104 protein-coding genes and 13 pseudogenes (1 of these 117 cut by a window edge) are annotated in these 112,408 nt (G+C 60.6%); 55 read left to right on the forward strand and 62 right to left on the reverse strand.

The window, feature by feature from the left end; genetic code table 11:
- The 3 genes and pseudogenes from BLP82_RS31475 to BLP82_RS02320 form a co-directional block, all read right to left on the reverse strand.
- Positions 1-97, reverse strand: a pseudogene (locus tag BLP82_RS31475) (IS110 family transposase); the annotation flags it as partial.
- Positions 98-352: 255 nt separating this feature from the next.
- Positions 353-1,120: an SDR family oxidoreductase gene (locus BLP82_RS02315; protein ID WP_003180553.1), complete on the reverse strand. Its 768-nt coding sequence runs from the start codon at positions 1,118-1,120 to the stop codon at positions 353-355.
- 23 nt (positions 1,121-1,143) lie between these two features.
- Positions 1,144-2,211, reverse strand: a complete 1,068-nt coding sequence (locus BLP82_RS02320; protein ID WP_072404868.1) for a phosphotransferase family protein — start codon at positions 2,209-2,211, stop codon at positions 1,144-1,146.
- A gap of 196 nt (positions 2,212-2,407) precedes the next feature.
- Here BLP82_RS02320 and BLP82_RS02325 point away from each other — a divergent pair, with 196 nt between their 5' ends.
- Positions 2,408-2,803, forward strand: coding sequence for a DUF4280 domain-containing protein (locus tag BLP82_RS02325; protein WP_072404866.1), 396 nt, complete (start codon positions 2,408-2,410; stop codon positions 2,801-2,803).
- A 172-nt stretch (positions 2,804-2,975) separates the two neighbouring features.
- Here BLP82_RS02325 and BLP82_RS31905 read toward each other — a convergent pair whose 3' ends face one another.
- Both BLP82_RS31905 and BLP82_RS31910 read right to left on the reverse strand, forming a co-directional pair.
- Positions 2,976-3,653, reverse strand: a complete 678-nt coding sequence (locus BLP82_RS31905) for a methyl-accepting chemotaxis protein (RefSeq protein WP_371914104.1) — start codon at positions 3,651-3,653, stop codon at positions 2,976-2,978.
- A 195-nt stretch (positions 3,654-3,848) separates the two neighbouring features.
- Positions 3,849-5,003: pseudogene (locus BLP82_RS31910) on the reverse strand (FIST signal transduction protein); the annotation flags it as partial.
- A 341-nt stretch (positions 5,004-5,344) separates the two neighbouring features.
- On the opposite strand from BLP82_RS31910, the gene BLP82_RS02335 reads away from it, so the two are divergent.
- Positions 5,345-6,451 carry a hypothetical protein gene (locus BLP82_RS02335; RefSeq protein WP_092165044.1) on the forward strand — a complete coding sequence of 369 codons (1,107 nt, stop codon included), beginning with the start codon at positions 5,345-5,347 and terminating at the stop codon, positions 6,449-6,451.
- A 309-nt stretch (positions 6,452-6,760) separates the two neighbouring features.
- On the opposite strand, the pseudogene BLP82_RS02340 reads toward BLP82_RS02335, so the two are convergent.
- Positions 6,761-7,141: pseudogene (locus BLP82_RS02340) on the reverse strand (glutathione S-transferase C-terminal domain-containing protein); the annotation flags it as partial.
- A gap of 176 nt (positions 7,142-7,317) precedes the next feature.
- Between BLP82_RS02340 and BLP82_RS02345 the strand changes: the two are divergent.
- The 7 genes and pseudogenes from BLP82_RS02345 to BLP82_RS02370 all read left to right on the forward strand — a co-directional run bounded on the left by BLP82_RS02345 (position 7,318) and on the right by BLP82_RS02370 (position 11,766).
- A complete protein-coding gene (locus BLP82_RS02345) occupies positions 7,318-7,989 on the forward strand; it encodes a transposase (protein ID WP_256574048.1) in 672 nt (223 codons plus the stop codon).
- 233 nt (positions 7,990-8,222) lie between these two features.
- Positions 8,223-8,471, forward strand: a complete 249-nt coding sequence (locus tag BLP82_RS30100) for a hypothetical protein (RefSeq protein ID WP_139197798.1) — start codon at positions 8,223-8,225, stop codon at positions 8,469-8,471.
- Between the two features lie 469 nt (positions 8,472-8,940).
- Complete coding sequence (locus tag BLP82_RS02350) at positions 8,941-9,141, forward strand: transposase (protein ID WP_256576544.1); 201 nt, start codon at positions 8,941-8,943, stop codon at positions 9,139-9,141.
- Between the two features lie 125 nt (positions 9,142-9,266).
- Positions 9,267-10,387 (forward strand): annotated as a pseudogene (locus BLP82_RS02355) (IS256 family transposase).
- A gap of 58 nt (positions 10,388-10,445) precedes the next feature.
- Positions 10,446-10,943, forward strand: a pseudogene (locus tag BLP82_RS02360) (transposase); the annotation flags it as partial.
- Between the two features lie 181 nt (positions 10,944-11,124).
- Positions 11,125-11,415 (forward strand): DUF3077 domain-containing protein, encoded by a 291-nt coding sequence (locus BLP82_RS02365; protein ID WP_092165049.1) that lies wholly within the window; start codon positions 11,125-11,127, stop codon positions 11,413-11,415.
- A gap of 78 nt (positions 11,416-11,493) precedes the next feature.
- Positions 11,494-11,766, forward strand: coding sequence for a DUF3077 domain-containing protein (locus BLP82_RS02370; RefSeq protein ID WP_371914106.1), 273 nt, complete (start codon positions 11,494-11,496; stop codon positions 11,764-11,766).
- Positions 11,767-12,142: 376 nt separating this feature from the next.
- Here BLP82_RS02370 and yghU read toward each other — a convergent pair whose 3' ends face one another.
- From yghU to BLP82_RS02395, 5 genes are all read right to left on the reverse strand, one after another.
- Positions 12,143-12,982, reverse strand: coding sequence for a glutathione-dependent disulfide-bond oxidoreductase (gene yghU, locus BLP82_RS02375; protein ID WP_092165051.1), 840 nt, complete (start codon positions 12,980-12,982; stop codon positions 12,143-12,145).
- A gap of 43 nt (positions 12,983-13,025) precedes the next feature.
- Entirely contained in the window at positions 13,026-13,760 is a 735-nt protein-coding gene (locus BLP82_RS02380) for a substrate-binding periplasmic protein (RefSeq protein ID WP_092165053.1), read from the reverse strand.
- 28 nt (positions 13,761-13,788) lie between these two features.
- Positions 13,789-15,132 (reverse strand): GGDEF domain-containing protein, encoded by a 1,344-nt coding sequence (locus tag BLP82_RS02385; RefSeq protein ID WP_092165055.1) that lies wholly within the window; start codon positions 15,130-15,132, stop codon positions 13,789-13,791.
- Between the two features lies 1 nt (position 15,133).
- On the reverse strand, positions 15,134-15,892 hold the full coding sequence (locus BLP82_RS02390; protein ID WP_092165057.1) for a substrate-binding periplasmic protein: 759 nt from the start codon (positions 15,890-15,892) through the stop codon (positions 15,134-15,136).
- Positions 15,893-16,015: 123 nt separating this feature from the next.
- A complete protein-coding gene (locus tag BLP82_RS02395; protein WP_092165059.1) occupies positions 16,016-17,011 on the reverse strand; it encodes an aldo/keto reductase in 996 nt (331 codons plus the stop codon).
- A 112-nt stretch (positions 17,012-17,123) separates the two neighbouring features.
- Between BLP82_RS02395 and BLP82_RS02400 the strand changes: the two genes are divergently transcribed.
- Complete coding sequence (locus BLP82_RS02400; RefSeq protein ID WP_092165061.1) at positions 17,124-18,047, forward strand: LysR family transcriptional regulator; 924 nt, start codon at positions 17,124-17,126, stop codon at positions 18,045-18,047.
- 229 nt (positions 18,048-18,276) lie between these two features.
- Here the strand turns inward: BLP82_RS02400 and BLP82_RS02405 are convergent, their stop codons facing one another.
- The 6 genes from BLP82_RS02405 to ppk2 all read right to left on the reverse strand — a co-directional run bounded on the left by BLP82_RS02405 (position 18,277) and on the right by ppk2 (position 23,676).
- Complete coding sequence (locus tag BLP82_RS02405; RefSeq protein ID WP_092165063.1) at positions 18,277-19,020, reverse strand: SDR family NAD(P)-dependent oxidoreductase; 744 nt, start codon at positions 19,018-19,020, stop codon at positions 18,277-18,279.
- Between the two features lie 187 nt (positions 19,021-19,207).
- Positions 19,208-19,975, reverse strand: a complete 768-nt coding sequence (gene phnE, locus BLP82_RS02410; protein WP_092165065.1) for a phosphonate ABC transporter, permease protein PhnE — start codon at positions 19,973-19,975, stop codon at positions 19,208-19,210.
- Complete coding sequence (locus BLP82_RS02415) at positions 19,972-20,799, reverse strand: PhnE/PtxC family ABC transporter permease (protein WP_092165067.1); 828 nt, start codon at positions 20,797-20,799, stop codon at positions 19,972-19,974. Before BLP82_RS02415 ends, phnE begins: the two co-directional genes overlap by 4 nt.
- Positions 20,793-21,593: a phosphonate ABC transporter ATP-binding protein gene (locus BLP82_RS02420; protein ID WP_092165069.1), complete on the reverse strand. Its 801-nt coding sequence runs from the start codon at positions 21,591-21,593 to the stop codon at positions 20,793-20,795. The genes BLP82_RS02415 and BLP82_RS02420 overlap by 7 nt, the downstream gene beginning before the upstream one ends.
- Positions 21,590-22,441 (reverse strand): putative selenate ABC transporter substrate-binding protein, encoded by an 852-nt coding sequence (locus BLP82_RS02425; RefSeq protein WP_092165071.1) that lies wholly within the window; start codon positions 22,439-22,441, stop codon positions 21,590-21,592. Before BLP82_RS02425 ends, BLP82_RS02420 begins: the two co-directional genes overlap by 4 nt.
- Before the next feature lie 317 nt (positions 22,442-22,758).
- Complete coding sequence (ppk2, locus tag BLP82_RS02430; protein ID WP_060743179.1) at positions 22,759-23,676, reverse strand: polyphosphate kinase 2; 918 nt, start codon at positions 23,674-23,676, stop codon at positions 22,759-22,761.
- A 222-nt stretch (positions 23,677-23,898) separates the two neighbouring features.
- Here ppk2 and BLP82_RS02435 point away from each other — a divergent pair, with 222 nt between their 5' ends.
- The 4 genes from BLP82_RS02435 (at position 23,899) to BLP82_RS02450 (ending at position 28,260) form a co-directional block, all read left to right on the forward strand.
- Complete coding sequence (locus BLP82_RS02435; RefSeq protein ID WP_060741775.1) at positions 23,899-24,834, forward strand: Ppx/GppA family phosphatase; 936 nt, start codon at positions 23,899-23,901, stop codon at positions 24,832-24,834.
- A gap of 251 nt (positions 24,835-25,085) precedes the next feature.
- The gene (locus tag BLP82_RS02440; protein ID WP_092165073.1) at positions 25,086-26,183 is read left to right on the forward strand and encodes a carboxynorspermidine decarboxylase; all 1,098 of its coding nucleotides are present in this window, start codon (positions 25,086-25,088) and stop codon (positions 26,181-26,183) included.
- 25 nt (positions 26,184-26,208) lie between these two features.
- Positions 26,209-27,453 (forward strand): saccharopine dehydrogenase family protein, encoded by a 1,245-nt coding sequence (locus tag BLP82_RS02445; RefSeq protein WP_041476374.1) that lies wholly within the window; start codon positions 26,209-26,211, stop codon positions 27,451-27,453.
- Between the two features lie 306 nt (positions 27,454-27,759).
- Complete coding sequence (locus BLP82_RS02450) at positions 27,760-28,260, forward strand: GNAT family N-acetyltransferase (RefSeq protein ID WP_092165075.1); 501 nt, start codon at positions 27,760-27,762, stop codon at positions 28,258-28,260.
- A gap of 25 nt (positions 28,261-28,285) precedes the next feature.
- Here BLP82_RS02450 and BLP82_RS02455 read toward each other — a convergent pair whose 3' ends face one another.
- From BLP82_RS02455 to BLP82_RS02475, 5 genes are all read right to left on the reverse strand, one after another.
- Entirely contained in the window at positions 28,286-29,233 is a 948-nt protein-coding gene (locus tag BLP82_RS02455; RefSeq protein ID WP_092165077.1) for a DUF3829 domain-containing protein, read from the reverse strand.
- Complete coding sequence (locus BLP82_RS02460; protein WP_092165079.1) at positions 29,230-30,897, reverse strand: J domain-containing protein; 1,668 nt, start codon at positions 30,895-30,897, stop codon at positions 29,230-29,232. The genes BLP82_RS02455 and BLP82_RS02460 overlap by 4 nt, the downstream gene beginning before the upstream one ends.
- Positions 30,894-32,600, reverse strand: coding sequence for a molecular chaperone HscC (locus BLP82_RS02465; protein WP_092165081.1), 1,707 nt, complete (start codon positions 32,598-32,600; stop codon positions 30,894-30,896). Before BLP82_RS02465 ends, BLP82_RS02460 begins: the two co-directional genes overlap by 4 nt.
- Positions 32,601-32,723: 123 nt before the next feature.
- Positions 32,724-33,479, reverse strand: coding sequence for an SIR2 family NAD-dependent protein deacylase (locus tag BLP82_RS02470; protein WP_092165083.1), 756 nt, complete (start codon positions 33,477-33,479; stop codon positions 32,724-32,726).
- Positions 33,480-33,499: 20 nt separating this feature from the next.
- Positions 33,500-33,928: a DUF1810 domain-containing protein gene (locus tag BLP82_RS02475; RefSeq protein ID WP_092165085.1), complete on the reverse strand. Its 429-nt coding sequence runs from the start codon at positions 33,926-33,928 to the stop codon at positions 33,500-33,502.
- A gap of 223 nt (positions 33,929-34,151) precedes the next feature.
- Between BLP82_RS02475 and BLP82_RS02480 the strand changes: the two genes are divergently transcribed.
- Together BLP82_RS02480 and BLP82_RS02485 are read left to right on the forward strand one after the other, a co-directional pair.
- Positions 34,152-34,952 (forward strand): DUF3108 domain-containing protein, encoded by an 801-nt coding sequence (locus BLP82_RS02480; protein ID WP_256574033.1) that lies wholly within the window; start codon positions 34,152-34,154, stop codon positions 34,950-34,952.
- Positions 34,939-35,604, forward strand: a complete 666-nt coding sequence (locus BLP82_RS02485; RefSeq protein WP_092165087.1) for a LuxR C-terminal-related transcriptional regulator — start codon at positions 34,939-34,941, stop codon at positions 35,602-35,604. Before BLP82_RS02480 ends, BLP82_RS02485 begins: the two co-directional genes overlap by 14 nt.
- A 4-nt stretch (positions 35,605-35,608) precedes the next feature.
- Here BLP82_RS02485 and BLP82_RS02490 read toward each other — a convergent pair whose 3' ends face one another.
- Positions 35,609-37,264 (reverse strand): sensor domain-containing diguanylate cyclase, encoded by a 1,656-nt coding sequence (locus BLP82_RS02490; RefSeq protein ID WP_170842259.1) that lies wholly within the window; start codon positions 37,262-37,264, stop codon positions 35,609-35,611.
- Positions 37,265-37,556: 292 nt separating this feature from the next.
- On the opposite strand from BLP82_RS02490, the gene BLP82_RS02495 reads away from it, so the two are divergent.
- Positions 37,557-38,468, forward strand: coding sequence for a bifunctional helix-turn-helix transcriptional regulator/GNAT family N-acetyltransferase (locus BLP82_RS02495; RefSeq protein ID WP_092165089.1), 912 nt, complete (start codon positions 37,557-37,559; stop codon positions 38,466-38,468).
- 6 nt (positions 38,469-38,474) lie between these two features.
- On the opposite strand, the pseudogene BLP82_RS02500 reads toward BLP82_RS02495, so the two are convergent.
- Positions 38,475-39,220: pseudogene (locus BLP82_RS02500) on the reverse strand (GntR family transcriptional regulator).
- Positions 39,221-39,234: 14 nt separating this feature from the next.
- Here BLP82_RS02500 and BLP82_RS02505 point away from each other — a divergent pair.
- The 4 genes and pseudogenes from BLP82_RS02505 to BLP82_RS02520 form a co-directional block, all read left to right on the forward strand.
- Positions 39,235-40,047 (forward strand): annotated as a pseudogene (locus BLP82_RS02505) (ABC transporter substrate-binding protein); the annotation flags it as partial.
- A 7-nt stretch (positions 40,048-40,054) separates the two neighbouring features.
- Entirely contained in the window at positions 40,055-40,783 is a 729-nt protein-coding gene (locus tag BLP82_RS02510; RefSeq protein WP_256576526.1) for an ABC transporter permease, read from the forward strand.
- Positions 40,701-41,858, forward strand: a pseudogene (locus BLP82_RS02515) (hypothetical protein); the annotation flags it as partial. The gene BLP82_RS02510 and the pseudogene BLP82_RS02515, both read left to right, overlap by 83 nt.
- A 279-nt stretch (positions 41,859-42,137) precedes the next feature.
- Complete coding sequence (locus BLP82_RS02520) at positions 42,138-42,902, forward strand: SDR family NAD(P)-dependent oxidoreductase (protein WP_092165091.1); 765 nt, start codon at positions 42,138-42,140, stop codon at positions 42,900-42,902.
- A gap of 60 nt (positions 42,903-42,962) precedes the next feature.
- Here the strand turns inward: BLP82_RS02520 and BLP82_RS02525 are convergent, their stop codons facing one another.
- The 13 genes from BLP82_RS02525 to BLP82_RS02585 form a co-directional block, all read right to left on the reverse strand.
- A complete protein-coding gene (locus tag BLP82_RS02525) occupies positions 42,963-44,018 on the reverse strand; it encodes a hypothetical protein (protein ID WP_092165093.1) in 1,056 nt (351 codons plus the stop codon).
- Between the two features lie 32 nt (positions 44,019-44,050).
- A complete protein-coding gene (locus tag BLP82_RS02530; protein ID WP_092165095.1) occupies positions 44,051-45,859 on the reverse strand; it encodes a hypothetical protein in 1,809 nt (602 codons plus the stop codon).
- A gap of 3 nt (positions 45,860-45,862) precedes the next feature.
- Positions 45,863-47,167 (reverse strand): hypothetical protein, encoded by a 1,305-nt coding sequence (locus tag BLP82_RS02535; RefSeq protein ID WP_092165097.1) that lies wholly within the window; start codon positions 47,165-47,167, stop codon positions 45,863-45,865.
- Between the two features lie 19 nt (positions 47,168-47,186).
- On the reverse strand, positions 47,187-48,107 hold the full coding sequence (locus tag BLP82_RS02540; protein ID WP_092165099.1) for a hypothetical protein: 921 nt from the start codon (positions 48,105-48,107) through the stop codon (positions 47,187-47,189).
- A 134-nt stretch (positions 48,108-48,241) separates the two neighbouring features.
- On the reverse strand, positions 48,242-50,623 hold the full coding sequence (locus tag BLP82_RS02545; protein ID WP_092165100.1) for a hypothetical protein: 2,382 nt from the start codon (positions 50,621-50,623) through the stop codon (positions 48,242-48,244).
- Between the two features lie 10 nt (positions 50,624-50,633).
- Positions 50,634-51,776, reverse strand: coding sequence for a hypothetical protein (locus tag BLP82_RS02550; RefSeq protein WP_092165101.1), 1,143 nt, complete (start codon positions 51,774-51,776; stop codon positions 50,634-50,636).
- Positions 51,755-53,200, reverse strand: a complete 1,446-nt coding sequence (locus BLP82_RS02555; RefSeq protein ID WP_092165102.1) for an alkaline phosphatase family protein — start codon at positions 53,198-53,200, stop codon at positions 51,755-51,757. The genes BLP82_RS02550 and BLP82_RS02555 overlap by 22 nt, the downstream gene beginning before the upstream one ends.
- Positions 53,190-54,419 carry a metabolite traffic protein EboE gene (gene eboE / locus BLP82_RS02560; protein WP_092165103.1) on the reverse strand — a complete coding sequence of 410 codons (1,230 nt, stop codon included), beginning with the start codon at positions 54,417-54,419 and terminating at the stop codon, positions 53,190-53,192. Before eboE ends, BLP82_RS02555 begins: the two co-directional genes overlap by 11 nt.
- Entirely contained in the window at positions 54,416-55,300 is an 885-nt protein-coding gene (locus BLP82_RS02565; RefSeq protein ID WP_060741816.1) for a TatD family hydrolase, read from the reverse strand. Before BLP82_RS02565 ends, eboE begins: the two co-directional genes overlap by 4 nt.
- A gap of 38 nt (positions 55,301-55,338) precedes the next feature.
- Positions 55,339-56,112, reverse strand: a complete 774-nt coding sequence (locus BLP82_RS02570; protein ID WP_092165104.1) for an EboA domain-containing protein — start codon at positions 56,110-56,112, stop codon at positions 55,339-55,341.
- Entirely contained in the window at positions 56,109-56,999 is an 891-nt protein-coding gene (locus BLP82_RS02575; protein ID WP_092165105.1) for a UbiA family prenyltransferase, read from the reverse strand. The genes BLP82_RS02570 and BLP82_RS02575 overlap by 4 nt, the downstream gene beginning before the upstream one ends.
- Complete coding sequence (locus tag BLP82_RS02580) at positions 56,996-58,870, reverse strand: 3-dehydroquinate synthase (protein WP_092165106.1); 1,875 nt, start codon at positions 58,868-58,870, stop codon at positions 56,996-56,998. The genes BLP82_RS02575 and BLP82_RS02580 overlap by 4 nt, the downstream gene beginning before the upstream one ends.
- 241 nt (positions 58,871-59,111) lie before the next feature.
- On the reverse strand, positions 59,112-59,927 hold the full coding sequence (locus tag BLP82_RS02585) for a helix-turn-helix transcriptional regulator (RefSeq protein ID WP_371914096.1): 816 nt from the start codon (positions 59,925-59,927) through the stop codon (positions 59,112-59,114).
- 93 nt (positions 59,928-60,020) lie between these two features.
- Here BLP82_RS02585 and BLP82_RS02590 point away from each other — a divergent pair, with 93 nt between their 5' ends.
- From BLP82_RS02590 to BLP82_RS02605, 3 genes and pseudogenes are all read left to right on the forward strand, one after another.
- The gene (locus tag BLP82_RS02590; RefSeq protein ID WP_092165108.1) at positions 60,021-60,977 is read left to right on the forward strand and encodes a threonine dehydratase; all 957 of its coding nucleotides are present in this window, start codon (positions 60,021-60,023) and stop codon (positions 60,975-60,977) included.
- A gap of 395 nt (positions 60,978-61,372) precedes the next feature.
- Positions 61,373-61,718: pseudogene (locus tag BLP82_RS02600) on the forward strand (phage major tail tube protein).
- 96 nt (positions 61,719-61,814) lie between these two features.
- Positions 61,815-62,498 carry a hypothetical protein gene (locus BLP82_RS02605; RefSeq protein WP_092165110.1) on the forward strand — a complete coding sequence of 228 codons (684 nt, stop codon included), beginning with the start codon at positions 61,815-61,817 and terminating at the stop codon, positions 62,496-62,498.
- A 161-nt stretch (positions 62,499-62,659) separates the two neighbouring features.
- On the opposite strand, the gene BLP82_RS02610 is transcribed toward BLP82_RS02605, so the two are convergent.
- Positions 62,660-63,709 carry a sensor histidine kinase gene (locus BLP82_RS02610; RefSeq protein WP_139197801.1) on the reverse strand — a complete coding sequence of 350 codons (1,050 nt, stop codon included), beginning with the start codon at positions 63,707-63,709 and terminating at the stop codon, positions 62,660-62,662.
- Positions 63,702-64,352 carry a DNA-binding transcriptional response regulator gene (locus BLP82_RS02615; RefSeq protein WP_092165114.1) on the reverse strand — a complete coding sequence of 217 codons (651 nt, stop codon included), beginning with the start codon at positions 64,350-64,352 and terminating at the stop codon, positions 63,702-63,704. Before BLP82_RS02615 ends, BLP82_RS02610 begins: the two co-directional genes overlap by 8 nt.
- Positions 64,353-65,753: 1,401 nt before the next feature.
- Between BLP82_RS02615 and BLP82_RS02620 the strand changes: the two genes are divergently transcribed.
- The gene (locus BLP82_RS02620; RefSeq protein ID WP_003202533.1) at positions 65,754-66,116 is read left to right on the forward strand and encodes a DUF6124 family protein; all 363 of its coding nucleotides are present in this window, start codon (positions 65,754-65,756) and stop codon (positions 66,114-66,116) included.
- A gap of 46 nt (positions 66,117-66,162) precedes the next feature.
- Here the strand turns inward: BLP82_RS02620 and BLP82_RS02625 are convergent, their stop codons facing one another.
- The gene (locus tag BLP82_RS02625) at positions 66,163-66,609 is read right to left on the reverse strand and encodes an NUDIX hydrolase (RefSeq protein ID WP_092165116.1); all 447 of its coding nucleotides are present in this window, start codon (positions 66,607-66,609) and stop codon (positions 66,163-66,165) included.
- A 237-nt stretch (positions 66,610-66,846) separates the two neighbouring features.
- Between BLP82_RS02625 and BLP82_RS02630 the strand changes: the two genes are divergently transcribed.
- The 3 genes and pseudogenes from BLP82_RS02630 to BLP82_RS31490 all read left to right on the forward strand — a co-directional run.
- Complete coding sequence (locus tag BLP82_RS02630; protein ID WP_256574038.1) at positions 66,847-67,104, forward strand: phage tail assembly protein; 258 nt, start codon at positions 66,847-66,849, stop codon at positions 67,102-67,104.
- Entirely contained in the window at positions 67,101-67,262 is a 162-nt protein-coding gene (locus tag BLP82_RS31120) for a hypothetical protein (protein WP_170842258.1), read from the forward strand. Before BLP82_RS02630 ends, BLP82_RS31120 begins: the two co-directional genes overlap by 4 nt.
- A gap of 165 nt (positions 67,263-67,427) precedes the next feature.
- Positions 67,428-67,598 (forward strand): annotated as a pseudogene (locus BLP82_RS31490) (IS110 family transposase); the annotation flags it as partial.
- 15 nt (positions 67,599-67,613) lie between these two features.
- Here the strand turns inward: BLP82_RS31490 and BLP82_RS02640 are convergent.
- Together BLP82_RS02640 and gstA are read right to left on the reverse strand one after the other, a co-directional pair.
- A complete protein-coding gene (locus BLP82_RS02640) occupies positions 67,614-68,564 on the reverse strand; it encodes a DNA/RNA non-specific endonuclease (RefSeq protein WP_092165118.1) in 951 nt (316 codons plus the stop codon).
- Between the two features lie 123 nt (positions 68,565-68,687).
- Positions 68,688-69,287, reverse strand: a complete 600-nt coding sequence (gstA, locus tag BLP82_RS02645) for a glutathione transferase GstA (RefSeq protein ID WP_092165121.1) — start codon at positions 69,285-69,287, stop codon at positions 68,688-68,690.
- Positions 69,288-69,399: 112 nt separating this feature from the next.
- Here gstA and BLP82_RS02650 point away from each other — a divergent pair, with 112 nt between their 5' ends.
- From BLP82_RS02650 to BLP82_RS31920, 3 genes and pseudogenes are all read left to right on the forward strand, one after another.
- Positions 69,400-70,305: a transcriptional regulator GcvA gene (locus tag BLP82_RS02650; RefSeq protein WP_092165123.1), complete on the forward strand. Its 906-nt coding sequence runs from the start codon at positions 69,400-69,402 to the stop codon at positions 70,303-70,305.
- A gap of 164 nt (positions 70,306-70,469) precedes the next feature.
- Positions 70,470-71,147 (forward strand): annotated as a pseudogene (locus BLP82_RS31915) (PAS domain-containing protein); the annotation flags it as partial.
- A gap of 114 nt (positions 71,148-71,261) precedes the next feature.
- Positions 71,262-71,735 (forward strand): annotated as a pseudogene (locus BLP82_RS31920) (methyl-accepting chemotaxis protein); the annotation flags it as partial.
- Here BLP82_RS31920 and BLP82_RS02660 read toward each other — a convergent pair.
- Positions 71,716-73,350 (reverse strand): ATP-binding response regulator, encoded by a 1,635-nt coding sequence (locus BLP82_RS02660; RefSeq protein WP_092165127.1) that lies wholly within the window; start codon positions 73,348-73,350, stop codon positions 71,716-71,718. The pseudogene BLP82_RS31920 and the gene BLP82_RS02660 overlap by 20 nt on opposite strands.
- 131 nt (positions 73,351-73,481) lie before the next feature.
- Between BLP82_RS02660 and BLP82_RS02665 the strand changes: the two genes are divergently transcribed.
- On the forward strand, positions 73,482-73,871 hold the full coding sequence (locus BLP82_RS02665; RefSeq protein ID WP_139197802.1) for a hypothetical protein: 390 nt from the start codon (positions 73,482-73,484) through the stop codon (positions 73,869-73,871).
- 54 nt (positions 73,872-73,925) lie between these two features.
- Here the strand turns inward: BLP82_RS02665 and BLP82_RS02670 are convergent, their stop codons facing one another.
- Entirely contained in the window at positions 73,926-74,432 is a 507-nt protein-coding gene (locus tag BLP82_RS02670) for a hypothetical protein (RefSeq protein ID WP_092165132.1), read from the reverse strand.
- Between the two features lie 317 nt (positions 74,433-74,749).
- Positions 74,750-75,388, reverse strand: coding sequence for a response regulator (locus tag BLP82_RS02675; RefSeq protein WP_092165133.1), 639 nt, complete (start codon positions 75,386-75,388; stop codon positions 74,750-74,752).
- A 102-nt stretch (positions 75,389-75,490) separates the two neighbouring features.
- Here BLP82_RS02675 and BLP82_RS02680 point away from each other — a divergent pair, with 102 nt between their 5' ends.
- From BLP82_RS02680 to BLP82_RS02700, 5 genes and pseudogenes are all read left to right on the forward strand, one after another.
- Positions 75,491-77,098: an ATP-binding response regulator gene (locus BLP82_RS02680; RefSeq protein WP_092165134.1), complete on the forward strand. Its 1,608-nt coding sequence runs from the start codon at positions 75,491-75,493 to the stop codon at positions 77,096-77,098.
- Positions 77,099-77,272: 174 nt separating this feature from the next.
- Positions 77,273-79,327, forward strand: a complete 2,055-nt coding sequence (locus BLP82_RS02685; RefSeq protein ID WP_092165135.1) for a 2Fe-2S iron-sulfur cluster-binding protein — start codon at positions 77,273-77,275, stop codon at positions 79,325-79,327.
- Positions 79,328-79,457: 130 nt separating this feature from the next.
- Positions 79,458-80,087: a glutathione S-transferase family protein gene (locus BLP82_RS02690; protein ID WP_092165136.1), complete on the forward strand. Its 630-nt coding sequence runs from the start codon at positions 79,458-79,460 to the stop codon at positions 80,085-80,087.
- Positions 80,088-80,186: 99 nt separating this feature from the next.
- Positions 80,187-81,107, forward strand: a complete 921-nt coding sequence (locus BLP82_RS02695) for a LysR family transcriptional regulator (RefSeq protein WP_092165137.1) — start codon at positions 80,187-80,189, stop codon at positions 81,105-81,107.
- A pseudogene (locus BLP82_RS02700) lies at positions 81,107-81,538 on the forward strand (LysR family transcriptional regulator); the annotation flags it as partial. The gene BLP82_RS02695 and the pseudogene BLP82_RS02700, both read left to right, overlap by 1 nt.
- Positions 81,539-81,593: 55 nt before the next feature.
- Here the strand turns inward: BLP82_RS02700 and BLP82_RS02705 are convergent.
- Complete coding sequence (locus tag BLP82_RS02705; RefSeq protein ID WP_092165138.1) at positions 81,594-82,517, reverse strand: AraC family transcriptional regulator; 924 nt, start codon at positions 82,515-82,517, stop codon at positions 81,594-81,596.
- A 110-nt stretch (positions 82,518-82,627) separates the two neighbouring features.
- Between BLP82_RS02705 and BLP82_RS02710 the strand changes: the two genes are divergently transcribed.
- Entirely contained in the window at positions 82,628-82,975 is a 348-nt protein-coding gene (locus tag BLP82_RS02710) for a carboxymuconolactone decarboxylase family protein (RefSeq protein ID WP_092165140.1), read from the forward strand.
- A 1-nt stretch (position 82,976) separates the two neighbouring features.
- On the opposite strand, the gene BLP82_RS31125 is transcribed toward BLP82_RS02710, so the two are convergent.
- Entirely contained in the window at positions 82,977-83,177 is a 201-nt protein-coding gene (locus BLP82_RS31125; protein WP_092165141.1) for a hypothetical protein, read from the reverse strand.
- Between BLP82_RS31125 and BLP82_RS02720 the strand changes: the two genes are divergently transcribed.
- Positions 83,176-83,400, forward strand: coding sequence for a hypothetical protein (locus tag BLP82_RS02720; protein WP_092165142.1), 225 nt, complete (start codon positions 83,176-83,178; stop codon positions 83,398-83,400). The genes BLP82_RS31125 and BLP82_RS02720 overlap by 2 nt on opposite strands.
- An 89-nt stretch (positions 83,401-83,489) precedes the next feature.
- The gene (gene cynR / locus BLP82_RS02725; RefSeq protein WP_092165143.1) at positions 83,490-84,440 is read left to right on the forward strand and encodes a transcriptional regulator CynR; all 951 of its coding nucleotides are present in this window, start codon (positions 83,490-83,492) and stop codon (positions 84,438-84,440) included.
- A 15-nt stretch (positions 84,441-84,455) separates the two neighbouring features.
- On the opposite strand, the gene BLP82_RS02730 is transcribed toward cynR, so the two are convergent.
- The 3 genes from BLP82_RS02730 to cynS all read right to left on the reverse strand — a co-directional run bounded on the left by BLP82_RS02730 (position 84,456) and on the right by cynS (position 85,955).
- Positions 84,456-85,115 (reverse strand): carbonic anhydrase, encoded by a 660-nt coding sequence (locus tag BLP82_RS02730; RefSeq protein ID WP_092165144.1) that lies wholly within the window; start codon positions 85,113-85,115, stop codon positions 84,456-84,458.
- A gap of 29 nt (positions 85,116-85,144) precedes the next feature.
- Complete coding sequence (locus BLP82_RS02735) at positions 85,145-85,393, reverse strand: DUF2790 domain-containing protein (RefSeq protein WP_092165145.1); 249 nt, start codon at positions 85,391-85,393, stop codon at positions 85,145-85,147.
- A 94-nt stretch (positions 85,394-85,487) separates the two neighbouring features.
- Positions 85,488-85,955: a cyanase gene (cynS, locus tag BLP82_RS02740; RefSeq protein WP_092165146.1), complete on the reverse strand. Its 468-nt coding sequence runs from the start codon at positions 85,953-85,955 to the stop codon at positions 85,488-85,490.
- A 227-nt stretch (positions 85,956-86,182) separates the two neighbouring features.
- Between cynS and BLP82_RS02745 the strand changes: the two genes are divergently transcribed.
- Positions 86,183-86,683: a GNAT family N-acetyltransferase gene (locus tag BLP82_RS02745; RefSeq protein ID WP_170842261.1), complete on the forward strand. Its 501-nt coding sequence runs from the start codon at positions 86,183-86,185 to the stop codon at positions 86,681-86,683.
- A 463-nt stretch (positions 86,684-87,146) separates the two neighbouring features.
- Here BLP82_RS02745 and BLP82_RS02755 read toward each other — a convergent pair whose 3' ends face one another.
- Positions 87,147-88,076 carry a DMT family transporter gene (locus BLP82_RS02755; RefSeq protein ID WP_092165149.1) on the reverse strand — a complete coding sequence of 310 codons (930 nt, stop codon included), beginning with the start codon at positions 88,074-88,076 and terminating at the stop codon, positions 87,147-87,149.
- Positions 88,077-88,150: 74 nt separating this feature from the next.
- On the opposite strand from BLP82_RS02755, the gene BLP82_RS02760 reads away from it, so the two are divergent.
- Positions 88,151-89,005 carry a LysR family transcriptional regulator gene (locus BLP82_RS02760; protein ID WP_092165151.1) on the forward strand — a complete coding sequence of 285 codons (855 nt, stop codon included), beginning with the start codon at positions 88,151-88,153 and terminating at the stop codon, positions 89,003-89,005.
- Between the two features lie 40 nt (positions 89,006-89,045).
- Here BLP82_RS02760 and BLP82_RS02765 read toward each other — a convergent pair whose 3' ends face one another.
- Positions 89,046-90,752, reverse strand: coding sequence for an amidase (locus BLP82_RS02765; protein ID WP_092165629.1), 1,707 nt, complete (start codon positions 90,750-90,752; stop codon positions 89,046-89,048).
- Between the two features lie 245 nt (positions 90,753-90,997).
- On the opposite strand from BLP82_RS02765, the gene BLP82_RS02770 reads away from it, so the two are divergent.
- The 7 genes from BLP82_RS02770 to BLP82_RS02800 are packed head-to-tail and all read left to right on the forward strand — an operon-like array spanning position 90,998 to position 97,292.
- Positions 90,998-91,675, forward strand: coding sequence for a thermostable hemolysin (locus BLP82_RS02770; protein WP_092165153.1), 678 nt, complete (start codon positions 90,998-91,000; stop codon positions 91,673-91,675).
- On the forward strand, positions 91,665-93,146 hold the full coding sequence (locus tag BLP82_RS02775; RefSeq protein WP_092165155.1) for an AMP-binding protein: 1,482 nt from the start codon (positions 91,665-91,667) through the stop codon (positions 93,144-93,146). Before BLP82_RS02770 ends, BLP82_RS02775 begins: the two co-directional genes overlap by 11 nt.
- Positions 93,143-93,817 (forward strand): iron-containing redox enzyme family protein, encoded by a 675-nt coding sequence (locus BLP82_RS02780; protein ID WP_060741852.1) that lies wholly within the window; start codon positions 93,143-93,145, stop codon positions 93,815-93,817. Before BLP82_RS02775 ends, BLP82_RS02780 begins: the two co-directional genes overlap by 4 nt.
- Complete coding sequence (locus tag BLP82_RS02785) at positions 93,804-94,613, forward strand: SDR family oxidoreductase (protein WP_092165157.1); 810 nt, start codon at positions 93,804-93,806, stop codon at positions 94,611-94,613. Before BLP82_RS02780 ends, BLP82_RS02785 begins: the two co-directional genes overlap by 14 nt.
- The gene (locus BLP82_RS02790) at positions 94,610-95,254 is read left to right on the forward strand and encodes a tetratricopeptide repeat protein (protein ID WP_092165159.1); all 645 of its coding nucleotides are present in this window, start codon (positions 94,610-94,612) and stop codon (positions 95,252-95,254) included. Before BLP82_RS02785 ends, BLP82_RS02790 begins: the two co-directional genes overlap by 4 nt.
- Before the next feature lie 11 nt (positions 95,255-95,265).
- On the forward strand, positions 95,266-95,928 hold the full coding sequence (locus BLP82_RS02795; protein ID WP_092165161.1) for a response regulator: 663 nt from the start codon (positions 95,266-95,268) through the stop codon (positions 95,926-95,928).
- The gene (locus tag BLP82_RS02800; protein ID WP_092165163.1) at positions 95,925-97,292 is read left to right on the forward strand and encodes a sensor histidine kinase; all 1,368 of its coding nucleotides are present in this window, start codon (positions 95,925-95,927) and stop codon (positions 97,290-97,292) included. Before BLP82_RS02795 ends, BLP82_RS02800 begins: the two co-directional genes overlap by 4 nt.
- Positions 97,293-97,337: 45 nt before the next feature.
- On the opposite strand, the gene BLP82_RS02805 is transcribed toward BLP82_RS02800, so the two are convergent.
- From BLP82_RS02805 to BLP82_RS02835, 7 genes are all read right to left on the reverse strand, one after another.
- Positions 97,338-98,429, reverse strand: a complete 1,092-nt coding sequence (locus tag BLP82_RS02805) for an ArsO family NAD(P)H-dependent flavin-containing monooxygenase (protein ID WP_092165631.1) — start codon at positions 98,427-98,429, stop codon at positions 97,338-97,340.
- A gap of 95 nt (positions 98,430-98,524) precedes the next feature.
- The gene (locus tag BLP82_RS02810) at positions 98,525-98,713 is read right to left on the reverse strand and encodes a YgaP family membrane protein (protein WP_092141787.1); all 189 of its coding nucleotides are present in this window, start codon (positions 98,711-98,713) and stop codon (positions 98,525-98,527) included.
- Positions 98,714-98,726: 13 nt separating this feature from the next.
- Positions 98,727-99,146 (reverse strand): DUF6691 family protein, encoded by a 420-nt coding sequence (locus BLP82_RS02815; protein WP_092165165.1) that lies wholly within the window; start codon positions 99,144-99,146, stop codon positions 98,727-98,729.
- A gap of 2 nt (positions 99,147-99,148) precedes the next feature.
- The gene (locus tag BLP82_RS02820) at positions 99,149-99,583 is read right to left on the reverse strand and encodes a YeeE/YedE family protein (protein WP_092165167.1); all 435 of its coding nucleotides are present in this window, start codon (positions 99,581-99,583) and stop codon (positions 99,149-99,151) included.
- Positions 99,584-99,626: 43 nt separating this feature from the next.
- Positions 99,627-100,430, reverse strand: coding sequence for a sulfite exporter TauE/SafE family protein (locus BLP82_RS02825; protein ID WP_092165169.1), 804 nt, complete (start codon positions 100,428-100,430; stop codon positions 99,627-99,629).
- A 28-nt stretch (positions 100,431-100,458) separates the two neighbouring features.
- Positions 100,459-102,129: a bifunctional protein tyrosine phosphatase family protein/NAD(P)/FAD-dependent oxidoreductase gene (locus tag BLP82_RS02830; RefSeq protein ID WP_092165173.1), complete on the reverse strand. Its 1,671-nt coding sequence runs from the start codon at positions 102,127-102,129 to the stop codon at positions 100,459-100,461.
- A gap of 46 nt (positions 102,130-102,175) precedes the next feature.
- On the reverse strand, positions 102,176-103,054 hold the full coding sequence (locus tag BLP82_RS02835; protein ID WP_092165175.1) for an MBL fold metallo-hydrolase: 879 nt from the start codon (positions 103,052-103,054) through the stop codon (positions 102,176-102,178).
- 231 nt (positions 103,055-103,285) lie between these two features.
- Between BLP82_RS02835 and BLP82_RS02840 the strand changes: the two genes are divergently transcribed.
- The 6 genes from BLP82_RS02840 (at position 103,286) to BLP82_RS02860 (ending at position 108,078) form a co-directional block, all read left to right on the forward strand.
- On the forward strand, positions 103,286-104,608 hold the full coding sequence (locus BLP82_RS02840) for a sigma-54 interaction domain-containing protein (RefSeq protein WP_092165177.1): 1,323 nt from the start codon (positions 103,286-103,288) through the stop codon (positions 104,606-104,608).
- Between the two features lie 166 nt (positions 104,609-104,774).
- Positions 104,775-104,951, forward strand: coding sequence for a cytochrome oxidase putative small subunit CydP (gene cydP, locus BLP82_RS31130; protein WP_014338536.1), 177 nt, complete (start codon positions 104,775-104,777; stop codon positions 104,949-104,951).
- Complete coding sequence (locus tag BLP82_RS02845) at positions 104,948-106,519, forward strand: cytochrome ubiquinol oxidase subunit I (protein ID WP_092165179.1); 1,572 nt, start codon at positions 104,948-104,950, stop codon at positions 106,517-106,519. Before cydP ends, BLP82_RS02845 begins: the two co-directional genes overlap by 4 nt.
- Positions 106,512-107,648: a cytochrome d ubiquinol oxidase subunit II gene (gene cydB, locus BLP82_RS02850; protein WP_092165181.1), complete on the forward strand. Its 1,137-nt coding sequence runs from the start codon at positions 106,512-106,514 to the stop codon at positions 107,646-107,648. Before BLP82_RS02845 ends, cydB begins: the two co-directional genes overlap by 8 nt.
- A 23-nt stretch (positions 107,649-107,671) precedes the next feature.
- The gene (cydX, locus tag BLP82_RS02855; protein ID WP_092165183.1) at positions 107,672-107,794 is read left to right on the forward strand and encodes a cytochrome bd-I oxidase subunit CydX; all 123 of its coding nucleotides are present in this window, start codon (positions 107,672-107,674) and stop codon (positions 107,792-107,794) included.
- Positions 107,791-108,078 (forward strand): cyd operon YbgE family protein, encoded by a 288-nt coding sequence (locus tag BLP82_RS02860; RefSeq protein ID WP_092165184.1) that lies wholly within the window; start codon positions 107,791-107,793, stop codon positions 108,076-108,078. The genes cydX and BLP82_RS02860 overlap by 4 nt, the downstream gene beginning before the upstream one ends.
- Before the next feature lie 92 nt (positions 108,079-108,170).
- Here BLP82_RS02860 and BLP82_RS02865 read toward each other — a convergent pair whose 3' ends face one another.
- The 3 genes in view from BLP82_RS02865 to BLP82_RS02875 are tightly spaced (at most 60 nt apart) and all read right to left on the reverse strand, a layout consistent with a single transcriptional unit that may run on beyond the window.
- On the reverse strand, positions 108,171-108,656 hold the full coding sequence (locus BLP82_RS02865) for a hypothetical protein (protein WP_092165185.1): 486 nt from the start codon (positions 108,654-108,656) through the stop codon (positions 108,171-108,173).
- 42 nt (positions 108,657-108,698) lie between these two features.
- Complete coding sequence (locus tag BLP82_RS02870) at positions 108,699-111,446, reverse strand: cation-transporting P-type ATPase (protein ID WP_092165186.1); 2,748 nt, start codon at positions 111,444-111,446, stop codon at positions 108,699-108,701.
- Between the two features lie 60 nt (positions 111,447-111,506).
- Positions 111,507-112,408 carry the 3' portion of a universal stress protein gene (locus BLP82_RS02875; RefSeq protein ID WP_092165187.1) on the reverse strand. The gene runs 22 nt beyond the window's last position, so only the last 902 of its 924 coding nucleotides appear in the window; its start codon lies beyond the right edge, outside the window; the stop codon is at positions 111,507-111,509.

Here is a 112,408-nt window from a genome sequence, read left to right on the forward strand (position 1 = left end):
CTTCCAGTCGATCTGTTTCTGCGTGATAAATCACCAACTCATCTTTGGCGACATCAACACCCACGATCGGCTTTGCGACAGAAACCGGCATTGCCATTGAAAATCCTCCGGGCTAAGGTTTGAACACTTGAAGGGTTCACCCAGAGGCGCAGGCTTGTTCCTATCGTCGGTCTAGGCCAGATGCATTCTTTATCGGCGCTTGGGTGAAAGGAGGAGGGGTGAAATCTCCCACGGTCTGTACTGCGGCTAACAGTCAGAATCGAGCTTTGTCCCTCCTCCTCCCTTCAAGTCCTACCATACAAGCGAGCTTGCTCCCACAGGGTTTCTCACAGGTCTGCCATGGAGTTCGCTATCAGGACAGGAACCCGCCATCCACATTCAACGCCACACCCGTGGTGTAGCTCGACGCATCGCTGGCCAGGTACAGCACCGCACCGGCCATTTCGCTCGGGTCGGCCACGCGCTTGAGGGGGATCTGCGCCAGGGCGGTTTTCAGGATGGCGTCGTTCTTGACCAGCGCCGAGGCGAACTTGGTGTCGGTCAGGCCCGGCAGCAGGGCGTTGCAACGGATGCCGAACTGCGCGCATTCCTTGGCGAAGACCTTGGTCATGTTGATCACCGCGGCCTTGGTCACCGAATAGATGCCCTGGAAGATCCCCGGCGAGATGCCGTTGATCGACGCCACGTTGATGATGCTGCCGCCGCCGTTTTCGCGCATCAGCTTGCCGGCTTCCACCGACATGAAGAAATAGCCGCGGATGTTCACGTCCACGGTTTTCTGGAACGCACCCAGGTCGGTGTCCAGGACGTTGCAGAACTGCGGGTTGGTGGCGGCGTTGTTCACCAGGATGTCCAGGCGCCCGAACTGTTCGCGGATACCGGCGAACACCTGGCTGATCTGCTCCATTTCCCCGATGTGGCAGGCGATGGCGGTGGCCTTGCCGCCGGCGGCGATGATCGCATCGGCCACGTGCTGGCAACCGTCGAGCTTGCGGCTGGACACGATCACATGGGCGCCTTGTTGGGCCAGCAGTTTGGCGATGGCTTCGCCGATGCCGCGGCTGGCGCCGGAAACGAAGGCGATTTTACCGTCGAGGTCGAACAACTGGGTCTTGGACATGCTGTTTCCTTGTGATGTGGCGCTCAGAGCGTGGATTTACCGATGACCTGCAGGCTCATCTGCTCCAGCAGTTTGTTCATCTGAACGAACTGCGCGAAGCGTTTGTCCTGGGTCTGGCCGTGGAAGAAGCGGTAGTAGATCTGCTGGACGATCCCTGCCAGGCGGAACAGGCCGTAGGTGTAGTAGAAGTCGAAGTTGTCGATGCGGATCCCGGCGCGCTCGGCGTAGTAATCGACGAACTCGCGGCGGGTCAGCATGCCGGGGGCGTGGCTCGGCTGGCGGCGCATCAGTTGCACCGGCGCCGGGTCGTCCGCCTCGATCCAGTAGGCGAGGCTGTTGCCCAGGTCCATCAACGGGTCGCCCAGGGTGGTCAGTTCCCAGTCCAGCACACCGATGATCTGCATCGGGTTCTCCGGGTCGAGGATCACGTTGTCGAAGCGGTAGTCGTTGTGGACGATGCTCGAAGTGGGGTGGTCGGCGGGCATCTTGTCGTTGAGCCAGGCCTTGACCGTTTCCCATTTCGGCGCATCGGGGGTCAGGGCTTTTTCGTAGCGGTCGCTCCAGCCACGGATCTGCCGGGCCACGTAGCCTTCGGGTTTGCCCAGGTCGGCCAGGCCGCAAGCGTTATAGTCGACGCGGTGCAATTCGACGAGCCGGTCGATGAAGCTCTTGCACAGCGCTTCGGTGCGGGCGGCGTCGAAACCCAGCTCCGGCGGCAGGTCGGAGCGCAGGATGATGCCCTTGACCCGTTCCATCACGTAGAACTCGGCGCCCATCACCGACTCGTCGGTGCAGTGTACGTAGGCTTTGGGGCAGTACGGGAACGCTTCGCGCAATTGGTTGAGGATGCGGAACTCACGGCCCATGTCGTGGGCGGACTTGGCCTTGTGGCCGAACGGCGGCCGACGCAGGACGAATTCCTGTTCGGGGTATTCCAGCAGGTAGGTCAGGTTCGACGCGCCACCGGGAAACTGGCTGATCCGTGGCAGGCCGGTCAGGCCGGGAATGTGGGCCTTGAGGTACGGGTCGATCAGGTTGGCATCGAGTTCTTCACCGTCGCGCACGCGGGTGGACTGATCAGTAAACGCCATGCTTATCCCTTCTGCTTATTTTGGAGGCCATCGATCATTGGCTAATCTAATGGCGCGTGGGAGGCGTCACAAGCACGCCAGGGTCTTATAGGTTAGCGTGTTGCCGGATAATCAGCGGGCTTGATGCATGGCGGCGTGCGCGTCGGAAGCGGGCGAGCTATGGTTTGGGGGAGTCGCTGTCAAAGGAGCCACCGCGATGGGATGCCCGCAAGTCTGTAGCACCGCGACCCTGCAATGCAGCTTCGGCGCAGCCCCGGCGGTGCTCAATGTGCTGCCGGTCAATCGCCTGCTGACCGGCGGGATGCCGGCGGCGAACATCATGGATCACATCCCGCTGGTGAACATCACCACCTTCGGCATGTGCATGAGCCTGGCGAACCCCACCGTGGCCGCCGCCACCGCGGCGGCCCTGGGCGTGCTGACCCCCATGCCCTGCATCCCGGCCACTGCGGCGCCATGGATCCCCGGCGGCGCACCGACCTTGCTGCTGGGCAACATGCCGGCCATCGACGCCAACAGCACCTTGATGTGCACCTGGGCCGGGGTGATCAAGATCGTCGTGCCGGGGCAGGTGCAGATGTTGATTCCCTGACGGTGACGCCTGTGAGCAACCACAAATTCCCTGTGGGAGCGAGCTTGCTCGCGATAGCGGTAGATCAGTTTGCGGTGATTGACTGTGCCGACGTCATCGCGAGCAAGCTCGCTCCCACAAAGGGAAGTGTGCTGATCGCTCAATCTTGATCCATCGCCGGGGCGACTCGGCCTCACGCATTGGCGTGGGTCAGCCCGGTCAAGGTGTCGGCGATGGCCTTCGTGCGTTGTGCCGTGCCTTCGGTGGTACGGCTGGAGTCTTCCAGGGCATCGAGCATCTCCCGCAGGGCGCTCACGGCGACGGACTGGTCTTCGATCTGTTGGGCGACGCCTTGGATCTCCGTCGAGAGCAGGTCGATGTCCACGCCGATTTCCGCGGCATTCTGGCGGGTGATTTCCGCAAGCTTGCGGACCTCATCGGCCACCACCGCAAAGCCTCTGCCCATCTCACCGGCCCGCGCTGCTTCGATGGCGGCGTTGAGGGCCAACAGGTTGGTCTGCCCCGCGATTTGCTGGATGACCTGTACGATCGACTGGATACGCAAGCTCGAGCTGGCGAGCGCACGGGCACCGACCACCGCTTCGCCCGCTTGGGTGGCAAGCTGCTCGACGGTGGTGCCGGCCTGCTCGGCCACGCTGTTTTGCCGGTCGATGGTGCCCGTCAGGTCATCCATCGACAGGTGCAGTTCGCCGGAGTAATGCTTGATTTGCGTCGCCATCAGCGCTTGTTGCTGGCTGGCCTGCGCCAATACCTGGCCCAGGTCCGTCAGGCCGTCGAACACCGGCAGGATCGTCTGGTCCAGGCCGCGAGTGTCCAAGGCGCTGCTGAAGTCATTCATCTTGAACGCCATGATCTGCTTGACCACGACATGGTTCAGGCCCGCCAGCTTCTTGATCTGGCGGCGCAGGAAAAATGCCTTGAACTCGCCATAGTGAGTGATGAAGTGATCGACGTACTCGTCGACAAACCCGGCGCCCTTGGTGACCCTGAAGAAGAAAATCGCCGTGAGTGTCTGGTTCAGGTTCAAACCGAGGATTTCACCAAACGTCGAGAAGCCGGCCAGAGGCACATCCCCGAAAATACCGGCCATGCTGCCCAGGTCGCTGCTGTTGTTGAGACGGCGCAGGATGCAATCGTTGAGAATGGCGGCCACCGGCTGGCCACCTTTACCCTTGAGGAATTTCTCGTAGTCGAGCCGGGTCGCCTCGCGCAGGGGCGTGCGCTTGACCATCACCAGCTCTTCGCCGGGCGCCACGTCGCAGAACAACTGGATGATCTGCTGCTGATGGTCGATGCGGGCAATGGAACGGACGAACAGCTCATCACCCACGCGGATGGCGAATGAATAATCGGCCAGCTTCTTTTCCAGCGCCTGGGCACTGCACTCGAAGGCCTCGCACAGCGCCTGGACCATGCTCTTGATGTTTCCACGGCTGTCGATGACCTGGTCGATGGTGCGGTCTTCGACCGACGCGGTGAGCACGCTGAATGTCAGCCCGGCAGGTTGGAAGTTCTGGCTCTTGAACACCCCGAAGCGCACATCCACCGCGGTTTTCAAAAAGACAATCTGCGCATGGTTCTGGTAACTGCGCTGCCCATCACTGATCAGGGTCTTCTTGAAATCCGCCTTGCCACCGGCCGAGCCGCCGACGAACAGGCAGGGGAAACGGCCTGATTCATAGAGCGCCTCCATAAAGAACGACTCGGAAGCCGAAAGACCATCGAACACCACGTAGGCCAAGGTATCGCGATGGTCAATGGGCGTGCTCACCTGCGCCTGTTTGATGTTATTCACCAACCGAGCGATTCGCTCACGCATGGCCAGGCGCTTGCCGCCACCGCGAATGTCCTCGCACTCCAGCGGCACCATCACCACCTCGGCTGACGCAATCACACTGGTGTCGAACAGCTGCAGCACCACCCGGTCCCAGGTCTCGCCGGTCTGGCAGTACAGCGTGTTCGCACCGTTGCACAGCTCACCCGACGTCGTGCACAAGCTGATGGCGCTTTGGGGAAAACGCTGCTTGACCTTGGCGGCGACCCGGTCGATGTCCAGGTGAGGGGAGACGAACCCGGCGATCAATACCGGTGTGATGCGTACGTTGGCCAGCGCCCGGTCCAGTTCGCTCAACGTGCAGGCCACGCTGACCGCCCCTTGTGTGCGGGCTCGGGCTTTGTTGAAGAGATTCGATAGGTTCATGGCAGGACTCGGTTGAGCGCGACGTGACGCGTACGAGGTATGCGTGCGGAGTCCTTTCCCTGTAGCGATCACGGCTGGGGACTTGTATGGGCGTGAGCTTGTGCTATTTGCGGGGGCGGTCCATAGGGGCTTTTGGTTGGGGTTTACTCCGTCTGTTGGATGGCGACTTTCGTATTGGTCCCGGGAAACCTGCGGAAAAAATCAGCGTTTGCTCGCTGGACGACAAAGCCCCACCCGCTATGCTATCGACGATGGCCTCTTGCCATTTGCCATGCCCACCACAACCCATCCCCGGCGCGAGACGAGAACCTGCTCGTCACCGCCCTTTGCAGAGACGATTCATGAACAAACACAAAGCCGTGTCAGGAGTTGCCTGGGGTGTTCTGTTGGGTTGCATCGGACACGCCAACGCTTTTCAACTCTCGCCGGATGGCACGTTGGCTGAACGGGAGATGGCCAAGAAATACGGGGTTTCCTATAAGGCGACGGTGCCTTTCGCCAGTTTCGCGCTGCATAACTTTTCCGATCCTGCCCACGAGGCGTTGACGCAGAAGATCTATGGGTGTGACGGGGATTGGCAGGATTGCAGTAACCCCAACTTGGAGAACGCCGGTGCTTATGTCATTGCCGGGGTTCGCTGGAACGATGATCCGGTGTTCATGCCGGGCGCGGAAGATGCCAAGACCAAGGGCTGCGATGGACGTTACTCGGTTGGTTTCATCTCGCAGACGCGGTGCTGGGTCAATCTCTTCGAGAAAGCCGAGGACATAAGCGCTTCCGATCCGATGGCGTTCATGGGGGCGGGGAACTACATCTCCCGTTCGCATTTTGGCGACCTGCAATTCTTGCATGCAATGGCGTCCCAAGAGGGCGACGCGCCAGAGAAGACCAAGCGCGAAATCATGATGTGGGCCGAGTTCGCCTGGGGGGTTGCCGATGGTACCTACCCCCTCAATACCTATTTGAAAGACATCCAGATCGAAGGCTGGGAACAGCATTTCAATAACGGACAAACCGTGCAGGATCTTTTTGCGGTGGGGCGTCCATGGTTGCGGGCGAATGTGAATCAGGTGGCGTTTGGCAGTTTGCTTCATCTTGTCCAGGACAGCTTTGCCGGTGGACATGCGCAGCGGCGCGAAGAGATCCTGGGTGACAAGTGCATGGGCGGTGCCGAGGCTGTGCTGGGGCGGATCGAGGAGTTTCATTCCTACGCTCGGCAGGATCATGCCAAGCACAAGGACGATGACGCCAGTTCAGTCGCCAGGCTCATGTTGATGGCCCATGAGCCGGATGTTGTGGATGCCGGTAAGAAGCTGCGAGGGTTTATCGCCGATCGCAAGAAATGGGCGGATGTCAGGCCTTATCTGGATGAGTGTGTTTTTGCCCTGGCCAATGAAACGACTCCGGCGTCGGCGGGTGACAGGTACAAGCTGGAAGCCAACCGCTGAACATTTGACGAAAAACTGTGGGAAAAAACCGTGGGAGCGAGCTTGCTCGCGATGACGTCGGCACATTCAACATCGAGGCCAGCTGATCCACCGCCATCGCGAGCAAGCTCGCTCACAGGGGGCTGTGCCAGTCGAGAAAGTGAGGTTCACCCCCGATCCAATGTGGGAGCGAGCTTGCTCGCGAAGACGTCGGCACATCCAGCATCGAGGCCAGCTGATCCACCGCTATCGCGAGCAAGCTCGCTCCCACAGGGGGCTGTGTCAGTTGAGGAATCCAGGTTCATCACCGAGCCGGCGTGCAACCTGGCCTCAGCCCAAATCCCCAGCCCCATGCCGCTCTGGCACTTGGCTTGCCTCATCCCCCCACGTGCGGTTGACCCGCTGTCCGCGCAGGACGGCGGGGCGCTTGGCAATGTCTTCTGCCCAGCGCTGCACATGGGTGTATTCGTGGGCACTCAGGAATTCGGCGGCGCCGTATACGTTGTTGCGCACCAGTTGGCCATACCAGGGCCAGACCGCGATGTCGGCGATGGTGTAGTCGTTGCCTGCCAGGTATTGGTTTTCACCGAGGCGGCGGTCCAGGACGTCGAGTTGACGCTTGGCTTCCATGGTGAAGCGATTGATCGGGTATTCGAGTTTCTCCGGCGCATACGCGTAGAAGTGCCCGAAGCCACCGCCCAGATACGGCGAAAACGAGGCGAAAACGGGGACAGACCACGTTTTCTATACGTTTGCTGTAGCGTGTTCTGATTGGCTGAAATAGTAGGAAATAGAAAGAGGTGATGTCCTTTCTTGAGTTGGCTAAGCTTTTGGCTCGACTTGTATAAAAGGACTCTCCATATATGCCACGCAGAGCACGCGTCTTAATGCCGGGTGTACCCTTGCATCTAATTCAGCGAGGGAATAATCGATCGGTTTGCTTTTTCTCGGATGATGATTATGTTTTTTATATGGAGTTGCTCGCAGAGCAAGCCAGCAAAAGTGGGTGTGAAGTTCACGCGTGGTGCTTGATGAGTAACCATGTTCATTTATTGATTAGCCCTCAAGAGCAAAGTAGTGCAGGCTCGCTTATGAAGGGGATAGGACAGAGATATGTTCAGTACGTGAATCGTACATATGGGCGCAGTGGAACTCTATGGGAGGGGCGCTTTCGCTCATGCCTTGTCCAAAGTGAAAGTTATGTTTTGGCCTGCTATCGTTATATAGAAATGAATCCTGTTCGGGCAAAAATGGTAGTGCATCCGGCGGAATATCGTTGGTCGAGTTATCGTGTTAACGCACAATCAGAATTTTCATATTTTATTACCCCGCACTCTCAGTATCTGTCGCTTGGAGGGCCAAATACATCGAGTGCAGAGGCTTACAGGGACCTTTTTAGAGACGAGTTGGGAGTAGGGATGGTTGACCAAATTCGGGCCGCCACCAATGGTAACTATGTGCTCGGTGGCTCGCGATTTGCTGCAGAAATTGAAGCGATGATCGGACGCCGAGCTCAACGAGGCCACCCGGGACGTCCGGGAAAACGATCACTGTCTTAGTTGGAAAACGTGGTCTGTCCCCGTTGTCTGTCCCCGTTGTCCCCTCATGTCTGCTACTGAGGTAGATCAGGTCCTCGATGGGGCGACAAAGATAGTAAAGCGTAGCTATCATCCGCAGGGAGATACTCTAACTATCGAAAATGCTAATATGCCGGGCAGGCCTAAGGTAGTCGTTGACGAGGCGACAGGTACTCGTATCATTACTGTGATTAACCCAAAGAGAAAGAGATAAGATGGAAATGTTAGAGGTTATGAAATTGCTAGATGCCTTTATTGATGGAGGTAATACAAGTATGGAAGCTGCAAATCGTTTAGAGGTATTGATTGATGATGCCTTTCCGGACGATGATTTTCTGCAGGAAATTGTGGAGATTTTGGCGTGCTATCGACCTGAAGGAGGAGATTTTCTTTTTGATTCGAGTCAAGTGCAAAATCACCTTGTTGAGGCGCGAATTTATTTAAGGAGGAAGATCTCCTTATGATTTGCTGTTTCAAGAGGAGGAAAACAGAGGCAGACCCTGAGGGATCCCCACAAATCTACTCCAATGCCCGGGCCTCTTGATGTACCTCTGCTCGCAACGCGTGCTCAAGTCTCTCCAAAGTTTTTCGAGATTTTGAGCCGCGTCCGCGGGAAAAACAGGAACAGACCCTGAGGGCCCCCCACAAATCTACTCCAATGCCTGCGCCTCTTGACTACCTCTGCTCACAACGCGCGCTCAAGGGGCTTCGAGAATTTGAGCTGCGTCCGCAAAACGTGTCTGTCCCTGAGAGACTGCGATCATTGGGTTCTCCGGGATCCCTCAGGGACAGACCACGTTTTCTGTGATGTATTTTGATTGGCTGAAATAGTAGGAAATAGAAAGAGGTGATGTCTTTTCTTGAATTGGCTAAGCTTTGGCTCGACTTGTAAAAAAGGACTCTCCATATATGCCACGCAGAGCACGCGTCTTAATGCCGGGTATACCCTTGCATCTAATTCAGCGAGGGAATAATCGATCGGTTTGCTTTTTCTCGGATGATGATTATTTTTTTTATATGGAGTTGCTCGCAGAGCAAGCCAGCAAAAGTGGGTGTGAAGTTCACGCGTGGTGCTTGATGAGTAACCATGTTCATTTGTTGGTTAGCCCTCAAGAGCAAATTAGTGCAGGCTGATCGTGTCCCAGGAAGTGGTGTAGCTGAACCAACCGAAGGCGCCCAGTGGGCGAAAGAGGATGGTCATCGTGGTTCTTGGCTAACGTTGAGTTTGCGAAGACCAAACACTCACCAGAGAAACCACGATGACCAAGCCCACTATCGCATTGACCGAGTTGGTTGAGAAAGGGGCAGACGCTGATCTGCTCAAGCAAATGATCCAGTTCGTTGCCCAGCGCATGATGGAGTTCGATGTCGAAGGCCTGTGCGGCGCGGGCTTCGATGTCAAAAGCCCAGACCGGACAAAAAGCCGCAACGGCTACCGTGATCGCCTCTGGCAAACCCGTGCCGGTGACGTTGATTTGAAGATCCCCAAGCTGCGCCAGGGCAGCTATTTTCCCGGTTTCCTTGAGCCTCGACGCACCGCAGAGAAGGCAATGGCGGCGGTCATTCAGGAGGCCTACATCCAGGGCGTTTCAACGCGCTCGGTGGACGAGCTGGTCAAGGCCATGGGCATGACCGGGATTTCCAAGAGCCAGGTATCACGGCTGGCAGGTGAGATCGATGAGCGCGTTCACGCTTTCCTTGATCGTCCGCTTGAAGGCTGGCCCTATCTCTGGATCGATGCTACCTACGTCAAGGTGCGGGAGGCCGGGCGCATCGTCTCGGTTGCCGTAATAATCGCCGTGGCCGTGAACACAAATGGTGGTCGTGAAGTCTTGGGCATGCGCGTTGGCCCTTCCGAAGCTGAACCGTTCTGGACGGACTTTCTGCGCAGTCTCATGAGGCGCGGGTTGCGCGGCGTGAAACTGGTCATCTCCGATGCCCACGAAGGCCTGAAGGCAGCTGTTTCCAAGGTCTTCCATGCGACCTGGCAGCGCTGCCGCGCACGGTCTTCGCTCAGGACAGCCGTGCCGAGTGCCATCAGCAATGGCGTTTGGTCGCTGATCAGCTGCGCGAGAAATACCCCAAGATCGCGGCCCTCATGGACGGCTGCGAGGATGAAGTGCTGGCGCACATGGCGTTTCCCAAGGCGCACCGGCAGCAGTTGCACAGTACCAACCCGCTTGAGAGGCTCAACGCCGAGATCAAACGCCGCACCGATGTCGTGGGGGGGGCCAACGATCCAGTCATAACGCGGCTGGTGGGGGCAATGCTGCTGGAGCAGAACGACGAGTGGTGCCTGCAACGACGCTACATGCAGTTGGAAGCCTTCGAGGCGGTCAGCGATAATCCACAGGCCAAGCTGTCGGCCGTGATCAACTAAACGGCAAGCTCAATGGCTAGAACCATGATGAGTTACACCACTTCCTGGGACACGATCGGCAAAAGGTCGCAAACACCAGCGTGTCACCGGATCAATCGCCAAAAACAAACTCAGCAGGCAATCGGCCAATCGTGAACGAGAGCCCTGGCTATTGGCTAGCAACCTGCCGGAAGATCAATGGAATCCATCGAAAATCGTGGCCATTTACAAACAGCGCATGCAGATAGAAGAAGGCTTCAGAGATGTAAAAAGTGAGTATTTTGGCGTAGGCGTCACTCGCCATCGGAGTCACTGCCCACGCCGAATCGAAGTACTTTTGCTGATCTCGGCTCTGGCTAATTACATCATTTGTTTAACAGGGTTGCAGGCCCGCGAGGCGGGGCATGAGCGCCGTTTTCAAAGCAATAGCCTTAAACGCCGACGAGTGTTATCGCTATGGCGGCTGGGCCTAGAATACTGGCGTAGCGGACGCGGCTCAAACTCTCGAAAAACTTTGGAGAGACTTGAGCACGCGTTGCGAGCAGAGGTACATCAAGAGGCGCAGGCATTGGAATAGATTTGTGGGGATCCCTCAGGGTCTGTCCCCGTTGTCCCACTCATTCGCTTGGTAACGGATGCGGCAGCTCTTCGAATCAAGGGAGTTGAACAATGCATATCGATAGATCAAGAAAACGGCCTCTTCTGCTCTGTAGCTCTGTATCGCGGCCCCGCTGCATCTCAGTCAGTGGAGATAGCAAATGACCGAACAGGCAGAAGCAAAAACTATCGGCTACACCCCATTCCATTATTGCTCCGACCGTCCGCTGTTCCGCGTTAACGGCGGTGTCCCGTTAAATGAAGCGTTGCAACAAGCGTCAGATCTTTTGCATCTCGCCTACCGCCTTGCAGAGGACGCCACTTTCGAAAGGAAAACGGACTGCCATGCCTGGGCCGCTCATTATCTAATGGAAATGAGCAAAGCAGTGATTGATGATGTAGTGAAAGTCATGACGGTTAGACCTGAGGGGTCAAAACACTCCAATAGCTAACGGACACATCGAGACAGCAAGCATTAGATTCGCCGGAACGGGGAAAAGCGGGGTAGACCACGATTATGGGGCGGACCGATTACAGGAACTCAAATCGTGGTCTGTCCCCGGTTCCCTTGTCCCCGGTTCCCTCGCGTTAACGGCGGCGTTCCGTTAAATGAAGCGTTGCAACAAGCGTCAGATCTCCTGCATCTCGCCTACCGGCTTGCAGAGGACGCCACTTTCGAAAGGAAAACGGACCGCCATGCTTGGGCCGCTCATTATTTAATGGAGATGAGCAAAGCAGTGATTGATGATGTAGTGAAAGTCATGACGGTTAGGCCTGAGGAATCAAGACACTCCAATAGCTAACGGACACATCGAGACAGCAAGCATTAGATTCGCCGGAACGGGGAAAAACGGGGTAGACCACGATTATGGGGCGGACCGATTACAGGAACTCAAATCGTGGTCTGTCCCCGGTTCCCTGTCCCCGGTTCCCCATGGCTCGGGGGCCAAGACATACAGTATTGCCTACAAGGCTACGGTGCTGGATGCCTGCAGGAAACTGAGAAGGTTTATCGCGGACCGCAGGAAGCGGTGGGAGCGAGCTTGCTCGCGAAGACGTCGGCACATCCAGCATCGAGGCCAGCTGATCCACCGCCATCGCGAGCAAGCTCGCTCCCACAAGGGGGCTGTGTCAGTTGAGGAATCCAGGTTCATCACCGAGCCGGCGTGCGACCTGGCCTCAGCTCAAATCCCCAGCCCCATGCCGCTCCGGCACCTGGCTCGCCTCATCCCCCCACGTGCGGTTGACCCGCTGTCCGCGCAGGACGGCGGGGCGCTTGGCAATGTCTTCCGCCCAGCGCTGCACATGGGTGTATTCGTGGGCACTGAGGAATTCGGCGGCGCCGTACACGTTGTTGCGCACCAGTTGGCCATACCAGGGCCAGACCGCGATGTCGGCGATGGTGTAGTCGTTGCCTGCCAGGTATTGGTTTTCACCGAGGCGGCGGTCCAGGACGTCGAGTTGACGCTTGGCTTCCATGGTGAAGCGATTGATCGGGTATTCGAGTTTCTCCGGCGCATACGCGTAGAAGTGCCCGAAGCCACCGCCCAGATACGGGGCAGAGCCCATCTGCCAGAACAGCCAGTTCAGTGTTTCGGTGCGGCCCGCCGGATCGGTGGGCAGCAAGGCGCCGAATTTTTCCGCCAGGTAAAGCAGAATCGAGCCGGATTCGAAGACCCGAATGGCGGGTTCCACGCTGCGGTCCAGCAGGGCCGGGATCTTGGAGTTGGGGTTGATCTCGACAAAACCGCTGGAGAACTGGTCGCCCTCGTTGATGCGGATCAGCCAGGCATCGTACTCCGCGCCCGTATGACCCAGCGCCAGCAGTTCCTCCAGCAGGATGGTCACCTTCACGCCGTTGGGCGTGGCCAGGGAATAGAGCTGCAGCGGGTGCTTGCCAACCGGCAAGGTTTTGTCATGGGTCGGCCCGGCGACAGGGCGGTTGATGCTGGCGAAATGGCCGCCAGACGGGGCGTCGTTTTTCCAGACCTTGGGCGGAACGTAGGACGCTTTACTCATCGGGACATACCTCATCGTTGCTTGCGGTGTGATCCCCCAGAGTCTACCGCTGTTCGTTCATGATTCGTGCGACTTCACCGGAAGCCTTGAGTTTTTCGAACGCGCGCTGGGCCTTGGCGACGACCTCGTCCGGCGTGCTCAGGCTGAAGGCCAAGTGGACCCTGTGGGGTTGTTCGTCGAGGATATAGACCTCTTCCAGAGAAGCGAAATCCACTTGGGCATCCTGGCTCATCAGGCGTGCGGTGTTCTCCGGCATCGGCAGCAATTGGATCTGGCGATTGAGCAGTTTCTGAAAGTTGTCGTGGTTGTTGGCCGAGATGACCAGCCGGGTGAACCCACGTTGCTGCAGATAGATCTGCTTGGCGTCGTTTCGCACCACGCCGATGCTGTACTGCTTGGCCTGCTCGAGGCTGCTGACGGTGATGTCGCGGTTATCACGCAGTTTATAGAGCCGGCTCGCCACCCGGTGTATTTCACCCACCCATTTGAACAATGTCTCGCGGGCCGGGGTGCGGTCCAGCGGGAAGATCAGTACGTTGGGCTCGTGCAGCGCTTTTTCGTAGGCCCGGGCCCACGGGTACAGCGACAGGCTGTAGTCGGTGAGCTGCGCGCTTCTGAGTGTCTCCTCGGCAATGCGAATGCCCGGCCCGACGACCTTGTCGTCACGCTGATAGGCGTACAAGGAGTCTTCGGTAACGACTTCGATTGTGTCGGCGTGGCTTGCCAGGCTGATCGAGGCGAGTAGCAGGCATGAGCAGAGTGTCAGGCGAATGTGCATATGCAGACCTCTTGGCGCGCGGTGGTCTTTACAGGGCAACGCGGTCGCGTCCCTGGTGTTTGGCCCGGTACAGCGCCTGGTCGGCGCGTTGCAGCAATTGATCGAAATGGTCCATGGTCTCCGGGTCCAGCTCGGCAACGCCGATGCTCACGGTGACGAAAGGCGAGACCTTGGAACCGCTGTGGGGCAGCTCGCGTTCCGCCAGGCTGGTGCGAAAGCGTTGAGCCGCTTGGCAGGCCTGTGCGGCGTCGACATTGGGCAGGACCACGACGAATTCTTCGCCGCCTACGCGGGCGGTCAGTTCGCCTGAGCGGCCGAACACGCTGCGCAGGGTTTCTGCGATCTCTTTCAGGCACAGATCGCCCTGCATGTGGCCGTAGGTGTCGTTGTAGATCTTGAAGAAATCGACGTCACACATGAGCACGGCCAGCGGGGTGTTGTGGCGGATGGCCCGACGAAACTCGATTTCCTTCAATTCGTCGAAGTAGCGACGATTGGCCAGGCCCGTCAAGGCATCGTGACGGGACAGCGCTTCGAGCGACTGGTTGGCCGCCTTCAGTTCCGCGGTGCGTGCCTCCACCAGTTCGGCCATTTGATCGCGGCTGGCGGCCAGGGCCAGTTCGTCCGAATGCTGGCGTTCGAGGTGGGCGTACAGATTGTCCTGGAGTTCATTGACCTGGAATTCCAGCAGGCTCAGTTCGTCCTGGCGATTCACCGCCCGTTGCAGCTTGAGGTGATGTTTGAGGGTATGTGGCGCGAGTTCGCCCAGGTGACGGGCGATATGCACCACATGCACGGTCACCAGGCGGTTGAACATGGTCATGACCAATCCGGCCAGCAGCAGGGACTGGATGAGCTGGGTGATGACGATGCTGCGTGCTTCGCTCCAGAGACGCTCCCACAGCAGGTTGTTGTCGCCTTCGATGGTCAGTTCACCGACTTTCTCATGGGCCCCGGCGTAGGGCTCGGCGATGAGCTGGCGATGCAGCACCGGCACCACGCCCGATTGACCGACGGCGTATCGATTGAGTTCGATGACTTCCGGCGCTTGCCCGGGACGCAGGATGTTCAACACCACGCGCCCCACGGGGGCCGCCGCGGCGACGCTGGTGATTTGCTGGTCGAGGGATTCGCGGTCCAGTTCCCAAATGGCGTAGGCCAAGGTGTTCTGGAACACCTGATCGATCAGGGCCAGCTCCGAATTCATTTCCGCCAGGTTGTTTTCCCAGGCCAGCCAGGTGCGCCAGGTGACCATCGCCAGGGTAAAGAACAGGCAGAACAACAGCGTTGCCAGCACCAGGCGCCGGCCCAGGGAACTGAACGCCTTGGTCGGTGGTGGCTGGGACGCTGCCGTGCGGAAAGAGTCCCCCATGTCATAACCATTTGCGCAGGATGGCGTCGTAGACCCCATTGCGACGGATGGTCTCAAGGCCGGCGCGGAACTTCTCCACCGTCTCGGCCGGCGTCTTGCGGCTGAACGCCATGCTCAGGCCGTCCGGGCTGCTCAGTTCGGGAAGCGCCAGCGAGCGGATCAGCACCTTGTCCGGGTCTTCGCCATTCTGGCGAGTCAGGTACAGCGCGTTGAGCTCGTTGGAAATCCACAGCTCCACGTGATCGACCTTGAGCTTGCGGTAGTTGTGTTCGTACTTGGTGCTCGACTGCAGTTCCTCGCCGATGCGAAAGCCCTTCGAGACCAGGTATTGCTCGCCCACGTCCTGATTGACCGTGGCGATCTGGTGACCATGGGCGTCGGCCAGCGAGTCGAGTTTTACCGGTCGGTCCGCCAGCGAGTAGATGTACCACTGCGTCGGGCCAATGGTGCCCACCCACTGGAAAAGCGATTCGCGAGCAGGCGTGCGGACGATCGAATAGATCAACACATTGCTTTCGTTGAGCGCCAGTTCGTAGGCCCGGGCCCAGGGCATGGGCTGGATAGGCGCGTCCATGCCGACCTCCTTGAGCACGGCCTGGACCACTTCGGTGCTCATGCCGGTCACGCGTCCGTTCTGCGTCATGTTGTAGGGCGGCAGCTCCTCCGTCACGATGCGCAGGGGTGTCTCTGCCGCGCAAGCGCTTGCAGCGAGGAACATCAGGACGCCCCACGTCAGCAGGCGATTCAGCGGCAAACTCATTGATCGTTACCCTATGCAACTGGCAGAGCCCGGCGAAGCCTGGGGCTATTATTGATAGGGTTATCGGCTGGGCTGGCGCCTGCTTGAGTCCGGCCTGTCGAAACCGACAGCCCAGCCGACGGATCAACCGTTCAACAACGTCATGGTCTGCGCCTGGTATCGGTCGCCCGCTACCACACCTTCGCCTGCGAAAATCCCATCCAGCCGGGCCAGTTCGTCAGCGCTCAACACCACTGAAGCCGCCGCCACGTTGCTCTCCAGGTACTTGCGCTGCTTGGTGCCCGGGATCGGAATGACGTGGTCACCCTGGGCCAATACCCAACCCAGGGCCAGTTGCGAGGCGCTGATGCCCTTGTCCGCGGCCAAGGCCTTGACCCGTTCGACCAGCGCCAGGTTGCGCTTGAAGTTGTCGGCCTGGAAGCGCGGGTTGAAGCGGCGATAGTCATCGGCGGCAAAATCCTCCGGCGATTTCAGTTCGCCGGTCAGGAAGCCTCGGCCCAAGGGGCTGTAGGCAACGAACGCAATGCCCAGGCGCTTGCAGGTATCGAGCACGCCATTGTGTTCAGGCTCGCGGGACCACAACGAGTATTCGCTTTGCACCGCCGCCAGCGGATGCACAGCGTGGGCCCGTTGGATGGTCTCGGCGCTGGCCTCCGAGATGCCGATATGGCGGACCTTGCCGGCCTGGACCAGCTCGGCCATGGCGCCGATGGTTTCCTCGACGGGCACTTCAGGGTCGATGCGATGCTGGTAGTAAAGGTCGAGGTAGTCGGTGGCGAGGCGCTTGAGGCTGCCGTCGACCGATTGCCGGACGTATTCGGGGCGGCCGTTGACGCCGCGGGCATGGGGATCGCTGCTGCGCACCAGGCCGAACTTGCTCGCCAGGTACAGGCTTTCACGCTTGCCTCGCAAGGCGCGTCCGAGCAGCTCCTCATTGGTATACGGCCCGTACATGTCGGCGGTGTCGAACAGCGTCACGCCCAATTCCAGGGCGCGGTGGAGCGTGGCAATCGCTTCTGCCTCGTCCACGCCCGTGGTGTAGAAGTCCGACATGCCCATGCAGCCCAGGCCGATGGGCGAAACGTTAGGGCCGTATTGGCCGAGTTGGCGGGTTTTCATGCTGATAGCTCCTGAAGTGAACGACCTGTGCAGTCTCCAGCAAGTGGTTTTCTGGATAAATCCTCGATTATTGGTTTAACTATTCGGGATATCTAAATAATGAGGCACGATAGTGGACCGATTACAGGCCATGCAAGTGTTCCGGCGTATCGTCGAGCTGGGTGGTTTTGGCAAGGCGGCCGATGACCTTGGGTTACCCCGTGCCACCGTCAGCCTGTTGATCCAGCAGTTGGAAGCTCACCTCGGTGTGCAGTTGCTACAGCGCACCACCCGCCAGGTGCGCGCGACACTGGACGGCGAAGCGTATTACCAACGCTGCGGCCAGTTGCTGGATGACCTCGATGACCTGGAAAGTTCGCTGTCGGTGCAAAGGAGCCAGCCATGCGGTACGTTGAAGGTGGACATGCCGATCGCCTTCGGTTGCACCTGGATCCTGCCGCGCCTGCCGGATTTCTACCGGCGCTACCCGGCGCTGCAACTGGACATCGGTTTCCATGATCGCCAGGTTCATCTGCAGCGCGAGGGCGTGGATTGTGCAATCCGCGCCGGCACTATCTTTGATCAAGGGTTGGTCGCGCGGCCCATCGTGCGGCTGCACCAGCTGACCTGCGCCAGCCCTGGCTACCTCGCTCGCGTCGGCACGCCTCGGCGGTTGGAGGATTTGCCGGCGCACCAGGCCATCGGCTTTGCCTCTGGCAATGGACGGTTCTTCCCGTTCGAATTCGAGGTGACAGGGCGGGTGCGCGAAATGCAATTGCCGAGTGAGTTGACCGTCAATAATGCCGACGCTTATGTAACGGCCTGTGAAGCGGGATTCGGCTTGATCCAGGTGCCGCGTTACCACGTGCAGCGGCAATTGGCCGAGGGCAGGCTGGTTGAAGTGTTGAGCGAGTACGGCGTGCCGACATGGCCGATCTCAGCGGTATACCCGCCCCATCGACAGCTGTCGCCCAGGGTTCGGGTGTTTATCGATTGGGTGGTTGAGTTGTTGCAGGGAGAGGCGGATGGGCAACGGGCGTTGATGGAGAGGGCGTAAGGTTGCTGAACCCCTTGGGGAGGACCGACCGCCCTTGTGGCGAGGGGGCAAGCTCCCTCGCCACAGCTCGGCACGAAAGAACGACCAGTGGGAGCGAGCTTGTTCGCGAAGACGGCGACCCGCCCGACATTGATGTTAACTGGCCCGACCCTATCGCGAGCAAGCTCGCTCCCACAGGGTTACATGCGCAGCCAAACATACTGTCTCTTCTAGCCAGGGCGCGCCGCAATCAACGCAAGGTGTAGCCGCTGTCCACCACCCAGTCCTGACCATACACGCCCCGTGCACCCTGGCCCAATTGGAACAGGATGACATCTGCCACGGCTCCGGGTTCGAGGAATTGTCCGTTCAGCAGGCGCTGGTTGACGGCGCTGGCCACTGAACCCAAAGCCTCTGCATCGAGGCCCAGGGTGCCCCAGATCGGTGTGGAGGTAGGCCCCGGCGAAACCATGTTGAGACGAACGCCAAGAGGCGCCAGTTCAACGGCCAGGGTGCGCATCTGGGCGCGCAAGGCCGCTTTCGATGCAATGTACGCGGCCAACCCCGGGAAGGTGACCTGTTCGAGGAACGTGCCGATGAACACCACGGACGCCTCGGCTGCCAGGTGCTCGCGCAGGCTGCTCAGGGTATTGAGGGCGCCCGCGCCATTGACGGCCCATTGCCTGTCGAAAGCGGCCAGGTCCAGGCCGTCGGCCAGTTGCGCGATTCCCGCATTGGGTACCAGGCAATCCACCGGGCCGATGGAGGCGGCCAGTTGTGCCAGCTTGGCCTGGTCGGTCGCCTGTGTCACGTCGCCGGGCAGCCAGGACAGCCTGTCGCCAAACCGCTCGACCAGTTCGCCGAGACCACCGATCTGTCGCGACATCGCGATCACGTTGGAGCCGCGCTCCAGCAAACGTTGGGTGACGGCTAGGCCAATACCCGAACTGGCACCGGTGACTACACTAAGACCAGGCTTGAATTCATTACTCATGTGGCTTTCTTCCCAAGTTCGCCAAAAGGGGCAGAAGACCTGATCAGAAAGTGTGCCAGTTAATAATGCCTTGTCCGTCAATGGGTTGGCGGTTGTTGGGTTATTTTGACTCGGATGAAGCATGGTCATTAAGACCTGGTTCTTGGTCTTTATGACCAATTTCCTGCTCGTTGCTGTGCAACAGCCTTCAAGCCTTTACCCAACGCTGGCGACTCCAGCCGCTCAACGTATCGACCGCCAGAACCAGCAACAGCATCGCCAGAATCACCGTGCTGCCCTGGGCTTCCTGGAACAGGCTGAGGCTGACATAGAGCATTTGCCCCAGCCCCCCGGCACCGACAAAGCCGAGCACGCTGGCCATGCGGATGTTGTTTTCCCAGCGATACAGGACGTAGGCCAGCAGTTGCGGCAGCAGGTTGGGCAGTGTCCCGTAGCAGAACGCCAATACGGCGTTGCCGCCTTGCAAGCGGATGGCGTCGGCCGGTTCGCAAGGGGTATTTTCCAACGCCTCGGCGAACAAGCGACCGAGCACGCCGGTGGTGTGCAGGGCGAGTGCCAGGGTGCCGGCATTGGGGCCGAGACCGGCGGCCAGGACCATCAGCGCGGCCCACACCAGCTCCGGAACCGCGCGCAAGGCGTTGAGCACCAGGCGCGACGCGCTCTGCAAAGGCCAGCCGAAGCGTCCGGCCGCAGGCAAGGCCAACAGCAGGCCGAACACCGCCGCGAGCAGGGTGCCGAGGGCGGACATGGCAAGGGTTTCCAGGGCGCCGTGACCTATCGCCTTCAAGTGGCCCGGGCTCAGGTCCGGGCTGAGAAAGCGTTGCGCATAAGCCCCCATCCGCTGCAGATTGCCACTGTCGCCGAGCTCGCCCAGGTCGATGCCCAGGTAGGCGAACGAGGTGATGACCGCCGCGCCGATGCAAAGGACCATGACCGTGTTGATCAGGCGATTCATGTCAGCCTCCAGCGCAGCAGGCGGCTGAGTTGATCGGCGAGCAGCACCAGTGCCAGGAACGTCAGCAGCAGGCTGGCGACTTCACCGCCGGCGAACATTCGCAGCGACAGGTCCATTTGCTGGCCCAGCCCTCCGGCACCGACGAAGCCCATCACCACCGAGGCGCGGATCGCGCATTCCCAACGGTACACCGTGTACGACAACAGTTCCGCCGCGACATTGGGCAGGATCCCATAGCCGAAGGCCGCCAGCCGGCTGCTGCCGGACTGCAAGAGCGCGTGGGCCGGGCGCTGGTCCACCGATTCGTAGATTTCCGCGTAGACCTTGCCCAGCATGCCGCTGTAGGTAATGGCAATCGCCAGTACTCCGGCCGTTGGGCCGAGGCCGACGGCGCGCACGAAGAGCAAGGCCCAGACGATTTCCGGTACGCTGCGCAAGAATATCAACAAGCCGCGTACCGGCCAGCGCAGCAGTTGGCCCCAATAGCCCGGATGGCCGGCGCGGGAGGCCGCTGACAGCGATAGGGCGCGGCTGGCCAGCAGGCTCGCGGGCACCGCCAACAGCAACGCCAAGGCCATGCCGGCCGTGGCGATCGCCAGCGTCTGCAAGGTGGCCTGCCACAGCAGTTCCACGAATTCGTCGCCATGGGCGGGCGGCCAGAACGCCGCTACGAACCGGCCCATTTCGCTCTGGCTGTCGCTCTTGAGTAGCACGCCGAGGTCCAATTCGCTGAATTGGATGCCTGGCCACAACAACACAAGCGCCAGCAGACTGAGCAGCAGGCGAGGGCGGGTGGCAGGGTCTCGGGTATCGCGGGTCAGCATCGGGGAATCTGCACGCTCAAGGACGCGGGGGGCGTTGTTGGTGAAGACTGCAGTTGTTCGTTGGCGTAGAGCGTGTCGAGCAACGGACGGTCGACCGCCTCGGTTGGCAAGTCGAACAGGATCTGCCCGTCCCGCAGGCCAATGACCCGGGAAAAGTGCGCCAAGGCCAGTTCCACCGCATGCAGGCTGGCGACCAGGGTGACGTTGTGTTCCCGGGCGTGGCGGCAAAGCACCGAAAGCGTGTGCTCGGCCAATACCGGGTCCATGGCCGAAACCGGTTCGTCGGCCAGCAACACCTCTGGCGCCTGGTACAACACCCGGGCAATGCCCACGCGTTGCAGTTGTCCGCCGGACAGCTGCTGGCATTGGGCGAACAGTTTGTCGCCCAGGTCCAACCGGGCCAATGCCGCCCTGGCGCCTGGAATATCCAGCGGGTGCAACAGGTTCAACAGGCTTTTGCCAATGCCCCATTGACCGAGCTTTCCGGCAAGGATCGCCGTTACCACACGCTGGCGCGGCGGCAGGGGCGGCGATTGGTGAATCAGGCCGATGCGCGCGCGCAGGCGTTGACGCTGGCGGGCCGACAGCTGCCAGGCGTGTTCGCCGAGCAGCTGCAGCTCCCCGCTGCCCGGGCGCAGGGCGGTGGCCAGCAGGTTGAGCAGGCTCGACTTGCCAGCGCCGGACGGGCCGATGATGGCGACCTGTTCGCCGGCGCCGATGTGCAGGTCGATGCCACGCAGCGCCTGGACGCCGTTGGCATGGGTAACGCTGACCTGGGTCAGTCGCAGGGTCATTTGAGCAGTTCGGCGGCGCGTGCGGCTTCCTCGATGCCCTTGTAGTTCTCAGGCTTGGTTTCGATGAAGCGGCTGGCGGCTTGCAGGTCGAGGATTTCCTTGTCCTTGGGGTTGGCCGGGTCGAGTGCGAGGAAGGCGGCCTTTATCTTGGCCGCCAACGCAGGGTCGAGGGTTCCGCGCACCGTCCAGTTGTAGTCGAAGTAGGCGGGGGTGGTGGCGAAGACCTTGACCTTGTTCGTGTCGACCTTGCCGGCCGCCACCAGTTTTTCCCAGACGCTGGCGTTCAGTACCCCGGCATCCACTTTACCGGCCTGGACCCAGGCGACGGTGGCGTCGTGGGCGCCCGAATAGCCGACGCGGCTGAAGTAGCTCTCTGGCTTGATGCCGTCCTGGAGCATGAAATAGCGCGGCATGAGACTGCCCGATGTCGACGATACCGAACCGAAGGCGAAGGTCTTGCCCTTGAGGTCGGCCAGGGATTTGACGGCGGGGTCGGCGGTGATGAATTTGCTGGTGAACTGGGCGTCCTGTTCGCGCTGGACCAGCGGGATGGCGTTGCCGGTTTTCAGGCGTGCCTGGACGAAGGTGAAGCCCCCCAGCCAGGCCATGTCGATCCGGTCGGTGGCCAGTGCCTCGACCACGGCCGGGTAGTCGCTCACGGGGATGAACTCCACCTTCATGCCGGTTTGCTGTTCCAGGTACGCCCCCAGCGGCTTGAACTTGCGCAGCAGTTCGGTCGGGGCCTCATCGGGAATCGCGCTGACTTTCAGGGTGTCGGCGGCCTGCGCCAGCCAACTGCAAAACGACAGGGCAACACCAGCGGCCAATGCCAGGGACGGCTTGAGCATGGAAGATCTCCGGTAGAGAAAGGCAAGGAATGTCGAAGCATCACGCCCACATGGATGGCGGTACGCCGTTCTGTGAGGGTAGACGAAGGAGAGGGATGTTAACCGTTTCTGGCGGTGAACTCACCCAATCCCCTGTGGGAGCGAGCTTGCTCGCGATAGCGGCGTGTCAGTCACGAACCTTGTCACTGATCCTGCGCTATCGCGAGCAAGCTCGCTCCCACACTGGGCTGTGGCGGGCGGGAGAACCGAGGCCTCGATCGTAAGGCCCTGGCGAACACGAGGTCAGAACCGCTTGTGGGGGGCTTGCCTGGCGGGTCTCAGTAGACCTGGGGCACGATGAGCTCCGGTGGCGTCGGACTGCGGGAGTAGTCTTCCTGGCGTACCCGTTGCGGCAGTTCGATGGTCGGCAGTTCCACCTCTTCATAGGGCATTTGCCCAAGCAGGTGATGGATGCAGTTGAGCCGGGCTTTTTTCTTGTCGTCGGCCTGCACCACCCACCAGGGCGCCTCGGCGATGTGGGTGCGTTCGAGCATGATTTCCTTGGCCTTGGTATAGGCCTCCCAGCGCCGGCGGGACTCCAGGTCCATGGGGCTGAGCTTCCATTGCTTGAGCGGGTCATGGATACGGCTGAGGAAGCGCAGGTGCTGTTCCTGGTCGGAAATGGAGAACCAGTACTTGATCAACTGGATGCCGGAGCGGGCGAGCATCCGCTCGAATTCCGGCACGGTGCGGAAGAACTCTTCGTACTGTTCGTCGGTGCAGAACCCCATGACTTGCTCGACGCCGGCGCGGTTGTACCAACTGCGGTCGAACAGCACGATTTCACCCGCCGCCGGCAGGTGCGAAACGTAGCGCTGGAAGTACCATTGAGTCCGTTCACGGTCGTTGGGAGCGGGCAGGGCGGCGACGCGACACACCCGGGGATTGAGCCGCTGGGTAATGCGCTTGATCACGCCACCCTTGCCGGCGGCGTCACGCCCTTCGAACAGGATCACGACCTTGTGCCCGGTCTTGACTACCCAACTTTGCAGCTTCACCAATTCACCCTGAAGGCGGAACAGCTCGCTGAAATACAGGCGTCGGATTTCTTTCTCGCTGCTATCCGGGGCATGTTCATCGAACAAGGCGTTCAGGTCATGCCCGTCTTCGGAGAGTTCCAGCTCCAGTTCTTCGTCGCTGTGATCGAGCAATTCCCGGTGAATGCGTTGTACCAAGGTGTCCTGGGTGGAAAGCATGATGGAAAACTCGGTCGTGGAGGCGCCATCCACGCTAATTGCAATTTGTTACATAGTAGTGACGGTCATCTGTGCTTCATGTGCTGCCCATGGCTAAAACAGTTACTGGGGTTCAATGGGTGTCATCCAGGTGTCATCGAACCCATGGCAGGATCTTCGCAAACCATCGTGGGATGCCCGCAGCGCTTGTGCCTGCTGGCTGATGAATCAAGGAACACCGCTATGAAAGGCGACGCCCCCCTGTTCGCGGCCATTGACCTGGGCTCCAACGCCTTTCGCCTGATGATTGGCCAGTCGGTCAAGCGCAATCGACAACGGGTGATCCAGGAAGTGAAAACCCTGCGCGAGCCGGTCCGATTGGCCGAAGGCCTGCAAGCCGGGGCCCTGGATGAACTGGCGCTGGATCGAGGCTGGCAAGCCTTGGCCCGATTTGGCAAAAAACTGCGTGGCTTTGAAGCCGGACGGGTACGGGCGGTGGCGACCAGTGCCGTGCGTGAAGCGGCGAATGCCCAATTGTTCCTGGCCAGTGCCGAGCGGCACCTGGGGTTTCGGATCGACGTGCTGTCCGGACATGAAGAGGCCCGGCTGGTGTATGCCGGTGTCGCCCATGCGGTGCCCGGTGTCGAGCGGACGCGACTGGTGGTGGACATCGGCGGTGGCTCGACCGAACTGATTCTGGGGCAGGGCGCTCAGCCGCTGTTGACGGAAAGCATCGCCATCGGCAGCGGCACCTTTGGCGCGCGTTACTTTGCGGGCGGACGCATCACCGCTCAAGCGCTGCTGGAGGCTGAACGCGTGGCCGTCCTGCAGTTTGAAGCGATGGCGGCGCGTTATCGCGCGCAGGGCTGGCAGCAGGTGATCGGCTCTTCCGGTACGGCGCGGATGTTGGCCAAAGTGCTCAAGGCCAATGGTCTCAATGACGTTGGACAAGGCGGCATTACCTACAGCGGGTTGTTGCGCCTGTCGTTGCGGCTGCTGGAAGTCGGCCATGTCGACCGCCTCAGATTGGCCGGCTTGCAAAGCCATCGCCTGGGCATCCTGCCCGGTGGCCTGGCGATCATGCTGGCGGCGTTCAAGGTCTTCGGTGTTACAGACATGATCGTTTGCGAAGCGGGCCTGAGGTTTGGTGTCCTGCATGACCTGATGCATAAACACTGATCCCCCATGGCCTGTTGTGCAAGGCCGGTTATCCGCGACGGCTCAAAGTCGAGCGTCAGCGCTCTTTGCTTATCCTCCCTTTGCCAGATTCAGCATTTCGTCGCCTGGGCGGCCGGTATGTCCGGTGATCGCAAAGCGTGGTTTTGGATCAGGATGATTGCGCGAACGGGGCTTTTCGCTCTTTCGATCTGCAGTCAGTGAAGGCACAATGCGCATCCTTTTTTGGCTCGCCTTGCCCGGAGGCCTCGAAAATGATCAAAACGCCGTACTACCTCATCGACAAACAAAAGCTGCTGGCGAACATGCAGAAGATCGCCTACGTGCGTGAGCAGTCCGGGGCCAAGGCCTTGCTGGCGCTCAAGTGCTTCGCCACCTGGTCGGTATTCGACCTGATGCAGCAGTACATGGACGGCACCACGTCGTCGTCGCTGTATGAACTCAAGCTCGGCCGGCAGAAATTCGCGGGCGAGACCCACGCCTACAGCGTGGCCTGGGCCGACGATGAGATCGAGGAGATGCTCGCCAACTGCGACAAGATCATCTTCAACTCCATCGGCCAGTTACAGCGCTACACCGAGGCGTCGGCCGGCAAGGTCCGCGGCCTGCGGGTCAACCCGCAAGTGAGCAGCTCCGATTACCTGCTGGCCGACCCGGCGCGACCGTTCAGCCGCCTGGGCGAATGGGATCCGGTGAAAATCGAACAGGTCATCGAGCATATCTCCGGGTTCATGTTCCACAACAACTGCGAGAACGGCGATTTCGGTTTGTTCGACCAGATGCTGGGCACGATCGAGGAGCGTTTCGGTCATCTATTGCATAAGGTCGAGTGGGTCAGCCTCGGTGGCGGCATCCATTTCACCGGTGAGGGCTACGCCCTGGACGCCTTTTGCGCACGGCTCAAGGCCTTCTCGCAGAAGTATGGCGTGCAGGTCTACCTGGAACCGGGCGAGGCCGCGATCACCCAGAGCGCGTCGCTGGAAGTCACCGTGCTCGACACGCTCTACAACGGCAAGCACCTGGCCGTGGTGGACAGCTCCATCGAGGCACACATGCTCGATCTGCTGATCTATCGCCTGAACGCCAAGCTGGCACCGAGCGAGGGTGAACACACCTACATGGTGTGCGGCAAATCCTGCCTGGCTGGGGACATCTTTGGCGAGTACCAATTCGATCGTCCGCTGTCCATCGGCGATCGGCTGTCGTTCATCGACGCAGCGGGCTACACCATGGTCAAGAAAAATTGGTTCAACGGCCTGAAAATGCCGTCCATCGTTGTGAAGCAACTCGACGGCAGCGTCGAGGTGGTTCGCGAGTTTGTTTACGACGACTACTTGTCCAGCCTCTCTTGAGTTGGCGGAAGGAGAAATAAAGAAATTGAAGAAGAACGTACTTATCATTGGTGCAGGAGGTGTCGCCAAGGTGGTGGCCCACAAGTGCGCGCAGCACAACGACGAACTCGGTCGTATTGCTATCGCGTCGCGCAACATCTCCAAATGCCAGGCCATCATCGACAGCGTCAAGGCCAAGGGTAGCCTCAAGCAACCCGCCGACATCAAGGCCTTTGCACTGAACGCTCTGGATGTCGAAGCGACCAAGGCGCTGATTCGCGAAACCGAGTCGCAGATCGTCATCAACGTCGGCTCTGCCTTCCTCAACATGTCGGTGCTGCGTGCCTGCATCGATACCGGTGTGGCCTACCTGGACACCGCCATCCACGAAGAACCGGGCAAGGTCTGCGAGACGCCGCCCTGGTACGGCAACTACGAGTGGAACCATCTCCAGGAGTGCCAGGAGAAGAACATCACCGCCATTCTCGGCGTGGGCTTCGACCCGGGTGTGGTCAATGCCTATGCGGCACTGGCGCAACAACAGCATTTCGACCGCATTGATTCGATCGATATTCTCGACGTCAATGCGGGCTCCCATGGCAAATATTTCGCCACCAATTTCGATCCGGAAATCAATTTCCGCGAGTTCACCGGACAGGTGTGGAGCTGGCAGGACAGCCAGTGGACCAGCAACACCATGTTCGAGGTCAAGCGCACCGACGACCTGCCAGTGGTCGGCTCGCAGAACCTGTACCTGACCGGTCACGACGAAGTGCACTCGTTGTCGAAGAACCTCGACGTGCCCAACGTGCGTTTCTGGATGAGCTTCGGCGAGCACTATATCAATGTGTTCACCGTGCTCAAGAACCTCGGCCTGCTTTCCGAGCAACCGGTCAAGACCGCCGAAGGTCTGGAAGTCGTGCCGCTGAAAGTGGTCAAGGCCGTGCTGCCTGACCCGAGCTCGCTGGCGCCGGGCTACACCGGCAAGACCTGCATCGGTGACCTGGTCAAGGGCGTCAAGGATGGCCAGCCGCGCGAGATGTTCATCTACAACGTGGCCGACCACGAGGATGCCTACGCCGAAACCGACAGCCAGGGCATTTCCTATACCGCCGGCGTGCCACCCGTGGCCGCGGCCTTGCTGGTGGCCCGTGGCGAGTGGGACGTGCAGCGCATGGTCAACGTCGAGGAGCTGCCTGCCGAGGCGTTCCTCGAGGCGCTGGATGTGATGGGCCTGCCGACGCGCATCAAGGACGAGCATGGCGACCGTCCCTGGAACCAGAACGCCTGAAGGACTCCAGGCGGGTTCCCCGATAGGAACTGCAGAATCGCTCTGGATTCTGCAGACGATTGAACCAGAAGACTCACCGTCGCGTGAATACCTGGCAATCCGCGGGAAGCCTTGAAGAAATGCTCCGTATCGAAAGGTACGGGGCATTTTTCGTTTAGGGGGCCATCCAATAGGCCCGTGGCGAGGGAGCTTGCTCCCGCTGGGCTGCGCAGCGGCCCCAACAAAGGACCGCCCAAGCAGAAACCCTCGCCATGAACGATCGCTCGACCTTACGATTGCGCTTCACGGCCCCAGGAGAAGCCATCAGTGAAACCCTTCAGAATTCGCGAGCTGCAAATGACCGATGTGCAAGCGCTGCTGGCCTTCGAAATCCATAACCGTGAATGGTTCGAATCGCAGATCGACGCACGCGACCCTGCCTTTTATTCATGGACGGGCGTCACCAATCACATTGAAGGCTATCTGGCCGATTTTGCCGTGGGCGTCTGGCACCCTTTTGTCATTGAGGATGGCAGTGGCAGGATCGTCGGCCGCGCGAACCTCAAGGACATCCACCCAGCGGACGGTTGCGCGCAGGTGGGTTACCGGATAGACCAGGACTTCTGCAGGCAGGGCCTGGCCACACTGGCCCTGGAGCATCTCATCCGGCAGGCACGGATGCGTTGGGCGCTGACGCAGTTGGTGGCGTATGTCTACGAGCAAAATGTCGGTTCAAGGAAAGTCCTTGAGCGCTGTGGTTTCGTGCCCGCACCTTGCTTACCCGGTGAAGAGGCAGAACAGGGCTGTCGTTTTGTCCTCGCGGTCTAGGCTGCCGCGAGGCTGTCCTGACGAATCAATACTGCGATTGCACCGCCGTGTTATAGCGCGACTGCAGTTCATCGTAACCGGCTCGTGCGGCGGCGAGGTCCTGGTTCAGTTCGCCGGCGTCGGCCCCGGCTGCCCAGTGCTGTTGCAGGCGCTCCAGGGCAGTCAACCATTCCTTGGCGGCGAAACCGATGTGGGTCCACACGGGCTGCTTGCCATTGGCCGAGCGCAAGCGCGGCAGGGCTTGCACGAGGGCTTCGGCGTCCTTCCAACTGGCCATGAGCGCCTGTTGCTGGGTGAGCAATTGCTCCGGACTTAACGGCGTGCCTTCGGTCATGGCGTCCAGGGCATTGACCGTCTCGCGTGCGAAGATCATGAAGCGCAGGGTATGCCAATGCTGGTCATGGCCCAGGCGTGTTTCAATGGCCGCCAACTGTTGCTCGCGAACTTGCAGTTGCGGTCGCTCCAACGCCTGGCGCAAAGGTATCGCCTGGGTACGCAAGTCTTGCAGGTTCAGGTTGAAGGCGCGTTCGAGCTGATCGAGCTCGGGAGCAGGGGGCTCGTTCGACCGATCGCCCAGCCACCGTTCGATGGCCAGCGCATCGGGCCGCAGGCGGTCATATGCCTGGACGTAGTGCTTGGCCTGGGCGTTCAGCTCCGGCTCCGAACTATGGAGCCACGGTTTGCAAGGCGCCTGGGTCCTCAGGAGGTCGCCGGCGCCCATGCCGAATCCGGCAAAGCCCTGTCTGGGCAGCCATTTATCCTTGGGGGGCGTCAGCAGGGCGTGATAATCGGCGTAGCGCTGCTCCAGAAGGTCCGCGCCTTCCACCAGGCAGGTGGTAATGGCCTGGACCTCGGCCCAGTACGAAAGAGTGGTTTTGTCGACGACGGTTTCCGAACTGGACACTCGTTGCACCAGCCAGGCCATCGTCAGCAGGACGACAACCGCGGTGATAAAGGCGCGGGTGCTGATCATGGTTGTTTTACCTGGGCGGTGTCGACGGGATGCCACTGCTCTGCCGAAAGCTTGGAGGGGCAAGGCGAAGCCGTCAGTTGGCGGGCGGCGCAGGTTCGCTGGGGCCAGGCCTGGAGGCCTTCATTCACGGCGAGGCTCGAATGGCTGGCCAAGGCATTGCCCAGCAGCACCAGGGGCACCAGCATTCCCAGGAACAGGCCGATCAGCACATCCCCGGGCACGCGCTCATAGACTCGAGCAAAAAAGGACTTGCCGGATCGAGAGGCGGCACGCCGGCTAATGGCCGCGAGCACCGCGAGGATGCCGAAATAGATTCCCGCCGCAGGAATGCCGCCGACCAGGTAAATGAGCGCGCCAAGCAACCCGACCCAGAGACTCTCGCGAATTGGCAATGGCGCAGGACGCCGCAGGCTCAGCCAGTGGCCGTAGCGCGTACTGATTGATCGGTCGAGCCGCCAGGCACCGCGGCTCAAGGTTGCGCAGAAGGCATGCAACCCCCAGGCGATAACGCCGAACAGCAGAGCCCGTAGGAACATGTCGATCACACTGGTATAGAACGCACCGCCCAGTCGATACTCCAGCGCCCAACTCATGTAGGTGGAACTGCCGAGCAGGGCCAGCGGCACGGCCAGGAGCGGCGGTTGACGACGCAGCGTACGCCAGTGTTCCGGGGCCAACTGCGGCATCTCTCCCAGCAGGTGCGGGTAGCGAAGCTCAATGGCGCGATACAGCGTTTCGCAGGCTGTCCAGTCCTCGGCACGGAAGGTCATGCCCAGGCGTATCCGGTCGTCTTCGTCGGATGACCCGAACAACATGCGTGCGGCCCGGGATTCGCTGCTGTCGCCGCCCTGGGCGAGGCGAGCCTGCTGCTGAAGGAACGTCGCGCAGTGGCTGCGGGCAAGCAGTTGACTCCACCAAGGCTCTGGGCAGGGGCTCGAGTGGCCGGTCTGTTTCCAGCCCTGTTGCGCGCAGATGGCATCGAACAACGGCTCCGACCAACCCGGTGCTTGCAGGAGGGCCATGGCCAGGCATCGGTTCAGCCATTGCCGAGCGTCCAGGGTCTGTAGCCACGGACTGGCATTGAGCTGGCGGGCAAGGTCGAGAAAGCGTTGGCTATCGTGCCAGGCCCCGGTCAGGCGAGACCATGCCAGATCCATGAGCCTGCCGCGCAACTGCTCGGTGTCGGTGCCGGGTAGGTCCTCGCGTTGCCAAGGGGTCAGCCAGTGCAACTGCTCGATGGCTGCTTCGGCCAGGTCGTAGGTGTCTTCCTGGGCCAGGCAACGCCCCAGCAGGCCGTGTTCGAACTCGCGTTCGCAGCCATAGAGACGCGCCTGCGACAGGCGAATGGCGAGGTTGGCCGCGGTGATTCCCTCCAGGCATTGCGCCGCCAGGCGTTGGGCCGGAGAGGGCCCCGACGGCGCCTGCGGCGGGGCTGGCGCTTCCATGGGAGGCAGGTCGATAGGCGCCGGCTGTTCGTCGTCGACGACTGCTGTTTCGTGCTGCCAGTCAGCCCATTCCAAGGCCTGCTCGTAAGCCTCGCGCAGGCGTTGGAAACCCTCGGGGTCTTCGTCCGGTCGATGCTGCTTGAGCAGGCTTGCATATTGGCGCTTGATGCTGCGCTTGTCGGCGTCTTCCGGCAGTCCGAGCACTGTCCAGCAGGTCATCGCCAGACACCTTCTTCCAGGCTGTCGAGCTGGGCGCTGATCTGCAGCCGCAATGCGCGGATGTCGTGCTGCTCCTGGCTCTCGAGCACATGGGCGAAGTGGGTCGTCAGCTCATCGATCCGTTGGCGCAGGTCGCCGCGGCTTTCCTGGTACAGACGCTCCAGCCGGGCGATCAGCAGGGTGTTGGGTTGCTCGTCACGTGGATGGATTTTCAAGGCTTCCAGGGCCTTGAGGCGCTGGCGGATCTCCTCGCTGTCCAGGACGCCGGCGTTGTTGGCGATCACCAGGTTGCGGCGTTCCCCCGTCTGGACGATCTGCGCATCGGCTTCCAGCAGGCCGTTGGTGTCGTAGGTGAAGCGCACGTCGATCCCGACTTCGCCGGCAGGCATGGGCGGCACGGGGATCTCCAGTTCTCCCAGGAGGATGTTTTCGCTGACCCGGCGGCTTTCGCCTTGATAGACCTTCAGCAGGACGATCTTCTGCTTGTCGCGCAGGGTGTACACGCGCTTGACCTTGCTGACCGGCACCACGCAGTTGCGTTCGATGATCGGCAGGTAATGGCCGGATTCGAGCTGGCCTCCATAGTCGACCGTGGTTTCGATGCCCAGGGAGTAGGGGCAGACATCGGTGAGCACGACTTCTTCCAGGGCCGCGTCGCGGCTCTTCAACCCTGCCTGCACGGCCGCGCCGAGGGCTACGGCCTCGTCGGGGTTGAGCTGGATCGAGGGAAAACGCCCGAACAGACCGGCGGCCAGCTTGCGAACCAGTGGCATGCGAGTGGTACCGCCCACCAGCAACACTTCATCCAGCTCGCTGGCGCGGATGCGGGCATCGCGCAAGGCGGTTTCGATAGGCGTTCGAAGGCGGCTGAACAACGGCGCATACAGGTCGGTCAGGCCGGCCTGGGTGTATTCGCGGCGCCATTCGCGCTCGCCCTGGCGTACCGCGAACGTTGCGCTCGGTTCCTGGCCCAGGGTTCTGCGCACGCGTTCGGCTTCGCGGCGCAGCCGCCCGTAGAGCTGCGCATCTTCCAGGGCCAGCGGGCCATCGCTGCTGCCCGCCTGGGCGGCGACGAAGTCCTGCAGCAGCAGCGTGTCGAAGTCTTCCCCGCCCAGGTAGTTGTCGCCGGCACTGGCGCGTACTTCCATGATGCCTTCGAACAGCTCCAGGATGGACACGTCGAAAGTCCCGCCGCCGAGATCGAAAACCAGGAAGGTGCTGGCGTTATCGCGCTGGTGCAAGCCATAGGCGAGTGCGGCCGCAGTGGGTTCATTGATCAGTCGTTCGACCTTGAACCCGGCCAGCTCGCCGGCAATTCGCGTGGCCTTGCGCTGGGCATCGCTGAAATAGGCGGGAACGCTGATGACGGCCTCTTCCACCGGTTCGCCGAAATGCCGCTCGGCATCTTCGCGCAAGCTGCGCAGCACCATGGCCGAGAGCTCCTCGGCCCGGAACTGTTGATTGCCCAGAGTGGTGAGACGAGCGCTGCCCATATAGCGCTTGAAAAGCGAGGCGGTGACCTGGGGGTGGGTCTGCAGGCGCTCCAGGGCCGCGCGGCCGACCATGACGCGGCCTTCGTCGTCCAGGCCTACCACGCTCGGTGTCAGCCACTCGCCCAATGCGTTGGGTACCAGTTGCGCCGCGCCGTCGCGCCATGCTGCGATCAGGCTATGGGTGGTGCCCAGGTCAATGCCGACAATCATGTCCGTTGGATCTCCTTAATCGTTGCGTCGCGAGGGGCTACCTGCGAGCCGGTCATTTTATCAGGCATGTATCGGCGTATTCGTGGAAAACTTTGGGATCATGGGCGGGTTTTGCAGGAAGCATCAGCCCAATGCCTCAACCAGCCTCGGCAACCAGTGGGTCGCATCGCCCACCAGCGTTTTATCGGAAGCGGGGCCCATCGGTTCGATATTGATATGCACCAGCCAGGCGCCATGCTCGGTTGCCAATGTTGGAATCCGTGCCGCCGGGTAGACGTTTCCGGAAGTGCCAATGGAGAGCATGACGTCGCAGTCGCGAGCCGCGCTGAAGGCCAGGTCCAGTTCCCGTTCCGGCATTCCCTCGCCGAACCAGACGACATTGGGGCGGATCCGGCCGTCGCAGTGTGGACAACGCGGGGGTTCCAGGCTGTCGCAGTCGGGCCCGACATCCACGGGCAATGCGCCCAGGTAGGGACGATTGCACTGGAAGCAACGGGCGCTGGCCAGATCACCGTGGAGGTGAATCACCTCCTTGGATCCGGCTCGTTCGAGCAGGTCGTCGACGTTCTGTGTGATGACGGTCACGCGGGGCAAGTTCTCGGTCAGCCTGGCGACTGCCCGGTGCGCGTCATTGGGGTGCGCTTGGTTAACCAGCGTTCGGCGCCAGCTGTACCATGCCCATACCCGTGCAGGATCTTTGGCGAAAGCGGCGGGGGTGGCCAGTTTCTTTGGGTCGTAACGTGCCCAGAGGCCGGTCGAAGGATCACGGAAGGTGGAGATACCGCTTTGTGCGGAAATGCCGGCACCGGTAAAAATGACAAGGTGCCTGGCCGCTCGCAGGCGTTTCACCGTTTCGGCGAAAATGACTTCTGGATTCACCGTCTCATCCTCCCGTCAGATTAGACATTTTTTCTTTCTCGCTCCTTGAGTAGTTCCAGTGTTCTTGAGTCGACATTCACCCGACCCTCCAGCGCCTGGGCATACACGCAATGCTCGCCCGCGGCCGCTGCGAACAGCGTCATGCAGGACGCGAATTTCATGGCGTCGAGTGTCCCCAGGAGTTTCTCTACCGCGACGTCCGAGTCCAGGACGGCGCGGGTTGCGCGCTCGAGTCGTGGTCCCAGAAGCGGGTGATGCAAATAGTCGCGCGCCTCTTCCAGATTGCGCAGGCCGTAATAGGTGGCGTTCTCGCTGATACCCAGGCCGCGTAATTGGGGAAAGATGAACCACATCCAGTGGCCTTCCTTGCGGCCGTGCCGTAGCTCGTGCAAAGCGCGGTCATAGGTTGACGCTTGCGCCTGGACAAAGCGCTCCAGTGATTCGGTCATACGAGCCCCTGATACGGTTTCAAGGCTGAAGAATGAAGCGCGTCCAGGCTCGAACAAAATGGTGGCTTTATGATGTCATGGTCCGGCGCGTATCGGTAGTCTCAATCATCCCCCCATCCAGAACGAGGGCAAAGCCTATAGCACACTTGCGCTATAGCGCCGGTCGGCACTCGACCCTAACCTATGGACGCTATCGGCTTTCGACCGGTCGCAACGAGCCTACTTGAACAAGGATCTGTTTTTGAAAAGCACACCTGCCAGAAAGTCCAACATCTGCCCGGCTTATCGCAAGCGCCTCGCAACGGCATTTGCCGTCTCGGCCCTTGTCGCCAGTGGCTGGGGTTCTTTTATCGCCGGTGCGTCGGCTTCCACGGCCAGTGAGACATCCTCGGCGGCTTGCACCAACGAGGCGGATTTCCAGGCCGGGACGGTGGTGGAGTATGAAAGTCGCGACAACCTGTCGCCAGCCACCAGTCGCGGTAAAACCGAGGCGCTCGGGCGCGAGGCGTTTGCCGGCGCCAATCCGGTGGCCTCGGTGCACACGTCGTTCCTGAACAATGCGCCGTTTTTCCTGACGACGACCTTCGCCGAAATCAAGGACGGTCGACTGATTCGTTACGGTGATCGCCATGGTGCCGGGGCATCGTTGATGACCACCATCTACCAGCCTCCCGCTTCCACACCGATTGATCTGCAACCTGGGCAGACCGTCACCGTCAGCTACAAAAACAAAGCGGTGAGCGCCGGGGGAACGGTCGAGTTCGATGTCGTCGAGAAGCTGACTTATAACGGGCGTGAAACGATCAAGACGGCCCTGGGGACGTTTGATACCTGCAAGTTCACCAATGAAATCTCCACGGGCCCGGTTTCGGCCGAGCAGCCGAAACAGGTTGTCGTTGTCCAGAATTGGTTTCCCGCGGACGGACCTTATCGTGGTCAGTCGATCCGATCCGTCACGCCTCCGGCCAATGGCGTTGCGCAGAGAATCAGTGAAGTCGTCAAGATGCAGTATGGGACACGATGAGAGACGCGTCTCGGGTCGGAAGATTTGCCGGATTATCGTGGCAGATGAGCATCCGCTGTTCCGAGAGGGGATGATGGTGTTGCTGGAGCGCCTGATACCTGACGCAGTGATCGAACAAGCAGGCAGCCTGGAGGAAGTACGGACGCTGGCAACGAATGGACAACCTCTCGATACGCTGATTCTTGAAATACGTCTTCCCGGCCTGGGCTCCATCAGCGAGCTCGCGCAGTTGCGCCAGGCACTCAAGCACACCGTGATGATTGTGGTTTCGACCCTGGATGACAGCGATGTCATTGGCCGTGTCATGGCCACCGGTGTGGACGGGTTTGTCGGCAAGAGCCTTTCTCCCGACCAGGTCGGCCAGGCCATCGCCGATATTCGCCGTGGCGAAGTGCTGGTCAAGTACGAGCCTTCGGGCCCGCTCCTACTGGGTTCCGACGATGATATGAGCCGGCTCACGTCACGGCAGCGAGAGGTCTGGCAATTGATCGCCGAAGGCAAGACCAACAAGGAAATCGCCTCAGCGCTTGAGATCTCTCCCTTCACCGTGCGCATTCATGTCTCTTCGTTGATCCGTGCGCTGAACGTTCCCAACAGGGCGGTGGCCGCTGCCCGTTTTGCCGGGCGCGAGGCGCTTCAGACCTTGCGCTAGCGCCTCAGACCTTCGAACCGGCATGGGCAGCCTCGTCGGTGCGCGAGGTGTCATGGAATTTCGCCTGGGACTTGCCCGCGCGCTTGGCCCGGTAGAGCGCTTCATCGGCTTGGACCAGCACATCGGCAAACTCACCGCCGGTCCACAGCGTCCCGCCGATGCTGCAGCCGATCGTGATCGACTCCCCGGCCAGTATGACCGGCTCGGCCAGTTTTGCGATGATGCGCTGGGCGGCGCCCTGCATGCTGGACAAGGATTCTCCGGTACGCAGGCGCAGCAGCAATACGAATTCATCCCCGCCGTGGCGCACAGCGATGTCGCCATCGCGCACAGCGCCCAGGAGCCGGAGGCCGACCTCCTGGAGCAATGCATCGCCGACGGCATGGCCGAAGCAATCGTTGATGGGCTTGAACCCGTCCAGATCCAGGCACAGCACGCCGAAGCCAGGCTGTACGTCGACCTCGCTGCGTACCGCCTCTATGTACTTTTCCAAGGCTGCCCGGTTCGGCAGGCCGGTGACGACATCGCGGTAGGCGATACCCTCGACCACGGCCAACTGACCCCTTTTTCGGGTGAGGCTGTCAACGAGGTGCCGGATCGCGACACTCAGCGTTTCGACTTCGCGCGTCCCCTTGAGCAAGGGAATCCCCACATCGGCGCCTTCGGAAAGGCGCGCGGCAGCCTCGGCGATGACGTTCACCGGCCCGGTGAGAATACCTGCCATGATCCATCCGATGACCGCGAACAGGATGGACAGCAGACCGCCCCAGAGGAGTATTTCATTGCGCATCTCACGTGCAGCCGCAAAGGCGATCTCGGCGGGCTGGCGTGTCACCACGGTCCAGCCCAGGCCGGGATAGTCGTCGACGCCGACACTTTGCGCCGCACCTGCCATATAGAGCTTACCGTCCGGCCAGCGCTCGACCGACCAGCTTTGTCCGCGCCCATCGAGCGTGATCCCGGCGGGCTTGCCGATCATGTCCTTGGGGCCCAGCAAGACGGTGCCGTCCTTGCTGATGACCAGGAACTCCAGGCCAGGCAGGCGCTCCTGCAAGGGGTCGAAAAGCGATCGACCGACTTCCGCGGCCCATTCCCAGGAAAGGTGCGTTGCGAGCACCCCCGTGAGATTTCCGGCGACGTCCTTGATTGGCATGCTGATATCGACGAATTTCATCGCTTCCCCGGAAGGATTCGGCAGCAACTTGGCCAGCAGGACGGCTTCGTGAACATCGCCAATGAATGTCTCTTCACGCGCCCTGGCAAAGACCGGCCGTTGCGAGATGTCGGCACCTGCGAGCACCCCGTTGGTCGATGCGACCACTTTGCCGTGGGCGTCGGTGAGGCCGATCCAGGAATAGTTCGGGAACTGCTGGCTAAGGTGGTCGAGCAGGGCGCGTGCTTCGCCGGGGCTCGCCGTGTTGCGCAGGGTTTCCAGCTTGCTCAGGACCGTGAGCGCTTTTGAACGGTTACTCATGTCGCGATCGAGGCGATCGATCATCGAGTAGGCATATTCGCTCAGTTGCAGCCCGGTTTGCTCCTTGAGCCGCGAAATGGAGGACTCGCCGATAACGGTGCCGAAGATGCAACTGAGGAGCAGCACCACCAGCGCCACGACGATGGCGAAGCGTGCCCGCAAGCTTTGGAAGAGAGGGATGTACATGTCGGGCCGCCATGGGGATGGGATTGGAAGGCCTTTATTCCATGGCGTTCTTGGCACGCATCCTCTCAAAATTTTCCAGTTTGGGGTACTGGTCCGCTCACCGCTGAGCGCGACGACAGGAGCAATGTCACTACCCGCCTTATCGCTGATAGGCCAGCCAACGGAAAGCTTGACTGAACGCACGGATGGGTATTTAGTTGTGCAGTACAACTAAATACCCATCGCATCCGAGGTCCCCGTGAACCATTGCCCGCCAGCCCTGATTGAGAAAATTCGTTCGGCGTCGCGTCTCATGGTGCGAGAGCTGGGGTTCATGCACACCACGTTGGCTGCGACGGGTTATCCGCCGTCGTCGGTGCACACCATCGTGGAGCTCGGCAATCGCCAATCCCTGACCGCGGGCGAGCTTGTCGAGCTGCTCGGCCTGGAAAAATCCAGCGTGAGCCGGATGGTGCGCAAGCTCATCGAGGCCGGCGAGATCGAAGAAGTTGCCCATGAACAGGATGCGCGGGCCAAGAGATTGCGACTCACCGCCCAGGGGCAAAACACCCTCCGAACCATCGATGCTTTCGCCACGCAACAGGTTGTCGCGGCCATGTCTCACTTATCCAGTGGGCAATGTCTGGCCGTTAGTGAGGGGATTGCCTGCTATGCCAGCGCGCTACACGCTCATCGGCTCGGTACAGCGCCGCCTGCGCCGGCGCAGTTGGAGATTGCGCGTGGCTACCGTCCTGGCGTCATTGGCCGCATTGTGCAAATGCATGCGGACTACTACTCCAGGCATTCGAACTTCGGCCAGTTGTTCGAAAGCCTGGTTGCATCGGACATGGCCGAGCTGATGGGGCGTCTGCACAATCCGCGCAATGAGGTATGGGTGGCCCTGGATGGCGAACGAATAGTCGGTTCGATTGCCATCGACGGCGAAGGCGAGGGCGGCAGTGCGGTGCTGCGCTGCTTCATCCTGGATGATTCGGCGCGCGGCAAGGGGGCTGGCAGGCGCCTGTTGGCCGAAGCGATGAAGTTCTGCGACGAGTGGGGCTTTAGCTCAACGATCCTCTGGACGTTCCAGGGGCTCGACGCTGCTCGCAAGCTGTATGAAGCGTTCGGTTTCAGGTTGGAGCAGGAGCAAGAGGGGCAGCAATGGGGGCGACAGGTCACTGAACAGTGTTTTGTCAGGCCGGGTCCAACCATCGCGCCAATTTGAATCGTATCAAGTGGCGGTATTGGATTTGAACACCCCACTGAGCACGAAGGCATAGCGTTCCGGGCGGATGAAAAACGTCGTGCGGTCGCAGCAACGGTCGTCGGCGAAGTAGGACGTGCGCTCCATGACCAGCAGCGCGGCGCCGCGTTTGACGTGCAGCGCGCTGGCCAGGCTTTTGTCGGCTTCCTGTGCACGGATGGCCAGGTCGGCGCGGCTGACCGCCAGGCCGGTGATCGATTCGAGAATGGAATAGATCGGCTGATGTTCGACCTCAGCCCAGGCCACGCAGGCCAACTCTGCCGGCAGGTGGCTGCGTCCCAATGCGATGGGTTCGTCATCGACGAAGTGCAGGCGCTCCAGAAGCAGGCAGTCGTGCGCTTGCTCAAACAGACCCGCAGGGTTTCCGGAACGGGCTGCAGGGCATGGCTGAGCACCTGCATGCTCGGTTGCAGCCCTTGCAACAACAACAACGCCTCATGAAAGCTGCGCAACGCATCCAGGCCGTGGCGTACCTGCTTGGCCGCTACGAAGGTGCCTTTGCCTTGCTTGCGCTCCACCACGCCGTCGTCGCTGAGCTTGCCCACTGCCAGGCGAACCGTGACGCGGCTCCCCCCGAACCGTTCGCCCAACTGCGCCTCGGACGGTAGCTTGCCGCTGGGTTCGTAGTCGCCGCGCTGGATTTCTTCCAGCAGTTGATGGGCGATCTGTTCGTAGAGCGAGGTGGTGCTGTCGCGAAGAATGGAGGTGGACACTGTCAGCTTCCATGGCCTTGGGCGATGGCCCGGTGATCCAGCAGGCACTGGCCGCCGGTGAACTGGACGTGGCCTATGTCGGCACCCCACCGGTGTACCAGTGGTTTTCCCGCGGGCTGCAAAGCCGGATCCTGGCGAAGGTCAATTACGGCCAGGCCGCGGTGATTGTCGACGCCAAGAGTCCGATCACCCAGTTGGAAGCGCTCAAGGGGAAAAAGCTCGCCGGGGTCAAGAAGGGCAGTGGCATGGATGTGCTGCTGCGTGGTTTTGTCCTGAAGGAAAAGGCCGGGCTCGATCCCGACAAGGACCTGGACATCATCGACATGCCGCCGGGCAACATGAACGCTGCCCTTGAACGTGGCATCGACGCGGCATTTTCCTGGGAACCCTTCGTCAGCCAGTCGGTGTTGCGCGGTTCGAGCCGGATCCTGCTGGACGTCAACCAGGCGCTGCCCCAGTACCCGTGGTACGTGGTGATCGCCTTGCCGAAAACCTTGCAGGAGCGTTCGGATGACGTGGTGAAGCTGTTGCGCGCCCATCGCAAGGCCATCGCCTTCCTCAATGAACATCCCGCCGAATCGAACCGGCTCATCGCCGAGGCGTTCAAGCTCGAAGCGGTGCAAGGCCCGGACGGCAAGACCATCGCCCCCGAAGCTATCGTCGCCCAGGCCCGGACACGCCTGGGCTGGTCGGCGGACTTGCAGGCGGCGGACATCCAGTTCATCCAGCGCCTGATGGATTACTCCCACGACCTGGGTTTTATCGACACCACGCTCAAGACCGAACAGATCGTGGATACCTCCTACCTGGAAAAAGCCGCGCACTGAGTCCGTCATGTCCTTGCCAAAACCGAATTGGGGATGGGCGTCGCTGCCATTCCTGTTGTTGATCTGGATCGCCCTGGCGAGCCGCTTTCCCACCTATATCCTGCCGCAGCCCTGGGACGTTGCCCGCGAGGCGCTACGCTGGCTGGGGGATCGTTCGCTGTGGCAGCACCTGCAGGCCAGCGTGCTGGAAGAACTGGGTGGTTTTTGCGCCGCGGTGATCGTTGCGCTCCTGCTGGGCACGGCCGCTGGCCTGTCCTCGCGCTTTCGCGATTTCATCTCGCCGCTCAACAGCCTGTTCATGGCCATCCCGCCGATTGCCTGGGCGCCGCTGATCATGATCATTTTCGGCCTGGGTTATGTCTCCATCGTGCTGGTGATTTTCATTGCCGTGATGTTCCCCATGGCGGTGACCATTCAGGAGGGCGTGCAGAGCATCCGCGGCGGTGAAGTTCGCGCGGCACGGACCTTGGGTGCCAACGCCTGGCAACTGTTGGCCCACGTCTATTTACCGGCCTCGTTGCTGTTCGTGACCGCCGCCTTGCGCATCGGCTTCAGCCAGGGCTGGCGGGCGCTGGTCGCGGCGGAAATGATCGGCGCTTCCCGCGGCATCGGCTGGATGGTCGCCACGGGCGGGCAGATCGGCAACAGCAGCCGGGGCCCAGGCCTTTGTCACTGTCGACCCGGCCGGTACGGCCTTGCGCCCGCTCTATGCCGACCTGCATGTGCACTCCGATGACACGGTGGGCACCAACGACACGCTGTACAACCTCAGCTACGGTCGCGATGTCGCCGGGCTCGACGTCCTCGGCTACACCGCCAATGACTTCAATATCACCGAGCAACGCTGGGACCAGGCGGTCAAGCTGATCCACGAGCTCAATGAGCCGGGCCGATTCGTGTGTTATCCCGGAACCGAATGGTGCGGTAACTCTTGTGCGGGCGGCGTTCCGGCCACGGCGGTGTTCGGCTCCCGTGGCGGGTTGACGGGTGTGGTCGCCGAGGCTTTCGACCGCGCCAGTGTCGGCAAGGCCTTGCGCGCCCGCCGTACCTTCGCCACGACCGGGGAGCGTTCGTTCGCCAGCCTGCGCCAGGGCAAGCACTTCATGGGTGAAGTCTTCACTGCCGATGCGAATGCCTCCCTGGACTATCGACTGCTGGGAGGGGCCGGGTGGGAGCAGGTCGATCTGTTCGATGGCGACCAGTTGATCTGGTCGCGCAACCTGCACCAGGAACTGGGTTTCTGCGCGCAACGCATTCGCCTGCGCCTGGGTGGCGCGCGGATCAAGGACCGCTATCGCGGCGCGTACTGGACTGGCGAAATCCGTATCACCGGCGCGGTCATCAATGGTTTCCGCGCCTTGGGCCTCGACCATCCCGAGCAGACCGTATGGCGCAAGGACGCCACGGTCCTGGCGTTTCGCACCGACACCAACGGCGATACCGACAGCATCGAAATCGACTTGTCGCAACTGGCCGGCGCCACGCTGCAGATCCACAGCCGTTTCGACAATTACATCAAGGTCGGTGACCCATCCGAACCGCAACCTTACGTGCACGCACCGACGGTGGTGATGGAGCTGTCCGGCGATGAGTTGTTGGCGCAATCGCAAGGGGTCGAAGAGTTGCCGGGCGCGGAGTTGAAGCTGTCCCTGGAACGGATGACCGCTGCACCGTTGCCCCGTGAGTTGCAGGGGCGCATCGAACTGGCCCGCCTGGGGCTTGATCCAGGGCGTGAACACCCGTTGTTCATCTGTGCCCGCCAGCGGGATCAGTCACGGGTCTGGACCTCCGCGCTGTTCCTGACCTTGTAGGAGCTGTCGAGTGCAACGAGGCTGCGATCTTTCCCCAGACACTTGAATCTCAAGTGAAAGATCAAGATCAAGATCAAAAGATCGCAGGCTTCGCCAGCGCCTACACAGCCCGGCGGTGGCCATCTCTGGCCACATTTGCGCAAAACCCCGACAGTCCCAGCAAGCCTGCGAAAGCCTGGCAGTCGCCATTGCGAGAAAGTGAAGTCGTCGATAACGACAGCGCCCACGGGCGCCGGGCGGGCGAATGTCTCGTCTGCCCGCTCACGCAGGAGAGCGATCATGACCGATATTCAACACAACATTCCCCACGAAGTCCAAGGCAAGGTTGCATTGGTCACTGGCGCCGCCAGTGGCATCGGCAAGGCCATCGCATTGCTGTTGCATGCCCGCGGCGCCAAGGTAATCGCTGAAGACATCAACCCCGCCGTCCATGAGCTGGCCCGTCCCGGGCTGGTGCCTCTGGAAGCCGACATCACCGCGGATGGCGCCGCCGAGCGCGCTGTCGGCCTGGCCGTCGAGCAGTTCGGCCGGCTGGATATCCTGGTCAACAATGCCGGGATCATCATCAATAAACTCGTCATCGACATGACGCGCCAGGACTGGGAGCGCATCCAGGCGGTCAACGCCACGGCCGCTTTCCTGCATTCGCGCGAAGCGGTCAAGGCGATGATGCCGAACAAGTCGGGGGCCATCGTCAACATTGCGTCCTACGCGTCCTATTTTGCCTTCCCGACCATTGCCGCCTACACCGCGTCCAAAGGCGCCCTGGCACAACTGACGCGCACCCTGGCACTGGAAGTCATCGAGCATGGCATTCGCGTCAATGCCATCGGTGTTGGCGATGTGGTCACCAACATCCTCAATGACGTGGTCGAGGACGGTCCGGCGTTCCTCGCCCAGCACGGTGAAGCCGCGCCCATCGGCCGCGCCGCGCAGCCGGAAGAAATTGCCGAGGTGGTTGCGTTCCTGGCCTCCGATCGCGCGAGTTTCGTGGTCGGGGCGGTGGTCATGGCCGACGGCGGCATGACCGTTACCGCAGGCTGAAGCGAGTAGTGGATGACACCTGGGGCACCGGCCGGGCTGTGCACCCGGCCGGTGTTGTTGTCAGAGTTGCACCCGACGAAGCCTGCCTCTCAAAGGGACCACGCTATTCTCGGGCGTAGGCAGTGGTCGTCCGACCAGGCCCATGCCTTCGCTGACCAGTACCGCGTCGGGTAACAGGCACAGGTTGGACGGGGTATCCAAGCCTCGGGCAAGCACGGTGACCTGGGCTGTTTGCAAGTCGCAGCTCAGCAGTCGCCCACTGAACCGGGTGAAGCCGCCATGCAGGGGTTCGCCGTTCCAGTCGGGGAGCAGGGGTTGTTGCAAGCGCTCGCAGAGTTCCAGCACCAGCAGCTGGCCGTTGGGGCGCAGTGCCAGCCCGGTGGGCAGTTGCAGGCCGCGAATCAGGAGGTCGATCTCGGCGCTGGCGGGCCAGACCCGGATCACCTGGCCGGCCTTTTCGGCAAAGTCGATGCCCTTGCGGCTCGGGTCGCCGTGCAGTTCCCCCGAGAACAGACTGATCAGCACAGCGTCTGTCGCCGGTTCGTACACCAGGGTCACGGGAACGGCTTCCTGGCCTTGATCCAGTTCGGGCAGTTGAGCCAGCACGCGCTCCTCTTGGCCCGCGACGAACTCCACCAACTGATTGGTATCGGGCTTGACGGCCAGCCAACTGCGGCGGGTCGGGTGGTAGCACAGCGCGTTCAGATTGCCGCGGCTATGGAAGACCGGCTCGGGCGGCGTGAATTGCAGGTCCAGCAGTTTGGAACCCGCGACGTAATCGGTCTGGCTGGCCAGGCAGCGTCCGTCACCGTAGGCGATGTCCGACAGCCCCATGATTTCATCGCGCAGCATGCGTGCCTGCATGTTCATGGCGCGAAACCCTTGCGCCAGGGTTTCGCGGGGCAGGTAGGCGCCGGGCTGCTGCGGATCCGGGCGCAGTCGACTGATACGGCCGCTGAAAGGTTGGTCGGGCAGCCCGGAACCTGCTTCGGTGAGCAGCAGGCTGCCGTCGGCTTGCAGGCAGAGACCACGAGGGTTCAGCAGGTCCTCGGCGACAAGGGTGCTGGGGCGCAGGCTTTCCTCCGGGTGTGCGGGGATCTGAAGGGGAACTGACATAGGCTCTCTCCGTGAACAAAAGGGGGACGCGGTCATTGCGGCGGTTGCCACGGTTCACCGGTGAGGTAGGCCCGCAGCAGTGCCCGCTGGCAGGGCGACATCGAGCGCACCACCGGCATGAACAGCGTGGTGCCTTTGTACGCATCCGAGGTGCGGGCGAGGATGGGGTTCTTGGCGCCCATGATGGCGTCGGGCTGATTCAGCGGGATATAGCGGGACATGGCGGGGAAGGCCAGGTAGTGAAAGCGCAGCACGTTGGGGTACATCAGCGGCCAGGTGATGGTCGTGCCCTGGGGGATGCCGAAGTCGGTCTGGGCGTATTTGCGAAAGTTGGTGAAGTAAGCGCTGCTGGGGAAATCGTTGACCGTGCAGGTCAGGGCGACGAAGCCCGCTTGAGCGGCGCTGCCCGGCTTGAGGGTGACCGGGAAGCTGACGGAAAGCTGGCCACTGTCGACGGTCAACGAATCAGGGAAGTCGAGGAAGTCCCAGTATTGCGGTTGATCATAGACCGCGGGAGCCGCCGCCTTCAGGCCGATTTCGGTGGTGCTGGGCACCGCGCCGCCCAGGTACCGGACCTGCAGGGTGATCGACAGGCCGTTGGGGTAATCCTCCAGGTAGACGTTGCGCTGGTTGGCATAGATCCGATAGGTCGATTCGGTGGCATTAAGTGTGGTGTTGCAAACCTTGTCGGGCGCGGTAATGGCCAGTGCCGTGGTCCGCACCGTCTGCTGCTGACTGGTGGTCAGGGGCACATCGACGATGCCGCCGTACACGTAGTAGTCAGCCAAGGGACTGCTGGTCGGGTCTAATGTGGTCAGGGTGGTGGTGCCGGCGCTGATGGTCACGGTCCCGTAATCGGCGTTGGGTCCGATGGGGCTGGTGATATCGTCCCGTACAGCCCGGAAGGTTTTCTTCGGAATGACATTCACCATGTCGATGCTCAGGAGGCCACTGTCACTCAGTTCGGCATAGCCGGCGTTCCCCGTGCACTGGTTAATCAGCTGCCGGCCCGGCTGGCAGTTTAGCGGCTCGTCGGTGAAGGCCGGGGCCAGTGTGCCGATGACCCTGCCGATGCTCGGGTTGGGCGTGTACCGGCCAGCGGCGTAGTCGGCGTCCAGTTGCTCGGTGGTCATCGCGGGACACATCTCGAACATGACGAAACGCAGGACAATACCCGTTGCGCCCGGCGCTTGGATGATCGAACGCAGCCCACCGCTGTTCTGGTTCCAGTTGACGACGCTACTCAGGGGGAAGGTCAGCTGAAATGTGCCGCTGAAGCGGAAGGAGCCCGGGGCATCCATTTGCTCTGGTTCCAGCACACGCTTCTTCATGTAGAAACTGCTGCACACGGTGTCGCTGCGAATCAGCAACTGGATGTTGTCGTTGCCGCCGATTTGCAGGCCGCCGACGAAGATCTGGGTGGTCGTCGAGGCGGTGGGGTCCAGGTCCACCATCATCGGGCCGGAGACGGGCCCCTGGCCGGTCACCGGGTCCACCGAGCCGAGCAGGTAGACGGCCTGGCCCACCAGGTCGCCGCTGGTGCTGATGCTACCGGGAGTGCCCTGGGAGCTGATCAAGGCGTTCTGCATGTCGACGACATGCTGCCCGTAGTGATTCCAGCCACCGGCGGTGTAGTAGTTGCCGGTGGGGGCATTGATCATGTTGTTCAACTGGTCGTCGGTGTAGGACTGGGCCCCCGGTGCCAGGGTCGAGGTGGTCAGGTCGAAGAGCGGCCAGTCATCGTTGCCATCGTAGGGAATGGTCGGGGAGTTGTTCGGCAGGCTGACGTCCGTGCGGATGCCGCCCCAGAAATTCAGCCGTGGTCCGTTCAGGATGCTCATGAGTTATTCCTCGTCCTTGATGGTTTTGCCGACAGGCGAATTGGCGAATTTGAACAGGTAGGAGTAATCGGATTTGTAGGGGCTCTTGACCGGGGTCGCCATGGAGTGGCAATTCATGCAACTGCTGTTGGGCTGGATGTAGCTTTCCATGGTCACGTTGGCCGAGAGGGCGGGTGTCGGCTGGCCCAGTGGGTTGCTGGGGTTGTCCGGCATCAGCGGGCGTTGGGTGGTGATGAGTTGGTAGTACTTCAACACGCTGCGTTGCAGGTCCGGGTCGCTGCGGTAACGGGCGTTGACCTGGTTGGTGATCTCGGCGATCGGGGTGAACCGGTTCAACGGGTTCGGGGTCTGGAAGGTGGTGCCGGGTTTGGGCACGCAGACCAGGTGTGCGCCCTGGGTCTGCCAGTCGCAGGGTGACTGGTTGAGGCTGGCTGCCGGCGCGTTGGGATTGAAGTAGGAATAGGCCGTGCCGGCTACCGGCTGGTCGACCCATATGCCGTTCACCAGCACTTTGGGCGGAACGTTGTCGACCTGTTCGAAGGTCGACCAGATCCACTGCGGATAACCGTTCACCTTGGTGATGATGTGCAACCCCACCAGGCCCAGGTAGGCCTCGGTGACGCCGGTGCGCTGGCCTTGGTCGTCGAACGTGGCCACGCGTGCAAGCATGGTCAGGTAGCGGCTGGCGTTGTCATGCGTGGTAAGGATGCGCCAGCTCGATTTGACCTCGATGACCCCGTAGGGAAAGGTGATGTTGTTGGCTTTGGACACCACGTCGGCGTTATAGAACTGGTTGGCGACGATGTAGTTGTAGGAGGTCTCGTTGGCCGAGATGTCGTAGTAGGTCGGGTTGCCGGCCTGGTCGATCAGCCAGCCGCCGACGGCCTGGTCGACGGCATTCACCTGGGAGCTGTTCTTCAGCGCGGCGATGTTGATGATGCCCAGGCTCTTGGCCAGTTGCGGGGTGTTCCAGGGGCCTGGATCGGCCCCCCGTGGCAGGAAGATTTCTTCCACGGTCTTGTAGGTCTGCCAGACGGTGTAGCCAGGGTCCCCCGGTTGCTTGCTGCAGTCGGGATCCCCGCGCTGCCCTGCCTGGGCGGGCCAGTTCACGGCGATGAACAGCTGCCAGCTGTATTGATCGAACAGGTCCTGGCTGGCGGTGGCCGCCGGCGCCGTGCTGGGGGGCTGGCAATTCAGGCTGGAGGCCTGCGGCCGTGGCATGGCTTGTTCCTGGGATTGCTCCAGGGCCAGGGCCGGAAGATTGGCCAGACCCAGTAGTACCAGGATGAAACGCAGTGAAGTGTTCATGGCGATTCTCCGTCATTGCTCAGGGTTTGCGCTGCATGAGCTTGTTCCACTGCGCCTTTTGCCCGTTGCTCTGGGAAGCCGGTGGCTCGAACAACTGGCAGGGCGGCGGATTCGCCGGGCACATCGCGGCCACCTGCGCCCAGGTCTGGGCCGGGTCCGGTCTGGCGATGCGGAAGTTGGTGTAGTTCTGGCTGACGATGGGGGCATTGGCGACGCTGGTGTCACCGGAGAAAAAGAACGATTGGGGCTGCCGGTAGGGCGGTTGCCCCGACATCTTTTTGTAGAAGGCATAGCCGAACAGGATCGGCCCCTGTGGTGATTGAAGGTCCAGCGCGTAGGCCTGCACGCTGGCGTCGAGGTTTTGGCTGCGCTCGGCGCTGTAGGGCAGGTGCTGGATGAAGTCTTGGCGCGGCGGATGATTCATCGGCGAGAACATGCAGCAGGCGGGCATGTCCTTGGGGCGATCCTGCGGATAGGTCAGGAAGTACGCCTTGTTGCCTAGGGACACGAAGGAGCAGGTGTAATTGTTGTTCTTGATCGGGAAGATCGGCAGGCAGTACTTCTCATAGTGCTCCATCATCGCACCGAAGCCGTCGCCATCGGCCGGTATATAAGCCGTGTCGTAATAGCTGGTGCCTCGAGAGACGGTGTAGTCCGCCGGGGTCAGAGTGGAGGGCGGATTGCTGTAGGGCGGCGGGTTTTTTTCGTAGTTGTGCATCACCCGGTACATCGTCCAATCGCTGATCCAGAACGCCGGGAAGAACGGATCGGAAGGGTCGCCCGGTGCGCGTTTGGCGATGCAGTTGCCGTTCTGTTCGTTGCACCCCTCGGTGTTGTGCACGCCCATGGTGAAGTAGACGGCACCGCTGTCCTGGGCAAACAGCGGTGGGCTGAACAGCAGGATCAACAGCAACAGCCGGTTCAAGATACTGGTTTTCATAGGTCACTCCTTTGAAAAGTACCGGGTGACACTGTGGGCGAGCCTGTGGGAGCAAAGCTTTGCTCCCACAGGCTCAGCTCCTACACAAGCTCGCTCCCACAGTGGTTTATCCTCCTTGGGTAACAGCGTTACGGTCAGAGGTTGTCGTAGTCGCTCATCTTGAGTTGTTGTGGCGGATAGTTGCGCTTCACCAGCTTCTTGGCCCATAGCTCCAATACCGCGCGGCGGCTCTGGGACATGTCACGGGTGATGGGCATCGAGAGCGTGCTTTCTTCCTGGTAGGGCTTGCTGATCAGCACAATCAACTGGTCGATGGCGCCTTCGACGCGTGTCTGGGAGTTGAGCGGCATGTACTTGTTCATGATGGGGTACAGGTAATAGAAGGTCTGCAGGATGCGTGGGTAGAGGAAGCCCTCCCACAGCTGCGTGGCGGCGTTCTGATCCTTGTAGACGGTGTTCCAGTAGTTGATGAAGTCCTGTTGCAGCTGCAGGTCCAAGGGCAGGACGCGGAGCGGGGCGAGGAAGTCGATATAGGCTTGGGGAACGGGGAAGCTGAAGGGGATGACCGGATCGCTGTCGCCTTCCTTGACGAAAAAACGCAAGGTCGGGAAGCCCGGGGCCACGGCCCTGAAGCTCACCTGGGCGATGCCGTTGGCGTCGGTAGTCGTCGTTACATAGGAGTAATCCACCTGGGTGGCCGGGTAGTCGCTCAGTGTTCCAGTGACGTAGACGCCGGCGTCGAATGCCAGGCAAGGGCGTAAGTTGACCGCAATCGGTTTGCCCGAACCATTGAGGAAATCCTGGTACCCAACCGGTGTGCTCGTCGGCCGATGCATGTTCTGCAGGTCGGTAAGCCGGCGGCCGCTGCCAGTGGCCAGGTAATTCGGTACGGGGGGCGCGTCATTGAACTGCGGTAGGTTGGCGTGGTTCAGGTTACGGTCTGTCGGATCGTCATAGAACAGCGTGAAGTTCGCCGCATTACTGAATGCCAGGTAGTAGTCGCTGGTCGTCACCATGTAGGGGTTGCCGTATTCCGCGACCCACAACGTGGTGTTGGCGGCCGGCACACCATTGTTCTGCACCATGATGGTCAACGTCTTGTGGTCGCCCACGTCGATGAAACTGCCGCTTTCGATGACCTCGGCGGTCCACGTCTGCGCAGTGGCGGCTACCACCGATGCCGCCGGGGCCGGGCCCTGTTGTTGCAGCTCCAGCGGCGCTGATTGCAAGGTCGCCTTGTCCGCGTCGCTGAGGGTGAAGTCCAGCAGCCCCGAGCGTTGGTCGAAGGCTGACTGTTGATACTGCGCGAAACCGAAGTCGACCACCGGGGTGAATACGTCATTCTGGCGTACACCCAGTTGATAGTCGCCGGCCTGGAATTTTTCGGCGATCAGGATAGGGGCATCGGGCTCTATCGGATAGAACGGGAATGTGTTGGCCAGATCCAGGGACAGGGTGTTGCCGGTAATCTGCACCGAGGTCACGCCCAGCTTGGTGTTTTGGGCCGCCGCGCCTGGCTTGGCGACGGCGACGGCCTGCGCGGGCACCAGGCGCCGGCCGGCGGGGGCGGTGGGGTATTCGTCGGCGAACCAGAGGCCCAGGGTGGCGGCGGTGCGGCTGTAGGCCGGGTTGAAGAAAATACCGGAAACGTTGTCCAGGCCTTTCTGATACATCGCTTGCAGACGAGCCGTATCCGAGGGGGCGTTGGAACGGGTGTTGACGTACGGGAAGTCGTTGAAAACACCGTTCCTGTCATAGCAGGTCAGGTAGGTGGAGAACCTGAACATCAGGCCCTGTGCACCTTGCAGCTTCATCTGCTGCTGTAGGTTATTCAGCAGCGCCGAATCGCCGATGACCCATTCCAGGTTTTCCTGGGGAAAGCAGGTTTGCCAGGTGGTGGTGACATACACCAGGCCCCGGAAGGTGCTGGCCCAATTGAAGTTCAGGAAGCGATCCATCATCCGATACTGGCGATTGAGGGTCAGGCCACACGTGGCATCCCCCAGCATCAGCTTGTCGAAATACAACGCGGTGAAGGTGTTCTGCCACGGGCTGACGTCCACGAAGCGCGCGGCCGTCGGAGTGTTGCTGCCAAAGGGATTGCCGAGCAATTGGTAGTCCCTGCCAACCAGCGCATCCTCGGTGATGTAGGTGTTGGCCTGCAGCTCGCCGCCAATGATCGTTGAGCGAGTCCCTTTGTAGCTCACCGTGCCGCAGGCATTGTCGCCAAACAGATCCCATTCGGCGGGCATGTACGGGTAGTTGTTCGGGTTGGCATTGGTCGGCACCTGCAGCACATAGGTTGGCAGGTCTGCCATTGCCAAGGGCTTGATGGCCCAGGGCATCAACTGGGCGGGGGCGTTCGTGGCGTTGATGTCGAAGTGGCTCATGAACGGCCAGTTGATGTCCGCGTTGACCGCGTCATACAGCGGAAACACGTCGTTATTGTTGGCCGTCGGTGGGTTCCAGAACATATGGCCGTTGAGGTAGATACGGGGGAAATTCAATACGCTCATGTCATGCTCCTTAGCGTTGCCACTGGGCGCGTTTCAGCGACCAGACAAAGTCCAGTTTTTTGTAGCCATCGAATGCCGAGGGCGGCAGCGGGGTGGTGGGGTAGACGATGCCGCCCCCCTGGTTCAGAGCGAAATTGAAGTAGCCGTTGTCGTTCGAGTAGGCGGCGGTGCCGTGGCAGGCCAGGCAGGAGGAGGTGTTCTGGAATGCCGATTCCAGTTGTGAATTGGCCAGTACCTGGGTGATGGGCTGGAACTCGACCCCGATCAACTCGTACTTCGACAGGCTCCGGTTATTGGCCTGGAAGCTGGCATTGACCGGCTTGGCGGCCGCAGTCGGCCCGGTGGTGTTGGTCATCGGCGCCGGCGTCGGGGCATTGGTTACGGTGTACTTGCTGTTGTTGATGTTTTCGAAGGTGGTCCAGACCCAGTCGGCATTCAGTTTGTTGACAACGTGCAGGCCGCTCAATGCCACATAGCCGACCTGATAGGTACCGTCGTCCTGCTGGTAGTAGGCCTGGGCAATGTAGTAGCCGTCGTTCACCAGGGTTTGTCGGTAGGTCGTGTCCGTGCCGATCCACAGCCACGCGGCTTTCAACTCCCAGGCGGTGGGGGGGAAGTCCAGGTCGTTGGCCAGGGCGGCCTGACCGTTCACGTTGTAGACCTGCTTCTTCACGATGTAATCGAACGTGTCCTTGCCCATCAGTAACTGAAAGCGTACGGGCTGGCCTTGTTGGGCATCGGGCACGGCACCCCCCATTTGCAGGATCAGGCCATCGACCTGCTGGGTGGCATTGATGTTATGGAAGGATCGGGACAGGTCCATGCCCTGCGCCTTGGCTTGCGTCATCACTGCGGCCGGGAGCGGCGCTGAGCTGTCATAGGTGCCCGGTGGCGCGCCGTTGGGCAGGTAGACCTGGTCCGAGGGCTTCATCGTCTCCCACACGAGATTGCTGCTTTGCGCGGGGCTGGGTTGGTTCAAACAGACGAACCAGTTCCAGGCCATGGTCTCGGGACTCTGGGCAAACGCGGTCCTGGTCTTGTTGATGTCTGCTCCAAACTGCAGGAAGTTGCTGCAATCGAAGTTGTTGGTGTCCTGTGCCTGGGCCAAACCGGCCAGGGCACTGAGAACGGTTATGGAAATGGCTCGCCGCATGGAAGCTCCTTGGCATTCGCCGTATCGGCATGAGGGCGCCCCCGGAAGTGTTCCAGGAGCAGTTGCTTCACCGCCGTGGCCGCAAGGTGCTGCGGCAACGGCAGATCACAATTGGTGATGAGCAGCGGGCCGGTCTTTTCGCTCGCGGGCAGCCGGCCGTGGCTGCCGCGGACCAGGCGGGTGTCCAGTGGAATCAGGTCCATGTAGTAGCGAAAGCCGAGTTTTTTCTGGAGCAGGCGGCGCGCCACTTTCAATTTCGGGAAGCGAATGGCCGGGTCGATGAACAGCTCGAGCGGGTCGTAGCCTGGCTTGCGATGGATGTCCACGGTGCGGGCAAAGTCGGGGGCCTTGCGGTCGTCGAACCAGTAGTAGTAATCGAACCAGCAACCGGCGGAGGCCACGGCCACCAGCTCGCCGCTGCGCGGATGATCCAGGTGCCAGGCCCGTTGTTCGGTTTTATCCAGCACTTGCTCGATGCCGGCCTGGCGCTGCAACAGCGCCTTGACGCGAGGGATGTCGCGCGCCTGCTTCACGTAGATGTGCGCGACCTGATGGTCGGCCACGGCAAACGCCGCGCTGGCACCGGGATCGAGCAACTCCCAGGTCAGCGATTGGCGGACCTGCAACAAGCCTTCGGCGCGTAGCAACCGGTTGATGGAAACGGATTGGGTGACGGCTTCGATCCCGTATTCGGACAGCAGCATCACCGCCGCGCCCTGTGCTTGGGCAAAGTCCAGCAGACGCCCGACTTCGCTGTCGATGGCGCGCACCTCGTCGGCAATCGACGGATGATCGGGGCCCAGGCGTTGCAGGCTGTAGTCGAGATGGGGCAGGTAGATCAACTGCAGGTCGGGGCGGTCGAGCTGGAATTCGGCGATGGCGCAATCGACGATCCAGCGGCTCGAGGCGATGCCGGCCGCCGGTCCCCAGAAGCTCGGAAAGGGAAACTCGCCGATCTGCTGTTCGATATGCTCGTGCAATGAGGCCGGCGTCGAATACAGGCCGAACATCTTGCGGCCATCGGCCGGGTAATGCGGTCGAGGGGTAATGGCGGCGTCCACGTCCGCATACATGTTGTACCACCAGAACAACTGGCTGCAGCGAAACCCGGGGTACTGGCGCTTGAGTGTCTGCCAGACTTTTTCCCCCTGGATCAGTGCGTTGGGTTGCAGCCAGAAACGCACTTCGGCCTGATCGCGAAAATACCAGCCGTTGCCGACGATGCCGTGCTCCGACGGTGGCTGGCCCGTGAGGATCGAGGCTTGCACCGTGGAGGTGACCGCCGGGAACACCGGTTGCAGCGTGGCCATCCTGGCCGTTTTCAACAGGGCATTGATGCAGGGCGTCGCGGCCCCCAGCAGTGCGGGCGTCAGGCCGACCACGTTGATCAGCAGCAACGGCTGGCGCGCAGGTTCAGAGGACATCGGCGCAGGCCTCCAGCGCTTGGGGTTGCAGCAACTGGCGCTGCTGCAACTGACCCTCGACCCAGTGCAACTCCGCCGCGATGCCCTGGAGTTGGGCGTGCTCGGTGGTGGGTCGCAACTGGCTGGGCAGGACACCCCAGCTGTAGGTTTCCACTTCCAGTACCGGGCGAAAATCCCCATGGTCGGCCAGAAAGTCGAAGGTCTGCGCCAGGGCGACCTGGCTGCCGCTGAGTTCGGGCAACAGCAGGTGTTCGCTGAATAACGGAATGTGGAAGTGAATCCTCAGCTCGGGAGGGGCGTGGCCGTCCTGCTCACACTCGTACAGGGCCGCGGGAAGGTCGGCCCAGGCCGATAACCGCTCCTGCCCAGCGCGGGCTTTGACTTGATGCAGGTAGGTGGGTTCGGCAAAACCGCCCAATGTCTTGAGCACCTGTTCGCGCCGCTGCACATCCTCAGGCAGGTGGCAAATCAGCGCATTGGATAGCTGGATCTTGCCGATGGGGACCCGGGCCCGACGCAATCGGTCCAGTGACTGATAACAGTCTTCGAACATCACGGCCTGGTGACAGACGTCAAAACACAGTGCCAGGTGTTCATGGTGCGGGTCCGTGGCTTGCCACTGACGAAAGAAGGCGATGGCCTGGTCGGTGTTTTCCAGCACGCAATCGGGCTCCATTTCCAGGCAGATCACGATCTTCTTGCCTGTCTCTCGTTGCAACCGGGCCAGCGCGGCGGTGAGCTCGCGCAGTTGCTGCTCGGCACGTTGCTGTAACGTCGGGCTCCAGTGGGCGGCATAGCCCAACGGCAGGCTGGAGATCACCCCCTGGGCACAGTCCGCTGGCAGGGCCTGGGCGAGAAATCGAGCCAGGTCCAGGCTGTACGCCAGCCGCTGCGGATCGGCCCAACTGGGCAGGTAGACGTCGGCTTTCACCGCGCCCTGGTGAAATTGGCCGTAGGGAAAACCGTTGAGAGAGGTCAGGCGTAGGCCGCTGCGTTGCAGCAGGTCGAGGAAATCTGCACGGGCGGACGCCTGTTGGAGCTCGGCGGCGGCGACGGCGCTGATCCACAATCCACTGTCCTGCGTGTCGAGCCCGCGCAGTGTACGCACGGTCTGGAAATACCGTTCGATGGAAGCGCGCAGCCCGCCCAGGTCATGGGTCGGGTGCACGTTGCTGCAATAGCCGATCTGCGTGGCCGTCCAACCCGTGCGGGCACTCATTTGATCACCGGCTCCTGGCCCCGCAGGGCAGAGTTGTCCTGCCACTGTCGCCGCTGATCGATGGGCAGGGGCGTGCTGACCAGGGTTTTGTCCAACTGGCCGCTCTGGGCAAAAAAGTCCACGGGGTTGTGGAACAGCACCTGTTCGACCTGGGCTTCACTGAAGCCGGCGGCCAGCATCGCCTGGCCGGTCTTGGGCACTTTGAGCGGGTCGCTGATGCCCCAGTCGGCGGCGCTGTTGACCACCATTTTTTCCGTGCCGTACTGCTGCAGCAGCGCGACCATGCGCTGTTCCGACATCTTGGTGTTGGGGTAGATGGAATGGCCGCGCCAGCAATCGCTGTCGAGCACCAGGGGCAGGGTCAGTTCGTTGAGGTGGTCGATGATCACCAGGTGTTCGGCAATGCCGACCTCGCGAATGACCGCGAGTGTGCGCTTGGTGCCACCGATCTTGTCGCGGTGGGGGGTGTGCACCAGCACCGGCAAGTTGAATTGTTTGGCCAGCTCCAATTGGGCGGCGAGAAAGCGATCCTCTTCCGGGGTGATGTCGTCGTAGCCGATTTCACCCACTGCCACCACGCCATCTTTCACCAGGTAGCGCGGCAGGATCTCCAGCACTTCATTGGCCACCGACAAGTCGTTGGCCTCCTTGGGGTTCAGGCCGATGGTGCAGAAGTGATGGATGCCGAACATGCTGGCGCGAAAACGCTCCCAGCCCAACAGCGTGTCGAAGTAGTCGATGAAGCTGCCGACGCTGGTCCTGGCCTGGCCCTGCCAGAAGGCCGGTTCGATCACGCCGGTGATGCCGGCGGCCGCCATGTTCTGGTAGTCGTCGGTGGTGCGGCTGACCATATGGATATGCGGGTCGAAGTACTTGAGCATGGTGAATCCTCGTCAAAAAGGCAGGGGAGGGGCGGGTATCAGTTCGGCAAAGTGCCACCCAGGTACGCCTGCCATGGCGGCGGCAAGCGTTGTTGCTGGGTCAGTCCGGCCAGGCGCTGACGTTGCGCCGGGCTCAGCAGGGCAAAGGCAATCACGTGGGGCAGTCCGACAGACACCGTTCGTTCGGCGGCGAGTTGTTCGTCCAACAGGTCGAGGGCCAACTGGTTGAGCGTGACGCTTTGTCGTTGCGTCAGGCCGATCAGGCGATGTACATCGAGGCCCATGCCCAGGGCTTTCAACACCAGTTGGTTGAAGGCCCGTTCGTCGTAGTGACGCGATGGGTAGGCGGTGTCCAGGGCGAGGGCGGCAAACACCTGGCTGTTGCTGGTGCGTCCGGCCTGAAGTGCAAGCCCGAGGCAGAGCCCACCGCTGTCGAGCCAGTCGAGGGCCTTCAAGGTGGCGATCTTTTCCTGGTCGTCGCCCCACAGGAACAACTGGCGCAGCAAGGACACTTGCCCGGCGCTGGGTTGCAGCTCCAGGACCTGGGCCAGCAGCAATGCCCGCGCCAGTTGGACATTGCTCCAGCCGTCGGTGCCGGGCTGGGCTCGCTCCTTGAGGTGGCGCTTGCACTGGCCGCTCAGGAACGCCGCGGTGTTGGCGTCCGGGCGTTGGGCAAGTTGCGCCTGCGCCGAGAGCCACCATTGCCGCTCGGTTTCATCGAGCGACTGGGTGAAATGCCGGCGTTGTTCGTTCAGGCAATCCTGGCGCATGTCGAGGGCTGCCGATGCCGATGCTGTAACGTCCGTGTTCATGTGGGTTTGATCCAGCGTTGGAAATGAGGAAGCAGGAAAAACACCAGGACGCATAACAGGCTGCCCAGCGGCTGGTTGGCGACGGCCAGCACCAGGGCATCGAACAGCGGCAGGGCGGCCAGGCCCGCACCGATAAAGGCGCGGACCTGCCGTTGCCGCGGGTTGGCCAGGTTGCGCCAGTAGTGCCAGCCCAACCAGCCAAGCCATATCAGCAGGACTGGCCAGAACCAGGCGTTGTCTGCGTAGATCGCCAACGCCAGTGGGCTCAACATCAGCAGCAGCGGGAGGCGGCTGATCAGTTGATTGCGGTGTTCCTGGCGGGCCAGGTAGGTCAGGCCGCTGATGTAGACGCCGAGCAAAAGGGCACAGAGCCAGATCGGTTCGGGTGGCATCGCCAGGCTGGCCGCGGCGGTGAGGTAGAGCGCCGAACGACAGGCCCCCATCAGCCAGACGCTGTGGGCATATTTCTTGTGCAGCAGGTTGTAGCCGAGGATGCAACCCACCAACAGCGTGGCGCTGCCCAGCAGCCAGTGCGGTTGTTCGATCAACCGGCTCAGGCCCAGCAGCGCGGCCGCGGCCAGCACCAGTAGCAGGGCCGTGGCCAACCGCACTTGCTGGCGGCTGACCAGGCCCAGGGTGATGGGGCGCGGATTGTGGTGTCGTTGATCCCAGTCGGCGTCCAACAGGTCATTCAACAGCATGCCGGCCAGGTACAGCAGCGACAGTGCCGCCAGCAGCAGGAGCCACACTAGGGACGATGGCGGTGCCAGGGCCCCTGCGCTGCTGGCGAGCAGGGCGGCGGCCAGGGTGTTGGTCCACACCGTGGGCAGGTTGGACACGCGGCCGAGGGTCATCCAGGTCTTGAGGTCCGGCGACGACGGGTTCATTGCGCACAGCTCTCGTTCAGTGTGAGTGCAGGGTCGGCCTGAGTGCAGAGCCGTTGCAGCGCCTGCTCCATTCGCGCGGTATCGATTTCATGCAAGTCCACCGACTCGCCGATCCGACTGAGCATGGGGATGGAGAGTTGCCCGCCCAGATGCTGGCGGAACTCTTCCAGCCCGAGCAGAACCTGCGAGCGTCCCTGTGCATCTTTCAGGGTCAGCTCCGGCGGGTTCAGGCAGAAACCGAGCTTGAGCAGCAGGCGCAGCACCCGGTCGCTGTCGGCGTCGCTCAACAGCCCCAGGGCATTGGCATAGAGTCCATCCAGGGCCATGCCCACGGCGACGGCCTCACCATGGCGCAGTCGGTGATGGCTGAGGTTTTCCAATTTATGGGCGGCCCAATGCCCGTAGTCCAATGGCCGCCCATTACCGCGTTCGAAGGGATCACCGGCACCGGTGATGTGCGCCAGGTGCAGTTCGGCGCAGCGGCGGATCGCGTAGCGGCTGGCCGCGTGATCGAAGTGGGCGAGGGCGTCGGCCTGTTGCTCCATCCATTGGAAAAACGCCTGGTCCTTGATCAGCGCCACCTTGACGGCCTCGGCCAGCCCGGCGATCTGGTCGCGTCGGCTCAGGCTGGTCAGCAATTGAAAATCGTTGATGACCGCGGTGGCGGGGTAGAAAGCGCCCAGCAGGTTCTTCTGGCCAAAGGCGTTGATGCCGTTTTTCACACCGATACCGGCGTCGTTCTGGGCGAGTACGGTGCTTGGGATGCGGATCAGGCGAATGCCGCGGTGGAAGGTGGCGCAGGCGTAGCCCACCGCATCGAGCACGGCGCCGCCACCGAGGGCCAGCACATAGCAATGCCGGTCCAGGCCATGTTGCAGCATGTCGCTGTACAGCTGCTGCAACACCTGGGAATCCTTGCTCGATTCGCCGGCCGGGACCGCGATGGGGGGCGCCTGCAAATGCAAGTCCGGAAAATGGTTGGCGAAGTAGGTATTGATCTGTGCCAGCAGGTGCGGAGCGCTGTGCAGCAGTTGTTCATCGGCGAACACCAGCACCGTTACCTGGCCGCGGTGTCCGGCGGTGAGCTGACGATGCAGGCAGGGATTGAGCGGGTCGAACAGATGATCGGTGAACACTACCGGGTAGTCGTAGCTGACCTTGAAGCGCCCGTGCAAGGGTTGCCCCGTGTCGCGCCGGCGAATGTTCTTGAACAGGCTGTACCCGGCGATGAACAGCCCGGGCAATACCATGCTGGCGAGCAGGGTCACCAGCAGCGCGTTCTGTTCGACGAGAAAGGTGCCGATGGCACTGTAGGCCAACGCGAGGCCGGCATTGGCCAGGGTGGTGACCAGGATGAACGCGCGCAATGGGTAGCGTTGCATGCCGGCGGCGACGACCGAGGTTTCCGCCAGCACCGGGACGCCGCGCAGGCAGATCAACGACAGCGTGCCCAACCGGTAGGCCAGTTGCCCCGGCTGGCGCTGGTGCAGGCCCAGGCGGCCGGACAGCAGGCGCAAATAGCCGGCTCCCAGCGCATAACCCAGCCCGGCCCCCAGGCACAGGCCGACGAAAATCACCAGGTATCCACCCAGGCTGCCAAGCATCGCCACGGCCAGCAGCGCGACCATGCTCGACGGCACCGGCAACACCACGTCCAGTGCCAGCAGGGCAATCAGCAGCAAGGCCAGGTTGAGTTTCTGCGCGGGCGTCGAGGGCAGGTACAGGTTGAGATGGGTCAGGAAATCTTGGATCTGTTGTTCGAACAACAGGAAGCTGGCGATCACCAGGCCTGAAAAGCAAACCAATGACAGCCAGAAATGTCCGGCTGGTCCTTTTTGCGAGCGCGAACGATACCCACGGCCATGCTTCATCAAGCATCCCTCTTGTTGATATGACTGATTCCGTGTCAGTAATTGAAAGCAACGCCAAGTGTGTTTTTCAGGCCAATAGACGCTCTCGCCCGAGGGGCTGTCAGGTGTGGTTGAAGATCTGGTTGGAGACAGGTTTGAATCTAGACGGCCAGGGTGTTTTTGCAAGGCCATCTGATGGCAATTTGGTTTGGGGCGCCATTTCGCCCCTCAGGTGCCCCCATCAACCCATTGCCCAGAGGGTTCAGGGCCTCGAATACCCGCGCAGTTGCGCCGGGCTGACGCCCAGGCGTTGCTTGAACAGCGTGGTCATGTGCGCCTGGGAATTGAAGCCGCAGGCGTGGGCGATATCAGTCAGTCGGGCGGTTGAATCGTGCATCAGCGCCCGTGCCTTGGCGAGGCGTCGGTCGATCAGGTAGCTGTGTGGGCTTTTGCCGGTTGCCTGCTTGAACGCCCGCATGAAATAACCTTCGGACAAGCCAAGCAGCCCCGCCATTTCCTTGACCCCCAGCGGGCCGTCGAGACCGGCGTCGATGAACTCATCGAGCAGGCGCATCCGGCCGCCCGTGATCGAACCTTGGGAGTGTGCCGAAAACCGCTTGTGGTCCTTCACTCGCTCAGCCAGCCCGAGCGCCCAGGCTTCCCAATCGTCTTCTGCCGTGGCACGCAGCAGTGCGCTGCGCATTCTCAAGGCGAGGGTGATGGCCTGCGGGTCAATACGATTGTTGAACGCATGTTTCGCCGGCAACGCCATGCCGTCGGTGCGCACTATCCGCAGGTATTCACCGCCCCGGGGGGATTCGGAGAACACGTCGCACCCGGCGGGAACGAATGCCAGGCCGTTGGGCAGCGCCTCGAAGGGCAACACGCGGTCGCTGCCGATGGCGTGCAGGCCGCGCTGACTGTCGAAGGCAAAGCCGATCGCCGACTGGGTCGCGACGTAGCGGGTCGCGTAGGCACAGCCGGGGAGCAACTCGATCGCCCAGGGCCCAGCCTCGATACGACGGACCGGTTCAGACAGGGGCGGCGGTGGGTGGTTTCGCGGGCTCATGAACAGCATAGTAATGAAGAGCGGGCCTGAAAGTCAGGTCAGTTTTCTGAAAGCCCCGTCGCCGTCGCGCTGATTAGACTGGTCAAAACCAGGAGGCCCATCATGCACACACTGACCCGCGACGACATCGAACACGCTGCCCGCCATCTCTATCAATTCATGCCCGCCACGGCCCAATACGCCTGGCCGTTGCTGGCTGAGCGGCTGGGTTGCACGGTGTGGGTCAAGCACGAGAATCACACCCCGACCGGGGCCTTCAAGGTGCGCGGCGGCCTGACCTTCGTGCACTGGCTCAAGCGCGAGCATCCCGAGGCGAAAGGCATCGTCACGGCGACGCGCGGCAACCATGGCCAGAGCCTGGCGCTGGCGGCCACCGCCTTGGGTTTGAAAGCGTTGATCGTCGTGCCGCAAGGTAACTCGGTGGAGAAGAACAATGCCATGCGTGGCTTTGGTGGCGAGGTGGTCGAGTATGGCCGCGATTTCGATGAGGCCCGGAAAGAAGCTGCACGCCTGGCCCACGCCCAAGGCCTCTACTTGGTGCCGCCGTTCCATCCGGAGTTGGTCAGGGGCGTGGCGACCTATGGGCTTGAGCTGTTCAAGGCGGTGCCGGACCTCGACACGGTCTACGTGCCGATAGGCTGTGGGTCGGGGATTTGCGCAGTCATCGCCGCCCGCGATGCCTTGGGGCTGAAAACCCAAGTGGTGGGCGTGGTGTCCACCGAGGCCGTCGCGGCGAAGTTGTCATTTGAAACGGGAAGACTGTGTGAGACCGCTTCGGCGAATACCTTCGCGGACGGGTTGGCCGTGCGTAGACCCATTCCCGAGGCCTTTGCCATCTATGGGGCCGCTGCGGCGCGGATCGTCGCGGTCAGCGACGCGCAAATAGCCGAGGCCATGCGGGTGTATTACACCGACACTCATAACCTGGCCGAGGGCGCAGGTGCCGCGGCCTTGGCGGCACTCATGCAGGAACGTGAAGCGATGCAGGGGAAAAAGGTGGGGGTCATTCTGTCCGGTGGGAATATCGATCGGCCGGTGTATGCCCGGTTGATTGGCTGAGCCCCTCGTGGCGGGAAACCTTGGGGGATATTTAGATCGATTATTTCTTACGGTTATTGATATAGGTTTGGATGGCATATCCATGACCGAAGAATCGAAGCTGTCGCTTGGAAAGTGTCTGCAATGAAAACGAAGCGCATGCAGCAGCAGACGACTTGGCGTGTGTCGCTCCGGTAAGCCTGTCTGAACGTTCATTCCTGCTGTTCGATCGCCATCTTGTCGGGCCCGGGTCAATGCTTAGAATCCGCCCCATCAGCTTGTCCGACTCTCGAACCTTACAGGGAACACCACCATGATGAACGCCATGCAGATGCCAATGCCGATGAACGTCAACATGCCGATGATGATGGCGACCATGACCTGCGATTAGCGCACACCGCATTTCAAACGCCAACATCTACCTCGACGGCACCAGCTTCTTTGGCAAGTGTGAAGAGATCGACCTGGGCACCATCAAAACCGTGATGAGCGACTTTCAGGGGCTCGGCATGGTCGGGCTGATCGAACTGCCCGATGGTATCGACAAGCTGGAAGGGAAAATCACTTGGAACAGCTTTCACTTTGAGGCGGCCAAGAAGCTGGTCACGCCGTTCAAGAGCGTGCAGTTGCAGTGCCGTTACGTATGTGAGGCAGATGATCAATGGGGATGAGGTGGTGTTGCTGGATTATCTGGCGAATATTTTTCGGGTAAGTGGGGAGGATCAGTTGGCCAAGTACCGGAAAAACATAGGGCAGGCTTAAATTTCATTGCCATTCGAGGGTTGTAAGGAAGTGACTCACGAAGCCGGGACGTCAGCCGATATTGAGCGTGAATTTCGTAAAACAGGATGATCACCGATGCTGACTCTACGTGGCCGCAGACTGTCGCAGACAGCCGCGGCTTCACTGTTCACTGCTGCGATAACTCTGATGGGCACGAGCTGCCAGCAGGCTCACCAAGATGAACGAGCGGACAAAGCTAAATTTCTGGATGGCGCCCAAGCAACGGCGCAAGAAACCAGCCGCCTATTGTACGATGGCTACAACGCCCTCGATAAATTATTAAGAGAGATGAATAAAAAAGGTTGGAAAGAATTTTCCAAAGGGCCTTGGGATGACTACAGGCAATTCCACCGAGGCTGGCGTCAGCAACTGATCGCCGAGCATTTTAAGTTGTCGCGTTACTTTGGCAAAAATAAGGCAAATGAGCTGATTCATATCGATGAAATAGACATTCGTCCTGTAGATAATTTTTCCTCCCCCGATGTTTGCTCGCCACCGGGAGAGGACAAGGATTTTGATATGGCGAAACTCTCAGCCCAGATCGAGTGCTATGCTCGATTTGTGACCTTCAAACAAGACATGATCAATGAAGACATCAAGGACAGAAAAGCCGGAGAGCTATTCGACGCATTAGAGTCCAAGAGCCGAACCGAAGAGAGTGCCAAGGAGCTACTACAGCACTACGATAAATCTACGGTTAGTTATCTAAGAAGGCTGGATGCAAGGCTAACTGAATTGGGACTCTCGAAAGAGTCCTAAGACAATAAGTTTCGGCCATTCACGGCAAGGGGCAGACGATCAATGTTGAGAAGCCGATTGCTGCCCAGTCTTTTGCCCATCTTCCATGTTGTCATTTTCTTAAGAAGCACATAGTGAGATTTACGGCAGGGAGAGACTTTTTATTACAGCTGCTCACACAATCAACGTGTTGCATTAATGGTCGTTAAAGGCTCTGCTCTTAGGCTCAAGATAAATGAGTTTCGAGCGTAGCAGCCAGCAATCATCGGCTTGCCAGCATTTAATGTAAGAGTGCCGGCATTTAGATTTGCCATCGCACGCGCTAAGAATAAGCCTATTCCTGCCCCGTTAAGTTTATTTGCATGCGCATGCTTTCCGGATACTCCTTCACTAAAGACAGCATGGGATTCGTCAGGGTTAATAGCTAAGCTTTGCATTTCAAACCTAATATCCACATACCCTTGGTTGTCTGGAGATACAGTGACATTTAAAGAGCTGTTTCGCATTGTGTACTTAGCGGCATTCTCCACAAGATAGAAAATGCAAGCATAAATAGAGTCGTAATCAAAAAATGCCTGTAGTTTAGTAGGCTCGACGTTTGCACGAATTTTTTTGTCAGAAAAATCCCCAAAAAACAAATAAAACAAATTCATCAGCACTCGATGAATATCATGCATCTCCATTTTTGTGGGTTCGACTTTCCCAGATAGCTTTTCAAAAGCAGCAAACTCAGCTTTCTGTGCCTGCTGGTGCTTGAGAATAGCAATAATAGCCTTCGCTGTATCGGCAGTATTATCTCTTATCTCATCCTCAACATAGCGAACAGCTTCTCTTGGATGAGCCATCATGGACTCTTGTTTGACCAAGTAAAATATTTCTTGGGTGGTTTTAGCTGTCAGAGTTTTAAGATTGTGGATTAATCTACGCGTCCGCTGCTCGGATCTACGAGTGGAAGCGTCTATCATCGGTGCTGCAGCTAGTGTTACTTTAAGTTCTTGATCTAGTAGCTTCTTGGACTTTATACGATCTGCGTCTGTTGCTACGCCTAAAGCAATATAGGCCCCTGTTGAAAGCAATGAAACTCTAGCTTTTTTTCCATGGAGAATTATGATTTTTGAACCGTCTTTTTCCAAACTGTCTCTGCAATACGCTAAATCGTGCGCAAGCTGATCAATGTATGGTTCAAGGCGATCTTTTGACCACAATGCAACGCGTACCGTTAGGTCAACCATTTTTCAAAACTCGAAAAATGGTGTCTTCAAATCGAATTGGTTCAGCTGTCTTCGGAAGGTTGTAATCCGCTTCTTGAAGAGCTTCGTGAAAGCGCTCACCTTCGCCCTGAGCGGAGTAAATAATTACCTTCTTTTCCGGATATCGTCTTTTTATTGCAAGAGCAAGCCCCAGTCCTTCGTCAATGTACTGCATACTCCGACCAACCCCTTGAATGTCAACAAAAACTATGTTTGCATCCAATAGCGATCTCTGTTCAAGAGATTCAATATCTGTGACGATATCGGTACACTCCCAACCCATTTTCCGCAATATTCCTACTATTTTGAAATCACTATCATCATCAATAAATAGAATTCTAGTTGATCGCTTTATAGAGGCTGCGTCGCAGTTCGAAAACGTTTGAGAAACTGGCTCACGACTTTTACTATCGCTCAAGTTAAAGCTTATATTATTAGTATTAATATTGGCGTTGTTATTGTTATTGGTGTTGGTGTTTTCTTGCTCTGAGCGCAGCACTTCGATGGGAATGGAATTTTCTTTCGCCGCCTGTGCCAGTTTATGCCTAATTAGCAAGCCCACAATTGCTATTAGTCCAGCAATTAGAGAAACTATTTTTTCAGAAGTATCCAGCGACAAATCCATTTCCAATCCTTTTGTAGTTATCAAAAAACGACTTCTACTAGTTTCCATTCTGCTCAGATAGAAACTGGCTGTTGTCGGTCTCTGATACTCCGTAGAAATTATTTACAGCCAAGGAGGCGACGATCAGACGGATAAAAGTAACGGAAAATGTCAGCGGATGTCAAATTGACATCAGATTTCCAGCTCGCTCTTGGCTTGCTCAATGGGTATACATTCAGCTAATCCAGACATCCATCGCTTATAGATAGTTTTTCTTCGGAGTCCTACGCTCGGAAATGAGCTTGTTGAACGATCAGTTGGAGTAGGCGCTTGGCCATCGAACCGCGATATTGCTCCTGCTCACAAATGGGCTAATGCCCACTCCATTTTTGGGCACTGCCCTTCGCTAGCCAGCAAGACATCTGAAGGTTGGCAGCCGTTCTAGAGGCGAGCCTGTATGTAATGCCGAAGAGGATGCGTCAGATAGCATCTTCCAGAGGGTAAAAGACTTTCGAAGAGCTACAACATCCAACGCCATTACCTACAGTCGCCTCAGAATCCCCTGGCTGCGCGCTCATCGACCTACCGGTATCTTATCCCCCGTCGCCGCCCGATGTTTGATGGCGCTGTACGCCAGGCCCCTAGGCTTTCTGGCGATGCCCAGTTCTCCGGTCTACTCCGGCGTGCAGTGGCCATCTTTTTAGCAAACCGCTACTTATGGTGGCTGTGCGAGGGTTCAGCCGACTGCATCAAGGTCGGCCTCTTTGCTGGAGACCTCGTACAGCTGCCTCCCTCCGCCAAGCAGCCTTCAAAACCCATCAAGAGCGGTCGAGGGCCGAAGCCAGTCGCCCAAGACAACAGTCTCCAACCTCAAACCCTCTGCCGAGAAAGCACGTCGTTGCTGCGGGCAAATGTAGGTAAATTCCTCAAAGCATCCGCTAGCGTATTATCTACGGTAGGATCTCGTTTAACATCGATGAGGCCGGAGCGTTCCATAAGACACTGTATTTGCAGCAATACAGTTTCAAGAAATAACGAAGAAAACTCGACCCGTTTAATTGCCGCAAACATATCCAGCGCGACACGTTTAAATACATTCCATATTACGCCCAAAAGGCTACGAAACCTTGCGTCCTTACTTACGCATGCGTCAGAATCCGCTGGCTTGTGCCCTTTGCCCCAGGCCTCTATCGTTTACCTGCCACTGCCCATCAGTGGTCGGGTTTAGTCGCTCGGTCGGTTTTAGTAAAGTGCATGAGTACCATTCAGTCAGGTCATCTATTCCTGTACTTGATGGTGGTTGTGCGCAGGGCGCCCTTGGGCGCGCCGGGTTTGCTAATTCCACCGGTCGACTAACCTGCGTACAGCCGCCACCCTCTTTTAGTCGAGAACGGTTGCGGCCCCAACTCTGGAATTAGTCATATGTTCAAGGTTACTCCCAACCCCCCGGATATCGACTCGGTACTCTACGGCGACTCTCTCGACCCCGAAAAGTTGAAAGAGGCGGCAGACCGCGCGCTCAAGCACTACCTGAACCCCGGGGCAACGAAAACGCAGATACAGCCCCGCAAGCCCAGCACGATCTTCACCATCGACGCAGCGGTGGATGACGAAACGTTGCTCGTTGAGGCGTGCGAATCCTTGGCATCCGCCAGCGTGATGGTCAGCGACCTCACCGATTTGACGGACGGCCCACGACGCCAAACGATGCTGGTGCTGCAACGGGTCATCATGTTGGGTGAGTTAGCGGTCAATCGAGTACTGGACAACCACAAGCCTGGATAGGCTCCAGGTAGTGTTGTGGGGGCGTTTGCGCCCTCACAACATTCATTTAGTCCACCAGCGACGCCTGCTTAAGTAGTTCGAAAAGTCCTTCAGGTACCAGTGGGGATGTAGCGGTAAAGCTGGAAGCCAAGCACCACTCGGCTCTGAATGGAGCACCGTTGCTTTCATGACCGTCTAGCCAAGGGCGCTCATAGACACTTTCATCATCGAACCTTGCATCGTAGACCTGGACGATCTCGTGCCCTGGTTTGCCTGCGTAGGTGAAAATGCTTTCCAACGTGCCAATCAGTCGAACATCACTGATCGAAAGCGCCAGTTCTTCCTGCACTTCTCGGACGATGGCTTCGATACCCCTTTCGCCGAACTCAATGCCGCCGCCAATTGGGCGATACAGCGTCTGCTCTTTTGCTGCGTCGTAGAATGAGTTGACCAGTATTTTTCCGTGATGATGAAAGATACAGAGAGCGAGGGGGCGGATGCGTGGTTCCGACACGAGTGAAATTCCCTTTTGACTGGATGAGCCGACGACAGGATTCCCCCGCGCCAAAGCACTCTAAGCTGCGTAAGGCGGCTAATTATGCGGTAGCGGCTCGCCAATTTCACCCGCCCCTTCAGCGTGTTATCACCGGACGGCTCCTTAAACCGGATTAAAAACCAGTAGCCAAACGCACCGCCATCATCAGGGCTCAACGAAAGATCAACCGATCCCCCGATCAACCTGGAGCAACCGGTGGCCGATGCACTCAGCTTCACCCTCAAATTCCCCTTCAACAGCGCCAGCGGTGAGCAGATCTCGACGCTGCCCATCAAACGCCTCAAACGCAAAGACATCACCGCCGCTCAATCGGTGACCAAAGATGAAGGCGCCATGGAAGATCTGCTCGTCGCCAAGATGCTCAGCATCACACTCGAAGACCTCGGCGAATTCGACATCGCCGACTCCCGGCTAGCCACCCGAGGTGTTGCGGGAAATGGCAGCCGCACGTGACCTTGCTGCAGTCCTGGGACGAAGCCCTGTTGCTGGTGCTCAGGATGCAGCCGTCTGAGATCGCCCAACTCGACATGGCGGAGTACTGGCGCTGGGTAGCGGTGTGTGAACGAGAGATCAATCGTCGGCTCGAACTGGCCGACAAAGCCAGTGGCTGATCAGCGTCACAACGCCCACCACCAAGCCGGCCAGTAACGCGCCGCCCGCCGCCAAAGGGGCGGCCATCAAAGCCAGCAGCGGCAGCCCAAAACAGAACGCCAACACCGCCGCCCATAACGGCAAATGCACCAGACACAGCCAGGCAAGCCAGATCACACCGGCGCCGATGGCCTACATGGAAACCATTTTACGAGTCGTACCTAGCGAGAGGCTTTTCAAAAACCCAGGCCTTGGTGGTACTACCCCGCAAGCTCTGCCGAGTGGCATTTGCCTTGATGAAAAATCAGAGCGAATACCAGCCAACGCCTATGTTGCAGGGTTGCCCTGCAACATAGAATCTCCCACCATTTTCAAAGGCGGATGTCTTCAGGCCCTCTGATCGGCGCTTCAATCCTCGTACCTGTCAGTCGCTCTTCATTGGAAAAGCCGTCGTAGTCGGCCAAGTCGCCAAAGCGGATACCGGTCAGCGCCTCAATTTGATCGACGCTGCGTCGGTAGGTCTTGAGTGCTCCGAACACAAGTTCCAATTTTTCCAGTTCCTGACGCTGATCAATCATGTAGGCACTGGCCGAAGGTTTACCGTCGTCACCGAGAAAGGCCACGACTTTCCAGAACGCAGCGGGGATCTGTACGCCTCTGTACGTTTGATCATCGTCCCGGAACAAGGGCCCGGTAAATATCGTCGCCCTGGCTTTCCACCGACGCGTGTTATCGAGGATGTAATCCTCAAGCTCGAGCCAGGTTTTTTGATTGAAGGCTGCCATCTGCGGCGAGCAATTGGTGAAGTGGAAGGTGTCGTTGTTGGCGGTCTGTGCATCGGGGCCCCAATTGGGATCCTGACGTCTGACCAGATGACCGCGATCCAGCAAATTGCCGGCGTACAGCGCTTCTCCAATCTGGGCATCGCTGGGGATTCGACCGTCATACGCCCAGGCGTCACGCCCCCGGTCGATCTCGACACTGCGGGCACCATCGATGTTGACGCCCGCCACCAGGGCCAGGCGTCGCCGTCGCGAAAGAGCGATGGAGAAGTGCTGATAATCCAGGCGATTGTCGACGGTGCCGGTCGGGTAGACGTCATCGACCAACGCCGCTTCCACGCTTGGCCAAGGCACTATGAAGTCACCAAGAAAGCCGCTGTCGTATCCCCGCCGGTCCTGCAACTGCACCGCCGGTGTGACGGCCGGCTCTGGCTGTTTGCCCAGGGTGCCGGACACGCGCCTGGCGGGTTCCTGCAGGGGCTGCAGATCGGCAAGCCGTGGTCGATGGGCGAAGTCCACCGGGAGTCCTTGTGGTGGCATGATCCTACCTCGCTGAATGGGAACGAAAGTAATCAGCAAACGTAGCGAGCATGCTCCGGCACCATGAATTTTTTATGATGCTGCCTTGCGGACAAAACCGCGAAGGTGATCGCTGGCCGGTGGCTAGGCCGCTTCCGCCGCCATGGCCGCCCGGACGCTGGGGCGTGCTGCGACTCGGGTCATGAACGACGCCAGCACCGGCCAGTCCCCGATCTCGATATTGAACAACGGCAACCAGTTCAAAACGGTAAACAGATAAGCGTCGGCCAGGCCGAAGCTGCCCATCAGGTAGTCCTGTCGTGCAAGGGCCTGGCTGAGGTAGTCCAGGCGCTTGAACAGTCTTGCCTTGAAGATTGCCTTGGTGGGCTCTGCGATGTCGGCGTTGAACAGCGGGGCACAGCCGCTGTGGATTTCGGCGCTGATGAAGTTCAACCACTCCTGCAGGCGAACCCGCTCCCAGGTGCCATTGGCCGGGGCTAGCGTGTTGCCGGGGGCCAGGTCGGCCAGGTACTGGACAATGGCGGGGCCCTCGGTCAGCACGCTGCCGTTTTCCAACACCAAGGCGGCCACGTAGCCCTTGGGGTTGATGCTCAGGAAGTCGAGCCCGTCGGCGGTTCGCTTGGTCTTGTTGTCGACCCGGATCAATTCAAAGGGCAGGCCCAATTCCCGCAGCACGATGTGCGGGGACAATGAGCAGGTCATGGGGGCAAAGTACAGTTTCATGGTTTCCTCACAGGCGGGGGCGGGCCGCCAGAATCGGTGAGGGGCGGGACATTTTCAAAGGACATCTTCAGTGCTAGCGTATGACAAAATCTCATGAGCGCAGCAAACCTCCATGGCCACCCGAATCCCTTCTTTGAATGGCCTTAAAGCATTCGAGTCAGCCGCCAGGCACATGAGCTTTACCAACGCCGCAGCCGAGCTGAACGTCACTCAAACAGCCATAAGCCATCAGATCCGCCGGCTCGAAGAGGAATTGGGCGTGCGCTTGTTCCTGCGGCTCAAGGACGGCCTGGCCCTGACTCCTGAAGGTCAGGCCTATTTCCCAGGCGTTCGGGCCGCCTTCCATGAACTGCGCTATTGCACCGAGACGTTGCTGGAAAGCCGCAACAACAGTGTCTTGACGATCAGCACCCTGGTTTCGTTTGCCTCCAAATGGTTGCTGCCGCGGCTGGCCTCCTTCCAGCAGGCGTTCCCCAATATCGATGTGCGCGTCACTGCATCCACCGAACGGGTGGATTTTCGCAAGGGCGGCGTCGATGCGGCCATCCGTTACGGTGTCGGGGACTGGAAGGGCGTGCGGGCCGACTGGCTGATGGCCGACGAAATCTTCCCGGTATGCAGTCCCAGGCTGTTGCAAGGTCCCACCCCCTTGCAGGACCCTGGCGATCTGGCCCGGCACACCTTGTTGCAGGTCAGCGGGGTGACCCGTGAAGACTGGCGTTCGTGGTTGAGTGCCGCTGGCCAGCCGAAAAGCCTGGCCGAAGGCAGCCGGCTGACCTTCGACCTGGCCATGATGGCTGTGCAGGCGGCGGTCGACGGCCTGGGTGTGTGTATCGGCCGTTCAACGTATGTCGAGGATGACCTGAAGGCGGGCCGCTTGGTTGCGCCTTTTGATCTGCGATTGAAGTCTGGCCTGGGTTTTTACTTCGTCACCCCACATGAACTGGCCGATGCCCCAAAGGTGCAGGCCTTTAGAACCTGGTTGATGGATTCGGTGGGTTTTGGCGCCGAAACATAATTACGCTATACCGTTCAGCCCCCGGCAAACCGGTCGATATGTATATAAAGGTCCGGTCACTTCGAGGGTACGTCATGTTTAATAAAAAACTAAAAGATGAACTGACGGCTAGGACGGCCGAATTGGCAACTTACAAAGGACTGGTCGGCGCCCTGGAGCGGTCGATGGCTGTTATCGAGTTCAGCCCCGATGGCAAGGTCCTTCGGGCGAACGAGAATTTCCTGAGCTCGATGGGTTACCGTGCGGAACAATTGGCTAGCCTGTCCCACCGGGATTTCTGCCCTCCGGCGTTGGCGGGCAGCGCCGAGTACCGTGAATTCTGGAACAAGTTGCGCAGCGGTCAATTCGTATCCGGCACGTTTCACCGCCGCAGCGCGTCAGGCCAGAACGTGTGGCTGGAAGCCAGCTATAACCCGGTGGTGGACGAACAAGGCCGTGTCGTGAAGGTGGTCAAGTACGCACTCGATGTCACCGCCAAGGTCACCGCCGAGGCCGAAACCCGTGCACGGCTGGCGGCCCTCGACCGGGCCATGGCGGTCATCGAGTTCGACCTGGGTGGCAACATCCTGACCGCCAACGACAACTTCATGAATGTCATGCATTACTCACTGGCCGAACTCAAGGGCAAGCACCACCGGATGTTTTGCGAACCGAGCCTGGTAAGTAGTTCGGAGTACAGTGATTTCTGGCGTCGTCTGAACGCCGGTGAGTTTTTCAGCGGGCAATTCAAGCGTCTTGGCAAAAACGGCAAAGTTGTCTGGCTGGAAGCCAGCTACAACCCGGTCTACGACGCCGAAGGCAAGTTGTGCAAGATTGTGAAGTTCGCCAGTGACATCACCGAACGGGTAGAGAAATTCGAAGAGGACTCACGCGGCGCTTCCCGTGCGTACCACATCTCCGCCGAGACCGAACGCGTGGCCGAGCAGGGCGCCCAGGTGATCCACCAGACCGCCAAGGAGATGCGCGAGATCGCCGAGAATATCGGCGCCTCCGCGCGCCTCGTTGGGCAACTGGGCGCACGTTCGGAAGAGATCACGGCCATCGTCAATACCATTCGCGGCATTGCCGACCAGACCAACCTGCTGGCCCTCAACGCGGCCATCGAGGCTGCGCGGGCCGGCGATCAGGGGCGGGGGTTCGCGGTGGTGGCCGACGAGGTCCGGCAACTGGCCGGGCGCACCAGTCGTTCCACCTCGGAGATTGCCGAAATGATCGGCATGATCCTCTCCGAAACCCGCGATGCCGTCGCGAGCATGAACGTGACCCACGAGGGCGCCTTGCGCGGTGTCACCCTGGCAGACCAGGCCGGATCGGTCATCGTGCAGATCCGGAACGGGACCACCGATGCCCTCGATGCGGTGAGCATGTTTGCCTCCAAGCTCGATGAGTCCGAGGTGATTCCCAAGACGGCTATCGGTTGGGTGGGTTGAGGTGAGCTGAGCCCTCGCCCTGGCGATCCATGGACTTGAGCAGTTCAAGCAATACTGTTCGCAGCTCCGGCGGTCGCACGGGCTTGGCCAGCACCGAGATGTTCAGGCTTTGCAATGACTGGCGTATGCGCTCGATCTCGTGTCCGGTGATGACCAGCGCCGGGACTTGCCAGCCGCGCTGTGCGCGTATCGCGGCGATGCACTCGGCACCGGAGACCTTGGTGCCCAGGTCGTAGTCGGCAATGATGATGTCGCAGTCGCTGGTCAATCCTTCGCCGTCACTGTGACCTTGCACTTCACACCCCCATTTTTCCAACAGCGTGGATGTCGCCATCAGGACGTTGGCGTCGTCTTCCACCAGGCACACCCGCAACCCCTTCAGGCGCTCGTGAACGCTCGCCGCCTTGGGCACCAGGGGGCGGGGGGACACTTGTTCCAGGCCGCTGATTGCCACCCGGGTGCCTTGTCCGACTTTCGAACGGATGTGGATGCCGACATTGAGCAGTTGGCTGATGCGCTTGACGATGGACAGGCCCAGGCCGAGCCCCTCGACGTCTTTGTCGCGCGCATGGCGTACACGGTAGAACTCCTTGAACACTTCGGGCAAGTGCTCGCGGGCGATGCCGCGTCCTTTGTCGTAGATCACCACGGCCAGACCCTGGCCCTGGCGCCGTACGCCGATCAGCACCGGTTGCCCGGGGGCATACTTGAGGGCGTTGGACAGCAGGTTCTGGACCATGGTGGTCAGCAGTCCGGGATTGACGCTCACCCAGTAAGGGCAGGCGCGCAAGCGTAGCTCGACCCCGGCCCAGCGAGCCGCCTCGGTATTCTGCTTGACCACGTCCTGCAGTAACGCACCCAGGTGGACGGTGTCGGCCTGCGGTACCAGCTTGCCATGGTCCAGGGTGTAGATATCGAGGATCGAACGGAACAGCTGCGAGACGGTGTGCAGCGAACGGTCGATGTTGTCCACCAGCCGCAATTCCTCCAGGCCCAGCCTGGCGTCACGCAGGCAGGCGGTGAACAGGCCGATGGAGTGGATCGGTTGGCGCAGGTCATGGCTGGCCTGGGCCAGGAAGCGGGATTTCTCCTGGTTCGCGGCAATCGCCTCTTCCGAAGCAATGCGGGTGCGCTTGAGCAAAATGTGCGCATAGGCCGGCACCACGATGGTGGTGACGATCAGCATCAGGAACATATAGGGTTGGGTACGCCAGAACGGGTTGAGCCAGAAAATCAGCACCAGGGTCGACAGCGCGATAACGGTTGCCAGTGCCAGGTAGCGCGAGCCGAAGCGCATGCCATTGCCCAGGGTGACCCAGAGCAGTGCGGCGTAGATCGGCAGTGCGCCTTCGCCACCGACGATCATGGAGAAAGCGATGCCGGTGTAGTCATGCAACATGGCGAAGAGACGCCGCCAGAAGAAATGCCCCGGCCAGCGTTTGATCGCCATGCGCAGGAACACCGAGGCGAAGATGAACGTGGTGATATAGACAATGATCGGCACATAACGCGCGGCGTCTGGGGAGAGGCTGGCCAGCACGACGATATACAACAGCGCACAGGCGCTGACGGTCAGGCGCAACGTGGCCTGATCCAGTTCACTGTTCTTTTCCACGGGCGTTCGAACCTCATGTGTCTCTGATGCCTTGAGCAAGCGTAGCGGCTAGCCCATCTGTGCTATTCAGAATTGTTGCCCGAGTCAGGATACTTCAGGAGGTATGACCACTCAGGACGTCGGGAGAGTACATGAACGGAGTCGTTCGTTTTTTCAGTGTGATCAGCGCCACGATGCTGTGCGCTTCAGTGGCCCATGCAGGTAGCCAAGCGTGCACGATGGAGGGTGAAATGGCCGTCATGGGGCAGCACATCGAGGCGAAAGACTGCGTGCAGACGAGCGATAAGCAACCGGCGGCCAAGTTCCGCGCCAGCTGTGAATCCTTCGCCAACATGCCGGTCGCGCTTGGTGGCGAAGCGGGCAGGATCACCTACTCGCAAACCTGCCCGGAGAATCCCCAGGGCACCTGTGTGAATGTGAACGGGCAGGGTGTGGACTTTTATTACTACAAGCGTACCGCTGAGCTGTTGGACAGCACCCGCAAGAGTTGCGCCTTGAGCGGAGGTACGTGGAAGGAGTGATCGGTGAAGGTTGGGGACAGGCTTGATGCTGTCCCCAACGGATGAGTCATTGCTTCAGTAGACCCTGTAGTACTTCACGACGTCATCGACGAAATAAATGGTCAAGACCGAACCCTGGGTCTGGCTTTGGCCCGTTTTCCCGCCGGTCACGCTGCTGACGTCGTTAGCCACGGTCTGTGCCTTGGACAGCTGTGCCGAGGTGTCGGCCATTTTCATGCGCGTCTCGGTCGACACGTACTTATTGGCCAGCTTCATGTATTTATCCAGGCCCTCATCACTCTTTTCATAGGTCCAGTTCGACTCGTTGCTGGAGCTGGTCGAATTGAGCTCTTCATTCGTCGGCGCGCCGAACATTTGGGTGATCTGGCTTTTTGTCGTCTTGCCCGGAATGATCGTTTGCTTGAGGTAAGAGACGTCGTATTTTTTGGCGCCCTGATTCAAGGAGCCCATCAAGTTGCCCAAGTTGCCCAAGTCACCGGTGTTTGCACAACCGTTGAGTACGCCCGCCAGTACGCACAGCGCCAATCCATTTCTAAGTGTTTTTCCATATTCGAAGGACATGATGACTTACCTTGAGTTAATGTCAGGACCATTCCATTTCAACCGCGCAGACGGTGAAGTTGACCCAGCATTGCGCCGCCTGTGGACTTATTTAATCCATAGGCTGCGCACGCCATGACGTTTCGATAGGCACAGTGATACTGCACGGCGAATGGCGCGTTGGCTTTCGTTATGTTTGGCTGTTTGGACAGCCTTTGTATGGAGCGCCCACAGCTTAGGGGGAGAGTACTGGGCGAAGCTATAGTACAAGTGTGCTATGGCTTGGGGAGGTCAGCAGGGAGGGTAACGCTCAATGAATACTTGCGGCCGTCATACATTTAGTCGTCTTGTTTTTCCGACCATCCGCCATTGCTTGGGAAGTTGGAAAATTGCGCCGCGGCTGCCGCGCGCGTGGGGACACCCAGGGATTTGAGCAGGCTCGAGACATGGATGCGCACCGTGAACGGGGAAATACCCAGGTCCCGGGCTATTTCCTTGTTGGTCTTGCCGGCCGCGATCAACCCAAGCACTTGCCGTTGGCGTACGGTCAACTGGGAAAGCGCATCGTCCAGTACCGAGTTTTCGGCTTGATACTTCACCACCACTTCGCCTTCACGTATTGCCATGATGGCCTCGGCAATATCGGAGGGGTCGATATTCTTGCCGATGAAACCGTCGGCACCCAGCGCCATCACCTGGGAAATAACCTCGATGTCATCCATCATGGAAACCACAATAATGGAGGTCCGTTTGAATTCACTGCGCAACTGGCCTATGACTTGCAACGATTTGATTCCGGGAAAGCGCAAGTCGAGTATCAGGGAATCCACTTCCACCCCGGAACGCGCCAGCGTCAATACTTCATCCAGGTTGCCAGCTTGTTCTATGGTGGCTGTCGGCAGAAGCCGTTCGATGGTTCTCAACATCCCTTCACGAAACAAGGGATGGTCATCTGCCACAATGACTCTGCATGTCATGCTTCAGATCCTTCTGACTTCAAGTTCGCACATCGTAACCTAAACGACTCCCTTGGTTTTCAAGTTGATACAAACTTTCATGTTGGGAATACTCCTGTGACTATGACGGAAAAGAATAGTGAGCTTGATCAGGCGACATTGAGATTGACGGTCGGGGCGTGTACTGCGCTTTACATCATTGTGGTGGCCTTTCTGGCCAGCGACTTCGAAACCTATGTACCGATCCTGTGGTACATGGCCTTTTTCTTCGGTGCCGCGGTCCCGCTGCGCATGGCGGTCAAGCGCTGGCCCGGGCACTTCTTCCTGCGTCGTCTTTTTGCCATGACCCTGGATTATGCAAGCCTCGCCTTCGCCTTGATCGTGGGTGGAGAGGGTATGCTGCCGGTGTACGCGGCCGTGCTCTGGGTCACGTTGGGCAATGGCATGCGCTTCGGCTCGCGCTACCTGGCGCTGGCAACCGCTCTCGCGCTGTCGACCCTGGGGGTGATTTTCATGCTCACGCCGTTCTGGCGTGGCCAGCCCTATCTGTTCCTGACGTTGATCGTCACCACCATCGTGGTGCCTGCCTATGCGCATATCCTGCTGACCCGTACCCGCATCGCTTCGGAAGAGGCGATTGCCGCGAACCAGGAAAAATCCCGCTTCCTGGCCCAGGCCAGCCATGACTTGCGCCAGCCGATCCACTCGATCGGCTTGTTCACCGCCTGCCTGCGCGATGCCCGGCTGGGACAGGAAGAGCTGCGACTGGTGGACAACATCGACCGTTCGCTGCACATCGTGTCGCAACTGTTTCGTTCGATTCTGGACATCTACACCCTCGACAACGGGCAGCTTGAACCCCAGGCCGAACCCGTGCACCTGGGCGCGTTGCTCCAGGACGTGGTCAAGCAGAACGCCGAAGCCGCCCGCTGGGCCGGTGTCGAGTTGCGCCTGCGGCCTTGCCGGCACTGGGTCAGTGTCAATGCCGGTTTGTTGGCGACCATGGTGCAGAACCTGGTCTCCAATACGCTCAAATATGCTCCCGGCCAACCGGTGTTGATCGGTGTGCGTCCGAAAGGCAATGGCCTGGCCATTGTCATCTACGACAAGGGCCGGGGCATTGCCGCCGAACATCTGCCTGAGGTGTTCAAGGAGTTTTATCGGGTACGCCATGTCCGTGACAAGGATGTCGAGGGGCTGGGCCTGGGGTTGTCCATCGTCAAGCGAATCAGCCACCTGATCAATCTGGACATCCAGCTGGACTCCCGGCTCGGCCAGGGCACGCGCGCCACGATCCAAGGGCTGGAAAGGGTCGCGCCAAGGGCTGTGGTGAACAGGCCGGTGCCCACGCAAAGTCGTTTGCAGGGCTTGCGGGTGTGCCTGGTGGAGGATGACGCCAACGTGCTGATGGCGACGTCGGCGCTGTTGGAGAAGTGGGGATGCGAGGTGGAAACCCACAGCGACGGAGTGGGTGTGACCAGTGACTGCGACATCATCATTGCCGACTTCGACCTGGGTACGAAAGTCTCGGGGGCTGAATGCATTGCTGCCATTCGCGAACAGCGGGGCTGGGAAGTCCCCGCCATGATCATGACCGGCCATGAAATCGAAAGAATTCGCCACGCACTGCACCACATGAACATTTCGATCCTGGCCAAGCCCGTGCGGCCTCCGGAGTTGCGGGTGACCTTGCTCGAATTGACCAAGCATTTCGCCAGTGTCAGGCCATGAGCCCACCATTCCATTTTATGAAACGGTGGATTGCAGTTCGTGCGTATTCCTGCGCAACCGCTTTGGGCAGAAGATAACGCCAGCCACATGCACACCCGTGCAAACGATGGCGGAGAATCCCCAACCGTAGCGCACTGGCGCAGGCATTCATGCTGCGAGCGCGAGGAGTAGCTGATGGACGAAGCCTTGCAAGCAAAAAACTCGCCCTGGCACGAAGGAGAGCTGACCTTGCAGCGCTCCGTCGGGGCAGTCGACATGATGGCCAGTGTCGGCCAACGGCAACTGGCGCGGACGTGGATGCCGGACCAGCACCGGGAGTTCTACGCCCAACTGCCTTTCGTGGTACTGGGGGCGGTGGATCGGCAAGGCGACGTGTGGGCGACCCTGCGCGCGGGGCAACCGGGTTTCATGAATTCGCCCGATCCGCAGACCCTGCACATCAACCTCGAGCCCGAGCCGAACGACCCGGCCCAGGAGGGCATGGGCGAGGGGGATGCCATCGGCATGCTGGGGATCGAATTGCACACCCGTCGGCGTAATCGCATGAATGGCGTCGTGCGCCGTCAGCTTGCCCCAGGGCTGGAGATTGCAGTGAGCCAGGCCTATGGCAACTGCCCTCGCTACATCAACCTGCGCCAGTATCGATTTGTCGACGCACAGGCGGTCGCGCCGCGGCAGTTGACCGTGTCAGACCCCCTGGTCCGGCGCCTGGTGACGGCGGCCGACTCGTTTTATATCGCCACCTACGTGGTGCGCGATGGCGAGCGGCAGGTCGATGCTTCTCACCGTGGCGGCAAGCCGGGGTTCGTACGCATGGATGAAGACGGGTCGCTGACCATTCCGGATTTTTCCGGCAATCTGTTTTTCAACACCCTGGGCAACATCCTGCTCAACCCGCGGGCCGGGCTGGTGTTCGTCGATTTCCAGACCGGCGATCTGCTGCAAATGAGTGGCTCGGCGCAAGTCCTGCTGGACGACCCCGAGATCAATGCCTTCCAAGGCGCCGAGCGGCTGCTGCGCTTCACACCGCAACGCATCGTCTATCGTCCGGCTGCCATCGCGCTGCGCTGGAAGGATCAGGATGAAGGCGATTCGCCCAATTCATTGATGACCGGCAGTTGGGAGCAAGCCGCCGAGCGTTTGCAGGCTGAGGCGCTGCGTAGCCGCTGGCGTGCGTTGCGGGTTGCGCGAGTCGTGGATGAGAGCCACAACATTCGTTCGTTCTACCTGCAGGCGAGCGATGGCTTGGGGTTGCCCCGGTTTGAAGCCGGGCAACATTTGCCGGTGCGGATCCAGCTGGAGGGGCAGAAAGCGCCGTCGATCCGGACCTATAGCGTTTCCAGTGCGCCGTCGGATGATTTCCTGCGCATCAGCGTCAAGCGCGATGGATCGGTGTCGTCCCACCTGCATGAGCAGGTGCGGGCGCTGCACGAGATCGAAGCGCGGGCGCCCCAGGGCCATTTCACTGTCCAGGCCACCGAGCGGCGTCCGTTGGTATTGCTGGCGGCGGGGGTGGGCATCACGCCGTTGTTGTCGATGTTGCGCGAGGTGGTTTACCAGGGGCAACGCATCAGCCGCATGCGCCCGGTCTGGCTGGTGCAAAGCGCCCGCTCGGTGGCCGACCTGGCATTCCGCGAAGAGATCGACGAACTGGCCGCTCGTGCCGGCGACAAGCTCCAGGTTGTGCGCATGGTCAGCCAACCGCCCACCGAAGCCAAGGTGGGTGAAGGCTATGACCTGGCGGGCCGGATCGATGTGGAACTGCTGAAGAAACTGTTGCCGCTCAACGACTACGACTTCTATTTGTGTGGGCCGGGCAGCTTTACCCAGGCGCTGTACGACGGGTTGCGCAAATTGCGCATCCCTGACGATCGCATCCATGCGGAAACCTTCGGTCCCTCCACCCTTGTGCGGGACATCGAAGTCAGCATGCCAGCGCCCCAGCAAGTGCCGGCCGCGACTGAAGCGGTGAAGGTCTTGTTCGCCAGTTCCGGCAAGGAGGCCCGTTGGGAACCCGGCGGCGGAACGCTGCTGGAACTGGCCGAAGCGCGCGGCCTGAACCCGGAATTCAGCTGCCGCGGCGGCTCCTGTGGCACCTGCAAAACCCGCTTGAGCCGCGGCCAGGTGCATTACCTGAGCCAGCCGGCCGAACCGGTTGGCGACGGTGAAGTGCTGATCTGTTGCGCGGTGCCGGCCCAAGGCAGCGAGCCGCTGGTGCTTGAGGTCTAGGGCCTCCGATCGTTTCACTGGGTGAAATGCTGGATTGTAAAAGCTGGTTATTCCGCTGTCCGGAGCAGGAGCAGAGGATAGCCCCATCGACGCGATCACCGCTTCGAGCCCAAACAACATGGAGTACGTCATGTCTGAGAAAGCGATCAAACTTTATCGCCATCCGTTGTCGGGCCACGCCCATCGTGTCGAGCTGATGCTCTCGCTGCTGGGCCTGCCGACCGAACTGGTATTCGTGGACTTGATGAAAGGCGAGCACAAGACCCCGGAGTTCCTCGCCATCAACAGTTTCGGCCAGGTGCCGGTGATCGATGACAACGGTGTTGTGTTGGCTGACTCGAACGCGATCCTGGTCTACCTCGCGGCCAAGTACGGCAAGGGCCAGTGGTTGCCCAGCGATCCGCTCGCCCAGGCCCGGGTGCAGCGCTGGCTTTCGGTGGCCGCGGGCCAGATCAACCAGGGGCCGGCCAACGCCCGATTGATCACTGTGTTCGGCGCCGGCTATGACGCCGAAGATGCCATCAAGCGTTCCCACGCCCTGTTGAAGGTGATGGAGACGGAGTTGGGGCAAAGCCGGTTTCTGGCCGGTGAGCAACCGACCATCGCTGACGTGGCCGCGTACACCTACGTGTCCCATGCACCGGAAGGCAACGTCGCGCTGACCGACTACCCGAATGTCCGTGCCTGGCTGGGCAGCATCGAAGCCTTGCCGAATTTCGTCGGCATGCAGCGCACCGCCAAGGGCTTGCAGCAAGCCTGAGACAGACCGCAGGAGCTTGTCGGGAGGCCTCCTCCGGCAAGCCTTGAGGCCGTAACCGGCCCGTATATTCAATCTCCCTCACGCAAGGCTGGATCACCCATGGATCGCTTTCAGGAAATGCAGATTTTCATGGTGGTTGCCGAGGAGGAAGGGTTCGCCGCTGCCGCCCGGCGCTTGCGCATTTCGCCACCGAGCGTGACGCGGGCCATTGCGGCGATGGAGGAACGGATCGGCACCCAGCTGTTGTCCCGTACCACCCGCAATGTGCACCTGACCGAAGCGGGGCAACGCTACCTGGAAGATTGCCGACGGATCCTGAGTGAACTCGAAGAGGCCGAGGAGGCCGCCGCCGGCAGTTACTCGATCCCCTGCGGATATCTGACGGTCACCGCGCCGGTGCTGTTTGGCGAGTTGTACATCGCGCCCTTGCTGACGGATTACCTGGATCGATTCCCCTCGGTACACCTCAATGCCTTGTTGGTCGACCGCGTAGTGAATATCGCCGACGAGGGCATCGATGTGGCGATCCGTATCGGCCATTTGCAGGAAAACAATCAGCACGCCATCAAGGTCGGTGAGGTACGCCAAGTGATTTGCGGCGCCCCGGCCTATTTCCAGCGCCATGGACGGCCGACCCATCCTGGCGAGTTGAGCAAGGCCAATATCGTGATGTCTTCGGCCAGTCATTTGCTGAGCCACTGGCAGTTCATGGACGAAGCAAATTCGCTGAGCCTGCGGGTTGACCCACGCCTGGTGGTGACCGCGAATCAGGCTGCGATCAATATCGCCCGCCAGGGCTGGGGCGTTACCCGGGTATTGTCCTATCAAGTGGCCCGGCAGGTCGCCGAGGGTGAACTGGAAGTGGTGCTCAAGGCCTTCGAACCACCGGCGTTGCCGATTCACGTGGTGTATCAGAAGAGCAATCGAGTACCGGCCAAGGTGCGTACGTTCGTGGACTTCCTCGCCGATCGGCTGGGAGACGACGTCACGCTCAAGCCTGTCGTAAAAGGCACCGGCTGATGGCGCGCCACCATGAAATGCTGATATTTCACGCGCTGTCGCAGTGCCCCAGCCTCGCCTCGGCCGCCCAGCGCCTCAACGTCTCCGGACCGACCGTGATGCGTGCGGTCGCTCGACTGGAAGCGCGACTGGGTGTGCAGCTGCTGTCACGAAGCACGCGTGGGGTGGTGCTGACGGAAGCCGGGGTCGGCTTCATGGCCGATTGTTCACGCATTCTCAAGGCCGTTGATGAGGCTGAAGCGTCGGCCAAGGGCTGGCATGTCCAGGCGCAGGGCAATCTGACGATTCTGTTGCCCACGTTGTTCAGCCGTTATGTCATGGCCCCGGTATTGGCCCACTACCATGATCGTTTCCCGAACATGCATGAGGAAGGGCTGGACGTTGCGGTGCTGGTCGGGCATCTACCCAGTTGCTCATTGATCGCACGGCCTCATCGTCGAGCACCTGCGCGAGCACCCGGCCCTGCGAGCGGATATCTCTTGATGGTCAGCGTGCGTTTGGGGCCTGGATCCCACGGCGCACCCGCCCTGGCGCCTCACCGTAGATTTCCTTGAACTTCTTGCTGAACGCAGCCTGGGATTGGTAGCCGACCTGTACGGCAATATCGCTCAGCCCCAGGTGTGAGTGCCTGAGCAGACTGAAGGCCAACTCCATTCTTACGTGCGTCAGAAGCACCCACGGCGAGACGCCGGCCAGCTTGACGAATGCGCGCATGAAATTGGCTCGGGACATGCTCGCGAGGTCTGCCAGGCCTTGAATGGTCCACTCGTGCGCAGGGTCCGCCAGCATCGCCTGCCAGGCCCGGCCCAGGCGCTTGTCGCCGAGCAGGGCCAGCGCGCCGCTGTCCTGGCCATGACTCGCCAGGTGCGCACGCAGGATCAGGGTGAACAGGGCCTGGGACAAGGCGTCGAGCAGGAAGCGAGCGCCGGGCTGGTTCCCATCCGCTTCCCCGCGAAGGATCTCCACCAACGCCGGCAAAGGTCCGTTGGCCGGTAAGGCGCCGCTGGGAATCACCAGGTAGTCGGGCAGGGCGCTGAACAGCAACGAAGCCCGGTTGAAGTGAAAACCACCGCAAAGCATGTCCAGCTCCGCGCTGGCACCGCCAATGCGGTGAATCGGCAAGGCGCCTCCGGTCACGATCCGGGGTGAGGTCGGCGTCACCATTTTCCCAGGGCTGTGCATGAGGTGCGGGGCGCCGCGCGGCAGCAGCAGGATGTCACCGGCACGCATGGGCAAGCGCTGCCCATCGGCAAACTCGACGCGGCATTCGCCGGCCAGCACGATGTGATAGGGCGCCGTGCCCAGGGCATGCTGGCCGTGATCCAGGGCCCAGTCGCCCTGGAACTGACAACGCAGGTCCAGGCTGCCGCGAACGTTGGCCAGGCTGATGAGTTTATCGATCGCATTCATTTGAGCGTTTCGCCAAAAAAACTGAGCGGATTGAGCAAAACCGAGTGGCGCCAGGGTGAAAAACTGAGGGCGTCAAAACAGTACACCCAACCCACTCAGGAGTTAATGCCATGTTCAATAATTGGTCCGAATTGTTGCCCACCATTCAGAAAGCGTTTGGCGCGCTGGGCCGCAGCAACCCGAAAATGGTCAAGGCCTATATGGCGCTCGGGGAAGCCGCCAGCGAAAACAACGTGCTCGATGCCAAGACCCGCGAGCTGATCTCGATCGCCATCGCCGTGACCACCCGTTGCGACGGCTGTATTGCCGCCCACACGGATGCGGCGATCAAGGCGGGTGCGAGCCGTGAGGAGGTTGCAGCGGCCCTGGCCACCGCGATTTCGTTGAATGCGGGGGCTGCCTACATCTACTCGCTGCGCTCGCTTGAAGCGTACGACACGCTGCAAAAGCCGGCGTGATTCATAGCCGCTCCCAAGCCCCGGTTGCCTCAACGACACCGGGGCTTTTTTGGCTGCCCTGGGCGATTGTTTCAGATGGCGCAATCAAGTCATCAGATTCCTGGGCATTCTCTAAGAACTGTTCGCCAGTGAAACTGACCCCAGAAGCGATCGACCGTTTCGGGCCGTCGCAGCGTTCTCCATTACCCAGGAGATTTCCCATGATCGACGTCACCTGCACTGGCAACCCTTGGTCGGACACCTCTGTTGCGATTCACCCAGAATACGAAAGCGGATTCCTGTTGCCCCAGTTGATGGGCGCCCTGGCCAGCGAGTCTGCAGCACCTGTTTCGAACGTCCTGTGCCAGCCGAGTATGAGCGGCGCCATGCTGGCGAAGGCGGGCGCTTTTGTGATGCGGGTGCTGAGGCTGACGCCGACCCGCTAAAAGGTGACGCTGAGCCCGTGGCGGATGTGGATGCGACATGTCCCCTATACAATGCATCGCAATTACCCAAGCTCCAGGTGGTGGTTCCGATGTTGCTACGTCACTTGCGCTATCTGTTGGCGGTCGCTGACCACGGCGGTTTCACGCGTGCCGCCGAGGTGCTGCACGTGTCGCAGCCGACCCTGTCGCAACAGATCCGGCAACTGGAAGAAACCCTCGGAGTGAGTCTGTTCGACCGCACGTCTCGCACAGTCAGGCCCACGGATGCCGGGGTGGCCTATATCGAATGCGCCCGGCGGGTGCTGGTGGAGCTGGCCGCCGGCAAGCGTGCGCTGCACGACGTCAAGGACCTGTCCCGCGGCAGCTTGAGGCTGGCCATGACCCCGACGTTCATGGCTTACCTGGTCGGGCCGCTGGTGCGTGACTACCGCGCGCGATACCCGAATATCCACCTGCAAATCTTCGAGTTGTCGATGGTCGATATCGAGGAGGGCTTGGCGAATGACACGTTAGACATCGCCATCGCATTCGATCAGGTCAGGAGCACCGATGTCGAATCGATCCCGGCGTTCACCGAAACCCTGGGGCTGATGGTGGGGCGCAATCACCCGTTGTATGACTGTCAGGCCGCGCTGACGGCTGAGCAGGTCGGGCAACTGGAGTTCGCCTTGTTGAGCCCGGACTTTGCCACCCGTACGTGCATCGACGACTACTTCGTCCAGGCTCGGATCACGCCCAAGGTGAGCATTGAGGTCAATTCGGTCAGCACGTTGCTGGAAGTGATCGGGCATTCGGCCGTCGCCACCATTCTTCCGGAACCCATCGCCACCCAGGAGCGCGCACTGCGCAAGCTGGCGCTGCAGGACGCGGCGCCCCGGCGTGGAGCTTCGCTGTTGCGGCGCAAGAACAACTATCACAGCGCGGCGTCCGTGGCTTTCGTGGAGACACTGTTGCACGGGGTGGATGGCTTTGGGGCCGCTGCGCAGCCCAGCGGGAGCAAGCGCCCTCGCCACAGTGATCGAGGTGTGCAACTGCCCTAGACCAGGCAGCGATCCTCACGCGGCAGTCGCCGTCCGGGCCGGTACGGCACACGCCTGGGGGTTGTCCGCCAAGGACCTGAAGCTGCGATTGTCGGCGTCCAGGGCGTCGATGGAGCCGGTCTCGATGTCATAGACCCAGCCGTGCAGGTTGAGCAAGCCCTTCTCCTGGGCCAGCCGCACACTCGGGTGCGTCTGGATGTTCGCCAATTGGGCGATGACGTTTTCACGCACCATCGAACTGACTTTCGCCGCGTCATCGACGTGAGGCCGTGATTCATTGATGACCCGTGCCGACTCGGCGTGTTGCAGCCAACCGCTGACCGCCGGCAGGTGATTCATGCAGGCGCATTTGGCGACGGCGGTCATGGCACCGCAATCGGAATGACCACAGATCACGATATCCCTCACGCCCAGCACCGCGACGGCATATTCCACCGTCGCGGAAACACCGCCCGGGTGAGGGCTATAGGATGGCACGATGTTGCCGGCGTTACGGATCACGAACAGTTCGCCGGGTTCCTGCTGGGTCAGCAGCTCCGGTACAACGCGGCTGTCGGAACAGGTGATGAACAACGTGCCCGGGTGTTGCGTGGTGGCCAGGTGTTTGAACAGGTCCGTGCGTTGTGGAAAGACCTCTTGCTGGAACTTCAGGAAACCTTCGATCAGCGCTTTCATGCTGCTTGCCTCCAATGAATAGGGTGTTATCAGTTCGTGCAGCCGTTGCCGATCAGGCTGTATTCAAGAATGTGGGTTTCACCTTGGGAGTCGCGATAAGTCATTTGCACTGGGGTCGGACCGCAGACATCGGCGGGCGTGGTGATGTCCACCACCTGGGCGATGTCCAGATGCATGCCGTAGGCATAGGAAACGATGTCCGCAGGTGCGGTGGACGGTTGGGCATGGGCCGACAGCGAGGCGGTCAGCGACAGGGCCAGAAACAGGATTTTTTTCATGAGTCATGCTCCACGCAAGAATGAGTAGCGAGTTCAAATCAGCGATAAGTTGTTTGAAGCGAAGCCTCAGGTTCGCCTGGGGCCAGCGGGACGATCAGAACGGACGCAGGGGCAGGAACTTGCCGTCCAGTGTGATCACCGCACGCGAGCCGCCTTCAGGGTCTTCGATTTTCTTGATGTCGAGCTTGAAGTTGATCGCGCTGATGATGCCGTCGCCGAACTGCTCATGAACCAGGGCCTTGAGGGTGGTGCCGTAGATCTGGATCATTTCGTAAAAGCGATAGATCGTCGGATCGGTCGGCACGCCAGCGAGGCTGCCGCGCAGGGGAATGATCTGCAGACGGGCGACCGAGTCGGCGGTCAGGTCGAGCTTCTCGCCAATCACCTTCGCCGCGTGTTCCGGCAATGGATGCTGGCCGAGTAGGGCGGCGGTGACGTAGGCGAGGCTCAGGCCGGTGCCATCGGCCAAGTCCTGCCAGGACAGGTGCTTGCGTGCCTTGGCATCCAGCACTTCGGTGGTCAGGGCCAGGCTGATGTCGTTGTAGGCGTGGGACTGTTGCATGGCGTAGCTCCTATCGGTTTGGATCGGGTTGATGTCGCTTGGTTGAAGCCATCATCTGCCGCTTTAGCTATAGCGTCCAAGACCGATATGCAATGTAATGTATTGGTTCTGCCTATGGATTGGGGGCCACGTTGTCGAGGTATAAATCCTGTAATTGTTGACCTGTACTAATCTTTTGGCAGGCACGGTAGAAGTAGTCATTTAATTAGCCAGCAGAGATATCTCCAATGACGAACCATGAAACCGATGTCGGCAGAGCCAATGAGGCCGACCTGGACGGGATCCTGGCGCTTCAGGCCGCGAATCAGATGGCCCGCGGCGGCTCGCTTTCTGCGAGCCTGCCAAGGGCCCGTGTGGCAGCGATGATGCAGGAAATGCCTCTGATCGTTGCGCGTCGAGAGGGCCGTATCAGCGGTTTCCTGATGACCACCACGCGGGAGATGAATGCCGACCTACCGATCGTACAGGCGATGTTCGCCGCTTATCATGGAGCGCCGGATGCTTATGTCTATGGTCCGATTTGCGTGGGTGAGGCGGAGCGTGGCAAGGGTTTGGCCCAGCGAATGTTCGCGGAGCTCCGGCGACTCGAGCGGGGGCGTGAAGGTATTCTTTTCATACGCAAGGACAATGAACCCTCGCTCCGTGCGCATTTGAAAATGGGTATGAAAGAAGTTGCTTCCTTTCCCTTCAATGGGTTTGATTTCGCCGTTTACTCGTACATTGGCTAGACAGGAAAAAAGCGCTCACTAGACGATAGTGCCAGTCAGTTAAGCCTCATACCCGTGGGAGCAAAGCTTGCTCGCGATTGGGGTGAGCCAGTCGGCAACCCATTGACGGGTTTGCCGCTATCGCGAGCAAGCTTTGCTCCCACAGGTTTTGTGCCGTTTGATCCTCAACTGACTGGCATTACCCACTAGGCGCTCACCTGAGCGGCAGAAAGAGCGCGGTAATGGGTAGCGATTCAAGGGCAAGCTGAACGTCGCCATGAACTGCCGGTGAAAATGGTATTTCGAAAAAGCCGCAACGCCGCTCAAGGTGTCCAGGTCCAGGCAGCCATCAAGATGCAGGTCGATGTAATCGAGCACCTTCTGCAATGCGGGATTGGTAATGCTTTTTTGTGTCGGTCATGGTCTTTCCCAGTAAAGGCCACCAGCATGAAGCCGGCGAGCACAATGCGCTCGATCGATCTTGCTATCTTGAACGGGCTTCGGCGCCGACGACCAGCCAGATGCCGATCCCGGACACCGCCATCCCCACCACCATCTGCCAGGAAAGCGGTTCGTTGAACATGGCCCAGGCCCAGAGCATCGTAATGGGCGGGCTGAGGTACAGGACACTGGCGACGCGGGTGGCGGTTGCGCGGCGCAGGCACAACCAATAGAGGCCGTAGCCGCCCATGGTCGACAGGCCCGCGGTCCACAATACGCTCAGTGCGAAGCCTGTGCTGGGCAGCGGGGTCAGGCTGCCATGGGCGCCCTCGACCAGGGCGAAGGCCAGGCCCGACACGCAACACTGCAGCCAGAGGTTGGGCAGCAGGCCCAGCGATTGTTCGGCGGGTAAGTATTTCTGCCACAGGGTCGCGACGGCGAGCGAGAACATGCCAAGCAGCGGCAGGCCATAGGCCCACAAGGGCGCATTGCCCAACGCCAGTGCGCCCTGGGTCACCAGCATGACGCCGAGCAGGCCGATCAGCAGCCCCACCCATACCTGCCAGGCCAGTCGTTGCCGGAGTACGCCTGCGGCCAGCAGTGCCAAGCCCATCGGCAGCAGGTCGGCGACCAGTGCGGCCAGGCCCGCCGGCACACCCAGGGCAATGCCTTGGGTGATGCCGCCCAGGTAGCCCGCCATCGCCAGGAGGCCGATGCCGGCGTTCTTCAACAGCACGCTAGGCGAGGTTCGGCGTAGCGGCCTGGCGACGAAGGGAAACAGGACGAGCGTGACCACGACACACCGCCAGAAGACCACCAGCAGGGCCGGCGCATAATCGATGGAATAGCGTGCGCCGACGAATCCCGAGCTCCACGACACCAGCAATGCCGCTTCGAGTAACGGCAATGGAATCAGCCAGTACCAGGCGGGCCGGGGCAGGGAAGTGCAGGTCAGCGATTTATTCGGGTTCATGACCACAGGCTACGAAACCCGGCTAATCTAATAAATCAAAATGTAATGCATCAGTTGTTCACGAAGATTGAATCATGACGGCCATACTCGATATCGACTTGATACGTACTTTTCATGCGGTGGCACGGATCGGGAAATTCAGTGCGGCGGCGGACCAACTGCACAAAAGCCCGGCGGCGGTCAGCGTGCATATCCAGCGTTTGGAAGCGGTCGCTGGCGGGCGGTTGCTCAACCGGGACAATCAATCGGTATCCCTCACCGCGTTGGGCCAGCGTTTGCTCGTGGCGACGACGGAACTGCTGAGCACCCATGACCGGGTGCTGGCGGACCTGCACGGAACCCGTTTGGCGGGACGTATCACCTTGGGGGTGCCGGATGAGTACGCAGACCATGTGATCCGCGACATCCTCCCGACCTTCGCCGCCGCGTGGCCCAACGTGGTGCTGGAGCTCAAGACCGCGCCAAGCTATGCGCTACGCGACCTGGTGCAGCGCGGCAAGCTCCAGGCAGCGGTGGTTGCCCAGCCGAAGGGGCTGGCGAATGCAGAGGTGCAAGTGCTGGTGTCCACCACGCCGGTCTGGGTCGGGCCGGCCCACACGATGGCGGCTTCGATGGAGCCGCTGCCGCTGGCGGTGCATGCGGCGCAGTGCCCTTATCGACAAGCGATGATGGAGTCCCTCAGGCAAAGCGGGCGCAAGACCCGCATCGTCCTGGAAAGCCCCTCCAACCAGGCCATCAAGGCCTGCGTGGAGGCCGGGTTGGCGATCAGCCTGATCGACCGTGGACGGGTGACGGATGCCATGCGGATCCTCGAAGGGCTGCCGCTGATCGCGGAGCATGAGGTGGTGTTCATGCGAGCCCAGGCATCACGCGGCGATGAAGCCGTGAGCCTGCTGGCCCGTGCCATGCAGCAGTATTTCCGGCTGTAGGCATGGTGCCGGGGGCCGCTGCGCAGCCCCAAGAACCGGCTCAAGCCGACAATGGCGGTGTCCGAGGCGGGACCCGCCGCTTGGAGCCAATCGACTCGAACGCCGACGCCAGTTGCAACAGCCTCGAATCGTCATAGGCACGCCCGGCGAATGTCAGCCCGACGGGCATGCCGATGTCCGCCATGACGCCCATGGGCACGGTGACCGTGGGTACGCCCAGGTGGCGGATGGCGAGGTTGCCGTTGGCGACCCAGACCCCGTTGCTCCAGGCGATATCGGCAGATTCCGGATTGATATCCGCATCCGCCGGTCCGACGTCGGCGACGGTCGGGAAGATCACCGCGTCCAGGCCCAGCCGTTCCATCCAGTCTTCCAGGTCGATCCGGCGTGTCGCTTCAAGCCCCCGCAACCCGTCGGGCAGCGTCGGGATCTGGTCCCAGGGCGTAATGCCGCGTTGGGCCATCTTCACATACTCGTCCATGCCGGCGGCCAGATCGTCCTCCCGGTTGGGCAGGGTGCCCGGGTCGTGGGGGAAGATCTTCGGTCCGTCGACGTCGGCCAGGCGATGCAATTTCGGGTCACCGTTGGCCCGCAGGAAGTCATCGAATGCCCAGGCCGACAGGTCCCACAATTCATGGTGCAGGAATTCCTTGGAAACCAGGCCGCGGGTGAACACCGTCGGTGCGCCGGGACGGTCGCCCTCGCAGTTGGACACCAGCGGAAAATCCACCTCGATCACTTCGGCGCCACAAGCTTCCAGGGCCTGGCGGGCTTGCTCCCAAAGGTCGATCACCGAGGCACGGGTGACGATTCGCTGCCCCGTCGGGCCGCCGATGCCGGGGGCCTCGGCCGTGCCGGCTTCAGGGTCCGCGTTGATGTACATCCGTGGCACGCCGAACCGAATGCCGGCCAGCGCCCCCGGGTTTGTGGCAAGGCTCGGATACGAGGCGGGACGAACCGACTCGACGCTTGGAATCGGCACCCAGGGTTGCAACCGCCACAGGTCGCCACGGGTGTCCGGGTCTTCGGCGACCACCACGTCCAGCACTTCGAGCAGGTCGGCCATGGTCCTGGCGAAGGGCACGACGACGTCCATCGTGGGCGTCAACGGCCAATTGCCCCGCACCGAAATCACCCCACGCGACGGCGTGTAGGCACACAGGCCGTTGTTCGACGCCGGGCCGCGCCCACTCGACCAGGTTTCTTCGGCAAGGCCGAACGCCGCGAAACTGGCGGCGGTTGCCGTGCCCGCACCGTTCGAGGAGCCGGAGGCAAAGGGCGCGGTGAGGTAGTCGCCGTTGTACGGGCTTTCCGCCCGGCCATACACCCCGCGCTGCATCCCGCCATTGGCCATGGGCGGCATGTTGGTCTTGCCCAGGCAGATGGCCCCGGCGGCGCGCAGCCGTTCGATGGTGAACGCATCGCGATAAGCCACCAGGTCCTTGAACGCCGGGCTTCCAGAGGCGGCGGTGAGCCCTTTGACCAGATAGCTGTCCTTGGCCGTATAGGGAATGCCGTCGAGTGGGCCGAGGGGCCGACCACTGGCCCGACGGGCATCGGAAGCCTGCGCTTCCTTCAGCGCATCCGGGTTGCGCACCACTACCGCGTTGAGGGCCGTGGGTGTGTCGGGGCCATCGTAGGCATCGATCCTGGCGAGGTAGGCCTGGACAAGCGCTACCGCTGTGGTCTGGCCCGATTCCAGCGCGGCGCGCAGTTGGGCAATGGAGACTTCGGTGATGTCGATCATGCAATTACCGCCGCGGTAGAAGGATGACGGGGTGTGCGGGTCCATTGACGTCGGGCCTGGCACTTCAGGTCATCTCAAGGTGGATATTTATCGGGTTTTGCCTACTGTACTACGGAAAAACAAACAAAGGCAGCCCGTGTTTGATCGGACTATTTCTCAAGCGTACGCAAACTGCCTATCTTCAGACTTCGTTAAGAAACGGCCTCGATACTTCTCCCCAATAGCCCGAGGGAGAACGTTGCGCCATGCCCGATTTTGACTGGAACATCCACTTGCCGCTGGCCTTCGGTGACGCCGGCCTGCCGGCTCGCCACTTGCACCGAGCCTTGCCGGGACAACCGCGGCGGGCTGAGTTAGAAGCGTTCATCCAACAGCGTTTTCGCCACGTCCACGGCGCCGATATTCGTCACTTCATGCCGCAGCTGTTCGGGCTCGACGATGTCCACGGCACGCTCTGCGCAGTTGCTGGCGTGCGCCGGGCTGCCCAGGGGCCGCTGTTCCTCGAACGTTATCTGGACAGCCCCATCGAGCCCTTGATCAGTGCCGCCGCCGATCGAATGGTGGACCGCGCCGGCATCGTCGAGGTTGGCAACCTGGCCGCCAGCGACACGGGCAGCGCTCGGCTGAGCATCATCGCGATCACTTATCTGTTGGCCATGGGCGGCCTGGAGTGGGTTGCGTTCACTGGCAACATCGGCCTGGTCAACAGCTTCCATCGCCTGGGCCTCAAGCCCGTGACCCTGTGCCCGGCCGATCCGCAGCGACTCGGTGAGGAGCGTCACCTCTGGGGGCGTTACTACGAGAGCCAGCCGTGGGTTCATGTCGGAAACATCCGCGCCGGTTTCATTCACCTGCGCAATACCGGCCTGTTCACTCGGCTGGGACTGTCGACGGATCTCGGGGAGACCAGCCATGTCGCCTGAGATGGAACGGTTCAAACGCACCCTGCGTGGGCATGCCGAGCGCAGGGGGCACGCTATTGCGCTGTGGGGCGACGGTTCGCAGCTCGACTATGCAACGCTTTATTCCGAAGTGGTGTACCGCCAGCAACGCCTGCGCGATGAACACATCAGCGTTGTAGCCCTGGCCCTGGACAACGGCATCGAAGCGATGCTCTGGGACCTTGCCGCGCTGTTCGAAGGGCTGGCCTGCGTCATCCTGCCCGGTTTTTTCAGCCAGGCTCAACGTCGCCACTGCCTTGAGCAGAGCCAGGCCGAGCGGGTGATTGCCGAGCCTGCGTTCGAAACGCAACTGCAAGCCGCCGGATACCAGCACAGTGGCGAGTTCTGGCGGCGGCATTTCGACGGGCCGAGTCGTCTGCCGGCAGGCACCGCCAAGCTGACCTTCACTTCCGGAACCACCGGCACGCCCAAAGGCGTCTGCCTGAGCGCCGACAGCCTGTTGCGGGTGGCCCGTGAACTGGAACAGGCCAGCCAACCGGTCGAGGCCAGGCATCACTTGGCATTGCTGCCCCTGGCGATTCTGTTGGAAAACCTTGGCTGCTACGCGGCGTTGTATGCCGGTGCCATGCTGAGCCTGCCCAGCCAGAAAACCCTCGGCATCCAGGGCGCCAGTGGGGTCGACCCGACGCGGCTGCTGGGATGCCTGGCCGAGCGTCGGGCGCAGAGCCTGATCCTGGTTCCGCAGTTGCTGTTGATGTTGGTCATGGCTGCCGAACAAAAGATGTTCAACCCGCACATCGTGCGATTCGCCGCCGTCGGCGGGGCACGGGTGTCCCACGATTTATTGCAACGGGCCCAGCGTGTTGGCCTGCCGGTGTTTGAAGGCTATGGGCTGTCGGAATGCGCCTCGGTGGTGTGCCTCAATCGGCCAGAGGCTCATCGTGCCGGCAGTGTCGGCCAGCCACTGCCCCATGTGGAGATCCGCTTGGCCGATGATGGCGAAGTCCTGATCAAGGGCTCGACGCTGCTCGGTTATCTGGGGGAGCCTGCGCCCGCCAGCGAGTGGTGGCCCAGCGGCGACCTGGGTGAGTTCGATGAAGACGGTTTCCTTTACCTGCGCGGTCGCAAGAAACACCAATTCGTCACCAGTTTCGGTCGCAACGTGAACCCCGAATGGGTTGAAGCCGAACTCACCCAGGGCGGTGACGTTGCCCAGGCCTTTGTCTATGGCGAAGCCATGCCGCACAACCATGCACTGCTCTGGCCCGCCCGGGCCGACTGCACGGATCAAACGCTGGAGCTGGCCGTGGCCAAGGCCAACGACACGCTGCCCGACTACGCGCGGGTCCATCACTGGACGCGCCTGGACCAACCCTTCAGCGCTGCCAACGGCATGCTCACCGCCAATGGCCGGCCACGCCGGGAGGCCATCGTCGAGCATTACCGCGCGCAGCTCACTTCATCTGTCTTGTCCGAGGAATCCCCATCATGAGTTTTTTTGACACGTTGCAAGAAGCCACCCAGCAAGAGCGCCAGACCCTGTTCAATCTGCCGATCATCCGCGACGCCCTCGACGGCCAGGTCAGCCTGGCCAGTTACCGGGGCTTCCTGATCCAGGCGTATTACCACGTGCGCCATACGGTGCCGTTGATGATGGCGTGTGGGGCGCGCCTGCCAACGCACCTGGAATGGCTGCGCAAGGCCGTGTGCGAATACATCGACGAAGAGTACGGCCACGAGCAATGGGTGCTGGATGACATTGCCGTGTGCGGTGGCGATAAGGAAGCGGTGCGCAACGGCCAGCCTTCGTTACCCATCGAGCTGATGGTCAGTTACCTCTATGACTTGATCGCCCGAGGCAACCCGGTTGGCCTGTTCGGCATGGTCAATGTGCTGGAGGGTACCAGTATCGCCCTGGCGACCCATGCCGCCGACAGCATCCGCCAGCGCCTGGAACTGCCGCCCACGGCGTTCAGTTACCTCAGCTCCCATGGATCGCTCGACATCGAGCATATGCAGACCTATCGCGGCCTGATGAACCGCCTGGACGATCCGGCGGACCAGGCTGCGGTGATCCATGCCTCCAAGGTGGTGTACCGGTTGTACACCGACATGTTCCGGGGCCTGCCTCGTGACGGGGAGCCTGAACATGCGCCTGTGTGATGCGCGTGTCGTGCTGACGGGCGCCAGCGGTGGAATCGGCCAGGCCATCGCCGCTGCCCTGTGCGCCAGTGGCGCGCGGGTGCTGGCCGTGGCCAGGCATCGCGAAGCCTTGCAGTCGTTGCTGGAGCGTTATCCGCAGCACTTGAGCTGGGTCGAAGCCGACCTGACCTTTCTCGCCGACCGACGCAAAGTGCTGGTCGCCGCCGAAGCCCAGGGCGGCATCAACCTGCTGATCAATGCCGCCGGCGTGAACCACTTCGCCATGCTCGAACAACTCGACGACAGCGAGATCAACGCCATGCTGGCGCTGAACATCAGCGCGCCGATCTGCCTGACCAAAATACTGTTGCCGCTGCTCAAGCAGGCCGACAGCGCGATGGTGGTGAACGTCGGTTCGACCTACGGATCAATCGGCTACCCGGGCTACGCCAGTTACTGCGCCAGCAAGTTTGCCTTGCGCGGTTTTTCCGAAGCCTTGCGCCGGGAGTTGGCCGACACCCGTATCGGAGTGCTCTACGTGGCGCCCCGGGCCACCCGTACCTCGATGAACAGCCCGGCAGCCGACGCGCTCAACCAGGCCCTCAAGGCCAACGTCGACGACCCGCAAACCGTGGCAGTGGCGGTGATCCACGCGATTATCGGCGATCGTCGCGAACTCTATCTGGGCTGGCCTGAGCGTTTTTTCGTCGGCCTCAACAGCCTGCTTCCCAACTTGGTGGACCGTGGCCTGCGCAAGCAATTGCCACTGGTGCGCCGTCTCAGTCACAAACCCGAAAACGAGCATCTCAAGCCATGAAAAAAATCCTCGCTTGCCTGTTGATCGGCACCCTGAGCCAAAGCGTCTGGGCATTGGAGGCGGCCGACCAGCAACGTCTCAGCGACATCCAGCAGCGCTGGGCCCATATTCAATATGAATTGCCAGAAGGCCAACGCGCCGATGCGTTCGAAAAACTCGCGACCCAGGCCTCGGCATTCAAGCAGGAGCGCCAATCGGTGGCCGAAGCATGGATCTGGTCCGGCATAGTCAACAGCAGTTGGGCCGGTGCCAAGGGTGGGCTCGGTGCGCTGGGCAAGGTCAAGGACGCCAAGGGCGACCTGGAAAAAGCCCTGACCCTGGACCCCAAGGCCCTGCAAGGCTCGGCCTACACCAGTCTCGGCGCACTCTACGACCGGGTGCCGGGCTGGCCCCTGGGTTTCGGCGACTCGAACAAGGCCGAGCAATTGCTCAAGCAAGCATTGCAACTCAACCCGAACGGCATCGACAGCCTGTACTTTTGGGGCGATCACCTCTACCGTCAGAAACGCTACAGCGAAGCCAAGGCAGCGCTGCAAAAAGCTTTGCAGGCCGCGCCGCGGCCAGGTCGGGAAACGGCCGATGCCGGGCGCCGCAAGGAGATCGACGCGTTACTGGTGGATGTGAACAAGCAACTGAACTGACAGGAGCGCGTGTGCGTTTATTACTGATCGAAGATGACGTGGCCTTGGGGGAGGGCATCCATCAGGCCTTGAGTCGCGAAGGCTATACCGTCGACTGGGTGAAGGACGGCAGCAGCGCCTTGCATTCGCTGCTCAGTGAGACTTTCGACCTGGCGGTGCTTGACCTTGGCTTGCCACGCATGGACGGCCTGCAGGTGTTGCGGCGCTTGCGTGACAGTGGTTCCAACCTGCCGGTGCTGATCCTCACCGCCCGCGATGCCACCGAGGATCGCATCGCCGGGTTGGACGCCGGGGCTGACGACTATCTGGTCAAACCCTTCGACCTGGCGGAACTCAAGGCCCGGCTACGGGCCTTGTTGCGTCGCAGCGCCGGCCGCGCCCAGGCGTTGATCGAGCATGCCGGCATCAGCCTGAACCCTGGCACCCAGCAAGTCAGTTACCAGGGCAAGCCGGTGGCCCTGACGCCCAAGGAGTATCAGTTGCTCCATGAACTGCTCTCGCCGCCGGGCCGCGTCATGACGCGCGATCATTTGATGCAGTTGCTCTACGGTTGGAGCGAGGAGGCCGAGAGCAACACGCTGGAAGTGCATATCCATCACCTGCGCAAGAAATTCTCCACCGACCTGATCCGTACCATTCGCGGTGTCGGTTACCTGGTGGAGGAGCGCCGATGAGTTCGATCCGGCGGCGTACCCTCACGTTGATCCTAGGCCTGCTGTTCCTTGGCCTGTTGATCATCACGGTATTCAACCTGTATGACAGCAACCACGAAATCGCCGAGGTCTACGACGCCCAATTGGCGCAGAATGCCCGGCTGCTGCAGGGTGTGATGCGCATGCCGATGGCGAGCAAGGAACACGCCGAGCTGTATCAGGCGTTCAATTCGGCGTTGGGGCAGGCGGTGCCTAAAGTCGACGGTCATCCCTATGAAAGCAAGATCGCTTTCCAGGTCTGGAACTCACAAGGTTCGGTGCTGGTTCATACCACCAGCGCACCGTCGTTCACCTCACCCCCGATTGCGCCCGGTTTCAGCGAGATCGTGGACCAGAAGAACCGTAAGTGGCGGGCGTTCGTCCTGGACGACGCGCAGTACGGGTTGAAGATCTGGGTGGGCGAGCGTGACGACGTGCGTGCCGACTTGGTCGACCGCATTGTTCGTCACACCGTCGTGCCCAACCTGATCGGCAGCGTGGTGCTAGCGGCCGTGATCTGGCTGGCCATCGGCTGGGGGCTCAAGCCCCTGGTCGATATGGCGGCAAAGTTGCGCGCCAGGCATCCCGGCTCCCTGGAACCCTTGCAGATGATGCCGCTCCCTACGGAGCTTGAGCCCATGCAGGCGGCACTCAACCGTGTATTGGCGCAGATCCAGGAAGTGATGGGCCGTGAGCGGCGTTTCATCGCCGACGCCGCCCATGAAATGCGTACACCCTTGGCCGTACTGCGGGTGCATGCACAGAACCTGATGGAGGCGGGGAGCGAGCAAAGCCGTCGCGAGTCCCTGGAACACCTGATTGCCGGGGTCGACCGCACCACGCGCCTGGTTAACCAATTGCTCACCATGGCGCGGCTTGAACCGCAGGCAGGCGTTCCGACGCCGGCGGTCATCGACCTGGCCGCCACGGTTCGGGCGAGCCTGGTGCAACTGACCCCCTGGTTGTTGAGCAAAGGGCTGGAGCCGGTGCTGGATGTCAGCGATGACATCGGTCCGGTTCGAATCGACCCGGTGGCTATCGACATCGCCTTGAACAACCTGGTGACCAACGCGGCCAATTTTTCTCCGGCCAACGGCACGATCACCGTACGCCTGGCCAGGAAGGGTGATCACTACGAACTGTCTGTCGAAGACCAGGGGCCGGGTATCGACGAGGCTGAGCGTGAGCGGCTCTTCGAGCGGTTCTACAGCCGCGGCAATGACCAAGGGGCAGGGTTGGGGCTGACGATTGTACGCACCATCGCGGATCGACTGGGAGGGCACATACGCTTGGAGAATCGTACTGAGGGGGGGCTGTGCGCGACCATGGAAATAGGACGCTTCTAAGCGATTACCCGGTGCCATAACCGCTGGCCGGCCCCGTACGGTGCTTCAAGCAGGCGCATCGGTCGTAGATTGTCCGGCGAGAAAGGCGACTATCTCGTCGACCGTGCTGCGTGCGGTGCGTGTAACGCCGATCAGGGTGGCGGAAGCCGATCCCGTCCACTCGCCGTAGCCGACCAGCCATAGCCTGGGCTCTTGTATCGAGTGAGTGCCCTCGACCTCCACGCGACCTTCGTGGTTGAGCACTCCCAGCGCATCCAGGTGCTGCAGGGCGGGCCTGAATCCGGTGCACCAGATCACCACGTCCACGGCTGATTCGCGGCCGTCGGCCCAGATCACACCGTTGCGAGTAAAGCGCTCGAAAGGCCTGACGGCCTGAAGGACGTTGCGTTCACGGGCCTCGATTACCGGCGCTACCATGACGATGTCACCCAACCCTCCCACGGGTTGGTCGATGACGCGACCTTCCTGCTGGGCCTTCCAGCGTTCGGTGGCACGCTCGAACAACACGCGCCCATCCACTGCGTCGGGAAGGAATAGCGGCTCGATGGGCGTGACCCAAGTGGTCTCGGCGATTTTCGATACCTCGGCCAGAATCTGCGCGCCTGAATTGCCACCGCCTACAACCAGGACCTTCTTGCCAGCGAACGGGGATGCCTCGACATAGTCCGCCGAATGCAATTGCTGCCCAGCGAACAAGGCTGCATCAGGGTAACGAGGGATGTAGTGGTTGCTCCAGGTGCCCGTTGCGCTGACCACGACCCGGGCGTCCCAGTGCTTCTCGGGGGTGTGTACCCGCAAACCCGTTGCTGTGCGTTCCACACGCGTGACCTGTACCGGTCGCACCACGGGAAATCGATAGCGCTGTTCATACTGCGTGAGGTAGTCGACCACATGGTCTCGCGACGGATAGCCATCCTGTGAGGGGGGCATCATCCAGCCGGGGATCGAACTCCATGTAGCCGGGGAAAAGAGTCGCAGCGAGTTCCAGCCATGCCGCCAGGCACCACCGGGTTCTTCCTGGGCGTCGAGGATGACGAACGAGAGAGGCGTACGCCGCAGGAAATAGGCCACCGCCAAGGCCGCTTGGCCGCCACCGATGATGATTACGTCAAATGTCTCGGGCTGTGAGCAGGGCATGGCGGCGAATTCTTCGGTTGAGGGAGCCCGTTGCAAGGCTCCAAGAGGGGCTTGCAACGTCAATGGCCGCTCCAGGAGAAAGGCCGTTGTACGCTTCAGCAACGTTTGCAGGTCTTGATGCCCAATAACGAATAGAGCGGACAGAAGCGAAAGATACCCGTGGCCAGTGGCACCAGGCCAATCCAGCCCCAGGCGCCGATCGAGCCCGTCAGGGCCAGAATTATAAGGACAAGCCCCACGGCAATGCGTGCGCCCCGGTCAATGGTTCCAATGTTGGCTTTCATGGCAATCTCCTGATCAATGGACGCGCCGGGTTTCCAGCGCGGTGAACAACCACATGCCCGCCAACATGGCCAGCATGAACACAATGGCTTGCCAGTGTCCGGTCAGCAGGATGGCCACGGCGGGGCCGGGGCAGATGCCGGCGATGCCCCAGCCGATACCGAACACCAGGCTGCCACCGATCAGGCGTGGGTCCAGTTCTCGCTTGACCGGCAACTGCATGGGGCTGCCCAGCAGCGAATGAGTCTGTTGGCGCGCCCAGGCCAGCGGGACGATGGCGGTGCCAATCGCCCCGATCATCACCAGTGCCAGGGACGGATCCCAGGCGCCGGCCAGGTCCAGGAAACCCAATACTTTTTCCGGGTTGGCCATGCCTGCCAGGAGCAGCCCGAAGCCAAAGAGCAGGCCAGCGATGAATGCCGTCAGTTTGCGCATGTTCAAACCCCTATCACGTGACGCAGGACAAATACCGTGGTGAAACCGCTGAGCATGAAACACGCCGTGGCGACCATCGAGCGCGGTGACAGGCGCGACAGGCCGCACACGCCATGGCCACTGGTGCAGCCCGAACCGTAACGAGTGCCGACACCCACCAACAGGCCCGCGACAGTGAGGCCGAACCAGCCGGCCTGGAACTCGATCGGCGGCAAGGTGGCAAACACGCCCCATACCAGCGGCGCGACGAGCAGGCCCAGGAGAAACAGGGCCTTTTCGCCCACCCCTTCGCTGCCTCGCTGCAGCAGGCTGCCGATCAGCCCGCTGATGCCGGCGATCCGGCCGTTGGCGACCACGAACAGGCCGGCCGCCAAGCCAATCAACATGCCGCCGGCCAGGGATGACCACGGCGTAAAGTTGAGCCAGTCGAGATTCATCAGCGTTCTCCAATGCACAATCGTTGATATTCCACTAGGCGATTCAACCCAGGGCTTTTACCAGGAGCGCGGCCGCTACCAGCGTCGACACAAGGGCGAAGCCTCTTTGCAGATAGGGTTCCGGCAACCTGGCAGCGACCAGGCGTCCGCCGAGCATGCCGACGATGGCCCCCATGGAAAAGGGAAGTGCTATTGGCCATTGCAGGTGGCCTGTCGCCGAGCTCGTCAGCACCCCTGACAGGGAAACCAAAGCGATAACGGTCAGCGATGTGGCGAGCACCGATTGCGTGGTCAAATTGGTGTATCGCTGCAGCGCCGGAACCATGACGAAACCGCCGCCCACACCGAGCAGCCCGGAAAGCACCCCGGCAATCATGCCCGACGCCGTAAGCGCCCACGCGCAAGGGCCGGTCCAGTTCAACTTGCCGCGATTTTCGTCCAGGACACAGGGCGGCGGTTTACGTGTTTCGAATGCATTTGCCCTGACATGAGAGGGCAATGTTTTTTGCAATGCACGGAACGCCACATACATCAGCAACAAGGCAAACAGGATCGTCAGCGGACGGTTGGGCGTGCGCTGGGCCAACCAAAGGCCCAGCGGCGAGCAGATGACCCCCGCACTGGCCGTCAACAGCGCCGCCTTGTAGCGCACGATGCCGTTGCGCAGGCCCATCACGGCGCCCAGGGTGGCGGCCAGGCCCACCGCCAGCAAACCAATGGGCCCGGCTTCGGCCATGCTCAAGCCCACGCCAAAAACCAGGAACGGGACGGCGAGTATGCCGCCGCCGGCTCCGGTCAGGGCCAGGATCACGCCCACCGCAAAGCCCAGTACCAGGACTGCAATCATCTCGGTCTCCTGGAGTAGAGGTTCGACTTCATAGGTCCGCCAGTTCAGGTTTCGCCAGCCACTCACGGCCCTTGAGCATGGCTTTCCAATACAGCGGCGGAAGAATTCGCTCTTTAAGTAGCCAGGCGAGTCTCGAAGGCCGAGTCCCGTCGATCAGCCAGGACGGGAAGCTGGGGGCAAGCTTGCCACCGTAGGTGAATTCAGCAAGCACGACCTTGCCTCGTTCCACGGTCAGCGGGCAAGAACCGTAGCCGTCGTAATGGGCGCTGCCCTTGGCCTTGCCCATGGCCGCCAGCACATTATGGGCGACCACGGGCGCCTGTTTGCGCGCCGCCGCTGCGGTTTTTGCGTTGCTGGTATTGGTGGCATCGCCCAGTGCGTGAATATTCGCCCAGGTTTTATGCCGCAAACTGTCGGGATCGACATCGATCCAGCCCGCCCCATCGGCCAGAGGGCTTACGCGGATAAAATCCGGCGCGACCTGAGGGGGCACCACATGCAGCAGATCGAAGTCGTGCGTCACCAGGTGAGTACTGCCATCGGCCTTGACGCAGCTGAAGGTCGCCGTTTGTGCCGGTCCATCGACAGAAGTCAGCGTACTGCCGAAATTCAGGTCGATCCCATAGGCGCGGACGTACTCCATCAAGGCCGGCACGTAGTCGGGAACACCGAACAGGACAGCCCCGGCGCTGCAGAAGTCGATCTCGATATCGCCGAGTACGCCTTGGCGTTTCCAGTGGTCGGCGCACAGGTACATCGCTTTTTGAGGGGCTCCGGCGCATTTGATCGGCATGGGGGGCTGCGTGAAAATGGCCCGGCCACTGCGCAGTTGCTGCACCTGTTCCCAGGTGTAGGGGGCCAGGTGGTACAGATAGTTCGAGGTGACGCCGTTGCGCCCCAGTGTTTGCGGTAAGCCTTCAATGGCATGCCAGTCCAGTTTCAGGCCCGGGCAGACGATCAACTGCTCGTAGCGGACCACGCGGCACCCATCGAGAATAATGGCGTCGTTTTCAGGTTCGAAAGCCGCGACAGCCGCTTTGATCCAATGCACGCCCCGGGGAATGGTCGCACCCATCGTGTGGGCGGTTTGTTGTGCCTCGAACACGCCACCGCCGACGAGGGTCCAGCCGGGCTGGTAATAATGCACATCCGCAGGATCGATGATGGCAATGTCCAGGCCTGGCTCGCGGGCCAACAGGCTCGAGGCTGTGGCGATGCCCGCCGCGCCGCCGCCGACAATCACCACGGCATGTCGGGCCTCGGCCACGCCAACAGGCGTGCGTCCCTCGTTGGCAATTCTGCGAATGACGCCTTTCATGTCGAAACCGGCTTTCCTGGCGGCTTCGACAATTTGCGGCAAGGGCTGCTGGCCGGCCTGGGACAGCGCCCACATCGTCGTCGAGCGCATGCCGGAGCGGCAGTACGCCAACACTGGCTTGGGCAAGGACTCGAGCAATTTGCCGAAGGCAACGCCTTGCTCATCGGTCACCTTGCCGGACTCTGCGGCAAGGTAGTGCGCCTCGATGCCCATCGCTTGTGCCGCGCGCTGGATGTCGGCAAACAAAGGTTGATCGCTGCCTTCACCATCAGGGCGGTTGCAGATGATGGCGCGAAAGCCGCTGGTTTTGATCTCACTCATTTGGTCGGGTTGAATCTGCCCCGAGATCGAGAGGCCGGACGCAAGGTGGCGGATGTCCATGACTGTCTCCGTGATGACGGTTTTTCTTATGAGAGGGGGCCGGTCTTCAGAGCCGATTGAGCGGGATTTTCAGGTAGTGCGTGCCGTTCGATTCCGGCTCCGGGAAATGCCCGGCCCGCATGTTGACCTGGACCGATGGGAGGATGAGCGTCGGCATGTCCAGGGAGGCATCGCGCTGGGTGCGCATCGCTACGAATGCTTGTTCACTGATGCCGTTACGGACGTGGACATTGTCGGCACGTTGCTCGGCGACGGTGCTGGAGAATTGCACTTCGCGGCCACCTGGTTGGTAATCGTGACAGGTGTAGAGAAGAGTGTTGGCCGGCAGGCTCAGGACCTTGTTGATGGATCGGAACAAGGTATGCGCGTTGCCACCGGGGAAATCACACCGTGCGGTACCGTAGTCGGGCATGAACAAGGTGTCGCCAACGAATGCCGCCGTTTCCTGGCCGTCGCTGATGACATACGTCATGCAGGCGGGGGTGTGGCCCGGTGTATGGAGCGCACGGCATTGCAGCGTTCCGACAGTGAACGACTCGTCATTGACGAACAGATGGTCGAACTGACTGCCATCGCGGGGCATCTTCCCAGCGGTGTTGAACAGCGTGCCAAAGACTTCCTGCACGGCGGTAATCTGGCTGCCGATCCCTATCGTGCCGCCGAGCTTTTCCTTCAGGTACGGGGCGGCGGTGAGGTGGTCGGCATGGACGTGGGTTTCAAGAATCCATTGGACCTTCGCCCCCAACTCGATCACCCGGGTCATCAGCTTGTCGGCCGAGGTGGTTGTGGTACGGCCTGATTTGGGATCGTAATCAAGGACGCTGTCGATCAACGCGCACTGGCGAGTCGCTTCGTCCAGCACCAGATAGCTGACAGTGTGGGTCTCAGGATCGAAAAATCCTTCGACGTACGGTTTTACGGTCATGAACGGTCTCCTTCGGGGCTCTCATCGAACCGCTTGAAGAACAGACAGAGCAATAATGCTGCCAGGTGGATGCTGGGTCGTTTTATAAGTCTAACCTTGTGATTTTATTGATTTAACTTCATGAGTTCCGCGAGGACGCGGGCCGATGTCCAGACAATTAAACTGCCATTGGCAGTGTTTGTTGGCATAGTGGCAGTGCCACCTGTGCTGGATGAATTCACTGGAGCCGCGATGACACACCGCCTGCCGTCTACCCAAGACCCGCTTCCACGTACAGACCAGGTGCAGTCCCTGGTCTCGTTTCTGGAGCATGAGCCCCAGCCGATGATCGTCCTCGATCCTGATTACAACATCCTGGCGGCGAACACGGCTTACCTGCGTCAGTTCGGCAGCGCCGACAAGCCGTTCATTGGCCATAAGTGTTATCGGGTTTCCCACCACTACGATGTGCCTTGTGACCAGGCCGGCGAGAACTGCCCGATGAAAAAGGCCAGGGAGATGCGCAGTCCGGATCGGGTCTTGCACATCCACCACACACCGCGCGGGCCGGAACACGTCGATGTGGAATTGCGTCCGATCCTGAATGAGCACGGCGTCATCACCGCTTATGTGGAGCGCCTTACCCAGGTGCGGAGCGCATCGGCACGGCCCAGTAATGAGGGGCTGGTGGGCAGTTCACCGGCCTTTAATCAGGCGCTGTTGGAACTGCAGCGGGTAGCGCCCTCGATGTTGCCGGTGCTGTTGCTGGGAGAGTCCGGCACAGGCAAGGAGCTGTTTGCCCGCGCCGTCCATGAAACCAGTGAGCGGGCCGCCTGGCCTTTTGTCGTGGTGGATTGCTCCGGCTTGACCGAAACGTTGTTCGAGAGCGAGCTGTTCGGCCACGAAAAGGGGGCATTTACCGGCGCCACCACGCGCAAGGTGGGCCTGGTGGAGACGGCCCAGGGCGGTACGCTGTTTCTCGATGAGATAGGCGACGTTCCCCTGGCCATGCAGGTGAAACTGTTGCGACTGATCGAGTCTGGAACCTATCGCCGTGTTGGCAGTGTAGAAACCCAGCACGCCGATTTCAGGCTGGTGGCCGCGACCCATAAGCCCTTGGAAAAGATGGTGGAGAGGGGCGAGTTCAGGCAGGACTTGTACTACCGCATCAGCGTTTTCCCTATCCATTTACCGCCCTTGCGGCATCGCCTTGAAGACATCGGCTTGCTGGTGGATTCATTCCTGCAACGTTCCGGGATCGGTAAGCGTCGGCTGACCATCGATCCCGAAGCGCTGATGCAATTGCAGCGGTTTTCCTGGCCGGGCAATATCCGCGAGCTGCGCAATGTCCTGGAAAGAGCTGCGCTGTTTGCCGACGACGGTGTCATTCACGCCTTGCATCTGCCCGCGCCCCCCTTGGCCTTGTCCGCCTCAGTCTTGACGCCTGCCCGTGATAGCAGGGACCTGGAACAGTTGGTGGCCACTTTCAAAGGCACCCGCAGCGAACTGGCCAGGCACCTGGGCGTGAGTGAGCGCACGTTATACAGGCGGTTGAAGGAGCAGGGCCTGGCCTGAGCCCTATAAAGCCTCGACTGCCAACCACTGCCAGCCCTTGGCAGTTTGGCAGGTTTTACTCCCTCCAAACCAAGCGATGAGCTTCGGTGTCTGTCGCTAACTCATTGCTTTATAAGAATAAAAAATATATCAGGGCGTTGGCATGCGCCGTGCTACAGCATGTCCCATGACTATTTCCGATAAACGATTGCGTCGCCATCTGCTCACAGCCGTGCTGATCAAACTGGTCGTGCTGACGGTGCTGTGGTGGCTGTTCATCAAGGATTCGCGCGTCAGCGTCGACTCGAACACCATCAGTGACAGGTTCGGCGTACCCACCTCGGCTCAAGGGGCAAGCAAGTGATCTCAGAACAACTGGTGGATCTGTCACGGCTGCAATTCGCAGCCACAGCGCTGTACCACTTTCTATTTGTACCGCTCACCGTGGGGATGGTGTGGCTGCTGGTCATCATGGAAAGCGTCTACGTGATGACAGGCAATGTCATCTGGAAAGACATGACTCGCTTCTGGGGCAAATTGTTCGGTATCAACTTCGCGTTGGGCGTGACCACCGGCATCACCTTGGAGTTTCAGTTCGGCACCAACTGGGCGTATTACTCGCACTACGTCGGGGACATCTTCGGGGCCCCGCTGGCCATCGAGGGGCTGATGGCGTTCTTCCTTGAGTCGACCATGATCGGCTTGTTCTTCTTCGGTTGGGATCGCCTGAAGAAAGAACATCATTTGCTGGTCACGTTGTTGATGGCCATCGGTACCAACCTGTCGGCGCTGTGGATTCTGATCGCCAATGGCTGGATGCAGAACCCGGTGGGCTCGGAATTCAGTTACATCACCATGCGCATGGAGATGGTGGATTTCTGGGCCGTGGTCTTCAACCCGGTGGCGCAGGCCAAGTTTGTCCACACGGTGTCTGCCGGTTATGTCACCGGCTCGATGTTTGTGTTGTCGATTTCCAGTTGGTACTTGCTCAAGGGGCGTGATGTCGAGTTCGCCAAGCGCAGCTTTCGGGTGGCGGCCGCCTTCGGCCTGGCCTCTGTGCTGAGCGTCATCGTACTGGGGGATGAGTCGGGTTATACGGTGGGCGAGGCGCAGCAAACCAAGCTGGCGGCCATGGAGGCCATGTGGGAAACCAAACCCGCACCGGCGGGCCTGACGCTGGTGGCCAGCATCAATGAAGCCGAGTCCAGGAATAACTGGGCGTTCGATGTGCCGTGGGTGATGGGCTTGATCGGCACGCGCTCGGTCAGCAAGCAGATCCCAGGGATTCATGACATCAAAGCGAAAAACCGCGCGCGCATTCTGCGGGGCATTACCGCCGTCAATGCGCTTGAAGCGCTGCGCGCCGATCGCACCGATAAGACCGCGTTCGATACCTTCGAAGCGTACAAGGCCGATCTGGGCTTTGGCCTGCTGCTTAAAAAGTACGTCGAGGATGTCAACCAGGCCACGCCGGCCATCATCGACAAGGCTGTGAACGATACCGTACCGCGGGTGACCCCGATGTTCTGGGGGTTCCGGATCATGGTCGGCCTGGGCTTTGCCATGCTCGTGCTTTTCGGGCTGGCCTTCTGGAGCACCTTGAAATCCAGCGGCGCACATCATCGCGGGCTGCTGCGCTGGGCGCTCTGGATGCTGCCTGCGCCATGGCTTGCCTGCGAACTGGGCTGGTTCGTCGCCGAGTACGGCCGCCAACCCTGGACCATCTACGGTGTGTTGCCGACCCACATGAGCGTTTCCACCCTCAGCGTCGATAACCTGTATGGCTCTCTGGCTGGGTTCGTCGTTTTCTACACGGTGCTGCTGGCGGTGGAAATGTTCCTGATGGTCAAGTTCGCCCGCCAGGGCCCCGGCAGCCTCGGTACAGGTCGTTATGTCCACGACGCCAAGTTGAAGGAGCTTCACCATGCTTGATTACTTCACGCTCAAGATTATCTGGTGGGCGCTGGTCGGCGTCTTGCTCATAGGTTTCGCCATCATGGATGGCCACGACATGGGCGTCGGCTCACTGCTGCCGTTTGTCGGTCGCAACGACATGGAACGTCGCGTCGTGATCAACACCGTGGGCCCGCACTGGGATGGCAATCAGGTCTGGTTCATTACGGCCGGCGGCGCCTTGTTCGCCGCATGGCCGGTGGTCTATGCCACTGCATTCAGCGGATTCTACTGGGCGATGATCCTGGTGCTCTGGGCGTTGTTCTTCCGTCCGGTGGGTTTCGACTACCGCAGCAAAATCCACAATCCGACATGGCGCAGTACCTGGGATTGGGGGCTTTTCGTGGGTGGGGCCGTGCCGCCGCTGGTGTTCGGCATCGCGTTTGGCAACTTGTTGCAGGGCGTACCGTTTCACTTCAATCAATACCTGGTGTCAACGTACACCGGCAGCTTCTGGCAGTTGCTCAACCCTTTCGCGCTGCTGACCGGTGTGGTCAGCAGCGCCATGATTACGCTGCAGGGGGGCACGTACCTGGCCCATCGTACGGAGGGCAGTATTCAGTCCCGGGCGATAAAAGGCGCGGTGGGCGCTGCGATCGTGCTGGTGTGTTCGTTTGTGGTAGCGGGTGTCTGGTTGCAATGGATCGAGGGCTATCGCATCACGTCGCTCGTCGATACCGCCGGGTTGCCTGACATTCTCGGCAAGTCGGTCGTGAGGGAGTCGGGGGCCTGGATGGCCAACTATGGTCGCTATCCTTGGCTGTGGCTGCTGCCCGTGCTTGGACTGGCCGGCGCAGCCGGTGCGGCGCTGTTGCTGATGAGGCGCCGTACCCTTTGCGCGTTCGTTGCGTCATCGCTTGCGGTGGTCGGTGTCATCGCTACGGCAGGGGTATCGATGTTCCCCTTTGTCATGCCGTCGTCATCGATGCCAGCGGCCAGTCTGACCGTGTGGGACAGTGTTTCCAGTCACTTGAGCCTGGCCATCATGTTCTGGGCCACGTTGTTCTTCATGCCGTTGATCGTGATCTATACCGGTTGGGCGTATCGCGTCATGCGCGGCAAGGTCACGGCCACCCAGATCAACGCCAACGAGCATTCGGCGTACTAGTGTCGACAGAGGAGTGAAGCAATATGTGGTATTTCGCCTGGATGCTGGGAGTCGGTTTCGCACTGCTGCTGGCGATACTCAATGCGATGTGGGGTGAGAACGAGACCGGTCGAGCCATGAGCGACCGTGACGAGGGGCAGCCATGACGCCGGATGTCGCAGCGGGCCAGCCCTCGTCACGGCTTCACCGGCTGAGTCTGGCGGTCGCGGTGACGATCATGTTGGCCTGCTCGCTCTACCCGCCACTGATGACGGCGCCGGACGGGAAAGCCGACCATGCCTTGGCAACGGCCTTGTTTATCGCCATGAGCGTGGCGTTTGTCAGGGGCGTGGGGTTCATTCCCCGCAGGCCTGTCTGGCGAAGGATGTTTTCAGGTTGGACCTGCCTGGTGGCTCTTGCGCTTGCCGGTGGGTTGAAGTTGTTGCACTGAAGCCTGATGAGAAGCCCGGCGATGGCCGGACGGTGATCAAGAAAACTCACCTGCCGACGCGGCAGGTGAGTAGGGCAGTCCTGGGGGCCGGCCTAGCGAGCTGGCGGGCTCATTTGCTGTTGTTGCATCATCTGCTCCATCATCATCTGTTGCATGCCCATGTACCTGTCCATCATGTACTGGTGCTGCTTCATCTGCTCAGGCGTCATCCGGGAATAGTGGCTGCCCATTTGTTTCCAGCCCATCATCGGGCCGTTCCCCTTCATGTGGCCGCCCATCATGCCTGCCCCGCAACACCCCATCATCCCATTCATCGTCTGCATGCTTTGCCGCATCGTGGCCTGGTGATCTTGCATGAGCTTCTGGCGTTGCGCCGGATCGCTGGTGTTCTGGATCTGGGTCATCTGTTCCTGCATTTTTTTCAGGTTTTCCTGGGCCGTCGCCATCTGCTGGTCGAATTGCTCAACGCTCATTGACGGCGGGGGCGCCTTGGCGGCGTCGGTGGCTTGCTGGGCAAAGCTCAGCGTGGGCAAAAGCACCGCGGTCAGGGCGAGGGCGGCGAGTCTGGATGCGTTCATGATTCAGTTCCTTGCAGGCTGGTGGCGCGGGGAGTGGGATCGTCACGGTTGACGATCGGACTCGCTTAAACGCAGTCGAAGCTGTTTTTCAATTTCGATGATGGCGAACAGCGCAATGCCCACCGCGATGATCAGCAGTCCATCCATGAAGGGCACCGCTTGGGTGGCGAACACGGTTTGCAGCGGCGGCGCGTAGGTGATGGCGAATTGAGCGACGGTCACTACCGCGACGGTCGTCCACACAACCTTCGTACCCCGAAGGCCCTTCCAGGTCAGTGACGTGCCGTAGAGATTGCGGATAAAGAACAGGTGGAAAATTTCCATCACGACCAAGGTGTTCACCGCCAGGGTGCGGGCCAGTTCGACGGAGTAGCCTCGGTCCAGGGCATAGGTAAAGATGCCGTAGACACCGCACAGGAACAGAATGGAAACGAGCACCATATGCCAGACCAATGCGCCGCTGATCAACGGCTCCTGTCGTGAGCGCGGTGGCCTGCGCATGGTGTTGTCTTCGGTCGGTTCGAACGCCAGCGCGATACCCAGCGTGATGGCGGTAATCAGGTTGATCCACAGGATCTGTATCGCCGTGACTGGCAATGTAAGGCCAAACAGCAGCGCGACAATCAGGGTCATTGTCTCGCCCGCGTTGGTGGGTAACGTCCAGCTCAGCACTTTCTTGATGTTGTCATAGACCGTCCGGCCTTCACGCACAGCGGCGACGATAGAGGCGAAGTTATCGTCCGCCAGTACCAGGTCCGCGGCTTCCTTGGCTGCTTCACTGCCTTTGCCGCCCATGGCGATGCCGGCATCTGCGCGCTTGAGCGCTGGCGCGTCGTTGACGCCGTCGCCGGTCATGGCCACGGTCATGCCGTTGAGTTGCAGCAACGTCACCAGCCGCAGCTTATGTTCGGGGCTGGTACGCGCGAAGATGTTCACTTGCTTGAGCGATTCCCTGAGGGTTGCATCGTTCATTGCGTCCAGGTCAATGCCCGTCAGTACCTTGTCGGGGTTGTCCAGGCCGATCTGATCAGCGATGGCGCAGGCGGTGCCGACGTGGTCCCCTGTGATCATTTTCACGACAATGCCGGCCGCCTGGCATTGCTTGATCGCCTGGATCGTTTCCGGGCGGGGCGGGTCGATCATCCCGACCAGGCCAAGCAAGGTCAGTGTCCCTTGCACATCGGCAAATTCCAGGATGGCGTGTTCGGGCGGGACGGACCTGACGGCGAGCGCCAACACGCGTTGGCCTTTGCGGGCGATGGCATTGGCCTGCGCGTGCCAATAGTCGGTATCGAGCGGGGCCGTTGCCCCCGTGCTGCTACGCTGGCATGTGCACATGGTCAAAATCTGCTCCGGCGCGCCTTTGACATAAATCGCGGCTTGTCGGTCATGGTTGTGATGCAGCGTTGCCATGAAGCGGTGTTTAGCGTCGAACGGAATGGCATCGGTGCGCGCCCAAGTGCCGCGTTCCTCTTCACCGTTGATGCCGGCCTTGGCGCAAAACACCAGCAATGCACCTTCCATGGGGTCTCCTTCGACCTTCCAGGCGTCTTCGTGCTGCCTCAAGCTCGCGTCATTGCAAAGGCTGGTCGCGCGCCCGAGTTCGGCTAGCACCGGGTGGTGAGAGGTGTCGATCAACTGATCGGCAAGGTTCATGTTGCCCGAAGGCTGATAGCCGACCCCGTCGACCGTGAAGGTCAGGTCACTGGTGACGACGGACGCCACCATCATCTCGTTACGGGTGAGGGTGCCGGTCTTGTCCGTGCAGATGACCGATACCGAGCCCAGGGTTTCGATGGCCGGCAGGTGCCGAACGATGGCGTTGCGATGGGCCATTGCCCGCACGCCCACCGCCAGGGTGATGGTGAGTACGGCGGGCAACCCCTCGGGTATGGCCGCGACCGACATGCCCACCACGACCATGAATATCTCGGTGAAGACGTAATGCCCGACAAAGTGGCCATAAGCGAGTAGCAGACCGGCGATCAGCAAAATCAATAGCGTCAGCCAGCGGGCGAAGACGTCCATTTGCTGTATCAGGGGCGTCGTCAGCGGCTCCACTGCCGACAGCAGGTTGCTGATGCGCCCGATTTCAGTCGAGGTTGCGGTGGCGACGACGACCCCTGTTGCTTGGCCACAGGTCACCAGGGTGCCACTGAAGGCCATGCAGGCACGATCAGCCAGGGCTGCTTCGATGCGCACCGGTTCGGTATTTTTTTCAGTCGGTGCGGATTCTCCGGTCAGGATGGCTTCCTGGACCTGGAGCCGATTGGCATGCAGCAGGCGCAGATCCGCCGGGACCTTGTCGCCGGCCTCCAGCAAGACGATATCGCCGGGCACCAGTTCCTCGCCTGCGATGCCCAGGCGTTCGCCGGCACGTATCACCGTTGCCCGGGGCGCCAGCATGTTGCGGATGGCGTCCATGGCCTGTTCGGCCTTGCCTTCCTGGACATAGCCGATGATCGCATTGACCACCACGACGGCAAGAATGACCACCGTGTCCCACAGGTGTTGCAGCGTTGCGGTGATTGCAGCGCAACCGAGCAGTACATAAATCAGGATGTTATGAAATTGCAGCAGAAATCGCTGCCACGCCGGCCGCCGGGCTGACGCTGGCAACCGGTTGAAACCCGTACGCTCAAGCCGGGCCTGGACGTCGGCGATGTCCAGCCCGGCTTGCTCATCGACACCCAGGTGTTTGAGTGCCTGTCCGGCGGGCAACGTGTACCAGGCCAGGCCCTGCGAGGGCGTTGTCGGGTGCGCCGCTGGTATGTTGCTCGGTCGGTTCATCAGCCGCACTCCTGTGGGTACGGTGCGGTTGTTCTACAGGCCATCGGCACAGGACTGCCTTCAGCCTATCTGCTGCGGCGCAATCACCCACAGGCTGCAGGGCATTTTGTACAGCAGGCTTTCCACGGTGCTGCCGATGAGCTTGTCCAGGCTGCCGTAGCGCACGCGCCCCATGACGATGACATCAATGTCATGGGATGCGGCGTAGCTCGCCAACACCTTGGCCGGGTCACCCATGATCATGCGTCGCTGGTCCGGAGCGATGCCGTTGCGTTCGGCCAGTGCATCGAAGGCGGCGCCCTGGGATTCGTAGAGCTGGCGGGCCAGGGTCGAGGAGAAGAACATCGAACCGTTGCCGAAACCGTATTCGGCGGCGGTAATGGACGAAAGGTCATAGGCGTAGACGACTTCCAGCGTCGCGTCGCAGCGGGTGGCCAGCTTGTTGGCTTCGCTCAGGATACGGTCATTGAGGCCTTCGTAGTGTCCGTCCTGATGGAACGGGTCGATGGCGGCCAGGATCTTGCGCGGACGAGCGTGGGCGACCTTGTTGACGAAGTGCAGTGGAACTGCGCATTCGCGCAGCAGGTGCACGTCCAGCGGTGTGAACATCAGTCGGGAAAACCATGACTCAGGGTCCACCGACTTGATCAGCGCATCCATCGGCGCTTCCTTGAGGTGGACCAGGATTTCCTGCAAGGGGCGCTCGACCCACGTCACTTCTGTCGTGACCTCGATACCGAGGTTGCGCAGTGGCCTGGCCTGTTCTTCCAGCCACTGCCGATGGCGCTCGATGTAGCCCAGGCGCATCTGCTCCAGTGCTTGTTCGTTTACCAGGCCCGCCGTGGCCAGGCCTTCGAGGTAGTCAAAAGCGACAATATGCAGTGCCGCGCCTTCGGCCTTGGCCAGCGCGGCCGCCCGGTCGAACGCCGGGCTGTGCTCCATCAGTGGCGAGACGACCAGCA

Origin of the sequence: Pseudomonas sp. NFACC37-1 (assembly GCF_900101575.1) — a bacterium.
In the GTDB taxonomy this organism is placed as follows: domain Bacteria; phylum Pseudomonadota; class Gammaproteobacteria; order Pseudomonadales; family Pseudomonadaceae; genus Aquipseudomonas; species Aquipseudomonas fluorescens_AA.

Coding starts and splice junctions, on each gene's coding strand:
- BLP82_RS02790 (WP_092165159.1), top strand. CDS start 94,610: ATGAAAAAAATCCTCGCTTGCCTGTTGATCGGCACCCTGAGCCAAAGC.
- BLP82_RS02770 (WP_092165153.1), top strand. CDS start 90,998: ATGCCCGATTTTGACTGGAACATCCACTTGCCGCTGGCCTTCGGTGAC.
- BLP82_RS02545 (WP_092165100.1), bottom strand. CDS start 50,623: ATGAGCGTATTGAATTTCCCCCGTATCTACCTCAACGGCCATATGTTC.
- BLP82_RS02350 (WP_256576544.1), top strand. CDS start 8,941: ATGCCGGGTATACCCTTGCATCTAATTCAGCGAGGGAATAATCGATCG.
- BLP82_RS02650 (WP_092165123.1), top strand. CDS start 69,400: ATGGCCACCCGAATCCCTTCTTTGAATGGCCTTAAAGCATTCGAGTCA.
- BLP82_RS02530 (WP_092165095.1), bottom strand. CDS start 45,859: ATGAGCATCCTGAACGGACCACGGCTGAATTTCTGGGGCGGCATCCGC.
- BLP82_RS02620 (WP_003202533.1), top strand. CDS start 65,754: ATGTTCAAGGTTACTCCCAACCCCCCGGATATCGACTCGGTACTCTAC.
- BLP82_RS02425 (WP_092165071.1), bottom strand. CDS start 22,441: ATGCTCAAGCCGTCCCTGGCATTGGCCGCTGGTGTTGCCCTGTCGTTT.
- BLP82_RS31125 (WP_092165141.1), bottom strand. CDS start 83,177: ATGGGAAATCTCCTGGGTAATGGAGAACGCTGCGACGGCCCGAAACGG.
- BLP82_RS02615 (WP_092165114.1), bottom strand. CDS start 64,352: ATGGATTTGTCGCTGGATACTTCTGAAAAAATAGTTTCTCTAATTGCT.
- BLP82_RS02565 (WP_060741816.1), bottom strand. CDS start 55,300: ATGCTCAAGTACTTCGACCCGCATATCCATATGGTCAGCCGCACCACC.
- BLP82_RS02525 (WP_092165093.1), bottom strand. CDS start 44,018: ATGTCAGTTCCCCTTCAGATCCCCGCACACCCGGAGGAAAGCCTGCGC.
- BLP82_RS02800 (WP_092165163.1), top strand. CDS start 95,925: ATGAGTTCGATCCGGCGGCGTACCCTCACGTTGATCCTAGGCCTGCTG.
- BLP82_RS02665 (WP_139197802.1), top strand. CDS start 73,482: ATGAACGGAGTCGTTCGTTTTTTCAGTGTGATCAGCGCCACGATGCTG.
- BLP82_RS02540 (WP_092165099.1), bottom strand. CDS start 48,107: ATGAAAACCAGTATCTTGAACCGGCTGTTGCTGTTGATCCTGCTGTTC.
- BLP82_RS02835 (WP_092165175.1), bottom strand. CDS start 103,054: ATGACCGTAAAACCGTACGTCGAAGGATTTTTCGATCCTGAGACCCAC.
- BLP82_RS02315 (WP_003180553.1), bottom strand. CDS start 1,120: ATGTCCAAGACCCAGTTGTTCGACCTCGACGGTAAAATCGCCTTCGTT.
- phnE (WP_092165065.1), bottom strand. CDS start 19,975: ATGAATCGCCTGATCAACACGGTCATGGTCCTTTGCATCGGCGCGGCG.
- cydX (WP_092165183.1), top strand. CDS start 107,672: ATGTGGTATTTCGCCTGGATGCTGGGAGTCGGTTTCGCACTGCTGCTG.
- BLP82_RS02820 (WP_092165167.1), bottom strand. CDS start 99,583: ATGAATCTCGACTGGCTCAACTTTACGCCGTGGTCATCCCTGGCCGGC.
- yghU (WP_092165051.1), bottom strand. CDS start 12,982: ATGAGTAAAGCGTCCTACGTTCCGCCCAAGGTCTGGAAAAACGACGCC.
- BLP82_RS02510 (WP_256576526.1), top strand. CDS start 40,055: ATGTCCTTGCCAAAACCGAATTGGGGATGGGCGTCGCTGCCATTCCTG.
- cydP (WP_014338536.1), top strand. CDS start 104,775: ATGACTATTTCCGATAAACGATTGCGTCGCCATCTGCTCACAGCCGTG.
- BLP82_RS02735 (WP_092165145.1), bottom strand. CDS start 85,393: ATGAAAAAAATCCTGTTTCTGGCCCTGTCGCTGACCGCCTCGCTGTCG.
- BLP82_RS02535 (WP_092165097.1), bottom strand. CDS start 47,167: ATGAACACTTCACTGCGTTTCATCCTGGTACTACTGGGTCTGGCCAAT.
- BLP82_RS02390 (WP_092165057.1), bottom strand. CDS start 15,892: ATGAGTTTGCCGCTGAATCGCCTGCTGACGTGGGGCGTCCTGATGTTC.
- BLP82_RS02730 (WP_092165144.1), bottom strand. CDS start 85,115: ATGAAAGCGCTGATCGAAGGTTTCCTGAAGTTCCAGCAAGAGGTCTTT.
- BLP82_RS02550 (WP_092165101.1), bottom strand. CDS start 51,776: ATGCGGCGAGCCATTTCCATAACCGTTCTCAGTGCCCTGGCCGGTTTG.
- BLP82_RS02870 (WP_092165186.1), bottom strand. CDS start 111,446: ATGAACCGACCGAGCAACATACCAGCGGCGCACCCGACAACGCCCTCG.
- BLP82_RS02320 (WP_072404868.1), bottom strand. CDS start 2,211: ATGGCGTTTACTGATCAGTCCACCCGCGTGCGCGACGGTGAAGAACTC.
- BLP82_RS02610 (WP_139197801.1), bottom strand. CDS start 63,709: ATGGTTGACCTAACGGTACGCGTTGCATTGTGGTCAAAAGATCGCCTT.
- BLP82_RS02865 (WP_092165185.1), bottom strand. CDS start 108,656: ATGAACGCATCCAGACTCGCCGCCCTCGCCCTGACCGCGGTGCTTTTG.
- BLP82_RS02690 (WP_092165136.1), top strand. CDS start 79,458: ATGTCTGAGAAAGCGATCAAACTTTATCGCCATCCGTTGTCGGGCCAC.
- BLP82_RS02605 (WP_092165110.1), top strand. CDS start 61,815: ATGCTGACTCTACGTGGCCGCAGACTGTCGCAGACAGCCGCGGCTTCA.
- BLP82_RS02575 (WP_092165105.1), bottom strand. CDS start 56,999: ATGAACCCGTCGTCGCCGGACCTCAAGACCTGGATGACCCTCGGCCGC.
- BLP82_RS02640 (WP_092165118.1), bottom strand. CDS start 68,564: ATGCCACCACAAGGACTCCCGGTGGACTTCGCCCATCGACCACGGCTT.
- BLP82_RS02365 (WP_092165049.1), top strand. CDS start 11,125: ATGACCGAACAGGCAGAAGCAAAAACTATCGGCTACACCCCATTCCAT.
- BLP82_RS02585 (WP_371914096.1), bottom strand. CDS start 59,927: ATGCTGTTCATGAGCCCGCGAAACCACCCACCGCCGCCCCTGTCTGAA.
- BLP82_RS02435 (WP_060741775.1), top strand. CDS start 23,899: ATGAAAGGCGACGCCCCCCTGTTCGCGGCCATTGACCTGGGCTCCAAC.
- BLP82_RS02465 (WP_092165081.1), bottom strand. CDS start 32,600: ATGATTGTCGGCATTGACCTGGGCACCACCCATAGCCTGATCGCAGCA.
- BLP82_RS02345 (WP_256574048.1), top strand. CDS start 7,318: ATGCCGGGTGTACCCTTGCATCTAATTCAGCGAGGGAATAATCGATCG.
- BLP82_RS02555 (WP_092165102.1), bottom strand. CDS start 53,200: ATGTCCTCTGAACCTGCGCGCCAGCCGTTGCTGCTGATCAACGTGGTC.
- BLP82_RS02395 (WP_092165059.1), bottom strand. CDS start 17,011: ATGAAAACCCGCCAACTCGGCCAATACGGCCCTAACGTTTCGCCCATC.
- BLP82_RS02720 (WP_092165142.1), top strand. CDS start 83,176: ATGATCGACGTCACCTGCACTGGCAACCCTTGGTCGGACACCTCTGTT.
- BLP82_RS02580 (WP_092165106.1), bottom strand. CDS start 58,870: ATGAAGCATGGCCGTGGGTATCGTTCGCGCTCGCAAAAAGGACCAGCC.
- BLP82_RS02765 (WP_092165629.1), bottom strand. CDS start 90,752: ATGATCGACATCACCGAAGTCTCCATTGCCCAACTGCGCGCCGCGCTG.
- BLP82_RS02785 (WP_092165157.1), top strand. CDS start 93,804: ATGCGCCTGTGTGATGCGCGTGTCGTGCTGACGGGCGCCAGCGGTGGA.
- BLP82_RS02710 (WP_092165140.1), top strand. CDS start 82,628: ATGTTCAATAATTGGTCCGAATTGTTGCCCACCATTCAGAAAGCGTTT.
- BLP82_RS02760 (WP_092165151.1), top strand. CDS start 88,151: ATGACGGCCATACTCGATATCGACTTGATACGTACTTTTCATGCGGTG.
- BLP82_RS02860 (WP_092165184.1), top strand. CDS start 107,791: ATGACGCCGGATGTCGCAGCGGGCCAGCCCTCGTCACGGCTTCACCGG.
- ppk2 (WP_060743179.1), bottom strand. CDS start 23,676: ATGCTTTCCACCCAGGACACCTTGGTACAACGCATTCACCGGGAATTG.
- cydB (WP_092165181.1), top strand. CDS start 106,512: ATGCTTGATTACTTCACGCTCAAGATTATCTGGTGGGCGCTGGTCGGC.
- BLP82_RS02475 (WP_092165085.1), bottom strand. CDS start 33,928: ATGACCGAATCACTGGAGCGCTTTGTCCAGGCGCAAGCGTCAACCTAT.
- BLP82_RS02815 (WP_092165165.1), bottom strand. CDS start 99,146: ATGCGCAAACTGACGGCATTCATCGCTGGCCTGCTCTTTGGCTTCGGG.
- BLP82_RS02455 (WP_092165077.1), bottom strand. CDS start 29,233: ATGATCAGCACCCGCGCCTTTATCACCGCGGTTGTCGTCCTGCTGACG.
- BLP82_RS02440 (WP_092165073.1), top strand. CDS start 25,086: ATGATCAAAACGCCGTACTACCTCATCGACAAACAAAAGCTGCTGGCG.
- BLP82_RS02335 (WP_092165044.1), top strand. CDS start 5,345: ATGAACAAACACAAAGCCGTGTCAGGAGTTGCCTGGGGTGTTCTGTTG.
- BLP82_RS02830 (WP_092165173.1), bottom strand. CDS start 102,129: ATGGACATCCGCCACCTTGCGTCCGGCCTCTCGATCTCGGGGCAGATT.
- BLP82_RS02810 (WP_092141787.1), bottom strand. CDS start 98,713: ATGAAAGCCAACATTGGAACCATTGACCGGGGCGCACGCATTGCCGTG.
- BLP82_RS31905 (WP_371914104.1), bottom strand. CDS start 3,653: ATGGCGTTCAAGATGAATGACTTCAGCAGCGCCTTGGACACTCGCGGC.
- BLP82_RS02380 (WP_092165053.1), bottom strand. CDS start 13,760: ATGCACATTCGCCTGACACTCTGCTCATGCCTGCTACTCGCCTCGATC.
- BLP82_RS02405 (WP_092165063.1), bottom strand. CDS start 19,020: ATGAGTAATGAATTCAAGCCTGGTCTTAGTGTAGTCACCGGTGCCAGT.
- BLP82_RS30100 (WP_139197798.1), top strand. CDS start 8,223: ATGGAAATGTTAGAGGTTATGAAATTGCTAGATGCCTTTATTGATGGA.
- BLP82_RS02755 (WP_092165149.1), bottom strand. CDS start 88,076: ATGAACCCGAATAAATCGCTGACCTGCACTTCCCTGCCCCGGCCCGCC.
- BLP82_RS02685 (WP_092165135.1), top strand. CDS start 77,273: ATGGACGAAGCCTTGCAAGCAAAAAACTCGCCCTGGCACGAAGGAGAG.
- BLP82_RS02415 (WP_092165067.1), bottom strand. CDS start 20,799: ATGCTGACCCGCGATACCCGAGACCCTGCCACCCGCCCTCGCCTGCTG.
- BLP82_RS02705 (WP_092165138.1), bottom strand. CDS start 82,517: ATGAATGCGATCGATAAACTCATCAGCCTGGCCAACGTTCGCGGCAGC.
- BLP82_RS02840 (WP_092165177.1), top strand. CDS start 103,286: ATGACACACCGCCTGCCGTCTACCCAAGACCCGCTTCCACGTACAGAC.
- cynS (WP_092165146.1), bottom strand. CDS start 85,955: ATGCAACAGTCCCACGCCTACAACGACATCAGCCTGGCCCTGACCACC.
- BLP82_RS02490 (WP_170842259.1), bottom strand. CDS start 37,264: ATGTACATCCCTCTCTTCCAAAGCTTGCGGGCACGCTTCGCCATCGTC.
- BLP82_RS02695 (WP_092165137.1), top strand. CDS start 80,187: ATGGATCGCTTTCAGGAAATGCAGATTTTCATGGTGGTTGCCGAGGAG.
- BLP82_RS02590 (WP_092165108.1), top strand. CDS start 60,021: ATGCACACACTGACCCGCGACGACATCGAACACGCTGCCCGCCATCTC.
- BLP82_RS02420 (WP_092165069.1), bottom strand. CDS start 21,593: ATGACCCTGCGACTGACCCAGGTCAGCGTTACCCATGCCAACGGCGTC.
- BLP82_RS02570 (WP_092165104.1), bottom strand. CDS start 56,112: ATGAACACGGACGTTACAGCATCGGCATCGGCAGCCCTCGACATGCGC.
- BLP82_RS02675 (WP_092165133.1), bottom strand. CDS start 75,388: ATGACATGCAGAGTCATTGTGGCAGATGACCATCCCTTGTTTCGTGAA.
- BLP82_RS02670 (WP_092165132.1), bottom strand. CDS start 74,432: ATGTCCTTCGAATATGGAAAAACACTTAGAAATGGATTGGCGCTGTGC.
- BLP82_RS02825 (WP_092165169.1), bottom strand. CDS start 100,430: ATGATTGCAGTCCTGGTACTGGGCTTTGCGGTGGGCGTGATCCTGGCC.
- BLP82_RS02745 (WP_170842261.1), top strand. CDS start 86,183: ATGACGAACCATGAAACCGATGTCGGCAGAGCCAATGAGGCCGACCTG.
- BLP82_RS02520 (WP_092165091.1), top strand. CDS start 42,138: ATGACCGATATTCAACACAACATTCCCCACGAAGTCCAAGGCAAGGTT.
- BLP82_RS02495 (WP_092165089.1), top strand. CDS start 37,557: ATGGTGCGAGAGCTGGGGTTCATGCACACCACGTTGGCTGCGACGGGT.
- BLP82_RS02460 (WP_092165079.1), bottom strand. CDS start 30,897: ATGACCTGCTGGACAGTGCTCGGACTGCCGGAAGACGCCGACAAGCGC.
- gstA (WP_092165121.1), bottom strand. CDS start 69,287: ATGAAACTGTACTTTGCCCCCATGACCTGCTCATTGTCCCCGCACATC.
- BLP82_RS02680 (WP_092165134.1), top strand. CDS start 75,491: ATGACGGAAAAGAATAGTGAGCTTGATCAGGCGACATTGAGATTGACG.
- BLP82_RS02325 (WP_072404866.1), top strand. CDS start 2,408: ATGGGATGCCCGCAAGTCTGTAGCACCGCGACCCTGCAATGCAGCTTC.
- BLP82_RS02775 (WP_092165155.1), top strand. CDS start 91,665: ATGTCGCCTGAGATGGAACGGTTCAAACGCACCCTGCGTGGGCATGCC.
- eboE (WP_092165103.1), bottom strand. CDS start 54,419: ATGAGTGCCCGCACGGGTTGGACGGCCACGCAGATCGGCTATTGCAGC.
- BLP82_RS02805 (WP_092165631.1), bottom strand. CDS start 98,429: ATGCCCTGCTCACAGCCCGAGACATTTGACGTAATCATCATCGGTGGC.
- BLP82_RS02485 (WP_092165087.1), top strand. CDS start 34,939: ATGGGACACGATGAGAGACGCGTCTCGGGTCGGAAGATTTGCCGGATT.
- cynR (WP_092165143.1), top strand. CDS start 83,490: ATGTTGCTACGTCACTTGCGCTATCTGTTGGCGGTCGCTGACCACGGC.
- BLP82_RS02385 (WP_092165055.1), bottom strand. CDS start 15,132: ATGGGGGACTCTTTCCGCACGGCAGCGTCCCAGCCACCACCGACCAAG.
- BLP82_RS02780 (WP_060741852.1), top strand. CDS start 93,143: ATGAGTTTTTTTGACACGTTGCAAGAAGCCACCCAGCAAGAGCGCCAG.